Genomic DNA, 115,343 nt, shown 5'->3' on the forward strand with positions numbered 1-115,343 from the left:
TCCTTTGCGAGAAGGGGACCCAGTCTTGGGTCCCCTTCTCTGCGTTTGTAACCCTGTGCCCGTGGTCAGGGTGTCACCCCCACGTGATTCAATTTGGATTGTGCGGGTCGCTCCCGCAGGTCACACGTCAGTGCGTGCGCTGCGGCCGGGTACGAGCAGAAGTCGGAGAAAGGGACCACCGTGTCGGAGCAGAACGACGGTCGCAAACCGTTCCGCCGCAACGGCGGTGGCCAAGGGGCCGGTGGTGAGCGCCGCGACGAAGGTCGGTCGTACCCGCCACGCGAAGGGCGCGACGACGCCGGACGCGGTGAGGAACGTCGGTCCGGTGGCGGCTTCCGGCGCTCGGGTTCCGATCGCGGCGACTCCGGCCGTCCGGAGTCGAATCGCCCATACGAGCAGAACCGTGGTGGATTCCGGGATCGCACCGGCGGCTCCGGGCGCGGTGGTTCCGGTGACCGAGAAGGCGGCGAGCGCGGCGGTTTCCGCCGTGGCGGGTCGGATTCCGAGGACCGTGGTGGTTTCCGCCGGGGTGGTGCCGACCGTGGTGACCAGGGCGGTTTCCGCCGTGGCGGATCCGATCGCGGTGACCAGGGCGGTTTCCGGCGTAGTGGTTCGGACCGTGGTGATCAGGGTGGTTTCCGGCGTGGTGGTTCCGATCGTGGTGACGAGGGTGGTTTCCGGCGCGGATCGGATCGGGAGAACCGGGGCGATAGCGGCGGGTTCGGTCGGACCGGGGATCGGCGTGATTCCGGTCGGCCGAGCAGTGCGGGCCGTGACGACCGGAGGGACCGGGACCGTTCGGCGGGTGGATACCGCGGTGGTCCGGGGCGTGAGGACGCGCGTCGCCCTGATCGGCAGGGTGGGGGTCCGCGACGGGACGGCGATCGTCCCGGTAGTTACGACCGTGGCCAGGGACGAGGCGATCGCCGGGGACCTGCTCGCTCGTTCGAGGACGATCGTGGGCGCCCGGAGCCTCGGCGCGGTTCGGATCGGCCCCGAGGCGATGATCGCGGACGCGGCCAGGGCGGCGGTTTCCGGCGTGACGATGCCGATTTCCGTGGCGAGGGTGGTCGGCCGGGTGGCGACCGTGGTGCCGGTTCGGACCGTCGCCGTGGCGGGGAAGGGGCGCAATTCGGCGCCGTAGGACGCGGCGCCGATCGTCGTCCGCCGCGGCCCGAAGAGCCCGCGCTTCCCGAGGACGCGCAGGCATCGGATTTGGATTCGAGCGTTCGGCGCGATCTGCTGAGCCTCGACAAGGGCAATGCCGAGACCGTCGCGCGCCATCTGGTGATGGCCGCGCGTCTGATCGATGACGAACCGGAACTCGCGCTCGAACACGCCCGTGCCGCGCGGCAGCGCGCCGGGCGGATCGCGGTGGTCCGGGAGACCGCCGGTGTGATCGCCTATCACGCGGGTGAATGGGCCGAGGCGCTCTCGGAGCTGCGTACCGCGCGGCGGATGTCCGGCGGTGCCGGTCTGCTCGCGGTGATGGCCGACTGTGAACGCGGCCTGGGCCGTCCCGAACGGGCTATCGAACTCGGCCGGAGTGACGAGGCTCAGCAACTGACTGCGGACGAGGCCACCGAGCTGAGGATCGTCGTCGCCGGCGCTCGGATGGATCTGGGCCAGTACGACCAGGCCGTGGTCACCCTGCAAACGCCGGAACTGGACCCGGCGCGGGTCGGCCCGGCCTCGGCCCGGCTGTTCTACGCCTACGCCGAGGCACTGCTGGCTGCCGACCGTTCGGACGAGGCGCTGAAATGGTTCTTCAACGCCGCGGCCGCCGACGTCGAGGGCGATACCGACGCCGAGGAGCGCGCCGAGGAACTCGCCGCCGGATATGACGACGAGTTCGACGAGGGCGAGATCGTCCCGGGCGGCTTGGGCCGCGACAGCGACGACACCGGTCCCACGGACGCCGCCCCCGACGACGACAAGCGCTGACCTCACGGAGGTAGCGCTTGCTCGCCCCGTCTCCTCCGGCCGACGGGACGAGGCAGCTCCAATGTGCTTCGTCGCCGAGTCGTCTTCGGCCGATGGTGCGAGGTAGCTCGGACGTGCTTGGTCGCCGGGTTGCCTTGGGCTGATGGTCAGCTCGGATGTGGTTGGTCGCGGGGCGTGTCCGGCTGACTGGACGAGGCAACTCCTGTGCCAGCTCGCCTCGGCGAACAAGACAAGATGTTCCAATTGCCCAGTGCTGTCGTGTCTTCGGTGCCGGCGACGGCAGCGAAACCTATTCGGCGTACCTCTCGGCCAACGTCGCCAACTCGTCCAAGGCGCGGAGCGTGTCGGCTTCGGGGGCCGTGTCGAGTCTGAGAGTTACGCGTTGCGTGCCTGCCTCCGCATAGGCGTCCAATACTGCGAGGTCCGCCGGAGCCGGAGTGATCATGATCGGCAGACCGGTTGTGCGGAATTCGGCGAGTTGCTCGGTCACCGCCGCCGGGGTGTCGACGCCGTTGGGGATCCAGCCGACGCCGAGGCGCGTCGCGCGATCGCGCGCGGCAGCACCGCCGCCGATGAAGATGGGCGGATGGGGCCGTTGGACGGGTTTGGGCCACGCGTAGATCGGATCGAAATCGATGAATCTGCCGTGGAATTCGGCGGTTTCCTCGGTCCAGATCGCCTGGAGGGCAGCGAGCTGCTCGTCCAGCAGCGCACCACGTGTGCGGGGGTCGGTGCCGTGATCGGCCATTTCCTCGCGGTTCCAGCCGACACCGACGCCGAAGACGACGCGGCCACCGGAGAGCAAATCCAGGCCGGCCACCTCCTTGGCGGTGTGGATGATGTCGCGCTGGATCAGCAGGGTGACGCCGGTGCCCAGAATCAGTCGATCGGTCGCGGCCGCGATCGCGCCGAAGGCGACGAACGGATCGAGCGTGCGGTAGTAGTAGTGGCGGGGTAGCTCGCCGCCGGCCGGATAGGGCGTTTTCCGGCTTGCCGGGATATGTGAATGCTCGGCGAGGAACAGCGATTCGAATCCCCGCTCTTCGAGTGCCCGACCGAGTGCGGGACCGGCGATTCCTTCGTCGGTCAGAAAGGTGTTGACTCCGATCTTCATACGAAGGCCGAACCAGCGACCGCGCGCCGGTATTCCACGGAGTCCGGCGGTTCGTGCGAGTCGAGCCGGGCTCGGGCGGACCAAGTAGGCTCGGGCAGTCCGGGTAACGTCCCGGCGCGAGCGTATCGGTGGAGATGAAGGTGGTGCGGGCTGTCGTGACGAGGTTGCGGGATCGGTTCGAGGCTCTGCTGCTGGATCTGGACGGCACCCTGTATCGGGGGAATGAAGTGATTCCCGGTGCGCCCGAGGCGCTTTCGGGTGATCATTCGGCGCAGGCGCTGATGTATGTCACGAACAATGCGAGCCGGTCGGCGGGGGTGGTGGCCGCGCATCTGAGCGAACTCGGGTTCCTCGCCGATGCGGATCAGGTGGTGACCAGCGCCCAGGCGGCGGCGCATCTGCTGGCCGATCGGTTGCCGCCGGGGGCCAGTGTGCTGATCGTCGGTGCGGATGATCTGGCCGCGGAGGTCGAGCGGGTCGGGTTGCGCCCGATACGACGGTTCGGCGACGACGTGCCCGCCGCGGTCGTGCAGGGCTATTCGCCGCAGATCGCGTGGCCGGACCTGGCCGAGGCCGCTTATGCGGTGCGGGCCGGTGCCTTGTGGGTGGCCGCGAACACCGATGCGACATTGCCCACCGAACGCGGGCTGGCCCCAGGAAACGGTGCGATGGTCGCCGCACTGCGGACTGCCACCGATGCCGAGCCGATCGTCGCGGGTAAGCCGTACGCACCGCTGGTCGAGGATGCGCTCACCCGTGCGGGATCCCGCTCGGCCCTGATCGTCGGCGACCGCCTCGACACCGATATCGACGGCGCGCTGTGCGTGAACCTGGAATCCTTGCTCGTCCTGACCGGCGTCAGCACCCTCGCCGATCTCGGCGCGCGGTCCGCCGATCGGCTTCCGACCTACGTATCCGGCAGCCTGGATGCCCTGAATCATCCTGTGCTGCACGATGATCCGGTCCGGCACAGTGACGGTGACCTGGTGGAGCAGCTGTCCGATCGCCTGCACCGCCATCCCGGTAAGGCCATCCCGATCATCGGTTAGTGCCGCGTGCGGAAGTAGTCGGGTCGGCGCGCCGGTGCTACTCGTTTCGCCGGAGGTCGAGTTCACCGAGGGCGCGTACGACCATGCGGCCCGCGTTGCGGCGGGCGATGGCGGCGAGTTCGTGGACGGCGGTGGGGGTTTTCAACCACCATGCTTCGAACGGCCGGTAGTCGGCGGCGGGGGTCAGGCGGGCGGCGAGGTCCGGGCGTTGCAGGTGGAGGTAGCGGCGGGCGCGGGCGGCGTGCATGGGGGAGGAGACGATGGCGATCCGGTCGGCGTGCTCGATCAGCGGAATCGTGAATTCGATATTCTGCCAAGTACTTTCGGCCTCGGTCTCGGTGCGGATGGATTCGGCCGGGATACCCAGTCGCTCGTGCGCGTAGCGCGCCATCACCTCGGCTTCGACCCACGGGCCCTTGACCGCGCCGCCGGAGAACACGACGAGCGCACCGGGCGTCATCGAGCGGGCGGCGATCCGGCAACGCCACCGCTGCAGCGGGTGCGTGCTGCCGTCGGCGCGAGCGGGGAATCCCAGAACCACGAGAGCGTGGGTGCCGTGACCGGTATCGGGCCGCGTACCGAGATATCGGCGCGCGGCACGCCAGTGCATCCACTCGGATCCGCTGACGATCGCCGCCGCGATCGCGACGGCACACCCCAGAATTGCGCCCACTCCCTTGGTTCGCATGGGGTCATTGTGCCAACAAGCCGCGCCCTCGCGGCTCATCCCGGGAACGTCGCGCGGTGCGGAGGAAGTGGTCTCGGAGCGAACAGTGTGCGGTGACAGTGGATCAGACCGCGGCGGCCAAGTTCAGAGTGGAGGTGAGTCCTCCGTCGATCAGGATATCCGTGCCGGTCACGAACGCCGACAGGTCGCTCGCGAGGTAGAGGACCGCGTGGGCGATGTCCTGTGCGGTGCCCACTGTTCGCAGCGGAGTGCGGGCAGCTATGTGATGACGCTGGTTGTCGTCGGTGAGACTGTCCTGCGTCATCCCGGTCAGTATCATTCCGGGGCTCAGCGAGTTGACCCGGATGCCGTCCGGGCCGAGTTCGCCGGCGAGCTGCCTGGACAGCGACAGAACCGCCCCTTTCGTGGCCGTATAGGCGGGAAATGCGAGCCCCACATGCCCCATCATCGAGGACATCTGGATCACGCTGCCGGGGCGATTCATGCGCGGAACGGCGGATTTGAGCACGTTGAAATACCCGGTCAAGTTCACTGACAGCACCCGGTCCCAGTCGTGGCCGTCGGTGGTGGCGAGTGTGTCCGGCGCCATGATTCCGGCCGAATTGACGACGATGTCGAGGCTCTCGCCGCTCAATACGTTCTCGACGCCGAAATGGTCCGAGACATCGACGAGGGCGACGTCGAATTTCACGTTCGACACCTCCGCAGCGCTGGTCTTCGTTTCCGATAGGCCATCGCCGTCGATATCGAGAGCCAGGACCGACGCACCGGCTTTCGCCAGTATTACGGCGGCTGCCTGTCCGATACCCGACCCGGCTCCGGTCACCAGTGCGCGACGACCGTTCAGGCTGATCATGTCGACGAGGGATTCGTGGACCATCGCTGGACTCCGTTCCGCTGTGTGGCCACAGATTAACACAATCCCTTGTTTTAACAAGGCCTTGTGTCAAGGGGGCCTATCTACTGCTCTGGTCGGAGCAGATCGCGGCTCCGGGCGAGCAGTGTGCGCAGCGCATCATGGTTCTTCTCGCCGAGAACGCCGCGGATCCGTTCATCGGTGGCGCGTTCCTGCTCGAAGGCTCGTTCGGCCATGGTCCGGCCTTCGGCGGTGAGGTGCAGGCCGACGCCTCGGCCCGGTTTCAGCCGCCGTTCGATCAGTCCCATCCGCTCCAGGCGGCCGACGATCTGGCTGATGGCCTGCTGACTTCTCGGCGTTCGCCGGGATATCTCCGCGACGGTGATGTCGGGGTCGGCGTAGACGGTCATGAGCATCCCGCTCGATGCGGTACTGATCGGCAGGTCGGCGAGCGCGGCCTCGCCCAGCAGCTCGACGTATGCCGAAACCTCCCAGAGAAGGTCACTCAGCATTGCGTCGCCGGTCCCCGGAGCAGGCAGGGGAGTGGCTGCGGTCTCGTCCTCGCCGATCATGTGTGGACGGTACCTCCGGTCCTGCCCGGTCGTGCGCGCTCGACCCCGAACCCCGCCTGATACTCGTCGAATCGTGTCTCCGGTAGCGTTGTCGGCACCATGACTACGTCGCATACGCCCGTGCCCAACGGGCCTCGGCCGGGAGTGCCGCTGCCCGGTCAGCATCTGCAGGGCGCCGATCCTGCGGGGTTCGCCGATCCGGCGTCCGTGCGTGCGCAGATCGACGAGCTGATGTCCGAACTGCGGGCCGGATCGCGTGAGACCGATACCGGCGGTGCGGAATCGGCGAGTGCGGGAGCCGAGATCACCCGTCGCGCCCGCATTCTGGAGCAGGCGCACGATGTGCTGGTCCAGGCTCTGACGACGGTGGACAAGATCTGAGGTGGCCAAGCGCGCTCGGGTGGACGCGGAACTGGTTCGCCGTGGTTTGGCACGCTCGCGAGAGCATGCGGTCGAGCTGATCGGTGCGGGCCGGGTATTGATCAACGGTTCGGTCGCCTCGAAACCGGCGACGGCCGTCGAGGCGGGTACACCGCTGCTGGTGCGGGAGGAACCGGACGAGGTGCGGTGGGCCTCGCGCGGTGCGCACAAACTGCTGGGTGCGCTCGAGGCGTTCGAGCCGCACGGCCTGACCGTCTCCGGTCGCCGATGCCTCGACGCGGGTGCGTCGACCGGGGGATTCACCGATGTGCTGCTGACGCGGGGTGCGCGCGAGGTGGTCGCGGTGGACGTCGGCTACGGCCAGTTGGTGTGGCGGTTGCAGACCGACGAGCGGGTGCGGGTGGTCGACCGGACGAATGTCCGCGCGCTCACCCCGGACGCGATCGGTGGGCCGGTCGAGATGGTCGTCGCGGACCTGTCGTTCATTTCGCTGGGGCTCGTCCTGCCCGCGCTGGCGCAGTGCTGTCTGCCCGGTGCGGACCTGCTGCCGATGGTCAAGCCGCAGTTCGAGGTCGGAAAGGACCGAGTAGGCTCCGGCGGTGTGGTGCGGGACCCTGCGTTGCGTGCCGAATCGGTGCGCGAGGTGGCCGCGGCGGCCGCCGCTCTCGGTCTGCGCACCCGCGGGGTGGTGGCGAGCCCACTGCCCGGACCGTCCGGCAATGTCGAGTACTTCCTGTGGCTGCGCCGGGAGGATGACGATGCAGAGGTGGATGTGACTGCGCTGGTACAGCGCGCGGTGGAGGAGGGCCCACAGTGAACCGGGAGATTCTGCTGGTCGCCCATCCCGGCCGTCCCGAACTCACCGAGACCGCGCATCGGGTGGCGAAGATCTTCTCCGATGCGGGTATCGGTCTGCGCGTACTCGCGGACGAGGCGTACAGCACCAAACTCGATTGCGACCAGAGCGCCGAACCCGACGGATATCCGGTGCGGGCGGTCCCGCACGGACCCGATGCCGCGGTGGGGTGCGAGATGGTGCTCGCCCTCGGCGGGGACGGCACGTTCCTGCGTGCCGCGGAGATGGCGCGTCCGGCGCGGGTGCCGGTGCTGGGAATCAATCTGGGCCGCATCGGATTTCTCACCGAGGCCGAGGCCGAGCACATCGACGAGGCGCTGGCGCAGGTGGTGCGCGGGGATTACCGCCTCGAGCAGCGGATGACGATAGATGTCAGTGTCCGCGTGGATGATGTGGTGGTGGAACGGGGCTGGGCACTCAACGAGGCCAGTATCGAGAACGCCGTCCGGATGGGCGTGCTGGAACTGGTGCTGGAGGTCGACGGGCGTCCGGTCTCGCAATTCGGGTGTGACGGGGTGCTCATCGCGACCCCGACCGGATCCACGGCCTACGCCTTCTCCGCGGGTGGTCCGGTGGTGTGGCCGGAACTCGAAGCGTTGCTGGTGATTCCGAGCAATGCGCACGCGTTGTTCGCCCGACCGCTGGTGACCAGCCCGGATTCGCGGATCGCGGTGGAAACCGTTGCGACAGGGCATGATGCGGTGGTATTCCTGGACGGCCGCCGCACCCTGGCGCTGCCGCGCGGTGCGCGTTTCGAGGCGGTCCGCGGGGACGAGCCGGTGCGGTGGGTGCGGCTGGATTCCGCGCCGTTCACCGATCGGATGGTGCGCAAATTCCAGTTGCCGGTGACAGGATGGCGAGGCCGTCGGCCGGAGCGCACCCGCTCGGGCGATAGCGAACACCGCCGAACGGAGAGCACGAGTGCTGACAGAGATACGGATTGACGGTCTCGGCGTCATATCCACCGCCACAGCGCAATTCCATGCGGGGTTGACCTGTCTGACCGGTGAGACCGGCGCGGGCAAGACGATGGTGGTGACCAGCCTGCACCTGCTGGGTGGCGCGCGCGCCGATGCCGGACGGGTGCGCCGGGGCGCGCCGCGTGCGGTGGTGGAGGGCCGGTTCACCATCGAGGAGGTGCACGACGCCGCTCGCGACGAGGTCGAGAAGGTTCTGGAATCGACCGGGGCGCAACGAGATGACGACGGCAGCATCATCGCGGTACGTACTGTCGGCAGCGACGGGCGTTCGCGCGCGCATCTGGGCGGGCGCAGTGTGCCGGCTGCAGTGCTGGGGGATTTCACCGCGCCGCTGTTGACGGTGCACGGCCAGAACGATCAGCTGCGGTTGCAGCGGCCCGATCAGCAATTGCAGGCATTGGACCAGTTCGCGGGTGATTCGGTCGCCACTCTGCTGCGCAAATACCGCCTGGCCCGGCGCACCTGGTTGCAGACCCGCGGCGAGCTGCTCGAACGCACCGCGCGCAGCCGCGAACTCGCCCTCGAAGCCGATCGGCTGAAGCATTCGCTCGACGAAATCGACGCTCTGGCACCGGAATCCGGCGAGGACGAGCGCATCGTCGCGGAGGTGCGGCGGCTGTCGGATCTGGATTCGCTGCGCGAGGCGGCGACCGGGGCGCACGATGCGCTGGCCGGCCCGGCCGATGCGCCCGGCGAGGGTTCGGGTGCGCTGGAGTTGCTGGGTGCGGCCCGCTCACGGCTGGAGTCCGCACAGGATCCGGCGCTGAGTGATCTGGCTCCGCGCCTGGGCGACGCGATCTCGGTCGTGGTGGATCTGACCACCGAGCTCAGCGGTTACCTGTCCGATCTGCCCTCGGATCCCAACGCGCTGGATTCGCTGCTCAACCGGCAGGCCGAATTGAAAACGCTGACAAGGAAATACGCGCCCGATATCGACGGCGTGCTGGCCTGGGCCACGGATGCGCGCGGGCGGCTGGATTCGCTGGACGTGTCCGAGGAGGCGTTGACCGCGTTGGCCGCGGAGGTCGAAGCCGCCGCCGATGACGTGCGCGAGGCCGCCCGCAAGCTCACCGCCGCGCGCACCAAGTCGGCCAAGAAGCTGGCCGCCGCGGTGAGCACCGAACTGGGCGGGTTGGCGATGGGCCGCGCGAAACTCGAGGTGCAGGTGCGGCCGATGCCCGCCGGTGCGCAGGATTCCGCGCCGCTCACGGTGGGCGGCAAGGAATTACATGCCGGATCCAGCGGTGTGGACGAGGCCGAGTTCCGGTTGTCGGCGCATTCGGGGGCGCAGTCGCTGCCGTTGAGCCGCAGTGCCTCCGGTGGTGAGCTGTCCCGGGTGATGCTGGCACTGGAAGTGGTGCTGGCCCGGTCCGAACACGGCAGCACGATGGTTTTCGACGAGGTCGACGCCGGTGTCGGCGGGCGGGCCGCGGTGGAGATCGGCCGCCGGTTGGCCCGGCTGGCGCGCACCCATCAGGTGATCGTGGTGACCCATCTCCCGCAGGTCGCCGCCTTCGCCGACACCCATCTGGTGGTGGACAAGGTCGACGACGGCAAGGGCGTCAACAGCGGCGTGCGCACCCTGACCGACGACGAACGCGTCAAGGAACTCGCCCGCATGCTGGCCGGTCTCGACGACACCGAGACCGGCCGAGCTCACGCGGAGGAACTCCTCGCAACAGCCAACGCCGAGAAGGACACCGCCACCTCAGCAGCCAGCTGACGCGCCGTTACTTCACTGCTTTGCGGGCCGCGGACAGGAACGGGTTGATCAGGCCGCGTAGGGCGAGTTCGGTGATGCGGTCGGGGACGGGGAGTTTCGGTTCGGAATCCATGCGGTAGGAGACCAAGGTGCCGCCGGGGGCGTCGGCGAAGGTGATGATGCCGACGTGGCGGCGGACGGGGGCGCCGGCGACGATCTTGTATTCCATGCGTTCGCCGGGAACCAACAGGGTGGTCTCCTCGGTGACGCCCACGCCGCCGCGGCCGACGACGAATTGCGCGCCCACGCCGGTGCGTTCGGTGTCGCCAGGCTTCTTCAGGGTGAATCGGACGGGCAGATAGCCGTTGAGGCTGTCGCGTTCGGTGAAGAGTTTGTAGACGACGTCGCGGGGAGCGGAAATCACCGTGTCGATCGTGGTGCTGGTCATGGGCGGAATCTCCTTGGGATTCTGGACGGGCGCGGCAGCGCGGCGAATTTTCTGTGACACCGAGTCTCAGCAATGCGTCGCGAGGACAGCATATCCGCACCGGATCTTCCGGGCGTGCGAAGTGTCATTGGCGTCGCGGTAACGAATGTGATAGTGAATGCGGCGCGCCTCCACCAATGGTTGAGAGTTTGCGGTCAGTATCGGTTGCCATGAAGATGCTGGCGCTGTTGTCGAAGAACAACGAAATGCTGCCGGGCCGCACGGGTCTGGCACGCGTCGACCGCAACACCCGGCGTCTGCTCAAACGAGTGGGACCCGGCGATGTCGTGGTGCTCGACGAGATGGACCTGGATCGGCTCACCGCCGACCGGCTCGTCGAGGCGGGAGTGGCGGCGGTGATCAACGCCTCGCCGTCGATCTCCGGGCGCTATCCGAATCTCGGACCGGAGGTGCTGGTCGCCAACGGAATCGTGCTGCTGGACGCGGTATCCAACGACGTCTTCGCCAAGATCAAGGACGGCGCGAAGGTGCGCATCGATGGTGCCGTCGTCTACGCCGACCGGCTCACCAGGAAGGAACCCGAGGTCCTGGTCGAGGGGATCGAGCTCACCGAATCCAGCATCGGCGAACGGATGATCGCCGCGCGCAACGGCCTGGCCGATCATCTGGAGGCGTTCTCGGGCAACACGATCGAATTCATCCGCACCGAGAGTGCGCTGCTGATCGACGGTTTCGGCGTTCCGGAGCTGGATCTGGACATGCGCAACCGGCACGTCGTGGTGGTGGCCGACGGTCCGGACCATCGCGACGACCTGCGGGCGCTCAAGCCTTTCATCAAGGAGTACGCGCCGATTCTGGTCGGTGTGGGCCGGGGCGCGGATACGCTGGCGCGCTGTGGTTACCGGCCCGATCTGATCGTCGGCGATCCGGAGGAGATCACCGCCACCACACTCAAATCCGGCGCCGAGGTGATCCTGCCCGCTGACACCGACGGGCACGCCAAGGGCCTGGACCGCATTCAGGACCTGGGCATCGGCGCGACCACGTTCCCGTCCTCGGGATCGGCCCCGGACCTGGCCTTGCTGCTGGCCGATCATCACGGCGCGGCGCTGATCATCACCTGTGGTGCGGCCGCGTCGCTGGACGACTTCTTCGATCGCAGCCGCCGTGAATCCAATCCGGCGACCTTCCTGACCCGGCTCAAGACCGGTCCGAAACTGATGGACGCCAAGGCCGTGGCCACGCTCTACGGCCATCGCACCTCGGGCTGGGCGGTGGCGCTGGTGGTGCTGGCCGCGCTGGTCGCGCTGATCGTGGCGGTGCTCGCCTCGCATCTGGGCGGCGAGGCGCTGGACTGGGCCGCGGCGGTGTGGCATCAGGCCCGCGGCGTGGGACACGACCTATCGAATTTGTTGAATCGGCAACACTGAAGGGGAACAGGTGATTTCGCTACGCCAGCACGCCATCTCGATTGCGGGGATCTTCCTCGCGCTGGCGATCGGGGTGGTGTTCGGTTCACATTCGGGGGTGCTGACCGCGCTGCGCCCGGATCACGAACTGCAGTCCAAGGTCGACACGTTGACCACGCAACATGCCCGGCTCAGCGGTGAACTCGCCGCCTCCGACGCCTTTCTGGCCGGAGCGCAGGGGCGGCTGCTCGGTGGCACTCTAGGCGGACACAGCGTCCTGCTGTTCACCACGCCCGATGCCGACCACGGCGACGTCGAGGCCGTCGGCAAGGCACTGCGCGCCGCGGGTGCGGCGGTGACCGGCACGATCGCATTGACGAATCCGTTCGTCGACTCGGGTCAGGGTGATCGGCTGCGCACCGCGGTGACGAATATGATTCCCGCCGGTGCGCAGCTGCAGACCGACTCGGTCGATCAGGGCAGCCTCGCCGGTGATCTGCTCGGGCTGGCACTGCTCACCGATCCCGCCGACGGGCATCAGCGCGCGACTCCCCAGGAGCGTTCGCTGATCCTGAACACCCTGCGCAGTGGGGGCTTCCTCACCTTCGGTGATGTTCAGCCCGCGCAACTGGCCGTCGTGGTGACCGGGGACGGCGCGCAGGCCGCGCAGGACGATCGAGGCTCGATCATCGCGAAATTCGCGGGCGGGTTGCGGGGACGCGATGCGGGGACCGTACTGGCGGGCCGGGCCGGATCCGCTGACGGCGCGGGCCCGATCGCGGTGGTGCGCACGGACGGACGGCTGGCCGGTTCGGTGACGACGGTCGACAATGTGGATCACGAAATCGGCCGGGTCACAACAGCTCTCGGATTGAGCGAACAGCTGAAGGGGCTCACCGGCCGGTACGGCACCGGCGCCAAGGCGAGTTCGCTGACCGTCGGGGCGCTGCCGTAGCCGGGGCCTCGGCCGGTGCTCGTGATCACATCACGGCGTTGCGGGCACATTCGCAGCAGCGGGCGGCGCGCGACACCCGGATGCTGTTCGCGCGGCCCGCGGTGGTGTGACATCGGGGAGAACCCCCGGCCAGCCACTGTTCGGCTACTGCGCGTTGCATTCGATTGACGGGGGTTTTTCGTGTTAATGTGAAGACCCGTGGGTCAATCACGGATTCCGTCGCGAACGGCTACCAAACACATCTTCGTCAGTGGTGGCGTCGCCTCCTCACTCGGTAAGGGCCTGACGGCTTCCAGCCTCGGCCAGTTGCTCACCTCGCGCGGCCTGCGGGTGACGATGCAGAAACTCGATCCGTATCTCAACGTCGATCCCGGCACCATGAATCCGTTCCAGCACGGCGAGGTGTTCGTGACCGAGGACGGCGCCGAGACCGACCTCGACGTCGGCCACTACGAGCGTTTCCTGGACCGGAATCTGACCCAGTACGCGAATGTCACTACCGGACAGGTGTATTCGTCGGTCATCGCCAAGGAGCGGCGTGGTGAGTACCTCGGTGACACCGTGCAGGTCATTCCGCACATCACCGACGAGATCAAGTCCCGCATCCTGGCGATGAGCGCCCCGGACCACGAGGGCAACACCCCCGACGTGGTGATCACCGAGATCGGCGGCACCGTCGGCGATATCGAATCCCAGCCGTTCCTCGAGGCGGCCCGGCAGATCCGGCACGAGGTGGGCCGGGACCACTGCTTCTTCCTGCACGTCACGCTGGTGCCCTATCTGGCGCCCTCGGGCGAGCTCAAGACCAAGCCGACCCAGCACTCGGTTGCCGCGCTGCGCAATATCGGTATCCAGCCCGATGCGCTGGTCCTGCGGTGCGACCGTGAGGTCCCGCAGGGGCTGAAGAACAAGATCGCGCTGATGTGCGACGTCGAGGTGGAGGCGTGCATCTCGACCCCGGATGCGCCGTCGATCTACGACATCCCGCGGGTGCTGCACCGCGAGGGCCTGGACGCCTATGTGGTGCGTCGGCTGGGCCTGCCGTTCCGGGACGTGGACTGGACGGTGTGGGGCGATCTGCTCGAACGGGTGCACAACCCGCGTGAGCAGGTGACCGTCGCGCTGGTGGGCAAATACGTGGATCTGCCCGACGCCTATCTGTCGGTCACCGAGGCGCTGCGTGCGGGTGGATTCGCCCGCAAGGCGAAGGTGAACATCCGCTGGGTGCAGTCCGACGAGTGCGAGACTCCCGCGGGTGCGCAGGCGCATCTGGGCGATGTGGACGCGGTGCTGATCCCGGGCGGATTCGGCATCCGCGGTATCGAGGGCAAGGTCGGCGCGATCCGCTACGCGCGCACCCGCGGTATTCCGTTGCTCGGATTGTGTCTGGGCCTGCAGTGCGTGGTGATCGAGGCCGCACGCGCGGTTGGGCTCGAGGACGCCAATTCCGCCGAGTTCGAGCCGGAGACGTCGCATCCGGTGATCTCCACGATGGCCGATCAGGAGCAGGCGGTCGCCGGTGAGGCCGATCTGGGCGGCACCATGCGGCTGGGCGCGTATCCCGCGATCCTGGAACAGGGGTCGGTCGTGGCGCAGGCGTACGGCCAGGCCGAGGTCTCCGAGCGGCACCGGCACCGCTACGAGGTGAACAACGCCTACCGCGCCAAGATCGCCGAAGGGGGATTGCGGTTCAGCGGCACCTCCCCGGACGGGCATCTGGTCGAATTCGTCGAGCTGCCCGGCGACAAGCACCCGTTCTTCGTGGCCACCCAGGCCCATCCCGAGCTCAAGAGCCGCCCGACGCGGCCGCATCCGCTGTTCGCCGCGCTGATCGCGGCGGCGCTGAAATACAAAGCGGCCGAACGTCTTCCGGTCGAGATCGAGGGCGACGCGGAACTCGACGGAGCAGAGAGCGTGTCTCGATGAGCGAGCTCGGCGCACCGGGGACCCACGATTTCCGGACGGTGTCGAGTCGCATCGTGTATTCCGGGGCGATCCTGGCGTTGCGGCTCGATCAGGTCGAAATGCCGGGCGGGCGGGTCGCCGAACGCGAGGTGATCGAACATCACGGCGCCGTCGCGGTCGCCGCGCTGGACGAGAACGGTGATCTGGTGCTGATCAACCAGTACCGGCATCCGATCGGCCGCCGCCTGCTGGAGCTGCCGGCGGGTCTGCTCGACGAACCGGGCGAGGATCCGCTCGCTGCGGCCCGGCGGGAACTGGCCGAGGAGACCGGCCTGGCCGCGCGCACCTGGTCGGTGCTGGTCGATGTGGCGTTGTCGCCGGGATTCACCGACGAGTCGCTGCGGGTGTATCTGGCCACCGACCTGTACCGGACCGATCGGCCCGAACCCGAGTTGGAGGAGGCCGACCTGCAGCTGGTGCGGATGTCCGTCGAGGACGCCGTGCGCGCCGCGCTGGCCGGTGAGATCGTCAACGCGACCGCCGTGGCGGGCGTGCTGGCGCTGTCCACTGCTCGGTCGTCGGGAATCGAGCTGCGTCCTGCCGATGCGCCGTGGCCCGGGATGCCGACCAGGTTCCTCGACCGGAAGTCCGCCGCCGCTACCGACTGACCGCTCGCCGCCAGTGAGAGCTGTTGGTCGGTTCGTCACGGGTGAGAGCTGCTGGTAGGCCCGCCACTGGTGAGCTGCTGATCGGTCCGGCACCGGGTGAGAACGGGTGACCGGTCCACCGCCGGTCGTCGCCGATCGCACGCTCGCAGCGGGTCCTGGCCGACCGCGCCTGCCGCCGGTGCGTGCGTTTCGGGCGAGGATGATGTCGGACCCTGCTGCAATGATGTGGACGTGTTGCAGCGCGAGATCGATGCGTACCTCGACCATCTGGCGGTCGAGCGCGGGGCCGCGCGCAACACGCTCAGTGCGTACCGGCGTGACCTGGGACGATACCGGGAATTCCTGACCAACAGGGGGATTGCCGGCCTGGGCGAGGTGACCGAGAGCGATATCGGCGATTTCACGGTGTCGCTGCGGGCGGGTGCACACGGGTATCCGCCGTTGGCGGCCAGCTCCGCGGCGCGCGGGCTGGTGGCCGTGCGCGGACTGCATCGCTTCGCCGCTGCCGAGGGCATCACCGCCGGTGATGTCGCCCACGCGGTCAAACCGCCCACGCCCGCCCGACGTCTGCCCAAAGCCCTTCCCTATGACCAGGTTTCGCGGCTGCTGGAGGCGGCGGGCGGTTCCGGTGCGGCCGACGGCGGCCCGCGCGGACTGCGCGATCGGGCATTGCTCGAGCTGCTGTACTCGACCGGCGCGCGCATCTCCGAGGCGATCGATCTGGACGTGGACGATATCGATGCCGACGCCCGTGCGGTCGTCCTGCGCGGCAAGGGCGGTAAACAACGCATCGTCCCGATCGGCCGCCCCGCCCTGGAGGCTCTGGAGGCCTACCTGGTGCGCGGCCGCCCCGCACTCACCATGCGCGGCACCGGAAATCCCGCCCTGTTCTGCAATGCCCGCGGCGGCAGACTGTCCCGCCAGAGCGCCTGGCAGGTCCTCCAGGACGCCGCCGACCGAGCAGCCATCGGCGCCGCGGTCTCCCCGCACACCCTGCGCCACTCCTTCGCCACCCACCTGCTCGACGGCGGCGCAGACGTCCGCGTCGTCCAGGAACTACTGGGCCACGCCTCGGTCACCACCACCCAGATCTACACCCTGGTCACCGTCAACACCCTCCACGAAGTCTGGGCCACCGCCCACCCCCGCGCACGATAACCGCCCCCTGGGAACCACACCTCGCCCGGGACTATCCACATGCGCTCATGAATTCCCGGCCGGCCCCCATCTCCGCACATGGTGACCACAACCCCGAAACCGCAGCTCGCACCGGATTACCCGCACGCTGCCCGAATTCCGTGCAGCAGCCATGTCCCCCACGCTGAACACAATCCTGGAACACCAGCACGCGCCGGATCATCCGCAGACTGCTTGAATTCGGGCCAGCAGCAAATCTCCGGGCACGATTACTGCAACCCGGAAATCGCAGCTCATCGCCTATAGCTCGCATTCGATTACCCGAATCGGTTGTCGCAACCCGCCCCCTCTGCAACAGTGGGACTCTCGATCGAGGCGTCCACCCACGGTGTCGTCCCGAGTGCGGCCAACCCCGCACAGCACATGGGCAACTTCATAGCCACCGCAGCCAACCTCGGCGGCCCGCAAACCACCTGCCGCCACAGGCTTCTCGACGATGCCGACTTGCGTCGGCTCACCATTGCAACAACCGATTTCGCAAGAACATCCGCAACTCGGCGGGCACGCGTAAAAGTGATCGGCTCCAACCAAGGCTCGAGGCGGGGGTCTCTGCCCGGCTCATCGGCCCGGCGGAAGCCTCGGAGAGGCGGACGTATCAACTGATTTCGCAAGAACACGGGTAACTCCCCGGGCACACCCGAAAGGTGATCGGCTCCCAACCGCCGCCCCGAGGGCACAGGTGTCCGCCCTGCTCAACGGCACGCGAACGCCTCGGAGAAGCGGACGTACCAACTGATTTCGCAAGAACATGGGTAACTCCCCGGGCACGTCCGAAGGGTGATCGGCTCTCAACCGCCGGCCCGAAGCTCGAGTCTTGGACAGCCAACGACACGCCGAAGACGCGGGGAGGCGGAGCAGCGAGGCGGGGGAGACACGCGGAAGTCCCGGAGAGGCGGAAAGGCGGTGTTGTGCTACGAGGCGGTAGCGTCTATGGAAGTGCTTAACGCGGCACACCCTGATGAAGATCGGCCCCGCAGCGCTGGGTGGGGCAATGCAGGACTTGTAAGGAGCAGCGGATATGACGACAGCCGGTGCGGGAGAACCGCATAGGAGAGCTGCGACAGACCCGCTTTCATACAACCGATCAGGATCGCGGATAGAGCATGCGGCCCGAACATTATGGGAGGCGAAGGATATCGTGGCGGACGGCACGGAAGTGGGACCGACGGGACGCCCGTTGCGCGACATACCGGAACCGCCGCCGGTGTCCCGCCACGGAGACGCGCTGGTCATCGCGATGTGCAACCAGAAGGGGGGCGTCGGCAAGACGACCTCGACGATCAATCTCGGCGCCGCGCTGGCCGAATACGGTCGCAAGGTGTTGCTGGTGGATCTGGATCCGCAGGGGGCGCTGTCCGCGGGTCTGGGCGTCGCGCACCACGATCTGGATCAGACCGTGCACAATCTGCTGATTGGCGGCCGGACCGGGGTCGACGACGTACTGATGTCCACCAAGGTCGACGGGATGGATCTGCTGCCCAGCAACATCGACCTGTCCGCCGCCGAGATCCAGCTGGTCAACGAGGTCGGCCGGGAGCAGACCTTGGGCCGGGCGCTGGCCCCGTTGACCGAGCGATACGACTACGTCCTCATCGACTGCCAGCCGTCGCTGGGTCTGCTCACCGTCAACGCGCTGGCCTGCGCCGATGGCGTGGTCATTCCGATGGAGTGCGAATACTTCTCGCTGCGTGGCCTGGCCCTGCTCACCGACACCGTGGACAAGGTGCGGGACCGGCTGAACCAGCGGTTGAGCCTGTACGGCATCGTAGTGACCATGTTCGATGCACGATTGCTGCACTCGCGGCAGGTGATGGCCCGAGTGGTGGAGGTCTTCGGGGATCTGGTGTACGACACCGTGATCAATCGGACCGTGCGATTCCCGGACGCGAGTGTGGCCGGTGAACCGATCACCACATGGGCGCCGAAATCCGGTGGCGCGGAAGCGTATCGGGCGATGGCACGGGAAGTCATTCACCGGTCGGGCCGGTGACCGCGGAAGCCACTGTTACGGATCCACCCGCTCCCGCTCAGGCGAACCCCGAAGACGCCGGGGCCGCCGACAATCCGGACAGAACGAACGTCTTCCATCTGCGCCTGAGCAATTTCGAGGGTCCCTTCGATCTGCTCCTGCAGCTGATCAGCCAGCGGCGGCTCGATGTCACCGAGGTCGCGCTGCACAAGGTCACCGACGAATTCATCGCGTACACCAAGGCGTTGACCTCGACGCTGAATCAGGATCGCACCCTGCGCGCGGACAAGATTCTCGATCTGACCACCGAGTTCCTCGTCGTGGCCGCCACTTTGCTGGATCTGAAGGCGGCGCGGTTGCTGCCCTCGGGGGAGGTCACCGACGCCGACGATCTGGAGCTGCTCGAGGCGCGCGACCTGCTGTTCGCGCGGCTGTTGCAGTATCGGGCGTTCAAGCAGGTCGCCGAGTTGCTGGGGGAGTTGGAAGCGGCGGCGCTGCGGCGTTATCCGCGGGCGGTGTCGCTGGAGGATCGCTACCTGCAACTCCTGCCGGAGGTTACGCTGGGGGTCGACGCCGCCGGTTTCGCCGATATCGCCGCGGCGGCGTTCCGGCCACGTCCGGTGCCGAGGGTGGGTCTGGACCATCTGCACGCCCACGCGATCTCGGTCGCCGAGCAGGCCGCGATGGTGCTGGAGATGTTGCGTGCACGCGGAGCGGGCAATTGGACCACGTTCCACGAGATCTGTGTCGACTGCGAGCTGCCGGTGCAGATCGTCGCGAGATTCCTGGCGCTGTTGGAGCTGTACCGGGGCAAGACGATCGAATTCGACCAGCCCGATCCGCTGGGGCCCCTGGCGGTCAGCTGGATCGGCGATGCGGACGATGCGCAGGCGGCGCAAGCGGTGACTATCGAAGAGGATTACGGGTGACGGTGACAGCGGGTACCGATGCGGCCGAGGGCGGCGATGCTCGTGCGGCCGAGGACGACGGCGCGGTCGAGGAACAGTTCGGCGCGCAGTCGCTCGGCGAGGACGAGTTCCGCTCGGCGCTCGAGGCGATGCTGTTGGTCGCGGACGCACCGGCATCGGTCGAACTGCTCGCCTCGGCCGTCGGCGACAGTGAGAAACGCGTCACGCAGGCGTTGCGGGAGATGTCGGCCGAGCTGACCGCCCGCAGTAGCGGTATCGACCTGAGATACGCCGGTGACGGCTGGCGTTACTACACGCGGACCGAATACGCGCCGTATGTGGAACGCATGCTGTTGGACGGTGCGCGGTCCAAACTGACCCGTGCCGCTTTGGAAACTCTGGCCGTCATCGCCTATCGTCAACCGGTTACGCGAGCACGGGTCAGCGCCGTGCGCGGGGTGAATGTCGACGGTGTGATTCGGACTCTGGTCGCCCGCGGGCTCATCGCCGAGTCGGGGACCGATACCGATACCAACGGCACCCTGTACGTCACGACCGAACTGTTCCTGGAACGGATCGGACTCGCGTCGCTGGCGGATCTCCCGCCGCTGGCGCCCCTGCTGCCGGGCGTCGACCTGATCGATGAGATCAACGAGAGTCTGGACACCGACCCCCGGTACACCAGGCTGAAGAAACCCGCCGAGTCGGATATCGACCTCGGCGCCGAGGATTGACAGGACAAAGTGAACACACCCGCTCGCCGAGATGGCACACCGGATCGTGACAGAGACAATCAACCGCCGCGCGGCCGGGCTCCCCGCGGTCGCGCGGGTGGCGCAGCCGACCGCGGGGGATATTCCAGGGGGGATCGTTCGGACCGCGGCGGCTCCTCGTCGGAGCGCGGGTCCGGACGCGGCGGCTATTCGCAGGATCGCGGGAGCAGCCGTGGCGGCTATTCGCAGGATCGCGGCGCCGGACGTGGGGGCTACTCGCAGGATCGTGGGTCGAGCCGCGGCGGCTATTCGGAGGACCGTGGCGGTCGCGGCGGCTATTCCTCGGAGCGGGGCTCCGGGCGGGGTGGTTATTCGCAGGACCGTGACAGTCGTGGCGGTTATTCGCAGGACCGTGGTCGTGGCGGCTATTCCTCGGATCGCGGTGCCGGGCGGGGTGGTTATTCGCAGGACCGTGACAGTCGCGGGGGTTATTCGCAGGACCGTGGTCGTGGCGGCTATTCCTCGGATCGCGGTGCCGGGCGGGGTGGTCGTTCGCAGGACCGTGATAGTCGCGGGGGTTATTCGCAGGATCGCGGAGGACGTGGCGGCTACGGCGGTGGTCGTGGTTCCGCACCGGACCGCACCGGTGGCGGCTACTCCCAGGATCGCGGGCGCGGCAGCTCTTCGCAGGGACGTCCGACCGGGAGCCGAGGCGGTTCCCAGGGCCAGCGCGGGGGCTTCGCGGGGCGCGGGCGCGCGCCGGAGGCACTGCCGGGGCGCGGTGAGGGGCGTTCGATCGCCGGGCGCAACACCGCCGGCCGGATCGGCGGCGCGCGTCCGCTGACGCCGCAGCCCGCACCCAACCGCAAGCCGAAACCCGCGCCGCAGCGCAAGCAGCCCACCGTGCTCAGCTTCGCCAAGCCCGCCCGGCATCAGAACGTCGAGGCGGAGGAGCAGCAGGGTCCGAAGAAGCTGCCCTGGGGCGAGGGAGAGCGGCTGCAGAAGGTGCTCGCCAAGGCGGGCGTCGCCTCCCGCCGGGTCGCGGAGGAACTCATCGAGCAGGGCCGCATCGAGGTCGACGGCGTGATCGTGCGGGAACAGGGTCTGCGCATCGATCCCGATACCGCCGTGGTCCGGGTCGACGGCGTGCGGATCGTGGTGCGCGACGAACAGATCTATCTGGCGCTGAACAAGCCCAAGGGCTTCCAGTCCACGATGTCCGACGAGTTCAACCGGCCGTGCGTCGGCGATATCGTCGCCGAACGGGTCATGGCCGGACAGCGGCTGTTCCACGTCGGGCGGCTCGACGCCGACACCGAGGGACTGCTGCTGCTCACCAACGACGGCGATCTCGCGCACCGGCTGATGCACCCCTCCTTCGAGGTGTCCAAGACGTACCTGGCGACCGTGGACGGCGAGGTACAGCGCGATGTCGGCAAGCGCCTGCGCAAGGGCGTCGAACTCGACGACGGCCCGGCCACGGTCGACGAGTTCCAGGTGCTCGAGGTCGGTGAGGGCCGATCGCTGGTGAAAGTCGTTCTGCACGAAGGTCGCAAGCACATCGTGCGGCGGCTGCTGGACGCGATCGGCCATCCGGTGACCGCGCTGGTGCGCACACGGATCGGCCCGGTCGCGCTCGGTGACCAACGTCCCGGCACGCTGCGGGTGCTCGGACGCGACGAAATCGGCAAGCTCTACGAGGCGGTGGACCTGTGAACGGTGTGAAGATGTCGATCGATATCGAGATTCCCGAACGCATGTCGGGTTCTGATTCGCTGGTCATCGCGATGGACGGCCCCTCGGGGACCGGCAAATCGAGTGTGTCCAGGCTGCTGGCCACCCGGCTGGGCGCTCGGTATCTCGACACCGGTGCGATGTACCGGGTCGCGACGCTGCACGCGCTGCGCAACGACGTCGATCTGACCGATCCCGCGGCGATCGCGGTGGCGGTGAAGGATCTGCCACTGGGAATCGGCACCGATCCGAGCCACGAGGTCATCGAACTCGACGACGTGGACGTGTCGGGGGAGATCCGCGGCGATGCGGTCACCAAGGCGGTCTCCGCGGTGTCGGCGGTGAGCGAAGTGCGTGAGCAGCTCGTCGCGTTGCAGCGCGAGATCGCCGCTGCGGCAGGACGAATCGTGGTCGAGGGCCGCGATATCGGCACTGTCGTGCTGCCCGGTGCGGACGCCAAGATCTATCTGACCGCATCGGCCCCGGCCCGCGCGTACCGGCGCAATCAGCAGAACATCGCCGAGGGCCGCGGCGACGACTACGAGGCCGTGCTGGCCGATGTGCAGCGCCGGGACACCCTGGACTCCACCCGTGCGGTGTCCCCGCTGCGCCCGGCTTCGGACGCGGTCATCGTGGACACCAGCGAGCTGACCCGCGAGCAGGTCATCGATGAGTTGTTCCAGGTTGTGGCGCAACAGATCTCGTCAGGAGGAGGGCGATGACCCTGCCGGACACCGGTGCTGTCGGCTACGCCGCCGACGGTGTGTGGACCGACGAAGCCGATTGGCAGATCGCCGATCTCGAGGGTGACGTCGAGGGGCACGAGCATGTCCCGATGCCGACCGTGGCCGTGGTCGGCCGCCCGAACGTCGGCAAATCGACTCTGGTGAACCGCATCCTGGGTCGTCGCGAGGCCGTGGTGGAGGACGTTCCGGGTGTTACTCGCGACCGCGTCTCCTACGAGGCGTCCTGGGCGGGTCGGCGATTCCTGGTGCAGGACACCGGAGGCTGGGAACCCGATGCCAAGGGGCTGCAGCAGTCGGTGGCGCGTCAGGCCGAACTGGCGATGCGGACCGCCGACGCGATCCTGCTCGTGGTCGACGTGACCACCGGCGCGACCGCCACCGACGAGGCGGCGGTCCGGGTGTTGCGCCGCTCGAAGACGCCCGTCGTGCTGGTCGTGAACAAGGTCGACGGCGAGAAGCTCGAGGCGGAGGCGGCCTCGCTGTGGTCGCTGGGACTCGGTGAGCCGCATATGGTCAGCGCCGCGCACGGTCGCGGCACCGGTGATCTGCTGGACGTGGTGCTCGAGGCGTTGCCCGAGACGCCGCGCGAGGATGTCGCCGCGCCCGGTTCCGGGCCCCGTCGTGTCGCGCTGGTCGGCAAGCCGAATGTCGGCAAGTCCAGTCTGCTGAACAAGTTGTCCGGCGACGAGCGTTCGGTGGTGCACGACGTGGCGGGCACGACCGTGGACCCGGTCGATTCGCTGGTCGAATTGGGCGGTAAGCCTTGGCGTTTCGTCGATACCGCGGGTTTGCGCCGCAAGGTGTCCAATGCCAGCGGCACCGAGTTCTACGCTTCGCTGCGCACGAAGTCGGCGATCGAGGCCGCGGAGGTGGCGGTCATGCTGATCGACGCCTCGCAACCGATCACCGAGCAGGATCTGCGGGTGATCAGCATGGTCGCCGAGACCGGGCGGGCGCTGGTGCTGGCGTACAACAAGTGGGATCTGGTCGACGAGGATCGCCGCGAGCAGCTCGAACGCGAGATCGACCGGGAAATGGTGCAGGTGCCGTGGGCACAGCGGGTCAACATCTCCGCGCACACCGGTCGCGCGGTGCAGAAACTCGTTCCCGCCATGGAGACCGCCCTCGAGTCCTGGGACAAGCGCATCCCGACCGGTCGCTTGAACACCTGGCTCAAGGAAGTCGTCGCGGCCACCCCGCCGCCGATGCGCGGCGGACGGCTGCCGCGCGTGCTGTTCGTCACTCAGGCGACCACGCGCCCGCCGACGTTCGTGCTGTTCACCACCGGATTCCTGGAGGCCGGGTACCGCCGGTTCCTGGAGCGCCGACTGCGTGAGGAATTCGGTTTCGACGGTTCTCCGGTGCGGGTCTCGGTGCGCGTCCGCGAGAAGCGCGACCGCCGGAAGAAGTAGATTCCACCTCCGGTGGGCCGGGACCCGGCCCACCGGAGGTTCTGATCTCCGCACTCCGCGGAGGAATCCACACACTTTTCACCCGCTGCTTCGGTAGTTGAGGCATTGGAACATGTCCGGTTTGGAACATGTTCGTACTCAACTATGCGCATTGATACATGTGAGTTCGGAATTTTCGGTCGGCGCGATCCGGTTGATCGTGCGGGCACAAGCGCCCCGAAGAGGGGAGGGGTGCGGGGATGGCCGGTTTCCCGGACAGGCCGGGTGGCGGCGAGGTACCTTCAATCCGCTTGTTGCACAGTCGAATAAGGGATTGATATGTGGAGTATTGCGGTCATTGCCGTGGTCAGCGCGGTGGTTATCGGTTTCGCGTTCGTGAAGTCGTTCCCGGCGAAGTGAATACGCCGGGGGGATCGTCGGCCTGATCGTGGATGCGGGGGATTCGGCTGGGCGGCAGGGATTCTCGCGACACCGTGCGCGGGCGGAAAACGGTCAGAGACTGAAGGCGATCGAGCGCAGGATGATCGCCGCGATGAACACCAGCGTGAACGCCAGGTCGATCGACATGCCACCGGCCCGGATCGGCGGCAGGATGCGTCGCACCGGCGCGATGATCGGCTCGGTGCAGGAGTGGGCGATTCGGCGTCCCTTCACCAGCCATTCCGCACTGGGCGAGGTGCTGAGCATCTGGATCCAGTCCAGCACCATCCGCACGAGCAGTACGAGGATGAACAGCGACAGCACATATCCGATGAGGGCTCCGATGAGGGCCATGACGAACTCCTTCGTGGTCGCGGGCCTGCTTACCGGTTTCAACGGCCGGCGTCGGCCGAAAGTGTCCGCTTTGCGCTGTTCTCAGACGACTATCAGACTCGCACGTTCGATGCGATCGTGTCGAGGACGCCTGTGCGGCAGCGCGGGTCCCTAGGCGGCCAGGGTCAGCGGCAGACGTGCGGTGAGGGGTTTGCGCTCGAATTCGGAGCGCAGGTCCTCGATCGGCAGGGAGTCGGTCGCGAATGCGCGGCGCAGCCGCCACACGCCCTGCAGATCCTTGCGAGCGGTGTCGAGGATGTCGACCCGGCTGTCCGGATCGTCGACCCAGTCGACGGGCACCTCGTGGATGCGCAGACCGCACCGCTGCGCCAGCACCAGCAGTTCGGTGTCGAAGAACCATTCACCGTCCTGCACCACCGGCAGCAGCACCTGCGCGATATCCGAGCGCATCGCCTTGAATCCGCACTGGGCATCGGAGAAGTGCGCGCGCAGAGCGGCTTTGAGGATCAGGTTGTAGCTGCGGGAGATGAATTCCCGCTTCGGTCCGCGCACGACCCGCGACGCGGGATCCAGGCGGGTGCCGATCGCGATGTCCGAATGTCCCGAGACCAGCGGGGCAACCAGCGGGAGCAGCCCGTTCAGATCGGTGGACAGATCCACGTCCATGTAGGCGACCACCGCCGCGTCCGAGGCCAGCCACGCCGCGCGCAGGGCTCGGCCCCGTCCCTTGCGGTCCAGGTGGATGACCCGGACGTTGTCGAAGTCCGCGGCCAGTGCGTTGGCCACCGCGAGTGTTCCGTCGGTGCTCGCGTTGTCGGCGATCGTGATGCGCGCCGAGAACGGAAAACCCTCGAGGTGGGCCAGCAGCCGCCAGACGCAGGTTCCGAGGCTGTGCTCCTCGTTGTAGACCGGGATCACGACGTCCAGTGTCGGGACGTGCGGGATGCTGCCGGTCCGATCGGTGGGGTGCGGTGCAATCGCCATGTCGCTCATGTCCACAAGAGTGGTCCGCTCCGCTAGTGCGGGGCTTGGCGGCCGCTGTGAGGTCACTGTGGGCCGAAATCGGGCGTGTCCTGCGAGTACTGCGGGTCGGGCGTCGCTCAGGGACCGATGAGGAGCTCGAGCAGACGCTGACTCTCGTACAAGAGCATGAACAAGCCGTAGTAGATCGGGATCACCTCCGTATTGTGCCCGTTGACGGGGCATATCGTGCAACGAACCGGAGATCGGACCCCAGCGGCGCAGCTCGCCGCGGGTGTGCTCACATGGGCCGGCGGGATTCGAAACTGGAGTGTTTCATTCACGTGCGGATTCCGGCGAGGCAGAATGCAGGCGACTGAGGAGGTTCGCTGTGGAAACCATCGTGTCCGTGACGGGCGGCAAGGTTCGCGGGGTCACCCGGGACGGGATATCGACCTTTCTGGGGATCCCCTATGCGGCGGCGCCGATCGGGCCCGCGCGATTCGAAATGCCTGCGCGGGTACCGGATTGGGACGGTGTGCGCGATGCGCTGGAATACGGTGGGACGTGTGCGCAATCGCCGTATCCGAAGCCCATCCACGCGCTGCTGGGCAGCGACGGCATTCCCGGCGACGAGTACCTGAACGTGAACGTCTGGGCGCCCGAGGCGGGCGGGTCCGGGCTGCCGGTACTGGTGTGGATCCACGGCGGCGCGTTCGTGCGCGGGTCCAATGCGCGCCCGATCTACGACGGCGGATCCTTCGCCCGCGACGGCGTGGTGACGGTCTCGATCAACTATCGCCTCGGCATCTCCGGTTTCGCCGCGATACCGGACGCGCCGCTCAACCGTGGTCTGCACGATCAGGTGTTCGCCCTGCGATGGGTGCAGGAGAACATCGCGGCATTCGGCGGGGATCCCGGTAACGTCACCGTCTTCGGCGAATCCGCGGGCGGGATGAGTATCGCCGCGCTGATCGCCTCGCCACTGACCGACGGGCTGTTCCGTCGCGCGATCATCCAGAGCGGCAACGGGATCGGCATCGCCCGTGCCGAGGACGCCCGGCGGGTGGCCGCGGTGCTGGCGGACAAGGCCGGGATCGCACCCACCGCGGCGGCGTTCGGTGAGCTGGGACCGGATCGGCTGCGGGCCGCGCAGGACGCCATGGCGCTGGAGTTGATGCAGGATCCGGATCCGGCGCGCTGGGGAGAGAGCGTGATCAGTCACGGGTTGGGTGTGATGAGCCTGTTCCCGGTGATCGATGGCGAGTTGGTCGAGGATCTGTCCAGCACTGTGCTCGTCGCGCAACCGGATCGGGCGGTGCCGTTGCTGATCGGCTGCACCGCGGAGGAATTCCGGTTCTTCACCGTGCCCGCCGGGCTGGCCGCCGGGATCACCGACGAGACGTTGCCGTTCGTGCTGCGACGGTACGGTCTGGATACCGAGCTGGCGCAGCTCTACGCGGCCAACCGGCCCGGTGCCTCGGCCGCGGACGTGTTCAACGCGATCGTCACCGATGTGGCGTTCCGGGAGGATTCGGTGCGCATCGCCGAATCCGTCGCGGCGGCCGGTCAACCGACGTACATGTACGAATTCGGCTGGCGTTCGGGCATCGAGGGGCTGGGCGCGTGCCACGTGCTGGAGGTGCCGTTCGTCTTCGACCGCCTGGACGCGGCGGAAAGCTTGACCGGGCCGAATCCGCCGCAGGCGCTGGCGGATCGGGTGCATCGGGCCTGGGTGGATTTCGCCACGCACGGCGACCCCGGCTGGTCGCGGTTCAGTGCCGCACATCGCGCGGTGCAGGTCTTCGACGACCCGGACTCGCCGGTGCGGGTGGATCCGCGCGCCGACGAGCTCGCCGCCGTGCGGGCCTGGCGCGATGCGCAACCGAGCTGACCGAATCGGCTGCCGGGGAACGCATCTCGTGCACAGGTGGGAGGAATGTCCGAGATCGCCGGTAAGGTGAGCGCCTCCACAGTGTGAAAGGAATGCGGTGCGTACACCTTTGCGGATGATTGTCCTGGGTCTGGCCCTCGTGGCCGGCGGTGCGAATGTGGTGGGGATGGCTGCGGCCATGCCCACCGCCTCGCCGGTGGACGAGCCGGTCATCGTCGGAACCGACGGCAACGGGCAGAGCCGGTCGCTGTCCGTCGGACAGGAGTTGGCGGTGGCGCTGCCGGACAATCCGTCCTCGGGATACGTCTGGAAGCTGAGCTCGATCGATCAGGGCGTGCTGCATCAGGAGGGCGCACCGCAGTTCCGTTCGACCAACCCGATTCCCGGCGCGGCGGGGACCAGCGTGTGGACCTTCACCGCCGCGGGGCACGGTCACACCACCCTCCGTCTGGTTTCGGTGCGGGCGGGTTCGGCTCCCGCGCAGACCTTCACCGAGGACATCACGGTGGGCTAGTCTTTCATTGCTGAATTCCATTGTGTGATAATGGGATTCGATGGCAACGAGACAGGCCGAATGTCATCGGGCCGTGCCGGGTGTCGATGGGTGAACACCCGGCACGGTTGCGGAGGGGACGCTCAGGTGACGATGATGCGGGCTCGGGCCAGATTCTCGACCCGGGCGTAGGGGTTCGAAGGATCGCTGTCGGGGTGGGCGGCGATGCGTACGGTCACGAAATGCGTTCCGGGCTCGGTGAATACGTGTTCCCGCTCGACGGTGACCGCGGTGTCGGGGGTGAATTCGCTGGTGTCGGTGAAGGTTCCGGTTCCATCGAAATCCCAGGCGAGACACACGATCGTCCCCGCTCCGGGCGGTACCTGGGCGGTGGCTCGCAGCAGGACGCGCGCGCCGGCGAGGATCTCGGCGCGGTCCGTGCCGTCGGCGGTGAGAGTCGCGACGGGCTGGACTCCGAGCCGGTCGCCGGCACGCGCGGGCAAGTGCACCTGGCCGTCCTGGACGGTGTACCGCGTGGTGGCCGCTGGTGGCCTGCCGGTTTCGACCCATGCGCTGAGCTGGCGCAATGCCTGATGTAGCACGCCGAGGTAGGTCACTGTCCGGGTGGGATGCTCCTGTCGTTCGTCGTCGCCGTGCAGCGCGTGATCGACGTACCAGAGCCGGAAGTGCTCGTCGGTGCGATCGCCGAGATGTTCGCGGACGCGGTTGCGGTACCAGTCGGCCTGCCATCCGAACGCCTCGCGATCGAGCAGACAGGACACCACGATCATCCGGCCCGCGAATTTCCCGGTCGGCAGATGTCCGGACGCGGCGCCGGTGAACAGCGGTCCGAGCAGTAGCTCCCGTTGCGGCGGAATCGGATTCCCGTCCGGATCGCGGAACTGGTCCCACACCGCGTAGGTGGCGTCGGGGACCTGGTGACGGTGGTAGGTCTGCGCGGCCAGGAACGTGCTGTTGTCGATCTCCACGGTGTCGCCCGGAGCGAGGCGGCTCAGGACGCCGTTGCGGTCGGGTGCATCGAGAAGTGCTGTGTCGCCGTGGATTTCGGTGACGGTGACACGCGCTCCGGCCGCCTCGCCGGTGATCACGAGCAGATCCGCGCCCTGCACCGCGGCGGCCACGGCTCGGATTCCGGGCGCCTCGACGGCCACCACGGCGTCACCCTCGGTCTCGGGTCCCTTGTACGCGTCGTCGACGCCGCCGCGCGGGGCGCCCGCGGCGCGATGATCGGGCAGGCCCCGGGCGAGTGCCTGATCGCGGGTGAGGGTTCCGGTGGTGCGGCAGCGGTGGCGCACGCGGTCGCGGTGCACGGAGTCCTCGGGGTCCGCGCCCGGATAACCCGGTGTGGTCCAGAAATCCTCGCGATAGGTCGGATCGACCGCCATCACGTGGGGATAGAGCGTGCCGAACGCGTGAAATCCCATGGTGCGGTGGCCGAACCAGGAGCGGGTCGGGAATCCCATCCGGGTGACCTCGGTGAGCGCGCGGCGTTCGGGTTCGGTGAGATCGGCGTCGATCGGCTCGCGGGAACCGGCGTCGGCGTTGTCGGCGATGCGATCCAAGCGGTCGCGCAGGATCCGCTGGGCGTGCATCCGCACGGTGAAGACGTTGGGGATGGCCATCGGGCTGCCGATGACGTAGGGCACGAATCCGTCCCAGACGTCCTCGGTGCTCTCCGCGCCCCCGATGGTCCGGTATCCGCCGCCGCTGCCGCCGTAGGCGTACCCGTAGGGCCGGTGCTCGCCGTAGATCTGCGCGGCGATCACCCGGGAGTGTTGTGCCGCAGCGGCATTGGCGCGGTAGGCGGTGATGGTCGGGTCCAGGGCGTCGCCCGGGACCGCGGGCTGTCCGCCGCCGTTGGTCTCCACGAAGTACGCGCCGCCGGCGAAGGCGAATCCGATCTTGTCCTCGCGGCCGGTCGCGCGCTGGGCGAGGTGTTCGCTGTCGGGAACCGGGGTGATGTGCTGGAAGAACCGTCCGCGGTAGGTCTCGGCGGGCGGGAAGTACAGCGAAAAGCGGGTGTCGGTGCCGGTGAATCCGCCGTGGACGTATCGGTGCGGTACGGGGGAGTCGCGGTGCTCGTCGATATCGGTGTACGGCGTGGCGAAGGTCGGGTCGATGTCGGGGGCCATGACGTCTCCTGGAACTGAAAACTGAGTATATATATGTAGTCGATGCTCGAATCGAATACCAGACTGCCACTTCACGGAATGGATGTGAACAAAAACTTCTATCTACTCAGTATTCGACTGCGTAGAGTCACAGCATGTCGACTGCACCGGGGACGAACCGCGGAACGTACGCCAGGACCGCCGAGCGGCGCAGCGCGATCGCGCGGGCGGTGCTGGATCTCGTCCTGGAGAAGGGCCACGGCGGTGTGACCACGGCCGAGACCGCGGCGCGCGCGGAGATCAGCGAGGCGACGGTCCTCTATCACTTCCCGACCCGCGATCATCTGCTGGTGGCGGCATTGCGGCTGGCGTTCGACGAGGACGACGAACGACTCTCCTCCGGGCAGCCCGATGTGGATCTGGACGGGTTGCGCCGCTATGTGATCGGTGGCAACCGGGAAGTCGCGCTGCTGTACACGATGCTCGCCGGGTACACCGGCACGCCCGGTCATCCGGCCCGGGAGTTCTTCGCCGAGCACTATGCGCAGGCGCTGGAGCGCTGGACCGCGATCATCGCCGCGCGTCAGCAGGCGGGCCTGGCGCATCCGGGCATCGACGCGGCCGAGGCGGCACGGCAGTTCCTGGCAGCGTGGACCGGATTGCGCACGCAATGGCTGATCGATCCGGGCTTCGACCTGGGGGAGTCCGTCGTCACCGCGTTCCGGCGATCGACCGGTGAGAATGTGATGGATCTGCGGCGGGTTCTGCTGGATCCGGCCATCGGATTGTGAGTCATGTTGCCGGGCAGCGGGTTCGGCGCGCATCCGGTAGGAAGATCACCCCGGGCCGCGCCCTCCGTGCGGGGATGCGAGGCTGAGGGCATGCGTGTTGCAGTGGCCAACAGGGGCGAGATCGCGGTCCGGATCGTGCGGACGGCTCGCGAGTGCGGATATTCGACGCTGGTGATGCACACCGCCGAGGAATCCGCCGCACTGCCCGCCCGGCTCGCCGACGAGGCGGTCGCACTGCCCGGCAGCGGTGCCGCGGCCTACCTGGACATCGCCGCGGTGGTGTCCGCGGCGGGCCGGGCGGGGTCCGGGGCACTGGTACATCCCGGATACGGATTCCTCAGTGAGAGTGCCGATTTCGCGGTCGCCTGCGCGTCGGCCGGGCTCGTGTTCGTGGGGCCCTCGCCGGAGGTGTTGCGGATCTTCGGCGACAAGGTCGCCGCGCGGGCCGCGGCCGAGGCGACCGGAACCGCCGTGCTGCCCGCCACTACCGCCGAAGCCGGGCTGGACGCGATCGCCGCGTTGCTGGCGAATCATCCCGAGGGGGTGATGATCAAGGCGTCCGCGGGCGGTGGTGGCCGTGGGATGCGGTCGGTGCGCGATCCCGGCGAGCTGGCCGAGGCGTACGAACGGTGCCGCGCCGAGGCCCTGGCCGGATTCGGTGACGACGCCGTCTATGCCGAGGCGCTGGTGACCGGTGTGCGGCATGTGGAGGTGCAGATCGTCGCGGACGGGCAGCGCGCGGTCGCGCTCGGCGACCGGGACTGCAGCGTGCAGCGTCGTCGGCAGAAGGTGCTCGAAGTGGCACCCGCGCCGAATCTGTCTGCGGCGCTGCGGAAACGGCTGCATCGCGATGCGGTGGCCATTGCGGAATCGGTGCGGTGCCGCGGGGTGATCACGGTCGAATTCCTGGTTCGCGGCGACGATGCGTGGTTCCTCGAGGTGAATCCGCGTCTGCAGGTGGAACATACGGTCACCGAGGAGGTGTGCGGGGTCGATCTGGTCGCGATCGGGTTCGAGCTCGCGCTCGGGCGGACGCTGGCGGATCTGGAACTGCCCGAGGCCGCGCCGCGCGGATTCGCGGTGCAGGCCCGGGTGAATGCCGAAATCGTCGGTGCGGGTGGTGATCTGCTGCCGAGCACCGGAATCCTGACCCAGTTCGGCGCGCCCACCGGCCCCGGGGTCCGGGTGGACACCGCAGCCTGTCCGGGGATGCGGCAGAGTGCGCGGTTCGATTCGCTGCTGGCCAAGATAGTCACCCGGGGTTCGTCGTATCCGGCTGCGCTGCAACGGTGTTCGGATGCACTCGCGGAGACGACCATTGCCGGGGTGGACGCCAACGCCGCGGTGTTGCGTGCCGCGGTGGACGAACTGCCGCGCACCGAGTCGGTGGACACCGCCTGGTTCGAGCGGAACCTCGATCGATTGCTTTCCCGCGCAGCCGATTACGCACCGCAACCGCAGGTGCACGCTGCTGCGGCGACTGCGGTCGAGGTCGTGCTGGACGAGGACGAGCAGGCGTTGCGCAGTCCGATGGGCGCGACCGTGGTGAGCCTGGCCGCGCCCGGTTCCGTCCTGCCGGCCGGTGCGGAAGTGGCCGTGCTGGAGGCGATGAAGATGCAGCACGTGGTTCGCGCGGACACCTCGCTGCGGGTGCTGCGGCAGCTGGTCGAGCCCGGTGATGTCGTCGATCCGCACGCGGTGTTGCTGAGCTGGATCGAGGCCGACCACGACGGTGCGGACGTCGCCGCCTCGGTGGTGGATCTGGACGCCGAGCGCGCCGATCTCGCCGAGGTGCGGGCCCGGCACGAGAACACCTGTGACGCACAGCGTCCCGCCGCCGTGGCCAAGCGGCACAAGCTGGGTCGGCGCACGGCCCGGGAGAACATCGTCGACCTGGTCGACGCGGACAGCTTCGTGGAATACGGCGCGCTCACCATCGCCGCGCAGCGCGCCCGGCGCAGTGCCGAGGACCTCATCGCCAACACCCCGGCCGACGGCCTCGTCGCCGGAGTCGCCACCGTCGACGCGGTCCGGTTCGGCGTGGATCGGTCGCGGGTGGTGGTGATGTCCTACGACTACACCGTGCTGGCGGGCACCCAGGGGGTGCGCAATCATGCCAAGACCGACCGGATGCTGCATCTGGCGCAGGAGCAGCGTCTGCCGGTGGTGTTCTTCACCGAGGGCGGTGGCGGGCGGCCCGGCGACACCGACCACGGCGGCATCTCGATGCTGGATGTCACCACGTTCCGCGTGATGGGCGAGCTGTCCGGGAAGGTTCCGCTGATCGGCATCGTGTCCGGGCGCTGTTTCGCCGGAAACGCTGCGCTGCTGGGGATGTGCGACGTCGTGATCGCCACGCCCGATGCCAATATCGGCATGGGTGGGCCGGCCATGATCGAGGGCGGCGGACTCGGGGTGTATGCGCCGGAGGACATCGGGCCGATCGAGGTGCAGCGCCGTAGCGGGGTGGTGCATCTGGTTGCGGCCGACGAGGTCGAGGCGGTCGATCTGGCCCGCCGGTATCTGGCGTATTTCCAAGGGGCCGTGGACGACTGGGAGGCTCCGGACCCGCGGTTGGCGCGGCATGCGGTGCCGGAGAATCGGTTGCGCGCCTTCGAAATCCGGTCCGTGATCGAAGCCGTCGCGGATCGCGGATCGGTGCTGGAGTTGCGCCGCGAGTGGGGCGTGGGCGTGGTCACCGCCCTGTGCCGGTTCGAGGGTCGTCCCTTCGGGCTGATCGCGAACGACTGCCACCACCTCGGCGGCGCGATCGACGCACCGGCCGCCGACAAACTCGGCGCCTTCCTGCGGCTGTGCCAGGCTCACGGCCTGCCGATCGTATCTCTCTGTGACACACCGGGATTCATGGTCGGCCCCGAGGCGGAGAAGGATGCCACCGTCACCCGGTTCAGTCGCCTGTTCATCGACTCGGCCGCACTCACCGTCCCGTTCGGCACGGTCATCGTCCGCAAGGGCTACGGTCTGGGCGCACAGGCCATGGCCGCGGGGTCGTTCCGGGCGCCCCGCTTCGTGATCGCCTGGCCCACCGGGGAAATCGGCGGCATGGGTCTGGAAGGCGCGGTCCGCCTCGGCTTCGCCAAGGAACTGGCCGCCATCGAAGATCCCGAGGCCCGTCAATCCGCCTTCGACCACCTCGTGGCCGCCGCCTACGACAGCGGCAGAGCACTCACCGCGGCCACCGTGGGCGAACTCGACGACGTCATCGACCCGGCCGACACCCGCCGCTGGATAGCCACTCTGCGCTGAGCTGCGACACCGAGCGAACGCGTTCGGGGTTTCCAGTATGCGGGGAAGCGTCTACCATCGCTACCTACTAAGTACTTAGTAAGTAGCGGAGGGATGCGGGATGAGCGGGGCCGCGGCTGTCACGGGCGGGCGGGTGCGTCGAGAGGATCGGCGTGCGCAGATCCTGGCCGAGGCCATTCGGATCATCGGGCGGCGGGGGTATTACGGGTTCAGCGTCCAGGAATTGGCCGATGGGTGTGGGCTGACCGTGGCCGGCGTGCTGCATCACGTCGGGACCAAGGAGAAGTTGCTGATCGCGTTGTTGGAGGAGCGGGATCGGCGCGATACCGAGGCGGTCATCGAGCAGCTCGAGCAGGAGCTCGGGAGGGCTCCGACCGTGGCGGACGCTCGACGAGCGTTGCGTACTGTCGTGGCGCGCAACCGGACTCAGCCCGAGATCGTGCGGCTGCACACGATGCTGCGCAGTGAATCGCTGTATCGCGAACATCCGGCCCACGAGTACTTCCGGAATCGTGAGACGCAAGTGCTCGATGCCTTCACCCGGCTGGTCGAGGGACTCGGGTTGCCGGGTGCGCCGCGGTCGGTCGCGCGCCACCTCATCGCCACCATGACCGGCCTGGAAGAACAATGGCTGCGTTGTCCCGACGATATCGACCTGGTCGCCGAATGGGATCAAGCCGTGGCCCGGATCCTGCCCGCCTCGTCGGAAGACCGGATTCGGTGACATGCGGTCCTCCCTGATCGCATCGAGAGAAGGAGAACGCATGCGATTGCACGACTTTCGTTCCGGCAGAGGCCGGGACGCGTCCACCCGGAGGGGGCTGCGGCGTCCCTGGGTGGTCGCGCTGCTGCTGATGGTGCTGGCAGTCGCGGCTATGCCGCCGACTGCGTCGGCGCAATCCCCGCGCCCACCCGCTCGGGCGGGGAAGTGGCTGGTCGACGATCAGGGTCGGGTCATCTCGGTGCACGGGGTGAATCTGGTCCGCAAGACCGCGCCCTACTATCCGGCCAACTTCGGTGAGCAGGACGCCGCACTGCTGGCGAGCGAGGGATTCGACGCTGCCCGAATCGGTTTCATCTGGGAAGCGGTGGAACCGCGGCCGGGGGTGTACGACGACGCGTACATCCGGCGGATCGTCGCGCTCAACGATCTGCTCGCCGCGCACGGCATCCGCACGCTCGTCGATTTCCATCAGGACGGCTGGAGCCGCTCGGCGGGCATCTCCCAACTCGGCAACAGCAGCGGTGACGGCGCGCCGCAGTGGGCCACCCTCGGCGCGGACCCGCGCAATGCCCAGGACGACTTCCAGGCATTCTGGGAGGACAAAGCCGCCGCCGACGGAATCGGCATCCAAACCCATTTCGTGCACGCGTGGCAGCACGTGATCCGAATGCTGAACGCCGGTTCGGGCCGGACGAACATCGTGGGACTGGACCCGTTCAACGAACCCTATGCGGGCAGTGGCTACCCGTGTGAGCCGTTCCTGGCCTCGTGCCCGGCATTCGAACAGGGTGCACTGGCACAGTTTTACGGGCGGGTGATCACCGCGGTCCGCGGTACCGGCGACACGCACGTGATCTTCCCCGAATCGGATCCGAACACCGATGGCAGCACCGCCCTTCCGGCGCTGACGGATTCGGCCGTGGGCCACAACTTCCACGCCTACTGCTTCCCGGTACTGGGCGCGGGAATCATCGGCGCGCCCACTCCTCCGGGTTTCGACGTGGTCTGCCCGCCGCAGGAGAATCAGGCCGTCGCGGTCAACGCCGCGCGGGTCGATCGCACCGCCGAACCGGGATTCCTGTCCGAATTCGGCGCGAGTGACGTGAACACCGACAATGCCCGACTGGTCGATCTGGCCGACGAGCACTTCTGGTCGTGGACCTACTGGGCCTATTACGTCTACCACCCGCAGGACCCGGCGAACTCCGACACCCAGGGCCTGCTGGTCGACGAGAGCAGACCGGCTTCGCAGGTCAACGCGAAACAGGCCAAACTCGACGCTCTGGCCGTGCCGTGGGCGCGCGCCATCGCGGGCACACCGTCGAAGTACCACTTCGACCGCGCCACTTCGACGATGACGCTGTCCTATTCGACCGCCGCCGCGGCCGGGGCGCATCTGACCTCCGGCGCCCGGACCGAGATCTTCCTGCCGACGCGGCACTATCCGCGTGGCTACGACGTCGGGGTGAACGGGGGAACCGTGGTCTCCGCGCCAGGGGCGCAGATCGTGCAGATCGCCGCTTCCGGTGCGGCCCATGATGTTTCGGTGACAGTTACGCGACGCTGATCAGCGTCTTCGGTGCGGCGGCAGCCTCGGCACAGAACAGGACAAGTGCGCGATGGAATTCCTGAACTCGTTGGGAGGCAATGGTTCCGATGACATCACCGGCAGCCTGGCGCTGTTCGGCGCACATCTGGTGCCGGTGGTGGATGCGAGCTGGACCCGAGCGACGGGGATCGACAGCGCCCGTGCCGGATCAGATTCTGGTGAGGAGTGTGCGGACGGCGTCGGCCACCGCGGCCGGATCCTCGTGGACCGGGGTGTGGCCGGTGTCGAGGAGGCGGAATTGCGCGTTCGGGAGGGCGGCGGCGAGGTCACGGCCGTGAGCGGGGTCGCGGGCGCGGTCGTAGCGGCCGTGTAACACCATGGCGGGCTGGGTGATTCGGGGTAGGTCGGCGGTCAGATCGAGATCCCGCTGACTGGTCAGGACGTCGAGGACCGCTTGCCGGTCGACGGTCGCGGCCCAGGCCAGCAGGTCGGCGCGCAGGTGCGGGTCGGGTGGGGTGTGGAACGAGCGGTCCAGGACCGCCGCGCGCAGGTCCTCGCCCCAGTCGTCCCGGACCCGGGTGAGGATGGCCTCGACGTCACCGTGGCCGCGCATCTGTGCGCCGGTGTCGGCCAGCACCAGCCCGCGCACCACCGCCGGATGGGCGATCGCGAGGTGCAGGGCGATGGCCCCGCCCGTGGAATGACCACAGACCAGGACCGGTTCGTTGTGGGTGTGCTCGATGTAGCGGGCCAGTCGGCCGGAGATCGCCGGAATGTCCCACGGGCCGGGTTCGGTCAGCCAGGAATACGGATCCACGCGCGGGCGGCCCGCCAGCTCCTGTGCCAGTAGGTCGAATACCGTTGGCGAGCACAGTGTCCCGGGCACCGCCACCATGGTCACCGCATCGCTCATGGTCGGCAGTTTACCGACCGTGGTTCGTGCGGTTACCCGCGCGAGCTGCGGTTATCCGTAAAACGGGGCGCGCCTTCGTGATTCGGCCGCGCACGGAGGATGTCAGGGCAGATGTAGCGGCGCGCAGGCGGGGAAGGTCACCGGGAGGTCGGCGAGGGTGCGGTGCAGTGCACCCGGGCGCCAGGTCAGGGCGTCGGCCGGAACCGCGAGCCGGATATCGGGCAGGATGTCGAGCAGTTGTTCGATCGCGGCCTCGGCGATCGGGTAGGCGATGTGCCGCGCCGGACAGCTGTGCGGGCCCACACCCCACGCGAGGTGCGAGCGGTTTCCGGTGTGGTAGCCGCCACCGACGTCGGGATCGTTGTTGCAACCGGCCAGGCTGATCACGACCGGCTGGTGCGCGGGTAACCACATGCCATCGATCAGGATGGGGTGGCGCGGATAGGTGACGCTCGCGTTGGGCAGCGGCGGATCCTCGAACAGGACCTGATCCAGGGCGTCCCGGGTCAGCAGGGCGCCGCCGAGCAGGCCGTCGGCGAATCTGTCGTCGGTCATGATCAGGCGCAGCGCGTTGATCACCAGGCTCTGCAGCGGTCCCATACCCACGCCGTAGATCGCCAGGACCTGATGCAGCATCTCCAGTTCGTCGAACCGCGCGGGGTGCTGCACCATGCGGGTGGTGATGTCGTCACCGGGCTGGTTCTGCTTGAGCTGCACCAGTTCCTGCACCGCCTCGGCGAACAGCCGATTGCCCTCTTCGGCGTCGGCGTCGGCATCGAAGACCGCCGCGGTGGCCGCGGCCGCCTTCCGGCTGATCTCCGGGGGGCAGCCCAGCAGTGTGTTGACGATCTCGAAGGACAGCGGCGTGGCGTACTGGCTGACCAGATCGGCCGAGCCGTCCGAACAGAACGAGTTGACCAGCGAGACGGCCGTTCGCTCCACGAAGGTGTGCAGTGCGTTGACATTCACCGCGTCCAGAGCGGCGGTCGTGGCGGCGCGATAACGCGCATGTTCGGCGCCCGCGGTGCGAGGGGCGGCGGGGCGATACTGCAACACCGGAAGTACCGGGCAATCGTGCGGAACATTCTGCTGCCACATCCGCGGATCGGACGGAAAGTGCTCGGGATCGTTGAGAATTCGCAGTGCGGTGCGATAACCCACCACCAGTGTGGCCGGGACACCCGGAGCCAGTTCCACGGGCGCCAGAGAGCCGAAACGATTACGCATTTCGCGATATGCGCGGTGCGGATCGGCGCTGAACTCCGCGGAGTGCAGGCTCACCCGCTCATCGTCGAATGGCGTGGGCGGCGCGACCCGCTGCGCGGGATCCGTGGGTGTGGACAAGAAAATTACTCCAGAGCTCGGTCGGTGACTTCACAGCGCAGACAGCCCTGGCGGGCTCCGTGCCCGTTCGGCTGAGGGTAGCCTCAGCATAGCTCCGTATTCGGTAGTGAGCATCCGGAAGATCTTCGGGCCACGGTAGTTCGCGCTTTTCTTCGGTGGAATATATTGCGCCCGTTGGAAACTGGAGTCGATGGGAATGGAATTCACAGCCGGCACACAGATGATGCTGGCCGCCTGCCAATTACGGACCGCGGACCCGGCCGGATTCGAAGGTCTCGACGTCGAATCCGGACATGCCATACCGTGGAGTCTGGTCGGCAACCATGAATATGTCGTGCGGAGGTGGGTAGTCATGGGCAAACTTGACGGCAAGGTAGCGTTCATCACTGGGGCGGGGCGGGGCCAAGGACGCAGCCACGCAATTCGTTTCGCCCGCGAAGGCGCGGACATCATCGCGATCGATACGACCGAGTCGGTGGACAGCGTCCCGTATTCGCTCTCCGATGCCGACGATCTGGCCGACACGGTCCGTGCGGTCGAGTCCACGGGGCGTCGGATCGTGGCTCGCGACGCCGATGTTCGGGACTACTCGGCCCTGGTGGATGCGGTTCGGGATGGGATGATCGCGTTCGGGCGACTCGACATCGTCGTGGCCAACGCGGGTATCTCCAGTCCGGCGCCGACGCTGGAAATGAGTGAGCAGACCTGGCAGGACATGATCGATATCAACCTGACCGGAGTCTGGAAGTCGTTGAAGGCCTCCGTTCCGCACATCATCGAGGGCGGCCGCGGCGGTGCGGTGGTCATCACCAGCTCGCTGGCGGCCATGCACGCCAACGAGAACACCGCCCACTATTCGGCGTCCAAGGCCGGTCTGGTCATGCTGATGAAGGTGATGGCGAAAGAACTTGCCCCGCACGATATCCGGGTGAACACCGTACATCCGACCACGGTGGCCACGGAGATGATTCTCAACGACGCCACCTATCACCTGTTCCGGCCGGATCTGGAGAATCCGGGCCGTTCCGATTTCGAGGAGGCCGCCCGCACCCTGAACCGGCTGCCGGTCGCGGCGCTGGAGCCCGACGACATCACCGACACCGTGCTGCACCTGGTGTCCGACGAAGCGAAATTCGTCACCGGCACAGCACAATTGATCGACGCCGGTGGAGCACTGTGATCGCTGCGCCGAGAAGTGTGCTCAGGCGCGAGGTTCGAGGTCCTCGGCCGCGCTGTTGAGGAAGCTGCGCGGCGCGGCGCCGTTGACGGTGTGATCGCCGATCAGCGCGGCCTTGTAGACGGCCGGATTGTGTGAGGACACCGTGCGAGCGTTGCGCCAGTGCCGATCCAGGGCGAGACCGGATTTCACCGCACCGGCACTGCCCGCATCGAACAGATGCCAGATCGCCGCGCCCGCGAGTTCGGTGTTGACGACCTGGGTGGCCGCGGAATCCAGCAGAATGCGTTGCGCCTGCTGTGCCGAAGGGGCCGCGTGGAATTCGTCGAGCGCATCGGCCAGCAGCAGAACATTGGCGCGTGCGGTATAGGCCTTGCTCCATACCTCCCCGACGATCTGCAGCACCTGCGGATCGCCGGACGGGTCGGGGGTGGAAGCCAGCGGGTAGGAGCGGGTGCGGCCCCGCACCAGGGTCGCCAGATCGTCGGCGGCTGCCCGGGTGATGCCCGCCTGGGTGGCGGAGTGGACGAATTGGTAGAACGCCTCCATGTAGTCGTTGGCCAGCGGATTGCGATGGTGCAGAAGGTATTCCGGGTCGACGCGCACGTCGTCGAAGACGGCGGTGCCGCTGGCGGTCAGGCGCTGGCCGAAGCCGTCCCAGTCGTCGACGATCGTGACGCCGGGAGCGTCGCGCGAGACGATCGCGGAGACGAATTCGCCGTTCTCACGCACGAGGACGTTCAGCCAGTTCGCGTACAGACTGCCGGTCGTGTAGTACTTGCGGCCGGTGAGCAGGTAGTGGTGGCCGGATCGGCGCAGTCCGGTGCTGAGTGTCGACAGATTCGTGGTGTTCAGCTCCGCGCCGGCCGGTCCGAAGAATTGACCCGACGCGGCGGCGCGCAGCAGCGTCTCGCGTGCCGGGCCCGGGGGAGTGAAACGCAGGATCTCGGTGAGTCCGAGGTGGCCGCGGAAGATCTGGGCCAGATTGGAGTCACCGGCCGCGATATCGATCAGCACCTCGGCGAGAACTCGCACGGGCGCGTCGGTGCCACCGAACTCCACCGGGACCCGCAGCGCTCCGACTCCGGCATCGAGCAGTTGCCGTAATTGCTCGGTCGGCAGGATGTGCTCGGCATCGCGAATCGCCGACTCCTCGGCGAGATCTCGTGTCACGGTGGTGATTGCCGCCAGCCGGGCGGGCAGTTCGTCGACAGCGGTCATCGGCCTCTCCGATCGTGTGCACAACGGGCGGGAATCGGCACATCGACCCGATGCCCCACGAAAGATGTACTGGGCCAGAGATTTTGCGACAAGAAATATGTTCACGGTGGTCGCAAAGGTGGGACCGCGCCGCCGCGCGGCACACCATGAGAGGCGGACAGGGGGTCGAAGAACCCCGCTCACCGCTGCGAAGGACGTCATCCACGTGCCGGGTATCGCTGCTGTCGAATCACCGTTGTTCCGCGTCGCCGACGAGGTCCGTGACGCGCTGATCCGGGGTCTGCCCGTGGTGGCCCTGGAGTCGAATGTGGTTGCCCACGGTTTCGGGCCGCCCGACAACCTCGCCGTGGCGCGCGAGGTGGAACAGGCCGTGCGGGCCGGTGGGGCGGTGCCCGCCACCATCGCCATCGCCGACGGGCAGTTCCTGATCGGTTGCGACCCAGGCGAACTCGAAGCCATCGCCACCGCGGGCCGGAGCGCGGCCAAGGTGACCGGTCGTGACATCGCGGTGGCGCTGGCGAGTGGTTCACTCGGCGCGACATCGATCTCGGCGACCATGGTGATCGCCGATCGTGCCGGAATCGCCACGGTGGCCTCCGCGGGACTCGGCGGTGTGCACCGCGGCGCGCAGACCAGCTTCGACATCTCCGCGGATCTGACCGAATTGGCGCGAACCCGGCTGATCGTGGTGTGCGCGGGGGTCAAGAAGATCCTGGACGCGGGGCTGACCCTGGAATTCCTGGAGACCCAGGGCACCCCGGTGATCGGCTACCGATCCGGTGAATTCCCGGCGTTCTACTGCCGCGACAGCGGTTTCCGCACCCAGGTGCGCTTGGACTCGCCGCGGGAGATCGCCGAGGTGGCCGGATTGCACCTGGAATTCGGCGGATCCGGATCCGTGCTGGTCACCCACCCGATTCCGGAGGCCGACGCGCTCGACGGCGACCGGATCGAGGCCGCGATCGGGCAGGCATTGGCCCGTGCCGAACGCGAGCGGATCACCGGTCCGGCCGTGACCACCTTCGTGCTGCGCGCGGTCGACGAGGTGACCGGCGGCGCCGCCGGGGTCGCGAATCGCGCGGTGCTGATCAGTACGGCCGCGGCCGCCGCCGAGATCGAATCCGCCCGTGCCGCTCTCGTCCGAGGAGTTCCCGATGCCCGCTGAAATACCCACTTCCGCAGTGCTGTTCGATCTGGACGGCACCCTGCTGGATACGCCAGGCGCCATCGCCGAGCAGTTCGTGCTGGCGGTCGAGGCCGTGACCGGGGTCGACCCGGGCGTCGGCGCGGCGCGCCGGCTGGTCGGGCGGCCACTGCTGGAGATGGCCGCCGAACTGTCCGGATCGTCGGCAGATTCGGTTACCGCGCAATCGGTTTCGGAGGAATACCTGATCCGGTACCGTGAGGTGATCGTGCCCAAGGCGGCCGACCTCGTGTTCCAGGGCGTGCTGGGTGGGCTGGGCCGTCTCGCCGATGCCGGGTTGGCGCTGGCGGTGGTGACCAGCAAGAAACACACCAGCGCGGAACTGATTCTGGAGTCGGCGGGCATTCGTGATTCCTTCGCCGCCGTCGTCGGGGCCGACGACGTCGAATATCCCAAACCCCATCGCGCGAGCGGAGATCTGGCGCTGACCACACTCGGGCTGACCGAGATCGGGCCCGCGGGCGCGGTGGTCGGTGACACCGTGGCCGATATCGAATTGGGTCACGCGCTGGGCGCATTCACCGTCGGAGTGACCTACGGGGTGCATACAGCCCATCAGATCGCCTCCGCCGCATCGGATCACGTGGCACACACCTTCGACGACGTGGTCGACACCCTACTCATTCGAAATCGAAAGCGAGCCAGGCCATGACCACCTGGACCCGTCCGGATATCGGACCGGTCGATCTCGACCGGTACCTCGACACCACCGTGTTCGTCCTGCCGCCCACGCCCGGTCTGATCGCCCTGCACACCCAGGCGCGTGATGCCACCGCCGGTCAGGAGCAGTTCGTCCGTGCCACCGGGCGCATCATCCGGCTGCTGCTGGAAACCGCGCTGTCCCACCTGGATCACCAGCCGCATGCGGTGGCCACACCCACCGGCTTCGTCTTCGAGGGGGTGCGCCCGGTGCAGCCGGAGCTGTACGCGGTGACGATTCCGCGGGCCGGGGACGCGCTGGAGATCGGGTTGCGCGAGATTCGGCCCGACGCCCGATTCGGCAAGATCCTGATTCAGCGCGACCCGGTCACCAAACAGCCGACGCTGCTGTATCGCAAGCTGCCGCCGGATATCGCGGGTCGGCAGGTGCTGCTGCTCGATCCGACCATCGCCACCGGCGGCACCTTGCTGACCGCGATCAACGAACTCGTGGCCGCCGGGGTGGAGGAGTCGGACATCCTCGTGGTGAACGTGCTCACCTGCCCCGAAGCACTGGCCACGGTGCTGTCGCGACGGCCGGACATCCGGATCGTCACCTCGCACATCGACCGGACCCTGACCGATCAGGCATTCATGCAGCCGGGTATCGGCGACTTCGGCGACCGATATCACGGCACGGTCGCCACCGCGATCGACACGGCCTGAGGGGAAGCGTGCATACCGTGAACAATCTCGTCGATCTCTTCGCCGAACGCCTCGCCGCGACGCCGGATGCCGTTGCCTGCGTCGATGATCGGGAAATCCTGGACTATCGGGAGCTGGCGGCGCGCTCGGCCGCCGCGGCAGCCTCCCTGCGCGCGGCCGGGGTGCGGCCGGGTGACACGGTCGGCGTGCTGCTGCATCCGTCGGTGCGGCTGGTCGTCGCGGTCTGGGCGATCCTCCGCTCCGGAGCCGCGTATCTGCCGCTGGCGGTGGACTATCCGGCCGAGCGGCTGGCGTATATGGCGAACGATGCCGAATCGACGCTGGTGCTCACCGACGCCGAGACCGACGAGCAGGCCCGGCGAATCCTGCCGCCACGTGCACGCACCCTGCGCGTGGACGCCCCGCACGCGGAACCACCCTCGGCACAGGCGAATTCGGTCGATCCTACCGCTCCCGCCTATTCGATCTACACCTCCGGCACGACCGGCTCGCCCAAGGGCGTTGTCGTACCGCATCGGGCCATCGCCCATCAGCTCGGCTGGTTGCGCACCGAACTCGGGCTGGGTCCCGGCGCGCGCGTCCTGCTGAAGACGCCGGTGAGTTTCGATGCGGCGCAATGGGAGTTGCTCGCCAACGCCGTCGGTGCGACGGTGGTCATCGCGCCCGCGGGCACCCACGCCCGTCCCGACTTCATTCTGGATCATGTTGTGCGACAGCGCATAACGATCCTGCAGTGCGTGCCCACGGTGTGGTCCGAACTGGCAGATGCGCCCGCCGCCGGTCGCGTCGACTCGCTGCGCACGATCGTCAGCGGCGGTGAGGCGTTGCCGGGTACGGTGGCGCGCCGGATGCGGGCGGGGTTCCCGCACGCTCGGGCGGTGAACCTCTACGGCCCGACCGAAACCACCATCAATGCGACGTGGTTCGACTTCACCGATATCGATCCGGCGCGGACCGCGGTGGTTCCGATCGGCCGTCCCGTGGACGGCTGCCACCTGCTGGTGCTCGACGAGTCGGGTGCCCCGGCGGTCGAGGGCGAGTTGCTGATCGGCGGGGTGCAGCTGGCCGACGGATACCGCAATCGTCCGGAGGTGACCGCCGAGCGGTTCGTCCGGCGTGGAGCCGAACGCTGGTACCGCACAGGGGATCTGGTGCGCTACAACGCCGACGGTGACCTCGAGTTCCTGGGGCGCACCGACGATCAGGTGAAGGTCAACGGCCACCGCATCGAGACGAACGAGGTCCGATTCTGGATCGAATCGCATCACTGGGTTCGCGCGGCGGCGGTCGTGCCCTGGCAGAGCGCCCGCGGCACGACACAACTCGCCGGATTCGTGGAACTCGATCCGGAACAGGCGCCGCTGATGGATCAGGGGGTCGCCGGTCGACATCACCGATCCAAATCGACTCGCACCCAGGTGACGGCCCAATTGTCGGATCTGGGGATCCGTCCGGTCGACACGGAGCCGCATATCGCGCTGCCGGGCGCCGAACCGACCGCCGAACAACGGCGGCGAGTGTTCGCCCGCAAGACCTATCGCACCTTCGATACCGCGCCGATCTCGCTGGAACACATCGAAGCGCTGCTGTACCGGTGGCGGGAGATCGAACCGGTGCGCGGTGCGGGGGTGCCGGATCTCGCGGGACTGGGCCGACTGTTGCGTTGGTTCGGGCCGTTCCACAGTCCGGATCGCTTGCTGCCCAAGTACTCCTACGCCTCGCCGGGTGCATTGAACGCCACGCAGATCTACCTCGAGACCGGCGGGCTGACCGGTGTCGCGGCCGGGGTCTACTACTTCCACCCGCTGCGGCACGCGCTGTATCGGGTTGCGGACACCGCCCGCACCGACACGCGACTACATCTGGTCGGCCTGCCGCAGGTGATCGAATCGGTCTACACCACCAACGTCCGGGAGGTGCTGCAGTTCGAGGCCGGACATCTGCTCGGGATGCTGGACGAGGTCGCGGCCGAATCGGGCTGGCAGGTGAGTTCGGTTGCCGTGGAACCGGTTTCCGGCGTCACCGAGGGTGTGGTGACCGCATCGGTGCAGCTCGGCGACGCGCCGGAACCACAACCCGATCCGCCCGTCACGGCCTGGGTGCAGGTGCACGGCCGGCGCAGCCCGGATCGGCACGGAATCTACCGATTCACCGGTGCGGGAGCGAGTTTCGTCACCGAGCAGAAGATCGAGCGGCGCCACGTCGTCGCGATCAATCAGCGCAGTTACGACGAATCCGGATTCGCGGTCCTGCTCACCACCACCCCGCAGGCCGGATGGGCCGGATTCACCGCGCTCGGCCGGGCGCTGGCGCAGCTGCAGCAGCTCGGCAGCCGGGCCGGCCTGGGCCTGATGTCGGCCGGTTATGCCTCGCTGACCGGCCGGGATCTGCCGTCGGCGCGGCGGCTGGACGACATCCTGGGCCTGCGGTCGCTGAGTTATCTCGCGCTGGCCGGACCGGTCTCCGAGGAGCAGCTCGCCGCGACCGGGATGACCGAGGACACCGTGCACATGCGCGGGCCGGAGGAACTGCTCGCCGACGATCTGCGCGCGGTGCTGCCCGCGGCCGTGGTTCCTGCGACGATTCATCTACTGGACCGGATTCCGCTGTCGCGGAACGGGAAACAGGATCGCACCGCGCTGTCGCGGCTGGCGGCCGAACTCGTCGTCGCCGAACGTACGGTCGATCCGCCCGTCGGCGAGCGGGAGCGTGCCGTGGCGCGGGCGTGGTCGGAGGTGCTGGGCTACGAACCGGTCTATCGCGGTGACGATTTCTTCGCCCAGGGCGGCAATTCGATGTCGGCACTGCGCCTGATCCGGCTGCTTGGCGAACGTCTCGGGGGCACCCTCGCCGTGCAGTCCCTGTTCCGGCATCCGACCCTCGCCGAGTTGGCCGCCGCCACAGCGGAATCCGCGCCGCCGCGAGCGGACCGGCTGCTGCGGTTGGCCGGTACCGGCTCGGCGGTCGCGACCATCCTGTGGCCCGGACTGGGCGGCTACCCGATGAGCCTGCGCGCCCTGGCCGGTGAGCTGGCCCAGGACGGCCACACCGTGTACGGGATGCAGGCCCGCGGCCTGAACGCCGGTGAGCTTCCGCACCGCGATCTCGCCGCCCTGATCGCCGACGATCTGGAAGAGGTGCGGCGGATCCGGCCCAGCGGACCGTTGCGGCTGGTCGGATACTCCTTCGGCGCCCGGATCGCCGCCGAGGTGGCCCAGCGTCTGAGCGCGGCGGGACGTTCGGTCGAGGCGCTGGTCCTGATCGCCCCCGGTTCGCCGGTGCTGCCCGGACTGCCCGACGACGGCGAGGTCGATTACGCCGCACGATATTTCAAACGTGTCCTGGCCTCGGTGTTCACCGGCCGGATCGATCCGCCGTTCGGGGCCGAACTCGACACCGGGGTCACCACCCGCGAGCAGTTCCTCGATCTGATCACCGCGCGGGTTCCCGGGTTCGGGGATGCGATGGCCGAACGGATCGTCGCCGTGGTCGAGCACACCTACCGGTTCCGGTCCGAACCCACCGGCATCGATCCGGATCTGCTGGACCACAGCGTCTTTCTGCGGGCGCGCGGCGATGGACCGAGTTTCGCCGACATCCCGGTCGTGCCGCTGCGGGAGCGGATCCGGCCGGTGGGCAACCTGCCCTATCGCCACTACGAGATCGTGACCGCCGGTGCGCTCGACATCGCCGCCGCGGTTCTGGAACACCGGATGAGCCAGGAGTTGATACCGCATGCCGCACGTTGAGATCTCCCATTTCCCAGCAGAATTGGCCGAGCCGGTCAGACAGCGACTCGAACAGGACCTCGTCGCGGCGGTGACCCGGGCGTTCGAGGTCCGTGCGGGTGTGGTGTCGATCGGCCTGGCGCCGGTCGATCCCGACGACTGGTCCGAGCGGATCTATCGGCCCCTGATCACCGACCGGGCGGACGGCGCGGCGCTGCTGCGGTCGCCGGACTACTGATGACGGCTCCGGGTTCGGCTGCCGTGCGGCCGGTGACATTCGCGGCGCTGCTGGTCGTCGTCGGCGCGACCGCGCTGAACCTGCGGCCGGGCATCACCGCGGTGGGGCCGGTGCTCGACACCGTGACCGCGCACTACGGCGCGGGCGAGAGCGCGGCGGGAATCATCACCGCCGCACCGGTTTTCGCCTTCGCGATCACGAGCCTGCTCGCACCGCTCGTGCTGTCCCGGACATCCGTGCGGAACGGGTTGCTGGCATCCCTCGCGCTGATCGGGGTCGGGCTCGCGGTGCGGCCGTGGGCGGATCTGGCGGTGTTCGTGGGCGGCACCTTCGTCGCGGCGATCGGGGTCGGGCTGCTGGCGGTGCTGCTGCCGGTCGTGGTGCGCGGCAGTGGTCGGACCGGAGTTCTGGTGGCCACCTTCACCACCGCGTTGCAGGCCGGTGCGGCAATCGGATTCGCCGCCGTGGTCCCGCTGACGCATGCGGTGGGCGGCTGGCGGTGGGCTCTGACGCTGTGGGCGCTGTTCGCGGTAGCGGGCGTCGCCGCGGTGTGGCGCTCGGGCCTGGGCCGGGCCGATGCCCGCGCGGAAAGTGTTCGGCGCGAGGGGAATCCGATCGTCGTCCTGCGCCGGACGCGCAGCGCCGGGCTGGCGCTGTTCTTCGGTCTGCAGGCGATGGTCGCCTTCGTGGTGATCGGCTGGCTGCCCTCGGTGCTCGAGGATGCGGGAGTGAGCGCGAGCGCGGCGGGCGGATATCTGGGGCTACTCACCTGCCTGGGTGTGCCGATCAGTCTACTGGTGCCGCCGCTGGTCGCCGCCTCGGCACATCCCGATCGCTGGCTGGCCGGATTCAGCTTGTGCACGGTGGCGGGAGTGCTGGGGTTCCTGGTGGCCCCGGCTGCGGCTCCGCTGCTGTGGTCGCTGGTGCTGGGAGTGGGACTGTCGGTGTTCTCCCTGGCGCTGGCCGTGGTGACGGTGCGTGCGGGCAGCGCCCCTCGGCCGATCGAATTCTCCAGTGCCGTACAGGGTGTCGGGTACCTGATCGCCGCCATCGGCCCGTATGCGGTCGGTGTGATCCGGCGATTCGCCGACGGCTGGGGAGTACCGCTGGGTGTGCTGCTGGCGATCGCGGTGCTGCAGACGATCCTCGGAGCCACTAGTGCATATTCCGTCGAAAGTGCTGCGGCGGAACCGGATACGAACAGGGCGGCTCGGACCGTTCCGAACGATCGAAAAGAGAGGCGGTGACCCGTGCCTGCCGATACCGTGGCGAGCGTTGCGGATCTGCTCGATGACCGTAGCCATCACATCGAATTCAACGGACATCTCACCAATCACGTCAAACACGCGGTGATCGCACTGGCCGAACTCGGCGCGCCAGAGGCGTTGATCCGCGACTACTACAAGAATTACGCTCAGCTGACCGCGTACGGATTCCCGCTCGAACCCGCCCGCTCCTCGCCCGGGGTGATCTATACCGGCAACTGGCAAGAATTCCTCGGGCAGCGAGTGCATTTCGCCGCCTACTGCGGATTCTTCGACGCGGAGATCGCCCGGCTCGGTACCGCCGCAGCGGTGGCGCACTACGCGCCGGAACTGTTGCGCGGCTGGATCGGCGCGTTCACCCACGCCGCGATCCACCTCGGCTGGGCGGTGCACGCCGAACATCCCGGCATGATCGCCGAAGCCCTTGCCTACCTGGCCTTCTCGTTCGTTCCGGTGGTCGACGAGGCGCGTCGTCCGGCAGGTGCGCCCGCGGCGGGACCGTGGGACGCGCTGCTGGAGCTGAGCCGCAGCTGGGCCGAGGACGACGCCTTCGGCGCCGCCGTGCGGACCGTCCTGTCGGACACCGACGCGGTGACCCGACTGCATCCCGAACTCAACCGCTCCGGTCTGCAGGCGCGGGTCGCCGCCGTCGCACACAGCGGCATCGGCGAACTCGCAGCCGAATCCGCCTGGGCGGCAACGCTACCCCCGCAGACACGGCAGGCGGAGGTGCGTCGCGCGGTCACCCTGCTGTATCTCGCCGAGCCCGGCGACTTCGTGGTGTTGCACCTGATCACCTCCCTGTTCGCGGTCGAGGTGCTGGCCCGGACGCTGGACTCCGAACCGGCCACCGCGAGGCTCTACGACCTGTACTGGGCGGGGGCGCGGATCATCCTGGCGGCCGAGCGGAAGATCCCGTGGCCGGAGAAACTGCGCGAACTCGCCGAGCTGTACCCGGAGAACGGCTGGGACCATTCGGATTCCGCCGCGGCCGAATTCGACGTCATCGCGCGTCGCTCCTGGCTCGAGGAGGAGGAGCACAACCCCAAGCTGGTCTTCGTCCTTCGCCAGTGGTGGAACCAGCTGGGCTGGAACGCCTACCGCCATGCCGCCGGGCAGTTCACCCGGACTCCGGAACTGCCGCCGAGTTTCGAAGAACCACCCACCGAATAATCGTTCCCGCAACGCAATCCGACCGAATGAACAGGAAAAGCCCCGTGACCGAGGTGATCTCGACCGAACTGCAACGGCAGCTCGACAAACGATACGGCCCCGACGCCCCGCGCGCCGGGACGGTGGACAATGCGACGCTCGAGGTGCTGCTACGGCACCGCACGGTGCGACGCTTCCTGCCCGGCGTGATCGAGGAGGACGAGCTGGCGCTGATCCTCGCGGCGGCGCAATCGGCCTCGACCTCGGCCAACTTCCAGTTCACCAGCGTGGTGGTGATCGACGATCCCGCCGTGCGGGCCCGGCTGGCCGAGCTGGCCGGTAATCAGCAGTTGATCCTCGACGCGGCGGTATTCCTGGTCTGGGTGGCCGACTGGTCGCGCAATATCGCCCTCGCCCGCGAACACGGGCACACCATCGAAGCGACCGGATATCTCGACAGTGCGGTATCCAGCATCGTCGATGTCACCCTGTCCGCTCAGAACGCCGCCGTCGCGGCCGAATCACTCGGCTACGGAATCACTTTCGTGGGCGCGCTGCGCAACAACATCGACGAGGTGATCGGACTGCTGCGCCTGCCGGAGTGGACGTTCCCGGTGTACGGGCTGGCGATCGGCATTCCGGATCCGGCGGACCCGGCCGACGTCAAACCGCGGTACGGACAGAACGTCGTGGTGCACCGCAATGTCTACACCCCGCCCGCCGAGGCCGATATCGCCGACTACCTCGACCGGATCAACGGCTACTACCGCGAACAGGAACTGCCCGAGGACTGGGTGAAGAACCGGCTGGCGCACCGGATCTCGACCAAGGAGAGCCTGCACGGCCGACAGGGGATCCGAAACACCTTCCACCGCCAGGGTTTCGAGCTGAGATAAGGCCACAGGAGAACAACGATGCACAGAATCAGCCCCATCGCCCGGACCGTCGCGGTCGTCGTGGCCGCGCTGCTGCTGGCCGGGATCGCGGGTTGCGGCGCCGAGACCACCGGTTCGGGCGAGGAGATCATCTACATCACCGATGCGCCCATCGGACAGAACGAATTCCTGCAACTGGGCAAGACCGGCACCGAGCAGGCCGCGCGCACGCTGGGTGCGACCGCACGCACCTACGAGAGCACCGACGAGCAGTCCCGCCGCTCGAATCTGGAGGCAGCCGTGCAGCGGCATCCGGCCGCGATCGTGCTGATCACCTACGAATTCAACGATCTGGTGAGCGAATTCGCCGACAAGTATCCCGATCAGCAGTTCGTCCTGGTGGATGCCTGCCCGAACAAGATCCCGGCCAACCTGCGCTGCGGCACGTTCAAGGAGTACGAACCCTCCTATCTGCTGGGTGTGGAGGCGGGACTGCTGGACCGCAGCGGACACGTCGGCACGGTCGCGGCGCGGGATTCGGCCTTCTTCCATCGCTGGTCCGATGCCTTCGCGCTGGGTGCGCACAGCGTGAATCCGCGGGTGAGCGATACCCAGCTGTTCGTCGGCGGCGACAACGCGGTCGGCGATCCGGCACGCTCGAAAGAGCTGGCGCTCACCGCGATCCAGTCCGGCGTCGATCAGATCTACGGGGTGACCGGCGGCGGCAACGGGGGCGTGTTCGAGGCGGCCGCGCAGAGTCACGTGCTGGCCTACGGCGTGGACGTCGATCAGTGCCCGCAGCAGCCGGGTGTGGTGGTGGACAACGCGATCAAACGGGTCGACAAGGTGATACTCGACCTGCTGACCCTGATCCACCAGGGCAGACCCGGCGGCACCTCGACCGCGTTCGGGCTGGCCGAGGACGGCTCCACCATCACCAGCCTGACCCCGCAGGCGGCCGCGAGCGGCTGCGCGATTCTGCAGCACCCGGACGTCCTGGCACAGGTGCGCACGGCGCGCGCGGACATCATCGCCGGTCGGATCACGATTCCCCACGCGGACAAGTGAATTCGCGATGCAAACGCTGACGCTGGACGCGATCACCAAACGGTTCGGCCCGGTCCTGGCCGACGACGCGATCTCGCTGACCGTGCGCAGCGGCCGGATACTCGGACTGATCGGCGAGAACGGCGCGGGCAAGTCGACGCTGGTCTCGATCCTGTACGGACTGCACCGGCCCGATTCCGGGCGCATCCTGATCGACGGGCGCGAGGTGCGGTTCCGGTCCCCGGGCGATGCCATCGCCCACGGACTGGGCATGGTGTTCCAGCATTTTCAGCTGTTCGCCGACATGTCGGTGCTGGAGAACGTGGTGTACGGCGCGGAGCCGGGGCGATGGGGAGTGCTGGATCGCAAGGGAGCCGCACGTCGGGTGGCGGCCCTGGCGGCAGCCTACGGGCTGGAGGTGCCCTTGGACGACCCGGTCGGCACGCTGCCGGTCGGGGTGTTGCAGCGGGTGGAGATCCTCAAGGCGCTGTATCGCCGTGCCGAACTGCTGATCCTGGACGAGCCCACCGGCGTGCTGACGCCCCCGGAGACCCGCGCGCTGTTCCGCGTCCTGCGCACGCTGGCCGACCAGGGGCACGCGGTGCTGCTGATCACCCATAAACTCGACGAAATCGCCGCTGTCGCAGACGAAGTGGTGGTTCTGCGGGACGGTCGCCGAGTGTTCGACGCCGAGGTCGCCGCGACCACCCCGACGGAACTGGCCCGGCATCTGACCGGGCGCGAGGTCGACCTGCGGCCCCGTCGTGCGGTGCGCCCGCCCGGCGATCCCGTGCTGACCGTCGAGCACGTGGCCACCACGGGCGCCGGACGGGCCGCGCTGGCCGGAGTGTCGCTGACCGTGCGCTCGGGGGAGATCGTCGGGGTCGCGGGTGTGGCGGGCAACGGCCAGGAGACGCTGGCCGCGATCGTCGCCGGAGCGCGCGTCCCGGATTCCGGCACGGTCACCCTCGGCGCCTGCGACGTGACCACCTGGAACAACGCCCGTCGCCGCGATGCCGGACTGACCCACATCCCCGAGGACCGCAACAGCGCGGGCGTCGCGCTGGACGCGAGTGTGATCACCAATCTGACCGCCGGATTCCATCGCCGCGCACCGCTGGGCGCACACGGTCTGGTGAGCCCGCGGGCCATGCGCGCGCACGCGCGAGAGCTGGTCGCGCGCTTCGGAATTCGGGTTGCCGACCCGGCCGCGGCGGTGCGCGGACTATCCGGGGGCAATGTGCAGAAACTGGTGGTGGCGCGCGAACTGGCGCATCGGTCGCCGTTCCTGCTGGCCGAACAACCCACGCGCGGAATCGATCTGGGTGCTGTCGAATTCGTCTACCGGCAACTGGACGAGTACCGGTCCGACGGGGGAGCGGTACTGCTGATCTCGAGCGAGCTGAGCGAACTACTGGCCCTGGCCGATCGGATCGTCGTGCTGACCGACGGGAGCATCGTCGGTGAATTCACCGCTGCCGACGCCGATCCCGAGCAGATCGGCGCGCTGATGGCGGGTACGGCGATCGTGGCGGAACCGCTGTGACCGTGGCGGCGGGTGTGGTGCGTCGGCTCCGGGATTCGGGGGCGAGTGTCGCGGACCGGACGGTCGCGGTGGTGGTGACCATCGCGGTGACCGCCGCACTGTTCGCGCTCACCGGTCATGATCCGATCGCGGTGTACCGCAGCATGTTTCAGGGCGCTCTGGTAGGTCCTGGACTGGTGACGACGGTGCAGCGGACCGTCGTGGTGGTGGGGCTGAGTCTGGGGTTGTCGTTCGCGTTCCGGGCGGGCCAGTTCAATCTGGGTGCGAGCGGGCAGTTCGTCCTGGGCGGAGCGGCGGGTGCGGTGGTGGCGCTGTACTGCCCGGGGCCCGGCTGGGTGGTCGTCGTGCTGGCGCTGGCTGCGGCGACGGTGGCGGGCGCGGTGCTGGCGGCCGTGCCCGCGGTGTTGTTCACCGGATTGTCCGCGCCGGTGTTCGCGACCTCGCTGCTGCTGAACTACCCGGTGCTGTCGCTCACCTCGTACCTGATCACGGTCTGGTTGAAGGATCCGTCCTCCGATCTGGAAGCGTCCCGGCCCATCTCGGTCGATCGGCGGATCCCCGCCCTCGCCCCGCCGCACTCGGGTTCGGGACGATTCCTGGAATCCGTTTTCGGACAACGGAATCTGCTGACGCTCCTGGGTTCCGAGCTGAACTGCTCGCTGCTGGTGGTCGCGGGGATCCTGGCCGTGGTCCTGGTGATCGAACGACGCTCGGCACTGGGCTTCGAAACCGGGCTGATCGGGCTCAATCCGCGCATGGCCACCGCGGTGGGGATCCGCACCGGCCGCGCGATCGTGCTGGCGCTGGCGCTCGGTGGTGCGATCGCCGGGGTGATGGGTGCGCTGGTGGTGCTCGGCTCGCACTATCGGCTGATCGATGGCGCGCTGGACGGCACCGGATATCCGATCACGGCCCTGCTGGTGGTCATGTTGGCGCGCAACAGCTCGATCGCGGTCGTGGTGGTCGGGTTCGCGTTCACCGCGATCGGCGTGGGCGGGCAGGAGGTGGAGCGGGATTACGGCCTGTCCTCGTACGTGTCGACCGTCGTGCAGGCGCTGGTCGTCTTCCTGGTGTCGATGCGCCTGACCACGTGGCGACCGCGATGGGGCCGGGCCGGGACGGCGGTCGAAGTGGTGGAATCGTGAACCTGCTGGTCTCCTCAGCGGTGCTGGCCGCCGTGGTGCGCGGCCTGGTGCCGCTGGTGCTGCTCGGGGTGGGCGGGCTGATCTGTCAGCGGGCCGGGGTGTTCAATGTCGCGCTGGAAGGTGTGCTGCTCACCGGCTGCTTCGCGGCGGTGGCGGGTAGTGCGTGGTCCGGGAGCGCACTGGTCGGGGTGCTCGCGGCGGCCGCGGCAGGAGTGCTGGTCGCCTTCGCGCTCGCGGTCGGGTCCGTTCGTCGTCACGGCGATCCGCTAGTACTGGGCACCGCACTGAATATCGTGGTGTCCGGGCTGACCACCTTCCTGCTGCAGGCGATGTTCCACGTGCGGGGCACCTACCATCGCCCGGACCTGGCCCGGCTGCCGCACTGGTTCGCCGGGGTCTCGCTGCCGTGGATCGGTCCCGCCGTCGCCGCGCTCAGTCCGCTGGGATGCCTTGCGGTTCTGGCGGTTCCGGCCGTGCACGGATTCCTGCGGCACACCGTGCCGGGGATGCGATTGCGCGGTGTCGGCGCCGATGCCGCCGCCGCGGAGTCACTCGGCATCCGCCCCGATCGCTACCGCTTCGCGGCCCTGCTCGTTGCGGGACTGTTCGGCGGTCTGGCCGGAGCGGAGTTGTCGTTGGGCGCGGTGGCCCTGTTCACCGAGAACATGTCGGCCGGTCGAGGCTGGGTCGTCGTACTGGTCCTGCTGATCGCCGCTGGTCGTCTGCGCGTCCTGCTGCTGACCCTCGTCGTCTACGCCTACGCCCAGGCCGTCGGCTTCCGCCTGCAGACCGTCGGCCTGCCGATGCAGTTATCCGACGCCGCACCGTATCTGGCGATGATCGCGGTGCTCGTCCGCGCCGGTCTGCGCGCCCGATGGCGGAAATCCGCACCGGCACCGGCTGCTCGAGCTACGTTGACGACCGGGTGGTGCCGACGACGGTTCGGTGGGGCATCGAGGTGAGCCGGAGCAACGAGTGCTCCGACGGCTGCGAACGGTGACGCCGTGAGGAGGGGATGTGCTGGATCGCTTCGCTGTACGCAAGAAAGTGCGGTCGCGGGGCTCGGACCGCGAGTCCGAGCACCGGGCTTCGGAATCAGGTTCGGGCACAGGGGAGTTCGCTCGGTGGCCAGCGCTCTGGGTGATCGCGATGCTCCTCGTGACGCTGGGGTGGGCGACCGGGTGCGGTGGCCGGGAGCGGGTGAGCCCTGCCGAACCGGCGGTGGTCGACACGACGACGGGGGCGTTGCGGGGAACTGTGACCGCCGATCATCGGGTGTTCGAGGCAATCCCGTACGCGGCGGCGCCGGTCGGTGACCTGCGCTGGAAACCGCCGGAGTCGCAGCCACATTGGCAGGGGACTCGCGATGCCACAAGGCCGGGCGCGGAATGTCCGCAGCAGATCGCCGCTGTCGTGCACGGGCCCGGCGATATCGGCGGCAACGAGGACTGCCTTTTCCTGAACGTGTGGACGCCCGCTCGGTCGGCGGGGCACGAGCGCGCGGTGATGGTGTGGTTTCCGGGCGGGGCCTTCTCGGTCGGCGACGGTGCTTCCTACGATCCGTCGCGGCTCGTCGCCGCCGGGGACATGATCGTGGTGACCGTCAACTATCGGCTGGGCGCGCCCGGGTTTCTTGCCGATCCGGCCTTGGCCTACGACGGCGGCCAGGTGGGTAACTTCGGATTCCTGGATCAGCAGGCCGCACTGCGCTGGGTGCGCGAGGATATCGCCGCATTCGGCGGTGACCCGGCACGGGTGACCATCGCGGGAGAATCCGCGGGAGCGACATCGGTCTGCGACCATCTGGTCTCGCCCGGCTCGGCGGGGCTGTTCGCGGCGGCCATCGTGCAGAGCGGACGCTGCCAGTTGCAGGGGAGCCGGGAGACCGCGGCTCACGTCAGCACCGACTATGCGGCCCAACTCGGCTGCGGTGCAGCCGATCCCGCGATCGAGGCCCGGTGTCTGCGAGCCCTTCCGGTCGACAGGCTGATCGCCACACCACTGAACTACGTGACCTCCAGCGGCATCCCGACGCGCGGCCCGGTCAGCGGTGAGCCGGTGCTGCCGGACAACCCCGTCACCGCGATACGCGCGGGCAGAGCCGCGAAGGTTCCGGTGCTGATCGGCGTCAACCACGACGAGGCCACCGCGTTCGTCGCGGCCGCACCACCCGCGACCGCCACGCAGTACCGGGACGCTCTGGTCCGGAATTTCGGGCCGGACGCGGACAGGATCGCGGCCGCGTACCCGGCGGCGAACTACGCTCATCCTGGCTCTGCGCTGGCGGCGGTGTTCACCGACGACGACTTCGCCTGTCCGGCAGTAACATTGGCCGAATCCCTGGCCCGCGGCGGCCCGGTCTATCAGTACGAATTCGACGATCGCACCGCCGCCGCACCGAAAACCTTTCCCGCGGGCACGATCCCGCTGGGTGCCGCGCACACCTTCGAACTGCCCTACCTGTTCGAGGTCACCGGACTTCCGAACCTGGCTACCGCAGCCCAGCAGAGCCTGTCCGGCACGATGATCGCCTATTGGGCGGCATTCGTGAACTCCGGAGACCCGCACGTCGCGAACCGTCCCGACTGGCCGCGCCGGATCGGCGACAAGGTTCTCACCCTGCGTCCCGACGCGTCGACCACTGCTACCGACTTCTCCGGTCGGCACCATTGCAAGCAGTGGCCCACGCGGGTGCCGTCCTGACGCCACGGCGACATTCGGGCCGTGATGCTCCGGGCCACCAGATTCGCCAGCCGATCAGGGCGAACAGCGCGGGAATGGCCACCGTGCGCACGACGAATGTGTCGAGCAGAATTCCCACGCCCACCACGATGCCCAACTGGGTCAGCGTGATCAGCGGGAGAATTCCGAGCACCGCGAAGACCGCGGCCAGCACGATTCCGGCGCTGGTGATCACCCCGCCCGTGGCGGACACGGCGCGGACGATGCCGCCGGTCACCCCGTGCCCCGGGGTCTCCTCGCGGGCGCGGGTGACCAGGAAGATGGTGTAGTCCACGCCCAGCGCCACCAGGAACAGGAAGGCGAACAGCGGCACATTCGTGTCCAGCGCCGGAAAGCCGAAAACGTATGTGCTGAGCAGGCTTCCGATACCGAGCGCGGCCAGTGCGCTGATCACGGTGACCGCCACGAGCAGGATCGCGGCCGGGATCGCTCGCAGCAGTATCAGCAGCACCAGCAGGACGACCGCCAGGATCAGCGGCATGATCAGATATTGATCGTGCCGTGCGGCGTTGCGGGTGTCCAGGGCGACCGCATCGGATCCGCCGACCAGCGCTCCGGCATCGGGCACCGATGCCAGCGTGGTGCGCAGACGCGTCACCGCGGCGAAGGCCGAATCGGAGGCCGGCGCCGCATCCAACACCACCGACCAGCGGGTCATCCCGTTCGCCGAGCCGGCGGCCGATGTCGCCCGCACGACGCCCGCGGTGGAGTCCAGCACCGACTGCACCCGCGGCGCGGCTCCGGTTCGCGCCAGCACGATCGTGGGATCGCTTGCGCCGGAGGAGAAATGCTCGCTCACCACGCGCAGGCCGTCGACCGACTCGGCATGCACGCGGAACTGTTCGGACTGGGCGAGCCCGACATGGGTGAACGGCAGCGCACTGGCACAGGCGGCCGCGGCGATCAGGAAGACGGCCACGACCGTTTTCGGCCGCCGCACCACCTTCTCCGCGACGGTATGCCATGCGCCGGAGGCTGCCGTGTCGTGCCCGTCGACCCGAGGAATGAAGGGCCAGAACACCTTCCGGCCGAACAACGCCAACGCCGGCGGCAGGGTGACCAGTACGAAGATCGCGGCGACCAGCAGCCCCAGGGCTCCGAAGGCGCCCAGACCGCGGGTATTGGGCAACAATGCCAGCAGCAGCGTCAGCAGGGCCAGCACCACGGTCAGGTTGCTGGCCAGGACCGCGGGCCCGGCTCGCCGCACCGCGATCCGCAGTGCCGCGCGATGGTCCGCGGTGCGATACAACTCGTCGCGGTATCGGGACACCAGCAGCAGCGCGTAGTTCGTACCCGCGCCGAATACCAGCACGCTCGTGATTCCCGAGGTCGAGCCGTCGAAGGTCAGACCGCTCACCTGGGCCAGGGCGTTCGCCGCCGCGGCCGCGACCCGGTCGGCTATCGCGACGACCACCAGCGGGATCAGCCACAGCACGGGGGAGCGATACGTGCCGATCAGCAGCACCATCACCACGGCGGCGGTGACCGCGAGCAGCAGGGTGTTCGCCCCGGAGAAGGAGTCGGCGATATCCGCCCCGAACGCCGGTCCGCCTGTGATCCACAGGCGCAGATCGGCCGGTGCGCCGTCGCGTACCGCCGTGCGCAACGCATCGATCCGGTCGGTGAGCGCGAATCCGGTCAGATTCGCGGGAATCGACGCCTGGCCGAAGGCGGCACGTTGATCCTGAGACAGCTTCAGGTCCGGCCCGGCCGCGCCGGCGCGCATCCGGGACAGGGCCGCGCCGGCGTGCGCCTGATCGTCGGCGGTCAGTACCGCGCCGTCGGCGCGGGTGACGATCAGAACCGCTGCCGCGGAATCCCCGCCGGGGAACTCCCGCAGCAGGCGCTGCACCTGCGCGGATTCGGCGTTGTCCGGCAACGAGTTCGGCGCCGACGTACTCGAGCCGCCGCCCGATAGGCCCAGCACCGCGCCCGCGACGATCAGCGCGGCCAGCAGTGCGAGCCATCCTCTGCGTCCGGAGACGATCTGTGCGTACCTGTCCCATCCACCCACGCCCCGAACTATTTCAGAAACTGAAACAATCTGCAAAGTCGGCCGTCGCGGACGACTACGCTGTGTGCACCGTGCATGCCGATGATGGAAGGGAGACCGGGGTGGCAGAGGGTTCGACAGATGCGACACGCGATGAGCTCGAAGCGGCCATCGCCCGGGATATCCGGGCGCTCACCGCGGTGTCGGACCAGATCTCCCATCTGTTCGCGCACTCGAACAATCTGCGCCCCAACGACTTCCGCGCCCTCATGTACATCGCGACGGCCGATGCGGAGGGATCGCCGCTCACCGCGGGCGGGCTCGGCGCCCTACTGGGCCTGTCCCCGGCCGCGATCACCTATCTCGTCGAGCGGCTGATCGAGTCCGGGCATATCGAACGCGAACCCGACGAGCTCGACAAACGCCGGGTCCTGCTGCATTACAGCGGGTACGGCATGACCGTGGCGGCGGGATTCTTCACACCCGTCAGCCTGCGAACCCGCAGCGCGATGGCCGACCTGCCCGACGCCGATCTGCGCACCGCGCACCGAGTCCTGACCGCCATCGTCGGCGCGCTACGCGACCACAGCGCCGCGACCGCATCGGGTCCGGACCGTCCGGAGCAGGGGCGAGGGGACTAGGTGCGCGTCCGGACGCTATCGGGAGACGGGTTGGTTGGTGAGGACATCGATGCGGACGTCATCGGTGCGGGGAATGATGAACACCCGGTCGCGGCCGGGCTGCCATTGGTCCGGGATCACGAAGTAGGCGTCGGCGGAGCGGTCGAGCAGGCGGATGCCGCTGTAGTAGTGGTGGTATTTCTCGCCGGGGACGGTGAGTTCGTTGGTTTGTACGCCGGTGCCGTCGATGCCGAGCCGATCGACGCTCAGCAGCAGGAGCCTGGGTCTGGCGCCGAATCCGGACCCGACCAGCGCCCGAGCAGCGCCGGTGCCCTGCCGGTCCGCGTAGTTTCCGACCCACCACATCGCGCTGACGAATCCGATCACGAACAGCGAGACCAGAATTACCGCAGCGGTCGTCGAGAATTGTTGCCCAGGGCTGGATTTGGTGGCAGGGCAGCCGGGATTCGCTGCGGCCGACGTCGTCTCCGATGCGTCCGCGGTTCGCAGGACAGTGGCGTAACACAGCAGCGCGCTGCCGATCATCAACGCGGCGGGTACGACATCGGGCCCGTAGGGCACCACCGTCCGCAGGACCGACCACGGGACGATATTGCCCGCGACCACCAGCGGCACCGCGAGCATCAGGACGCCCACCGTGAGGATCGCCCAGAACCAGATGCGCAGCGCGAATTGCGCGTGGCGAGTCGCGCGGGCGATCGCAGCCGGTAGCCGTCGCAGTGCCAGCGCGAGGATCAGAACCGTGGACGCGACGATGATCGGCCAGCAGGACGGGAGGAACGATCGGCGTACCAGGCCCGCCGTGGACAGCCCCAGCATGTCCGAATCGACGCCGAAGTATCCGTAATAGGCGCGCGTGTACACCGAACCGAAGTAGTACAGGATCGGGACGAGCACCGCCGCCTGCGATACCGCCACCCCCGTCATCGTCAGCGCCGACCGCAGCGGCGACCCCTGCTCCGGCATGGTCACCCGGGCGCGCTCGAGCTCGTCGGGGGCGAGGTCGGTGATTTCCTCGAGGTCGTCGGCGGAGGCGTCGTGGTCGTTGTCGGCGTGGTGGTTGTCGCGGACGTCTCGGGCGACGAGTGCGCGGGCGGCAAGGTCGACAGTGTCGGCGGGCCCTGCGGCGGTGGCGGGACGGCGGGGCCGGGGGTCGCGCCGAACAGCGGAGTCCGCGGCACCACCTGTACAGGCCCGCTGGGACCGTAATCGGACGGCACTCCGGCAGTTGGTCCGGACGTGGCCGAACCCGAGGGATTCATCGTCACCGCGGGCGGCGTGCCCGGCACACCGCCTTGGAAGCTGCAGGACGTGATCAGCCCTACGATCGCCAGTTCGGTGGCGAATACTGCTGTGCCGGAGAAGATCTGCCCTCGCCCCCTCGGATACTCCTGTGCCCGTGAGCCGATTCTGTCACAGCGGACCCCATCGCACGTAACCTTTTTCACCGATGCCGCATCCGAGGGCACGGCGCGGAGATCGCCCGGTTTGCCGGATCGTGATAGACAGGGTGCGGCACGGACGTCCTGGCGCAGTGCTGCGGCCCCGTGCGCCCATCGACCATCGCACGAGCGGAAGCTCCTGGGGTGGAACATAATTCGAGAGGAGCAGGATGAGGACGGGTAACGCAGTCGGTCGGACGATGCTCGCGGCGAGCGCCTTCGCGGCGGTGGTCGCGACCGGGATCGTTCCGGCGGCGACCAGTTCGGCCGGACTACCGGCATGCGCCGCGGCTCAGTTCGATCTGCGCATCCAGAAGCCCAAGGTGGACGATCCGGCGCGCCCTCATCAATACGATGTGGTCCTGACCAACAAGGGGGCGGCGTGCACCGTCCAGGGCTTCCCGGGCGTGGATCTCACCGGGCCGAAGGATCCGACCTTCGGCGCCACGTATTCGCTTCCCCGGCAAGCGGTTTCCGCGCAGCCGCTGACGGTTCAGCCCAGGAATGCGGTGGTGGCCATCCTGACCTATCAGCCCGGTAGCTGGGTGCCCACCACGCTGGTCGTGACGCCTCCGGACACGACCGCGCAGCTGCGCGTGCCGTGGCCGTCGGGCGTGGGCGTGGCCCGCCAGGACGGCGCCACCCATCCCGGCACGTACATCGGATCGCTCTCGCCCCTGTGAGTCCCAGCCCGGTCCCGAACCCCGGCGGCACCGCCGGGGTTCGGTTCGGATCGGCTCGATCGCAACCGTTGCCTGCTGATTGCTCGCCTTCGATCATGTAGTCCGAGCGCGCCGGTGGCCGACGCCGCGTGTGGGCGCCGCGTCGATACGGACACGGTGCGAACAGGTGCGGATTCGACGGTTAGGACTCGAGCAAGTGGCACGTGAACTTCATCTGGCGGGATTTCTGATCGCGTCGAACGTCACCCATTCGCATGCCGCGTGGCGGCATCCCGGATCGACGACGGACTATTTCGGGCCGGACTACTACCGTCGGGTGGCGCAGACGCTCGAACGCGGAAAGTTCGATTTCCTGTTCTTCGCGGATCTGCTCGCCACCCCGGTGCGTTTCGGCGACGACATCCGGGTGCCCATCGAGCGTGGAACACAGGCCGCGGCCACGATCGATCCCTCGCTGGTGGCCGCGAGCCTGGCGAACGTCACCGAGAAGCTCGGCCTGGCGATCACGAAGTCGACCACCTATTTCCATCCCTACGAGGTCGCCCGGATCTTCGGGACGCTGGATCATCTGTCCCGGGGCCGGGTCGGGTGGAATGTCGTGACTTCGTTGAATCAGGCCGAGGCGCACAATTTCGGCGTCGAGCAGCACCTCGGTCACGACGAGCGGTACGAGCGCGCGCAGGAATTCCTCGAGGTCGCCTTCAAGCTCTGGGGTAGCTGGGAGCGCGATGCGCTGGTGCAGGACAAGGCTTCCGGGCGATTCGCCGATCCGGACAAGGTGCACACCGTCGACCACGCGGGGGAGTGGTTCGCCACGCGCGGCCCGCTGACGGTTCCGCATTCGCCGCAGAGCCGGCCGGTGCTCATCCAGGCCGGATCCTCGCCCACCGGAAGGGATTTCGCCGCCCGATGGGCCGAGGCGATCTTCGAGATCGACCCGACCTCCGACGGACGCAAGGCCTACTACGACGACATCAAATCGCGGGCGTCCGATGCCGGGCGCAATCCCGACGACGTCAAGATCTTCCCGGCCTTCGTGCCGTTCGTCGGGGAGACCGAGGCCATCGCGAAGGAGAAGCAGGCCTATCACAACGAGCTGGCCGATCCGATCTCCGGACTGATCACGTTGTCGGTGCATACCGACCACGATTTCTCGCAGTACGACCTCGACGCGCCCATCGAGGAGGTCACCGTTCCCGGTACCCAGGGGTTGTTCGAGGTGGCGCACCGGTTGAGCGTCAAGAACAACCTCACGTTGCGCGACGTCGGCAAGCTCTACGCGCAGGGCGTGCTGCTTCCGCAGTTCGTCGGGACCCCGGAGCAGATCGCCGATCGCATCGAGGAGAGCTTCCACGGCGGTGAGGCCGACGGATTCATCATCTCGGCCGCTCAGGCCCCGGGAACCTTCGACGAGTTCGTCGACCTCGTGGTCCCCGAACTGCAGCGTCGCGGCCTGTTCCGCACCGATTACACCGGCACCACCCTGCGAGACCACCTCGGCCTGGGCCAGGCATCCCTGACGCCCGCCCCGCGCGCCGCCACCGTCGCCTGACCTACCGCTCCTATCCACTCAGGAATTCGGCGGTCTCCGGGTCGGCGGGCAGGAAGGTTTCCAGGGCCAGTTCGGAGACGGTGATATCGGTGGGTGTGTTGAAAGTGGCGATGATGGAGATGAAAGCCAATGTGCGGCCCTCGTTTTCCAGCAGCAGCGGCAGTGCGGGAGCGGCGGTGATCGGGGCCAGTTCCTCGCCGCAGTTCTGCGGTGGAGGGTACGACTCGACCTCGTCGTAGAGCGCGCGCAGTGGCGCGGAACGGGTCAGCGCCAATTGGCGTTGCATCTGGTGCAGTAGGTGTCCGCGCCACTGAGCGTAATTGCGGATGCGCGGGGCCATACCGTCGGGATGCAGAGTCAGGCGCATCGCGTTGGGCTTTTCCAGCAGTTCCGGAGCGACGTTCGAAAGCAGCAGCCCCACACCGTTGTTCGCCGCCATCACGTCGTATCCGCCGTCCAGGATCAGCGCCGGGAACGGCTCGTGCGCGCTGACCAGTCGCTCCAGACCGTTGCGCAACTCGCGCAATTGCGGGTCACGCAGCGAATGCTCCGGGAAATGCGGTGCGTATCCGGCCGCGATCAGCAGCGTATTGCGTTCGCGCACCGGAACATCCAGGTGATCGGCCAATCGCAGCACCATCTCGCGGCTGGGGCGCGAGCGGCCGGTCTCGATGAAGCTGATGTGCCGGGCCGAGGAGTCGGCCGCGAGCGCGAGATCCAGCTGGCTCAACCGTCTGCGGTTGCGCCACTCGCGCAGCAGTGGGCCGACTCTCGGCGGGGCGGCGGTCATGGTGTGACCGTACCGCGCGGCCAGGCTCATCCGAATCACGCCGGGACGCGATCGAGGAAGCCGAGCACGCTGCTGATCCGTCCGTCGGTGTCCAGCACGACGACGTCCGAACCGGCCACCGGCGCGCTGCCGTCCGGCGCGATCAGCTCCCAGCTGAACCGCGCGGTGTCGTGATGCCCGTCCACGACGCCGAGCGGGCGGAACACGAAGCCCGGGAACTGCTCGTGCACACCGGCGATGGCCGCGACCAACTGCTCGTGACCACGGACCTCGGTCAACGGATCGGTGTACGCCCCGTCCTCGATCCACGCCTTCGCCACCGCGTCGGCCAGTTCCGCCCCGCCGGCGTTCCACGCCGCGAAATACCGCTGGGCCGCGTCGTCGTAAGTGCTCATCTCGAATTCTCCTTCTCGGGTCGTGAACCGAACGAACACAACCCTGCCGGAGCGCGCGACGCTGCGCGATTACGCGGGAAGTAATGCCGGACGCTGGTATGTCAGGACAACGGGATTGCGGATGACAGGAACCTGGTCCGTCGGCGGGCATCCATCTCGCGCTGGCCAAGGCTCGCACCCGTGCCGCACACGGCTGGCCGCGCGCCATCGGTCTGTTCTCGGATATCTTGTGCGGCTACGGATATCGGCCGTTCCGGCTGCTGGGCTGGGTGCTGGTGCAGTTGGTGGTGTTCACCGCCATCGGCATCGAGGTCGTGGGCGCTCCGCTGGGGGACACGATCTACATGTGCGTGACCTGCTACCTCTATCCGATCGAACCAGGGGGTCTGGCATCGTTGAACGATGCCGCGCGGCCGTTGTTCGCGGTCGAGCCCTGGGTGGGCACGGTGTCGATGTCGGTGTTCTTCGCCCTCTTGGTACGCAAGTGGTTCCGGATGTAGCCGACTGGTTCGGATCGCCGCTGTTCGCGCAGTGGACGGGTGCGGCGATCCCGTTCGCATTCGGTGGCGAAACGATATGTTCGCTGATCTGCTGAACCCGCCGTGACATGCGGCTGGTGTGGGACGATAGAGGGATTGCATGCCGAGTACACTGCGGCTCTGGCCCGGTGAGTCTCACAACGTCGTGGCCGACGTCGAGCGTGTGGTCGGTGTGGGACAAAGTTCTACGCTGGAATCGAACGGCCAATGCCCTGGAGTAGGAGCTGATGAACAACACGCGCGTACCGCAGCCCGTGTACCGCACCGCCCGCCTCGCTGATCTCGATCAGATCATTGCCATCGAGGAAGCGGTCTTCCCCGAGGGTCCGCAGTACTACATGCTGCGTCAGCTGTTCGATCTGCATGGATCCGATTGGCTGGTGGCCGAACTGGACGATGTGGTGATCGGTTATGCGTTGATCCTGTCGAAGGACGGGCGCGCGTTGCTGTCGACCTTCGCTGTGGTCGAACACCTGCAATGCCGCGGATACGGTCGTGAGCTGCTCGCCTGCGCTATGGAGCGCTGTCGCGAAACGAAGGTCGGCACTATGTGGCTGACTGTGCGACCGGCCAATCTCCGGGCCGCGAGGATGTTCAAAGAGGCCGGGTTCGTCCCCGACAGGTATGTGGATGACTACTTCGGCCCAGGAGCTGCGCGCGATGTCATGGAGTGCGCGCTGTAGAGGTGACTGCATAGACTCGCGCCCATGGTCGATCTTCCCCCTTGGCTCGCGTCTACGTCGACCTGGATCGAAAGGCAGGCAACCGATTACGCGTCGAAGGCGGACGAAACCGATCGCAACGAGCGGGAACTGCTGGAAACCCTGGAAGGGTATGTCGACGACGTATTAGGTGAGTTCGATCCGCCCCGTGCGGGCCGTCAGCCCGCTACGTTGGTATTCGCGCACCTGTACCGCAGCGCGCAGCAGCCATCGGACGACGAGCAGGGCTGGCAAGTGCCCAGTGCGGTGCTGGCCGCGCTGATCGCCGCGGAGATCGAGTTTCGTGGCCCGCTTCGTCTGAGCGCCCGTCAGAACGTGCTGTTGGCCATCGAGTACGAGGCACGTGGTGCCCAGTTGCGTGAGTTCGGACTCCCCGAGCACGCGGCTCTGGCCTATCAGCGGGCGGTGGCGCTGTACCGAATCGCTGAGGATGCCGGTGCCACCGATCGCTGCGGTCTGCAGTTGGCGCGGGCGCGCACCGTGGCACTGCCGCTCGGTGTGCGGCGGCTGGTCCGGTATCTCTCGGATGCCTTGTGCGGGTATGGATATCGGCCCTTCCTGCTACTCTGCTGGGTTATCGTGCAGTTGGGGGTCTTCTCGGCGATCGGAATCGGAATCGTCGGGCCCTCCGCGTACGCCGACACCCTCTACCTGTCGGTGACCAGTTTTCTGAATCCGGTGGGTCTCGGTGACATCGCGAAACTGAGTACCGCCGCCAAACCGCTTTTCGCGATCGAGACGTGGTTGGGCACGGTATCGATGTCGGTTTTCTTCGCGCTGTTGGTACGCAAGTGGTTTCGGATGTGACGCGCCGTCTCGGGGTTGGATGCGGTTACCCTGGAGAGGTGTCGAAGCTGCTGACTTCGCCTCACATCGTCGCCGCGTGAATCGATCGATGAATCGACGCGGCGCGGCCACGACGAGCGGTGAAGGGGACTGCGGTCGATGAGAATTCAGCCACGGCGGCAGATTTTGAATGTGTGGAGCTCGCTGCTGGCGGCATGCTGCCGGGACGGTGAGTGGATCTGGGGTGGGCTGGCCGGTTCGAACTCCATCAGTGACGCCGAGCAACTCCTGTGCATCCTGTACCCGGCGACTCGGATCGAGAGCTTCGCGTTACACGACCCCGACCGCATGGCCGACGACGTCCAGGAAGCGTTGAGTCCGCTGGGCCGGCGGATCGGCCTGCGGATCGTCCAAGTGATGGACGACTATCTGCGCAAGTACGAAATGGACGGACGGCCGATCTTCTCGGCCGACTCCTATCTGCGGTGTCCCGAGGGCACTCCACCCGCCGACGAACAGCGAGCTCTCGATGTCGTCGACTCGTACTCGATGTCGCTCACGCTGTGCCTGGCCGGGTTGCAGTTCCTGGGATCGCTCCGGACGGCGAGCAGCAGGCGAACCGAGAGACGACTGGAAGAGATGCTCGAGCCGGTCGAGGAGCGACTCAACCGGCGTCTGACCGGCGCAATGGTCGGACTGGTTCGCAGTTTCGTGGTCCGGTCGGTGGACCCGGTCACCGACGACGGCCAGGCGATGCTCAGCATGTTCAACCAGACCGAATCGGAGCCCGATGCGGTGGTGGCCGCGGTGGCTCGCAGACTCGAACGAGTGCGCAGCCGACTGCGCCGGGACGTCACGCTCACCAAAACGCCCGACAGCGATCTCGAGGACGAAGGTCTGCTGATCGAGTGCGGTTGGAGCTGGGGTGTGGTGCGTGATGCCCAGGAGATCGACTTCGTCGACATACCGCTGTCCTCGTCGAAGGGATGTGCGGCTGGACGGCCGTACCTGTACTTCACCATCGTGGCGCTGGACGGTATCAACGACCTGACCCAGCCGCGCACCCGCGAACTCGATCTCCTCGACGCCGAGCAGCGCCGACTCGCCGACGCGCTGCAACTGCGCTGGGATCTGGCCCAGCGGTACTGGTCGGCGATGGCCCGTTACGGCAGTGGCCGGTGGCCGCTGGAGGACATCCCCTGGCGTACCGCCGACGGCGAGGAATCCGACTACTTCAGTCTCTGCATGTCCGCGCTGTTGATCCAGGACCTCGTTGCCCGGGTGGCCAGCGACGATGACCTCACCAGGGCCACACCGATTTTCGACGAGCTGGCCCGCCGGGGCCGGATCACCAGTCGGCTGACCGTCAACGATCCCGCGCGGGATCTGCACGTCCCGGGAGTGTCACTGGCACTTCAGGGCAGTGAGACCGTGGGTGACGGTCCGCGGCTGTCCTGGACGGTATCGGACTATGCGCCGATGTTGTTGAAGCGGACCCTGCAGGCCGCGCAGCTGTCCGGCACCCTCTCCACTCGCGACGAGTTGTTGGAGCTGGCGCAAACGGTAATGAGTCATCTGGAACAACGGGCCTTCCAGGACGGCTCCGCCAAAGGGTTGTGGGACGACGCGGATAGATACTTCTCCGCGGAATGGCGGGGAAACGGGTTGGCCGAGTATTCGCCCGAGGGGGCGCGCGTGTCCTGGTACTTCACCGAGCGGATCATCGAATGCCTGGTCGCCGCGGAAAAGGTGTATCGGGATCCGCCGTTGCGCTCGTCCACCTCGGCGATCCTCTCGCTGGAGCTGCTCAACGAGGCGGACCACCTGCTCAACCAGAGATTCCTGGAACTCAGCGAAAAAGACCACACCCCGAATCGGTGGACCTTGGAGAATGTCGAGAAGAAGTTGTTGCGTGCTCGAATGCTGATCGATGAGCGTCCAGGTACTACGCACAGCCTGTGCGCCGACGCTCTGCGGGAACTGGACGAACTCGATTTCGCCGCTCTCGACGCGATGAGGGGAGAATGAATTGAGTGGGGAGCCATTACTTGTTTTTTCGACGTCGGACAAGGGCGGTGCTGGTCGTTCGGTGACGAGCTGTAATATCGCGTACCGGCTCAGTATTCAAGGTCGTAACGTTGCCTATCTTGATTTCGATTTCGGGTCTCCGACCGCCGGCGCGCTGTTCGAGATCAACCAGATTGATCGTGGCACGGCCGAGGGGAACGGTCTGCACAGGTACCTGACCGGAGAGAAATCCATCGCGGCGCAGTACGATATTCGTTCGGAAACCAAGCGGGCGGATCTTCGCGCACCGCGCCATCCCTATCGGTTGACGCTGTTTCCCGGGGATCGTGGTGGCGGAGAATTCGGTGCGGCTCCTGACGTGGTGAAGCGCTGCGTCGAAATTCTGCTGATCTGTAGGCAGGAATTCGACGTCACCTTCATCGATCTCAGTGCTGGCCGGTCGGCCGCCCTGGAACTCGTGCTCAGTGCCATGGCTGCCAAGCCGCTGCATGATGCGGTGGCGCGGTGGCTCGTTTTCCACCGCTGGACACGCCAGCACATCCTGGCTGCGAACAGCCTGGTGCACGGGCCGAACGGCCTGCTGGACAGCAGCGCGAAACTCGGTCACGACCCGGCACGGCTGCTCGATTCGATGCGGTATGTGCGCACCGCGGTGCCCTCGACCGGCGAGGCTGAGCCTCAGCCCGGGGGCCAGGGCAGTGGCCCGCAGTGGGCGTGGCTGCGCAAGCAGAACGAGGCGCTCGAAGGTCTCGCCCGGGCGAATCAGATGGGCAGCACCAGTGCCACCCTCGGCAAGACTCCGGTGGAACCGGTCCTGCAATGGCGGGAACAGGTGATCCTGGACGCCGACGTCGATGCGAAGATTGCCCGCAGGGAAACTGTGAAGGCCTTTGCCGATCTCGCGGACGAGCTCGTCAACGACGATACTTGGGCACCGGACGGGGTGTTCTGATCATGGAATTCGGCACTGAATACCGTGAGGGCGCCGAAAAGACCAGGATCGCCAATGTGGAATTGTCGCACGTGTCGATCGAAACCGGGCACTTCTACATGAAGGAATTGACCAACGGTACCGAACAGATCCGAACCCGGTTCCGGCGCGTGAAGAATCTGGTCGACCTCTACATCGAGGCCGCCAAGGCCGAGTTCGGTGATTCCGCGCGGTTGAGCACGTGTTTCCTGATCGACGACTATTTCGGCTCCGAAACCGATCCGACGGAAGTGCTGAAAAAGATTCTCGGCGTCGCCGGCGAATGCGGGCTGGTCATCGACTACCTCGCGCGGGAGGCCGGTTGCTGGGAATCGCCGCAATATATCGATGAGCAGCGATCCGGGCACAATATCGCGCTCGCCGAGATGATCAGATCGTGGATCGTGGCCGAACCGGTGCCCACGACGACCGGCGGACGTCCGCCGGACGTGGAGTCCGGTTGGCTGTGTAACGGTCGGCGTTCCTCGGAATACGACTCGAGACAAGCCATGCAGCTGACGAAGTACCGGCCCTCGGAAGAGTTGGGGCGCAGGGTACATTCGATATTCCTGGACGTCGAGATATGGAGCGAGAGCATCGGTCGGGATGGCTCGCGGCGCACCCATTGGTCGTGTCCCTACCTGGCGTCGATCTGGCAGCTGCTGCGCTTGGGCATGGTGCGCTACGAGGGCGGCCCGGCCGTGCAGCCGCAGCCGCGCGGGAACAGTTGGCCCGTAAACTGGTGGGAGATGCCGACGGTGGTGCAGTTGAATCCGAAGGCCGCGCCGTTCGCCGCCTATCGAACGTTGTCGATTCTTCCGCAGAGTCATCTGAAAATTCAGCATGCGGTGCGGACGATTCTCGACCATGTACACATCGACGAGGAGCTCATGGCGCAGGCCGTCGCGCGCGGTGCGCGTGAGGGCATCGAAATTCCGCGTGAACTGACTCGGCGTTTGCAGCATGTTTTCCTCGACGAGGTCTCCGCGAAGCCCTCCGATGGGGCGTGATCCGGCCGACGTGGATTCGAGTCCGGGCGAGCCTCCCCTCGCTGTGTTCGGGGAGATCCGGACCTGTCTCCTACCGTCCCGGCAGGTACTCGACACTCCGGCGAGCGTCGAACTGCTGAGCGCGATGAAGTTCGGCAGTGCGGTGACGTCTCGGGAACGTCCTGTGCCCCTGGTGATCTCGCCCGATCGGCTCGAAGGCGTCGACTGCAATCTGGCCCAGTACCGCGCAGGCCGGGCCGGAGGCAAGCGCGTGCACGTGATCGGCACCGTGGCCTCGCGGACGGTCGTGGTCGGCGGCCGCGTTCTGCAGGGCTCGTCGCAGACCATGGCGGTACGCGCGCGGGGATCGGATCGACAGCCATGGGCGCACTATCTGAGTCGGCCGGGGACCATCGAGGCGTTGAGCGGGTCCGCCTCCCGCGGTTCCTTGGTGGACGGCTATTTGCGCCCGCCCGCCGGGGATCTGCTGGATCTGACATCGATCTGCGGACGCCTGTCGAATCTGACCCGCGTGGATCCGCGGCTCGATCAACAGGTTCCGTTCCGCCGTGCGGGCACCACACGGTTGCGCTGGGCGGTCGAGGTGGGTGAGCCTTCGGAGCACGCGCTGCCGTTCTCGTTCCGGCTGGACGACGAAACTGTCCGTTCGGTGCGAATCGTGTTGCCGCAGGAGCACATCGGGGCGGCGCAACGCTTCTGTGAGGATCTCGCCACCCACGACTGGCTGCTGACCACCATCGACCGGGTGGCCGCGCGGTTCGGCGCGTTCGAGACGCAACCTGATGCGATGTTGGACGAATTGTCCCCGGTGCTGGACGAATTGGTGCCGCTGTGGATGCCGGGCGCGCACGCGTCGCCCCGCTTGCGGCCGATCTGGAAGGGGCTCGAGTCCGACCCCGGCTTCACCAGGCAGTGGACCGCACGGGTGGGACAGTTGCATGATCGGATGACGACCACGACGCTGAAAGCGTTGCAGCACTACAAGGCTCACTAGGCCGGTCTAGTACCTCCTGGCACGATATTCGTTTGAAGGGTCGGTGGCTCAGGCGGGCTGGTCCAGGTGAACCTTGACCGTGACCGCGCCCTTCTCGTCCCGCGTGGTGACGGCGTGTCCGGTGCGGTCGCCGTCGCGCAGGTGCAGGGTGATGGGTGCGCCCTCGCCCAGGAAGTTGCGCCACCAGCTCTTCTTGTCGGGCATGGCGACGCCGATCACGATGTCGTCTCCGGTGCGCTGGTAGGCGATGGGGGTGCGGAAGGTCTTGCCGGAGCGCCGGCCGACATAGCTGATCTCGGCCATACTGCCGCTCATCCGCTCACCGAGCACGGGAAGCCGCATCAGGGCGACCACACCGTTGTTGAACCCCCGCACCAGCCCCTTGAGTAGGCCGTTCGCAGCAAGGCCGCTGGAACTCATCGCTATCCTCCCGATCGACGGATGACCGTTGCCACAGTAGCCGTCCGCGCGCCGGTGCGTCCGGTCGAGTCTTCCCGGTGTTGCGATCACGCGGAGGGAAATGATGGTCGCCGGGCAGCAGTGCGACGATCGTCGTGGTATGAGCCGCTTCGCAGTGGGGATCGAACTCGACGGCGCGGGATATCATCCCGCCGCGTGGCGCAGGTCGCGGGACGAACCCGCCGGGCTGCTGTCCGCGCGGACGCTGCAGGCGCGAGTGAGCGCCGCGGAGAACGCCGGATTCACCCTGGCCACCTTCGAGGATTCGATCCTGCCGCCCGACGCCGGTCCGGCCGGACGGATCGATGCGCCGACCCGGGCGTCCTTCGTCGCCGCGACGACCAGCACACTCGGGCTGGTTCCGGCCGTGGCCACCACCTACGCCGAGCCGTTCCACACCGCGTCCGCGCTTGCGACACTGGACTATTCGTCCCGCGGCCGAGCCGGGTGGCTGGCAACCGTGGATCCCGGTGCTGCGGCGTCCTGGGGGCGGGCACCGCGCACCACAGGGCTCGAGGTGCGGCGCGAGCAGCGGGATTCGATCGAGGTGGCCCGTCGGCTCTGGGACTCCTGGGAGGACGATGCGGTGATCCGGGATTGGGGGAGCGGTCGATTCCTGGATCGGGATCGGTTGCACTACATAGACTTCGAGGGCGAGACGTTCTCGGTGAAGGGCCCCGCGATCGTGCCCCGGCCGCCGCAGGGGCAGGTCGTGGTCTTCGCTCACAGTGCGACGGTGTTCGCTGACGACTCCGGCCGCGGCCCCGCGTCATCGGAGTCCGATGTCGATCCGGGGCGGTCGGTACCTGCCTCGGAGACAGACTCTTTCGGATCCGCCGATGTCGTTCTGGTGACCGGAGTCGACCCGGATACAGCGATCTCGGCGGCCGAGCTCGCGGAGGGAGATGCGCTGGTGTTCGTCGACCTCGCGGTCGCCCTGGACACTCCGGATCACAGCGCAGCCGAGCGCCTGGCCGAGCTGGACTCGCACGCTGCCGTCGAACCCCGTGGCCGCCTGCACTTCTCGGGCTCGCCGGACGATCTTGTGCGTCTGCTGACCCATTTGTCCCAGCACGTCGACGGGGTTCGCCTGCATCCCGCCGTGATCGATGAGGATCTGCCGGTTCTGGCACGAGCGGTGCTTCCGGTGTTGTTTCGCACGGCGATCGCGCACCGGCCCGTTCCCGGTGCGACATTGCGGGCCAATCTCGGCCTGACACGCCCGGCCAACCGATACGCGCAGGAGCAGCTGTGAGCCAGGATCGATTCCCGGACAAGAAGATTCACCTCGGCGTCTTCTTCCAGGGGGTCAACCACACGACGATCTGGTCCGATCCGAGCAGTGGTTCGCAGATCGACTTCGAGACCTTCCGCCGCATCGTCACTACCGCCGAACGCGGACTGTTCGACGCGTTCTTCCTCGGCGAGGGGCTGCGGCTGCGCGAACAGGACGGCAGGATCCTTGATCTGGACATCGCCGGGCGTCCCGACGCGATCGGCCAGTTGGCCGCCCTGGCCGGGATCACCCGCCACATCGGTCTGGTGGCGACCCAGAACATCACCTACAACGAGCCTGCCGATCTGGCGCGCAAGCTGTCCGGGCTGGATCTGCTCTCCGGCGGCCGGGCCGGATGGAACGCGGTCACCACCGACAACGCGTGGACCGGAGCGAATTTCCGGCGCGGCGGATTCGCCGACCATGCCCTGCGCTACGAGCGGGCCGGTGAATTCCTCGCGCTCGCACGGCAGATCTGGGATTCCTGGTCCGAGAACGCGATCGCGGCCTCGTCCCACAGCTCCGCATGGCTCACACCGGATTCCGTGCGTTCCATCCGGGCCGATACCGACCACTTCCGGGTGTCGATCACCCCGACGCTCCCGCGCAGCCCGCAGGAACATCCGGTCATCTTCCAGGCCGGTGACTCCCCGGCGGGACGGGATTTCGCCGCCGCGCACGCCGAGGTCATCTTCTCCAGGCACGGAACCGATTTCGACGAGGCGTCGAAGTTCGCCGACGATATCCGGGCCCGGCTGCGCGCCGCCGGACGCCCCGAGGACGACATCAAGATTCTGCCCGGAACCCAGATCGTGCTGGCGGAGAAGGAATCCGAGGTCCAGGACAAGGCGCGCTGGGTACTGGAGAGTCAGATCACCGGCCCCACGGCCTTGTCGCTGGTGGGTCAGGTCTGGGGCCTGGACCTGTCCGATCGCGACCCGGACGGCCCGCTACCTTCGGAAGATCCCGCACCGTCACCGATTTCGGGCACCCGCGGCGCGCAGCGCGACGGCCAGGACCGGATCGAGATCGCCCGCGCCTGGCGTGAGCTGGCCGAGGCGAAGAACCTCACCCTGCGTCAGGTCGCCATCGAAACCTCACACCGTTCGGGATTCGCGGGCACCCCCGGTCAGGTCGCCGACGAACTCACCCGCTGGGTCCGCCAGGGCGCCAGCGACGGCTTCAACATCTCGCCCTACCTGGTGCCGACCGGCCTGGACGAAATCGTGGACTGGTTGATACCCGAACTGCAGGAACGCAATTCGTACCGCACCGAGTACACCGGCAGTACGCTGCGCGAACACCTCGGATTGCGGCCGCCGCTCACCCGGCGGTGACGAGCGTCCGGGACGGCTGTCGACGGGCGGCGAAGCAGTAATGACAACCGTCCGGTTCGGGAAATTGCCCGAATCGCTTGGTCCATTCCGGATTTACCAGGCACACTCTAGGTAGTGGATCGATAGCGGTGATCCGGATGCGGGGGCATGGGCGAGTGCGACCAGTGAACTGTCGGGTGCAGCCGAACCTGCATGCTCACAGGGCGATTGAGCGTCGGCGAGGCGGTGGTGCACGGGTGTGCAATGCGCGATCGAGTCGTGCAGCCGGGCAGCGGCCCCGCGTGAGGACCACGGTCGGTGCGGGAGCAGCACAATGAGAATCCGCCCGCGGCAACAACTTCTGGATCTGTGGCATTCGTTGCTCGACTACTGCTATCCGGAGGGAACCTGGGTCTGGGGCGGCCGGGACGGATCCAACTCGATCAGCGATGCCGAACAGCTGCTGTGCCTGCTGTATCCCGCGACCTCATTGGATACCTTCCGGCTGGACAGGCCGGACGACATCGCGCCCGATGTAGCGAATGTGCTCGCGTCGTTCGGCAGTGATACCCGAATCGGCAGTGTCCTGGTCAATCTCATAGAGGAGTATCTGGCTCGCTATTCCGGCCCGGACGACGAGCCGAACTTCGCGATGGGCAGTTATCTGCGCGACGCCGGGGATCACACGCCCACCGACAACGAGCGATCGGTCGAGATCGTCGACTCGTATTCGATGTCGCTGAGTCTGTGTATCGCCGCTCTGCGGTTTCTCAAGGGATACGAGCAGTCGATGTCGGGGCTGCTGCGGGACGAGGCGAAGATCCAGTTCGAGAACCGGATGTCGACGTTGCAGCGACAGGTCGGCGCGCGACTCACCGCGGCGATGACGGGGCTGGTGCGTAGCTTCGTCATCCACACCACCGAACCGGAATCTGCGGCGGGACAAGCGATTCTGCACATGGTGAATCAGTCCGGCGTCCCGAACGCGGAGATCGTCCGGTCACTGTCGGCCCGGTTGGAGCAGTTGCGGGTCCGGGCGGCGAACGAGGTGCGGCTCGCCCAGACCGAGGTCTTCGATATCGCCAACGACCGCAGATTGTTCGAATGCGGCTGGGGCTGGGGCGTCGTTCGCAACGCCGCGTCGCTGACCGATATCGCCGGCGGGCACGTCGCCTCCGACAACGGCCACGCCGAACCACGGCCCTACCTGTACTTCACGATGGTCGCCCTGGACGGCATCATCGATCTGTCCTCCCAGCGTATTCGCGAACTGGATCTGCTCGACGCCACCCAGCGGCAGCTGGCCGACGCGCTGCAACTGCGCATGGAACTCGCGCAGACCTACTGGTCGACCGTGGCTCGCTTCGTCAACGAACGATGGCCGCTCGAGGACATCCCGTGGCGCACCTCCGACGGTGAGGAATCGGACTACTTCAGCCTCGTCGTCACCGCGATCCTCATTCAGGATCAGGTGACCCGCGACAGTACGGACGATCTGGAACGGACGGTCGGGGTCCTCGATCAGCTCGCACGCCGCGGCCGAATCATCAGTCGGCCGACCGTGGACGATCAGGCCGCACGCCTGCACTACCCGGGGGTTCGCCTGCGCCTGGCCGGCAGTGAGGACATCGACAGCGGTCCGCAATTGTCCTGGTACGTACCAGATTTCGCGACCCTCTTGCTCAAACGCACGGTGCAGGCGGCCCGCGTCGCGGTCGACGTGTCCGTTCGTGATCAGCTCATGGCTCTGGCCGAGGCCACCATGGACCACATCGATCAACGGGCCATTCAGGAAGGCCCGGCGACCGGTCTGTGGGACGACAGCGGCCCGGTGCTGGGCCTGCCTTCTCCGCTCCCGACCGATCGGCCGTCCTGGTTCCTCACCGAGCGAGTGATGGAATGCCTGGTCGGCGCCTACGACACCTTCCGTCGTCCGCCGCCCGCACCGCAACCGATGATCAATCGTGCCCAGGATCTGCTGCGCGAGGCCGACGATCTGCTCAACCGAGAGCGGCTCGAGGTCAGCGAGGACGACCAGTCGGCCAAGCGAACCGAGCTGGACCGGATCGAGCAGTCGCTCGACCGCGCCCGGCGGTTGTGGCGCCAGCGACCGGGCACCACGTTCAGTCTCGCGGTGCGGGCGCTGGAACAGCTCGATGAGCTGGCCAATGCCCGTGAGGATGCGATCCGGTGAGGGCGGCATAGTGCTGGTGTTCTCGACCTCCGACAAGGGCGGCACGGGTCGATCGGTGACCAGCTGCAATCTGGCCTACCGGCTGTGTCTGTCCGGCCGCACCGTCGCCTATGTGGACTTCGATTTCGGTTCGCCGACCGCGGGTGCGCTGTTCGAGATCAGCACGGTGGAGCGAGGTGTGGACCGCAACGGGGTGCATTCCTATCTGCTCGGCGAACACGATGCGGTGACCCGGGTCGACGTGGCTGCCGCCACCGATCGAGGGGGCCTGCGCCGCGGTCCGCGCCTGAGTCGGCTCATGCTGCTGCCGGGAGATCAGGGCGGGGCCGAATTTCTCAGTCGTGACCAGGCCATCGTGGATCGCTGTGCCCGATTGCTGCTCGAGTTGGAGCAGGAGTTCAAGGTCGTCATCGTCGATCTGAGCGCCGGACGGTCTGCGGCGTTGGAGATCGTGCTGCATGCCACCGCGACCGCACCACTCGCATCCCGCACGGCGCGCTGGCTGGTTTTCCATCGCTGGACCCGCCAGCACATCCTCGCCGCTTCCGGCTTGGTGCACGGTAAACACGGACTGCTCGAAATGGGTGAAGTCTACGGGCACAACCGCGACGAGTTGCTCGAATCGGTGCGCTATGTACGAACTGCGGTGTCCGGCAGAGCCGCACGAGCCGCCCAGCAGCGTCCCGCGCAGGTCGCCTGGCTGGACGAGCAGGACAAGGCCCTGAGACAGCTGGCCAACAACAACCGGCTCGGCACGACCGCCGTACTCGGCGAGACACCGATGGAACCCGTCCTGCAGTGGCGTGAGCAGATCATTCTCGACGCCGACGTCAATGCCCATATCGCCAATCCGGAAACCGGGTTGGCCTACGGTGAGCTGGCCCGGCGGCTGGTCGATCCGGCCACCTGGAGAAGGCTGTGATCGCATGGTCGATGGATACAGCGAGGCCTCGGAGCGCCCGAGCATCGCGCCGGTTCCGTTGTCGCACTTGTCGATCGAGGTCGGGCATTTCAAGCTGAAGACGATCGCCGACGACTCGGAAGCGCTGCGCCGAGAGTTTCGCCGCATCGCGCCCCTGGTGCAGGCGTTCTCCGAATCGGCGCGAATCCAGCACGGGCCGGATGCGCGGATCAGCACCTGTTATCTGGTCGACGACTATTTCCAGGCCGAGGAGGCGCCGGATTCGCACCCGTCGGATCCGGATGAAGCCTCGTCGCAGGCCGCCGACGGCAGTCCGTCGAAGAGTACGAAACGCACTCCGGCGAACATCCTGCCGCGACTGCTGGACGCCGCTCGGGACTGCGGGCTGGTCATCGATTATCTGGCCCGGGAATCGGCGTGTGCGCAGACCTCGGTATTCGCCGACGGCGTCCCGCTGGGCGAGCCGATTCCCCTGGCCGAAATGGTCGCCGCACGCATAGTCCCCGAGCCGGCTCTGGAAGATACCGGCGGACGCCCGCCCACATCGGAGTCCGGCTGGCTGTGCAACGGTCGCCGCTCCTCCTTGGCCGAGCCCGCACAGGCGATGCGCGAGCGGAAATACCGGCCGCCCAAGGTGTACAGCTCCAACGAGCATGCGATCTTCATCGATATCGAGTTGTGGAACGAGGACGACGAAGGGCGAACTCGCTGGTCCTGTCCGTTCTTGGCGGCGATCTGGCATCTACTGCGCCTGGGGATGCTGCGCTATCACGGTGCCGCGGTGGTCGATCCGCATCAGCAACCGTCGGATGCGCAGTGGCCGGCCAGGTGGCAGGATCTGCCCTCGGTGGTCCGGCTCAATCCGGACGCTCAGCCGTTCGCGGCCTATCAGACACTCTCGATGCTGCCCCGGCGCTATATGGAGATCGAGCACGCGGTCCGGGTGATTCTCGACCATCTCGACCTGGATGAGGATGTGTTCGCCCAGATCGCCGCAGTGGGGGTGACCGAGGGGATCGAGGTGTCGGCGAAGGTCGGCGAACGGCAGACGCACCTGCTGCTGGACGGATCGTGAGATGCCCTCATCCGCACCGTTGGTCGTCCTGGGCGAGGTGAAGACCTGCCTACTACCGTCGTCGACGGCCCTGGCCCGGGCAGAGGCCGGGGAACTGCTTGCGCTGATGCCCGGTCGCGACGTGGCCTGGCGCGAACGGCCCAGCTCCATCGCCATCTCGCCGACGACGGCGGTCGGCGTGGACTGCAACGTGCTGATGGATCATGTTGCCGCGCAACCGGATCCGGTCCGTGTGGTCGGCACGGTCGCCACCAGGGTGGTGCTGGCGGGCGGGCGGATCCTGCAGTCCTCGGCGCATACCCGGATCGTGCGAGGTGAGGATCACCGCCGTCGGCCGTGGTCGCACTACGTCAGTCGCAAGGGCGTCGCGGAGGAGATCCAACTCGTCGCGCCCGATCGACCGGCAGTGTCCGCTGCCATGGTGGCGGGCTATCACGGTGCCTCGGCTCGGGCCGACGTCGAGGACGTCCTGGATCTGGATTCGATCAGCCGCAGGCTGCTGGGCAAGATCCGCAGCGATCCACGCCTGGATCAGTCACCGCCGGTGCAGGGCGGCACTACGCGCCTGCGCTGGACCGCGGTCGTCGGCGGTTCGGCCGGACCCGATGTGCAGTTGCACCTGGACGACGAGACCGTCCGCTCGGTGCGCGTGATCGTGCGCAAGGAGTCCGATCTCGATGCGGTACAACGGTTCTGCGAGGATCTCGCGGCGCATGATTGGCTGCTCACCGTGGTCGGTGATGCACTGGACCAGGCCGACCATTTCGGCACGGTGAGCGCGGACCGGCTCGATATCCTCGAACCTCTGGTGCAGCATTTCAGCGGGCTCTGGATGCCCGGGGCGCATACGCCCGCGGCGCTGCGCGCGCTGTGGCGGGATCTGCAGGCCGATCCGGGGTTCACACGACAGTGGACCACGCTGCGCGATCGTCTGCGGGACAATATCTCGGTCGCCACACTGCATGCTTTGCGGCACAAGGATGTCGGCATGGAGTGGTGAAGGCGGCGCCACGCCGGGGGGATACGGTCAGCCCGGTCGGGGGTCCAGGCTGCGGGCGCGTTCTATGGCGTTGTCGACCATCGCCAGCGTGGGGCGCACGGATTCGAGTAATGCCGCGCCCGCTGGGGTCAGGCTGACCGATCGTGTGGTCCGGTCGAACAGCCGTACTCCCACATCGCGTTCGAGCTGCTGGATGATCCGGCTCAGCGCTTGCTGCGAGATGTACAGGCCGCGAGCGGCCGCCGAGTAGTTCAGCTTCTCGGCGACGGCCACGAAGTATCGCAGATGTTTCAGCTCCACACCCATATCGAGTCCGTGCAACGCACGAAGGGATTCGGCTATTTCCCGCGGACGTTACGAGATGGGATCGATGTGGCCGGACCAGCGGAGCCGGGCGAATTCGCCTGTGACGGCGCACGATCGGTTCGTCCGGGCGGTGATGAGATCTGTGCAACCGGGGTGCGCGTGGCGAGATCAGCGCTTAAAGTGGTTGGTGCGCAAGGGGTTTATCGGAGCGGTCGCGGGGGAACATGCCAGCGGCATACGGAGTCCACGCGACCGCCGTCGACGTGTTCGACTCGGCCTCAGGCGTGATCGAACTCGTGGTTGAACACACCGTCGTGGAAGGCGTCGAGTTCATCTTGATCGAAGACGAGTTCGACTTCGGTGTGTGCCGCATCCGACGACGTTGTCATGATGCGGAAGATGTACATGCCGTCGGTGCGCCGGGTGACGTTCAGCGGTGAACGGCCGCTGTCCCCGGCGCGCACGGCGGCCTGGTAGCTGTCGAACTGGGCATCGGTGAGCAGGAGCAGTTCACTGTCCGGCAGCGTCGTCGCCGCAGTGGTGGCGTCGGTGCTGCGCTTGTCGTCCCAGACGGCCGTCCACCCCTGCTTGCGGGCAATGCGGACGCAGTTCTGATTCGGGGAGCTGCGTGCGGCCTTGCGGAATTCGCCCACGGTGAAGGTAGGTAGCAGCGTCATCGGTGTCCCTTTCTACGGAGTAAAAACGCAGATACGCGGGACTAGCGGTCCCGCGTACCTACCAGGTGTATCTAACCCTTGTAACCAACCGCGGCGAAATTACACGGCCGCGCCGGATCCTGCGGGTCGCCGGGCTGCTCGGGCCGCCAGTCGGCCGCGTACACGATGCCCGGTTCGACCAGCTCGAAGCCCTCGTAGAAGGAGGCGAATTGTTCCCGGCTCCGCATCGTCGCCGGATCGGAGGTCTCGCGATACAGTTCGGCCAGCGCGGCCATCCGGGCGACGAGCTCCTCGGGCGCCTCGGACATGGACGCATGGCTCATGGCCACGTAGCTGCCCGTCGGCAGGGCGTCTCGCAACCGGGACATCAACTCCGCGGGGCGGTCGCTGTCCGGTACGAAGGGCCATACGCTCACGATGAGCAGACCGATCGGCTCGTCGAAGTCGATCAGCCGTCGAGTGTCGGGATGATCCAGGATGACATCGGGCAGGCGCAGATCGGCCTCGATGATCGCGGTGTGGTCGAGCGCATCCTGCTCGGTCAACAGTTCGTGGGCCCGGTTGACCGCCTCCAGGTCGTTGTCGACGTAGACCACCCGGCTCGCGGGATCCAGCGCCCCGGCCACCTCGTGAGTGTTGCCGACCGTCGGCAGACCCGAGCCGATGTCGAGGAACTGCCGGATTCCTTGCGCGACCATGAATTTCGTGGCGCGCTGGAGGAACTCCCGGTTGTGATGGGCCATCACGTCGAGATAGGGGATGGCCTGGAACACTCGCTCCCCGAACACCTTGTCCACATCGAAGACGGCCTCGCCGGACAGGTAGTAGTGGTACATGCGAGCGGCCGAGGGGCGGGTCGCATCGATCTCACGTGATTCGAAGTCCTCGGCACTCATCGCGCTGCCTCCCGTGACTCGGGCGCGGCCGGGGGACGGGCGTGTGCACACATGTGCCTTCTCCTCGTTGAGTGGTCGAATCTCGTTGAGTCGTCGAATTGTTCGCCGACAGGTTTGTCCGGCGAACTCGTGGTGGTGGATCTGCGCTTATGGGTTGTTGAACGTTTTGCGACGGAACGAGCGCGCGACGTGTTCGACGAACTGCCGCGAATCCTCGGCGCTCAGGGCTGCCGCGGACAGCCGTGACCACACGGCTTCGCGGGCGGTGACGGCCGGTTTGTCGTCGATATAGCGGATGTCGCCCTGACTTTCGACGATCGCCATGTCCAGATCGCCGGCCGCGCCGGGGGAGGGCACGCGGATCAGGGTGAACCTGTCCTCGGCGCCCGCACCCCGGGTGGTCACCGTGAAGGGCAGCACCTGGATCAGGATGTTGGCCCGTTTCGACAGTGCCAGAAGATGTTCCAGCTGTTCGACCATGACCGAACGTCCGCCGTATTCGCGGCGCAGGCAGGATTCGGACAGGATCGCATGGAACTCCGGCGGGCGTTGCGCCAGCAGGATCTCCTGGCGCGCCAGCCTGGCCTGCACCGATTCCTCCACGGTGACCGCGTCGAGATCCGGGTCGGGGGTGGCCTCGGGTTCGTGCAGTGCGCGAATGTAGGACTCGCACTGCAGAAGTCCGGGCATGATCTCGGCCTCGGCCACCCGCAGCAGACCGGCATGGGCCTCCAAATCCACCAGCAGGCGCAGGTCGTCGACGTAGGCGCGGCGGTAGCCGGTATTCCAGAAGCCGCGTCGATGATTGTCGCGGCGAAGCTCTTTCAGCGATTCGAGATAGGTCTCGTCGGTGAAGCCGAGCTCGGCGGCCAGGCGTTCGAGATCGCCGACTGTGATCGACCCCGTGCCGACGGTCAGCATGGCGATACGGCTCTGGCTGGTCTCGATGATCTTCGCGGCTTCGCTCTGGCTGACCCCGGCGGTGCTGAGCATGTGCTCGATCTCGCGGCCCAGCAGCAGTTTTCGTGCCGTGCGTAATCGTGTACCCATGGCGCATCGGCGCACCGGCGGAGCGCCTGAAACTCCTTCCGCGGCAACCACTTCCGGGGCCGAATGCAATCTTGCTGTAGCCCTCGCGTGATAATCACGCTAACATCTATCACGTTCAGATTATCATGTTTTCGGTATCACGGATGGTCTTGCCGGCCACCGGGATACACCTCGGCGGAGGGGGAGTCGGATGACGACGACCACGCAAATGTGTTCGGCACCTTGTCGATTCGGCGACGGGCGAGTATGTCGCGATGTCCCCGGTGAACTGACCGATCCGCTCGCGCGCCGAATCCTCGGCGTCGAACACGCGCTCACGTGCGCACGATGGCTCGATGCCGTGGCGTACCTCTCCGCAGGTCTGGACGACGACTGATATGGACATTTCACTGTGGCCGGCCGGTTGGCCGCACGAGGCTCCGGAGGGCCAGTTGACCGTCAGCGAGGCGCATCTGACGATGCAGCGGCATCGAGGCTGCCTGCGCGAGGAATGCCCCCGCAAGGGCGCCGCGTACCGCACCCTCGTCGAGGCCGGGCGGATCCGGCCCGATTCCACGCGCGAACGCTGAAACGACTTCGCCCGCAACATGATCGGACAGCACCCGAACCGTGATCGGATTCGGCCGGGTGCCCGGCGCCCGCCCCCTCGAGGCGGGCGCCGGACTTCTCGTCAGCTCCCGTAGGTGCGGGCGACCAGGGCCGAGCGCAGATACCACAGGCCGCTGGCCTGCGTGGGATCGAAACCGGTCAGCTGGCCGATCCGCTTGAGGCGGTAGTCGACGGTGTTGGTGTGCACGTGCAGCAGCCGGGCGGTGCGCTGGCGGTTGAGGTTGTGCGCGATATGGGTCTGCAGGGTGTCGAGCAGTTCGGCGTGCTCGTCCAGCGGGTCCAGCAGTGAGCCGAGATATTCGCGGCCCGGACCCGGCCGGGTCAGCTGATACTCCAGAGCCAGATCGTCGAATCGGTACAGTCCCGGCACCGACTGCAACCGCTGCACCATGTCCAGCAGCTGATGCGCCTGATCGGCGGCGGTGGGGATCTCCGCGGACGCGGTGGTGACGACCGCGGCGGTGACCGGAACCCTGGCGGCGTGCGAGAGTCGGCCGACGAGCTTCTCCAGGCCCTCGTCGTCGAACTGCTCGGCCGGAATCAGCAGAGTGCCGCCGTCCACCGACAGCAGCGACAACAGGGATTCGCCACAGCGCAAGGCCAATTCGGCCTGCACGCGCCGAAGTTTGCGCCGCGCCACCACTTTCGAGTCCAGCATCGGGCTGGCTTCTTCGGGATGCGGCGGAATCGCCACGGCGATGACGCGGTACCGCTCGGCGATCTCGATCCCGCATTCGCGGGCCATCGTCGAGGTCGGATGCCCGCCCAGCAGCGCCGAAGTGAGCGTGTGCACCGCGGTGTGATGTTCGCTCACGACCGCCTTGAGCTCGCGGACGTAGGCCACCGAGACGGCGGTGGTCATCGTGTCGAGCATCTCCACCACGCGCTTGGCCCCGTCCACGAGGTTCTCGTAGTCGGCGGTGTTCAGGGTGAGCATCGGTTCGCTCCCGGCCTCGGCGCCGAGCGACTGATGCCGCACCGCCGCGCCCGTGACCAGATCCAGGCCGATCTTGAAACCCTCGTGGATGGCGTGATGGATGGTGTTGATGGGTACGCCCTCGCGTGCCCACTGGCCGGCGGCGTCCTCGAGCCGCTCGGTCTTGGCGCGCACGTCCTTGCCGTCCAGCATGCTGACAGCCAGCTCCAGGCAGGTGCGCGTGATGGTGGTGACGTCGCCGTAGATCGCGTCGCCGGGTAATGTCCCGCACGGTGCTACGTTTTCGACGAAGTGGCCCACCATCTGTCGCGATAGCGCCCAGACGTCCTTGAGCGGTAGCGACATCGGCCGCCCCGACATGGTCAGTCCCGGCCGGTCCGGAGTGGTGACAGACATTGGCGAACTCCCTTCCACCCCCGCGTTACTGCCCTGCCATGTCACCGTAATTGTTTCGAGATTCCGTATGGCAGTTTTCCTGCACCATCGTGATGTTTGGGAATGTGGTACTGCGCGTTCATAGTGATCGATCACAGTACTGGCCGGTAATCGAGGGCTCGGCGGAGTTCGCGGCGAGTACGGCCATGCGGCGTGGTTGATCTTGGTGATCTGCGCCGCATTCTCGGTGTTCGCGGAACTCGTGCGGGTAACCCGGGCGTTGCCTCGACGGTGCCACGCCGTTGTGGCGATGGTGCCGCACTCTGTCCGGGTACATGGTGAGGCGGCGGTATGAACGATCACACCCGCGGGACGGCCGGGCGACGCCTGGCCACGCTACTACGGTTCGCGGCGGCGGTCCTGACACTCGCGGCCGTTCCGGTACTGGCGCCGGTGTCCGCCGGCGCGGCACAGGTTCCGGCCTCCTCTGCGGACGGATCGCATATCGACCACACGGTGAACGTCGATGCCCGGCGGGCCACGGTCTACGTGCACTCCGCGGCGATGAACCGGGTGATCGCGCTGGATGTCATCCGCGCGGCCGACACCAGCGTCCCGCGGCCCACGCTGTATCTGCTCGACGGCGCCGAGGACGGGATCGGCTGGGGCGGCAAGGAGACCTCCTGGGAGACCCAGACCGATCTGATCCCGTTCACGGCGGACAAGAACGTCAACGTCGTCACCGTGCTCGACGGCCGGTACTCCTACTACACCGACTGGCAGGCCGACGATCCGGTGTTGGGGCGCAACAAGTGGACCACCTTCCTGACTCGCGAGCTGCCGCCGATCATCGATGCCGCGTACGGCACGTCGGGGCGCAATGCCATTGCGGGCGTATCGATGTCGGCCACCTCGGCCCTGGCGCTGGCCGAGGCCGCGCCGGGTTTGTACGGGGCCGTGGGCTCGTTCAGCGGATGCGCGCAGACCAGCACCGATCCCGGTCGGCGCTACGTGCAGGCCGTGGTCGCCTCCGGCGGCGGTAATCCGTGGAACATGTGGGGTCCGGACGGCTCACCCGGCTGGGCGGCCGACGATCCGTCGACCGATGCGAACCTGACCCGGTTGCGCGGGCTGGACCTGTACCTCAGTGCGGGCACCGGCGGCCCGGATACGGCCGGGGTTACTCCGCCCGCGGGCGGGATGCTGGAGTCGGTGGTGGCGAACTGCACGCGCAAGTTGCAGGCCCCGACCACCCGGTTGGGTATACCGGCAACCTTCCAGTACGTGCCTGGCGGTCAGCACTCGTGGCCCTACTGGCAGCAGTCACTGCATGCGGCCTGGCCCGGATTCGCGCGCGCATTGGGCATCTGACGGGCCCGGAGCATGTCCTCGGGCAATGATTCGGCCCATCCGGGGCGCCGTTCGTGTCGAATACCTGATCAGATGTTCGGCGGGTGCGGCAGCTGATGCCGCACCCGTATCCGCGCCACAACCGGCGCATATCACCCTCGCGAGACGGAAAGGTCCCCGGCAATGATTCCGCATTTCCTCGATCTGCTCGGCTCCACGATCTCCACCTTCCTCACCAAGCTCCTGCTGCCCTGAACTGATCGGCCGGGGCGGGGCCGTCCTGCCCGCGACGGGGGAGTCGATCCACTGGAATACCGTGTACCGCGGTCGAATTCGAGCTACCGGCCAGCAGCCTCGGGTCCATCGTCACCTCGATCGACTCGAAAAAGCCGGAGCCGCCCGAACATTCATCACGCTGGTCGCTGGAATGTCTTGTCGCGGATCGGACTTATCGCGGGCTCGTCGACCCCGTCCCCGGCCGTCATGTCGATACTGTGCAACACCCAGCGATTCGGCCCCGCGGCTTTGGCCCGATACAACCCCGCGTCAGCGGCATCGAGCAGTTTTTCCGCGTCCGCTCCGGATACCGGTGTCACCACCGCGCCGATACATGCCGAAATGGTGAGTCGATGTTCGTCGACCGGTATCGGTTCGTCCAGCGCACCCAGTAACGCCTCGGCGACCGTCGTGATCCGCGTCTCATCGCACGGCGGCGGGAGTAGCACGACGAATTCGTCCCCGCCGACGCGGGCCAGGGTCGCATCCCCGATTCGCTCGGCCAATCGCGTCGCCACGGCGACGAGCAGCCGGTCTCCGACGCCGTGGCCGTACGTGTCGTTGACGGTTTTGAATCCGTCCAGATCAATGAAGCCCAGTCCGATTCGATCGTCCGGATCGGCGTCGGCGATGATCCGCGACAACGTTTCCACCAGCTGACGCCGATTGGACAGCCCGGTCAGCGGATCGTGCCGCGCCTGGCGATGTAATTCGGCCTGCAGCGCGCGGCGCTGGGTCGTGTCCTCGCCGACCACCAGCAGATAGGCCGCGCGCCCTGCGGATGCCGGAACCAGCGTGATCGCCCAGGACACCCAGCCGCCGGTCTGGTCGGAGCGCAGATATCGCACTTCCAGCCGCACGGTGCCGGACCCGGCGGCCATGAGCTCGTCGAAGACGCGTGATTGCACCTGGTCGTGATCGTCCGGATGCACCAGATCCCACACCGGTAGTCCGCGCAATTCCGGCAGGGGGCGGTCCACCATGGCGGCCAGTGCCGGATTGGCCTCCACGACCCGGCCGTTGGTATCGCCGATCCCGATGGCGATCGCTGCGTTGTCGAATACGACACGGAATCGAGCTTCGGCGGCGATACGGGCATCGGACATCGCCCCTTGCAGCATCTCCTGATGCCGTGCGCGGATGGCGAGCAATTCGTCGGTGTACCCGCGCGCCATCTCGCCGAGGACCGGAATCAACCGTTCCTCGTGCGGGCCGATCAATGCGGTGAGTCCGCTCAGCACGCGGGCCGAACGGGACAGTACCCGCGGATCGGTCAGATTCGCGTGCACCAGTGCGGCGCCGACCGCAGCGGCGTCCTGGGGGTCGAAGAATTCGCAGGTGAGCGTGGCAATCAATCGATCGAGCAGATCGGCGAGCAGTTGTTCGAGTTCGCGGTCGGACATCGGCACGAAACCGGTATCGACGACCGCGTCACGCCACCGGCGGGCGAGTTCCGCGATGCGGTGATCTCGTGTCAAACCCACCCCCGCTCGATCCGACGCTGCGACTTGCGGGAACGGCGTGGCGCCGCACCGGAATCCTAGGCTACCGGAAACCATCGAGCCCCGGCGGTCGCGTGACCACCGGGGCTCGGGAGAAACGTCGAGCGTGGGACTACTTGTTGGCTTTGTGATAAGCGGCGACGATCTCGGAGGAAATTCGCCCGCGGGCCGACACGTTGTAGCCGTGTTTCTTGGCCCATTCCCTGATGGCGACGGTTTGCTCGCGATCCGCGGCCGACTTCGAGCGCGAGGTGCTGCCCGCCTTCAACCGGCCGACCTTGCGGGCCTTATCCGTCCAGGCTTCGAGCGAGCCCCGCAGCTTGCCGGCATTCAACGTGGACAGATCGATTTCGTAGGCCACACCATCGATCGAGAACTGTACGGTTTCATCCGCTTTGGACTTCCCGTCGTAATCGTCGATGAGTGTGACGGTGACCTTCTTGGCCATCACTGAGCCCTTTCGCACGGACACGGATCAACTCGGATTGCATATACCGTACCGCATTACCTGTGAATGCAGCGAATCCAGCGCTATTCGGCGCGTTTGCGGTACCGGAATGCGGCTAAAGGTATTGAACAATCCCACGGTGCTGGAATTGTCCGGGGTGTGGGCATTCGGATATGTGAATCCTGTGAGCCCTCACCATCGTGACGCCCCGCGACGATGCGGATGCCCAATGTTCGCCCCTGTTCCGGGATGGAACCGCGGCGGTGGTGCCCACGCGTGCGGGATATTTGCCGAATGCGGTATTCGTGGGGTTCGAGAGAGCGGTGCCGAGATCAGTGTTCGAGCAGTCGCTGTAACAGCGGAATCGCGGCGAGCAGCGCATTCTGGTCCGCACGGGTCAGTTCGGTCGCCATCGCCTGAGCCAGCCAGTCCTCCTTGGCGCTGCGCGCGGCGGCGAGTTGCTGTCCGGCCGTATCGGTGATCGATAGCAGTACCTGCCGCTGATCGGTCGGATGCGGACTCCGGGAGACCAGGCCGCGTTCCTCGAGCGCGGCCAGGGTGACCCGCATCGACTGCGGTCGGACGTTCTCCGCGCGGGCCAGCGCGGCCACGGTCGCGGGACCGTCACGGTACAGCCGGCTCAGGACCACACCTTGGGACGGGGTGACCTCCATGCTCGAGTGCGCCGCCCGCAGCCTGCGCAGGATACGGCTCAGGGCGACCCGCAGATCGGCGGCCGATTCGGCCAGTTCACTCGCGGATCGGGCGTCGGTCGGCGCGGTGGCGTCCTGCGGTTCCTCGGTCACGAATCCAGTATGAAATATGGTGTTCGACCCGCGAACGACAGCGGCCGGGCGGCCCACCGCGCAGTGCGATGGGCCGCCCGGCCGTCACTCGGTCGATCCGGGGCGGTGATTGGATTGCCGAGCGGGCTACCCGCCGATCTGCTGAACGATCTTGACCGCGACCAGGATGACCGCGAGGGCCAGATAGCCGCGCAGGGCGATCATGCCCGCCATCCGCAACGGCGAGAAGTTCGGGCGTTCGAGGGTTTCCAGTGCCGGGGTGCGCCAGGCGTCGCGATCTGCCGTCAGGATCGACCTGCGCTCCTGGCGGGACAGCGGCGTGGAGTCCAACTCTTCGACCTGGTCGGGGTCCAGGCCGCCCAGTTCCGCGGCGGTTCGCTCGATTCCGCGGCGCTCGCCTCGCTGCCGGGTGACCGCGAGGCAGACTCCGCTGAGCAGCCCGATCGCCGCGCCCGCGCCGAACCCGAGCTCGAGGCTCGCGGTGGACAGGTGCGGGAAGAAGGTCGCCGTGGTCAGGGCCAGCGACAGCAGTACCAGCGCCCACACGATGATGCCCGCGACGATGTTCTGCCGGGTGGTGTTGACCCACGGCCCCAGTACCGCTTTGTCATTGCACAGCAGAACCAGGAACACCGTGGCCGAGGGCAGCAGCACACCGGCCAGGGCCTGCACGCCCTGGGTCAGCAGGCCCAGTACGTGGTCGGGGCTGAACGCCACCGCAGCGGCGGCGGCCAGCAGCAACGCGTATCCGATGTAGAAGGCCGGGGCCTCGCTCATCTTCCAGTGCAGCGAGTGTCGCTTGCCGAGCGTGTCGCCCAGGGTGTACGTGGTCGCCAGGCCGACGGCATTCGCGCCGATCAGTGATGCGTCCAGCAGCAGGATCGCGAACATCGCCCCGACCGTGGTGCCCAGATGTGCGGACAGTCCGTGCGCGACGGCACCGGCGTCGGAGAACGCACCCCGATCGGCCGGGCCCAGACCGAAGGAGGCGGCCGCCATGATCACGACCGCGCCGATCATCACCACGACGATCCCGACCCACAGGTCCACCCGCTCGTAGCGGATCCAGCGCGGGGTGATGCGCTTGTCGACGATGTTGGACTGCTGGAAGAACAACTGCCAGGGTGCGACGGTGGTGCCGACGATGGCGACGATGATCAGCAGCAGAGTCGAGTTCAGCCCGCCCGGGAACGACGGGAGCAGGCCGCGGACCGTGGTCGATGCGCTCGGGTGCACCATGAATGCCAGCGGGAACATCACGACGTTGATCGCGATGAGGGTGAACAGGAACCGCTCCCAGCGCCGGAACGAACCGCCCGCGACCACCGCGAACAGCAGTACCGCGGCCACCGGCACCGACACCCGCCTGGGCAGCCCGAAGTAGCCGAGAGCCATTGAGACACCGATGAATTCGGTGACGATGGTCAGCGCGTTGACGATGAACAGATCGCCCACGCTGAACGCGCCCCAGAACTTGCCGAACCGCGCGAAGATCAATCGTGCGTGGCCGACCCCGGCGACCGCGCCGAGCCGCACCACCATCTCCTGGTTGACGTACAGCACCGGAATGAGCAGTACGAGCGTCCACATCAGGGCCATGCCGTAGTTCTGCCCGGCCTGCGCGTACGTGGCCATGCCGCCGGCGTCGTTGTCACCGACCATCACGATGAGACCGGGGCCGATGACGGCGAGCAGCATCCGGAAGCGCTGCAGGCGGCTGCGTCCCTCGGCGGTGTCGTGCCGGCGGATGGTGCCCAGCGCGCCGACGATATCGCCGACGTGTGCGCTGTCGAGCACGGCGGTCGAGGAGTCGGCCGGTACCGGCGTGGTGCCGGCGCGGCGGGACGCGCCGTTGGAGAAGAAGGCCATGGCCTTTCCCTCTCTTCCTGAAATATGTTGTTGTACTGCGTATTTCGCGGCCGTGACGTCGATGGCAGGACGCGCGGTGGCCTGGCTCAGGCGACGTCTACCGGTGGTTGGTGTGGCCGCCGAGGGATGCGGTGACGACCGCGGGCGGGATGTGTGCGAGATGCAGGTTGTGCCGCTCCTGCGGCGTGAGGTCGTAGCGCGCGCGGATGCGGCGAACCGATTCGCCCAGGACGCTCCGTAAGGCGGTGCGGCGGGGGGAGGTGATGGTGCGGATCATGACGTGCTCCTTGCGGAATTTCAACCACCGCAAGGGAATCCGGGCAGCCCCGGACGCACGGAGACATGCATCGACTCGACCGCGCGGAAGGATACGCGGGGATGTCGATGGCTTATCTACGTGTCGCTCGGGCTGCGGGGAAGTTGCAGCAAGTTGGGAACGAAACGGGTTGTCGACCCGGACTCGGATACGGACTATCGTCGGATTTCATCTCGTCCCTCACCTCCTTGCTGCCGGGACGCACGCGCACGTCGTTGCTCGATCGTCTGCACCACGATGGCCGAAGGGAGAAGCCCTGCCCGAAACGGCGAGGCGGCACCCCTCTCGTCAGAGCTTCGGCACTGTACGACGTATCCCGGACCGGGAAGCCACTTCGGATCACCCCTTAATCCGGGAAGATCTGTCCTAACCCTGGGCGTCTCTCGACGTCGTCGGATCAGTGGCCTGTGTTCGTACAGGAGCCTCGCCTAGCGAGGTGCTGACCCGGAAATATTCGACTCTTCGACTCGAGAAGTCAAGTCGTCCGGGCTGTGACGGCGGGATTTCGAAGCCCTTGCATACATAGTGATGTGTGCATATTATCGCAGGAGAAAGATCGTCTACGCCGGAAGGAGACCGGATGGGGGCCGCGCACGCGGGGCACGGGCACGACCACGCGCACAGTCATGTGCACGCGAATTCCGAGAGCGATCGACGCTGGCTCGCCGGAGCGCTGGCGGTGATCGCGGCGTTCATGCTCGCCGAGGTGTTCGTCGGCATTGCGGCAGGTTCGCTGGCACTGCTCTCCGACGCTGCGCACATGTTGACCGATGCGGCCTCCATCGCGTTGGCGCTCTGGGCGATCCGCCTGGCCGCACGGCCGGCCGCTGGACGGATGACCTTCGGCTGGAAACGCGTCGAGATTCTCTCGGCGCAGGCCAACGGGATCACCCTGCTGCTGCTGTCGGTGTGGCTGGCCTACGAGGCCGTCCGCCGCCTGCTGTATCCGCCCCAGGTGACCGGCGGCCTCGTGCTCGGCACGGCGCTCGTCGGTGTTGTGGTGAATCTCCTTGCCACCTGGATGATTTCGCGTGCCAACCGGACCAGTCTCAATGTCGAGGGCGCCTATCAGCACATCCTCACCGACCTGTTCGCCTTCATCGCGACCGCGGTCGCCGGCGTGGTCATCGTGCTGACCGGATTCGTCCGCGCCGATGCGATCGCCACGTTGGTGGTCGTCGTGCTGATGCTGCGAGCCGGTGTCTCCCTGGTGCGCGCCTCGAGCCGGATCTTCCTCGAAGCCGCTCCCGCAGACCTGGATCCGACCGAGATCGGGCAGGCGATGGCGGCCCGGGACGGTGTGGTCGAGGTACACGATCTGCACATCTGGGAGATAACCTCGGGTTCGCCGGCGCTGTCGGCACACGTTCTCGTGGAGGCCGGGCGGGACTGCCATGCCGTGCGCGAGGATCTGGCGCACTGGCTCGATGACGAGCATCACATCGGCCATGCCACATTGCAGGTCGAGCATGCGCGTCCCGAACTGATCGCCCTCGGCGCGCCGCCCGAGCCGCAATGCACCGATGCGCACGGGCAGGCGCATCTGAGCCCGAAGACGTTGCGCCACTGATCCGTTCGGCGCGGTGGTGATCCGTCGCGCCGAGGCGGCATCAGATCCTTCCGTGGCTCGGGCGCCGCTGTCCGGCGACCGGTGCGTCCAGGCTCGCCGCCCTCGTCTGGTCGGCGATGGGCGCGGGAGCATACTGGCTGCCGTGGGATGGATCGAGACGCCGCTGACCATGCAGTCCGTATTCGAATCCTGGCGCTGGGATACCTCGACGGTCGTGGTGACCGCCGCGCTGGGTGCCGGATACTGGGCGGCTCGCGCCCGCGCGGCACGCCGCGGCACGGCGATTCCCGGTGGGCGGCTGGCGGCCTTCGGGCTGATGGGCCTGGCGATCTGGCTGCTGAGCGGGATCAGTGTCGTCGGGGTCTATTCCGATACGTTGATGTGGGTGCGGGCGCTGCAGACCCTGCTGCTGCTGTACGTGGTGCCGTTCGGGCTGGCCAGCGGACGTCCGTTCACGGTGTTGCGGGAAGCGCTGGGCCCGGAGGGACAGGCCCGGCTCGACCGGATCCTGGAATCGAGCATCGCCCGTGCGGTGACCTTCCCACTCGCGCCGTCACTGGCGATGCTGGCCGTGCCGTGGTTGCTTTTCCTGAGTCCCTGGTACGAGATCGTGCTGCGACACGGCGCGGCGGACGCGGTCACCCGGATCGTGCTGGTGGTCATCGGATTCGTCTACTTCTACTCGCGACTGCAGACCGATCCGGTGCCGCACCGCTATTCGCAGGGCTTGTCGCTGTTGATCACGATCTTCGAATCGCTCGCCGACGGCGTCCTCGGCATCGTGCTGTGGTGGGGGCCGCTGGTGGCGCTCGACTACTACACCGAGGTCGGGCGGACCTGGGGACCGGACCTGCGGATGGATCAGACCATCGCCGCGGGCATCATCTGGGTGCTCGGCGATGTGCTGGGGCTGCCGTATCTGCTGGCCCTGATGCGTTCGTGGGCCTCGGACGAGCGGCGCAAGGCCGCCGAGGTGGATGCCGAACTGGATGCGGCAGAGGCTGCCGCCGCGCCCGCGGCACCCGCCCGGCGGCAGAAATTCAGCCGATCAGGTCCGGAGACCGGGGGAGCCGACGCGGTGCAGAGCGGGTTGTGGTGGGAGAGCGATCCGCAGTTGCGGCAGCGCTTCGGCCGCTGAAACGCGAACTGCCGTGCCACCGAAGTAGCACGGCAGGCGCTGGGGCGACCTCAGATCTTGCGGATGACGGTGACGACCTTGCCCAGGATCTGCGCGTCGTTACCCGGAATCGGTTCGAAATGCGGGTTGTGCGGCATCAGCCAGACGTCCTTGCCGGTGCGCTTGAACGTCTTGACGGTGGCTTCGCCCTCGATCATCGCCGCGACGATATCGCCGTTGTCCGCGACGTTCTGCTGACGCACCACGACCCAGTCGCCGTCGCAGATCGCCGCGTCGACCATCGACTCACCGACGACCTTCAGCAGGAAGAGCGAACCCTCGCCGACCAGCTCGCGGGGGAGCGGGAATACGTCCTCCACCGCTTGCTCGGCCAGGATCGGGCCACCGGCGGCGATCCGGCCCAGCACCGGAACGTAGGTGGGTGTCGGCTGATCGCCGGACTCGGATTCGCTCGGCACCGCGTGCAGTGTGGTCACGCCGGTGACCGCGCGCATCGCCGTCTCGTCCAGACCGCGTACGTCCACCGCGCGGGGACGGTTCGGGTCGCGCCGCAGATAGCCCTTGCGCTCGAGGGCGCGCAGCTGATGGGCGACCGAGGATGTCGAGGTCAAACCGACCGCATCACCGATCTCGCGGATGCTCGGCGGATAACCGCGCTCGCTGACCGAGGTGCGGATGACCTCCAGCACCCTGCGCTGGCGGGCGGTGAGATCCGTTCCGGTGCCGGGTGTTTCGGCGCTCTCGTCGGCGCCGACGGGACCGGCCGTGTCGTCGCGGTCCTCGGCTCTGCGCTCGTTCACGACCGCACCTCGCCGATGCTCGGTCGGGCGTGCGCGATGCGCGCGGTGTCCGTGGTTGCCTCGCTGCGCTCACTCACGGTCGTGGTCCTCCCGTTCATGGGTGTGCTTCGTCCTCCTCGGGTCGTGCGCCGACGCTCGGCCACCGCGTCGGTCTGATCCGCTCGTACCGGCCTGCGCCGGATCGCGTGCTCCGAATGTAGTCCGGTCTCGGCCAGGTTTCAAACATCTGTTCGACGCATGTCGCGGATGGTGGTGACTTTGTCGGTGGCGCGTGGTAGAAATCGAACATCAGTTCTTCGAACACATGATCGAAAACCGGAAATCGATCCAGCACACCGCCCCCGGAGGTCCGTCCGATGCGCACCACGATCAGCGAAATCGAAATCACCGCAAGCGATTCGGGGTTCGACACCGTTATGCCCGGTCACCGGCCACGGGCGGCCGGAGTGGGCCGCCGGGAGGTGCGCGCCGGTCGATTACGCACCGCTCGACCGCCCTCCGGGGTCATGCGATACGACCGGCCGCCGGTCCGGTTCGCTGAGACGCCGCATCCGCAGGCCCGGGTCGAGCAGGCGCGGATCGGATTCGCGGCGTTGGCGCTGGCCGCCCTGCTCAGTGCGCTGGCGGTCGGTGGCCTGCTCGGGATCGCTCAGTTGCGCGCGGGTGCGGCGCCGAGTCCGACGACGACGGTCGTCCAGGTGCACGAGGGCGAGCCGCTGGCGGAGGTCGCCGCGCGGGTGGCGCCCGGGGTCCCGGTGCGCGAGACGGTCGATCGGATCGTGCAGCTCAACTCGCTACGGGGCGCGCAGGTCGCCACGGGCGGGACACTGATCGTGCCGACATCCGGGCGGTAGTGTTCCGTGGGCGGTGGCGGCGTCGACTCCGCATCCGAACCCTGGCGAGCCGACAGGTATCCTCGACAGTGCTGTGTAGATACAGCATGGCTATGGACGACTGCAGGCATCGACGAAGGAACTCGGATGCATTGCCCATACTGTCGGCACCCGGACTCCAGGGTGGTCGACTCGCGTGAGGCCGAGGAAGGCACCGCCATCAGGCGCCGTCGTGCCTGCCCGCAATGTGGGCGACGGTTCACCACCGTCGAGAACGCCATTCTATCGGTGGTGAAACGTAGCGGGGTGACCGAGCCGTTCAGCCGGGAGAAGGTGATCCGCGGCGTGCGGCGTGCCTGCCAGGGCCGCGAGGTCGACGACGATGCGCTCAACCTGCTCGCTCAGCAGGTCGAGGATGCGGTGCGCGCCACGGGATCTCCGGAGGTCCCCAGTCACGAGGTCGGCTTGGCGATCCTCGGTCCGCTGCGCGACTTGGACGAGGTCGCCTACCTACGCTTCGCCTCGGTCTACCGATCCTTCAGCTCCGCAGACGATTTCGAGCACGAGATCGCCGATCTGCGCCGCCGTCGCGCCGAACAGGCGCGCGAGGAGGAGCCGGTTCCCGCGGGTAAGGACTGAACCCGCGGCGGATTACTTCTCCAACAACGCTTTCAGGGCTTTCAAGTCGCGTCGCACCCAGTCGCTGTCCGCGTCGAACTGCTCGTCGTCCACGTCGGGCAGCCGAAACAGCGTGAACGCGATGGTCGTTCCGTCGCCGTTGCGCATGGCGCGCAGCGGGATGTGCACCACGGATCCGTCCGGCAATCGGACCTGGTGATCGGCCACCCCGTACGGGTTGGGTGGGCTGAATCGAACGAAGGCCGTGCCCTGCGGGGCGGCCGCGATCCACTCGCCGGGCTCCGCGCCGGTACTCGGCGAGCCCGGTTCGATACCGGACGACAGACCGGTCGCCCAGCGCGGAAAATTGAGTGGATCGGCGAGAAAATCCGCGACCTCGTCGAACGATCGGTCGATATCGATGGTGATAGTGCGCACCGGGTAGGTCACCGCACCACGATACGTCGGTGCTGGTCGGTCGCGGGGTGGATGTGAGCCCGGCCCGACCATCACGGAACCGGTCCACGCCAGGCGATCACACTCGAGTTGTGCCACCTCGGCCCGATCCGCCGAGGTTCGGATGCGCCCTGCGGGTTGGTGCTGTCATGAGCCGGGGCGGCGGTCGGACGACGTGATCGACCTCAGTGTGCGCGGCGGGTGACCGGTGTGGTGCGGACCGTGGTGATGGCTCGTTCGATTCGTTTGGCCGACACCGGATATGGCGTGCCGAGTTGCTGAGCGAAGAGGCTGACGCGCAGTTCCTCGATCATCCACCAGATTTCGGTGACGTCGCGGCCCGTGCGGCGTGCCTCGGGCAGGGCCTCGAGCAGGCGCTGGTAGGCGGCGTGCACGCGGTCGAGTTCGGCCATGCCCTGGCGGTCGCGGTTCGCCGAGGCAGGTAGCGCCTCCAGACGCGACGCCGCGGCCTGCAGGTAGCGGGGCAGCTCACGCAGGCGGGCACTGCCGAATTCGGTGACGAATCCGGCGAAAACCAGGTCGTCGAGCTGATGGCGGACATCCTCGGCGATCTCGCGATCGGTGGTGCCGGCCAGTGCGCTGCGCACGTGGTGGGCCTGAGTCAGGACCGGGACCACCAGACGCACGATGCGGGCCACCGCGGTGCCGAACTGCGGGCGGATCCGCTCGACCAATGCCGTGAATTCCTCGGGAGCCCGGACCGGGCCGCCATTCTCGGCGATCAGCTCGTCCGCGGCGCAGGCCCGGCAGTCCTCGATCAACGCATCCAGCGAGCCGGACGGATTCTGGCTCAGCGCAAGGCGATCGGTGGGGGACAGCCCGGCCGTGGCCGCGCGAGCCGAGGCGGGCAGCTGATTCAACAGCAGCACGCGGGTGCCGGTGCGCATGGCGGCGGCCTGCGCGGCCGGCGAGGCCAGCACTCGCACCGCGACGCCCGCACCCTCGGGAACCAGCGCCGGATAGCCGGTGATGGTCTGTCCGCCCACCTCCCGGCGGACCGAGGGCGGCAGCGCGCCCAGCGATTCGGAGGTCCACACCGTGGCGGCGGGGCGTTCGGCGGCGGCGGTGGCCCGCGCGACGGATTTCGAGACCTGGTCGGACAGCCGGTTCTTCAGCGCTGCCAGATCCTTGTCGCGGTCCACCACGGTGCCATCGGGCGCCGTGGCGGCGAAGGTCATCCGCAGATGGTCCGGTAATGCCGCGGGATTCAGATCCGCGGGCCGGACTGTGAACGAACCGAGCCGGGACAGTTCCCGGGCCAGCCCGGTCCGCAACGGTTCGGCGCGCGGGGTGAGCTGCGCCAGGGCCGCGCGGGCGAAGTCGGGTGCCGGAACCACGCTGCGGCGCAGATGTTTCGGAAGCGTCTTGATCCATGCCGCCGCGAGGTCCTCGCGCATCCCCGGCACCAGCCAGTCGAAACCGACCGCCCGGATGTGCGCGAGCTGGGCGACCGGGATGTGCGCGGTGACACCGTCGTCGGCTTGCCCGGGTTCGAACTGGTAGGTGAGCGGGAAACTCAGCTCGCCCTGCCGCCAGCTGTCCGGGTACGCGGTCGGATCCAGCACGGCCGCATCGTCGTTCACCACCGTCGACGCGGTGAAGTCCAGCAGGTTCGGATTCTCGCGTCGCTGTGTGCGCCACCAGCTGTCGAAATGCCGGACCGAGACGATGTCCGCGGGAACCCGCTCGTCGTAGAAGTCGAACAGCACCTGATCGTCGACCAGGATGTCGCGTCGGCGCGCTCGATGTTCCAGATCGGCCACGTCCTCCAGCAATTCGCGATTGCGGGCGAAGAATTCGTGCCGAGTCTGCCATTCGCCCTGGACGAGGGCATGTCTGATGAACAACTCGCGGGAGAGCTCGGGGTCGATGCGGCCGAAATCCACGCGCCGCTGCACGACCAGCGGGATTCCGTACAACGTCACCCGTTCGTACGCCGCGGCCGCGCCCCGTTTGGTGGACCAGTGCGGTTCGGAATACGTGCGTTTGACCAGATCACCGGCCAGTCGCTCGGCCCATTCCGGCTCGATCCGTGCCGCGGTGCGCCCCCACAGCCGCGAGGTCTCCACCAGTTCGGCCGCCATCACCCACCGCGGCGGCTTCTTCGCCAGTGACGACCCGGGGAAGATCATGAACTTGGCATTGCGCGCCCCGAGGAACTCCCGCGTCTCCGCCTCACGAACCCCGATATGCGACAGCATGCCCGCCAGCAGCGCCTGATGAATCGACGTCACATCCCACGGCAACCCATCCGATTCCGGTGCGCTCGCGGGCGGTGCATCCGCCTGTCCGGCCCGCTGCACGGCGGTCCGTTCACGCCCGGATTCGGCTGTGCCGTTCCCGGATTCGCGCCTGCTGCCGGATCGGCCGCGACGACTCGAGCCGCCACCACGCTCCTGGGATGCGGATTCGTCACCGCGGGAACGAGATCCGCGGCCCCGCACGGCTCCGTCGCTTCCTCCGGCCTGGTCGCCGGGCTGCGTTCCGCGTCCGTTGCGGGTGGATTCGGCTCGGTCGGAACGGGATTCACCGTTGCTGGACCGCTTGTCGTTCCCGCGCCCGGCGTCGGATGCGGAGCGCTGGTCTCGTTCGGACGGCTTGCCGCGTTCGGTTGCCCGATCTCGCCCCGGGGCAGCGGCTCCCGCACCCCGCTGGCCTCGAGCATCGGATAGTGTTGCGATGCCGTCGGATTCGACGTTGGGACGATCGGTGTCCGGATGCCAGCCCAGGCTGCGGGTGATGGTGCGGAGTTGGCCGTGCAGGTCCTGCCATTCGCGGATGCGCAGGTAGTGCAGGAACTCGTCGCGGCACATGCGGCGGAACTGGTTGGAGGACAGTGCCTTTCGCTGTTCTCGCAGGTAATCCCAGAGGCGTAGGTAGGACAGGAAGTCCGAGCCCTCGACGGTGAAACGCGCGTGTTGGGCGTCGGCGGCCTGCTGATGTTCGACCGGACGCTCGCGGACGTCCTGGATGGACAGGGCGGCCACGATGATGAGCACCTCGGCCAGGCAGCCGCCGCGCTGTGCCTCGACCAGCATGCGCGCCATCCGCGGATCCACCGGGATCTGCGCCATTTCGCGGCCGATCGGGGTCAGCGCCAGGGCCGTGCCGGATGCCGAGCCCGCGCGGCCGCGATCCTCGCGGTGGGTCAGCGCGCCGAGTTCCTCGAGCAGTGCGATGCCGTCGCGGATGGCGCGGGAATCGGGCGGCTCGACGAACGGGAAGCTCTCGATATCGCCCAGTCCCAGGGCGGTCATCTGCAGAATGACCGCGGCCAGATTGGTGCGCAGGATCTCCGGTTCGGTGAATCTCGGACGGGATTCGAAATCGTCCTCGGAATACAACCGGATCGCGATGCCGTCCGCGACGCGGCCGCATCGGCCCGACCGCTGCCGCGCCGAAGCCTGGGAAATTGGCTCGATCGGCAGCCGTTGCACCTTGGTGCGCAACGAATATCGCGAGATGCGCGCGGTGCCCGGATCGATGACGTAGCGAATGCCCGGCACGGTCAGCGAGGTCTCCGCGACATTGGTCGCCAGCACCACGCGTCGCCCGGTGTGCGGTTCGAACACCCGATGCTGCTCGGCCGCCGACAACCGGGCGAACAGTGGCAGGATCTCGGTCCGCGGCAGCCGTATATCGCGCAATGTGTCGGCGGCATCACGGATTTCGCGTTCCCCGGACAGGAAAACCAGGATGTCCCCGTCTCCCTCGGCGAGTAGTTCACGCACCGCGTCGCCGATGGCGTCGGTCGGATCCCGGTCCACGATCTCGGTGTCCTCGTCGTCGAGATCCTCCGAGGTGACCGGAATTTCGAGCGACAGCGGCCGGTACCGCACCTCCACCGGAAACGACCGCCCGGAGACTTCCACGATCGGCGCGGCCGCGCTCGAGTCCGCAGGGCCCGCACCGTCGTTCCGACGCGGTGGCGATTCCCCGGCGTCGTGGGACGCGGTCTCGCGCCGATCGGCTTGCTGCGCTGCCGAATCGGAGTCCGGGGTCGCAGTGCCCTCGGCGGTCGATGCCGCACCGTCGACGGAATCCTCGCGGCCGGAAGGTGTCTGCGTGCCGAAATGCCGGGCGAACAGTTCCGGATCGATGGTGGCCGAGGTGATGATGACCTTGAGGTCCGGGCGCTTGGGCAGTAGCTGTTTCAGATAGCCGAGCAGGAAATCGATGTTGAGGCTGCGTTCGTGCGCCTCGTCGATGATGATCGTGTCGTAGCGGCGCAGCATCCGGTCGCGCTGGATCTCGGCGAGCAGGATGCCGTCGGTCATCAGTTTGACCAGGGTGCGGTCGGAGGCCTGATCGGTGAAACGGACCGTATAGCCGACCACGTCACCGAGTTCGGTGCCCAGCTCCTGAGCGATGCGCTCGGCCACGGTGCGGGCGGCCAGGCGCCGCGGCTGGGTGTGGCCGATCGTGCCGCGGATGCCGCGGCCCAGTTCCAAGCAGATCTTCGGGATCTGGGTGGTCTTGCCCGAGCCCGTCTCACCGGCGATGACGACCACCTGATGTGCCGCGATGGCCGCGGCGATATCGTCTCGGCGCGCCGAGACGGGCAGTTGTTCGGGATAGCGGATCTGCGGAACCGCGGCGCGACGGGCCGCGATACGGCCCTCGGCGGCGGTGATCTCGTTCTCGATGTCGGCGAGGTCGCCGCCACGGGCCTTGTCGAGCCGTCGCCGTAACCGGTGTTCGTCGCGGATCGAGAGTTCGGCCAGGCGGGTACGGAGCTCGCGTGGTGTGGCGGCGGTCCTGGTCATTGCGTCCTCCAGCCTAGCGAATTCACCACCCCGGTCCGCCACCGGTTATCGGGTGCGGCCGGTCGGGGCGATGATCACGCCCGGGAGCGTTCGCACTGCTCGCGCCGGTGGCGGTACCCGCAGGTAGTCTGGCCTCGCGCGGGTGGCGGCGAGGAAAGGCCCCCGGCGGTGCGGACGAGAGGAGCCAGACATGGGATCGCTGTGGCACGGATTCGCCGATATGGGCGCGGTCGAGCGGGACGGCGCCTTCGTGGTGGCGCGTGGCGAAGGGGCCTACATCTGGGATCAGGCCGGTACCCGCTACCTCGATGCCACTGCCGGGCTCTGGTTCACCAACGTCGGCCACGGTCGTCGCGAGATCGCCGATGCGGTGGCCGCGCAGCTGTCGACCCTGGCGCACTATTCCAATTTCGGCGATATCACCGCACCGGTGACGCAGGAGCTGGCCGAACGTCTCGGTGAGCTGGCTCCGGTGCCCGGCAGCAAGATCATGTTCACCTCCGGCGGCTCCGATTCGGTCGACACCGCCGCCAAATTGGCGCGCCGCTATTGGCACGAGACGGGCAGGCCCGAGAAGACCCTGATCGTCGGCCGTCGGCTCGCCTACCACGGAATGCATTACGCCGGAACGGCTCTGGGCGGTATCGCGCCGAACCGGGCCGGATACGGCGAGCTGGTTCCCGACGCCCGGACCGTCGAGTGGGATGACGCGAAGTCCCTCGCAGAGCTGATCGAGGAGGTCGGCGCGGACCGCATCGCCGCGTTCTTCTGTGAGCCGATCATCGGCGCGGGCGGGGTGTATCTGCCGCCGGAGGGCTATCTGGCCGAGGTGCGGCGCATCTGCCGGGAGAACGACATCTTGTTCGTCGCCGACGAGGTCGTCACCGGATTCGGCCGGATCGGCGGATCCTGGTTCGCCTCCACGCGTTTCGGGCTCGAGCCCGACCTGATGACCACGGCCAAGGGGCTGACCTCCGGCTACCTGCCGATGGGTGCGGTCTTCGCCGCACCTCGGGTGGCCGAGCCGTTCTACTCCGGCGACGTCTGGTTCCGGCACGGCTACACCTACGGCGGCCACGCCGGTGCGGCCGCCGCCGCCATGGCCAATCTGGACATTCTCGAGCGTGAGAATCTGATCGACGCCAGCAAGAATCTGGAATCGCTGCTGCACGAACACTTCTCGCCGTTGGCGGCGCACCCTCGCGTGGCCGAGGTGCGCAGCGGTCTGGGCGCGGTCGCCGCGGTGCAGATGGCCGATCCGGCCGACGGGCCCGCGATGGTGAAAGACCTTCGCGCGCAGGGGGTTTCCGGACGCGCGGCCGGTCAGGGCGCACTGCAGATCTCACCGAGTTTCGTCATCACCGAACAGCAGGTGGCGGAGCTGGCGGCAGCGTTCGGACGCGCCCTGGGCTGAGGCCCGCGCGGCAGCTACCACACCGGATGCCCCGATGAAAGGGTGCCGTTGACCCGTCACGGGATGCGAGCATGGAACGAGGCGTGCTCGCGTCGCGGGAAGGCGGTGGGGTGTGGGTGGTTTCGTGGCGCAATACCCGGTGCTGCGCTGGGGGATCGCGGCGGGCTTCGTCGTCGCGGCGGTGCTGGTCGCGGGCAGGCTTCCGGTGTTCGCACACGGCGTGGTCGGTGGCGCCTCGCGTCCGGCCGCCGATCACGAGTCCGATGCCGCACATCTGCTGATGTGCCTGGTGATGCTGGCGATGCTGGTCTTCCCGATGGTCGCCGCGCCGGACGCGCTGCGCGGTGTGCTCACCGCGATGACGGTGGTGTACGCGGCGGTCCTGGCCGGGCGGGTGTGGGCCTGGCGCAACGGTGACTGCGCGCCCGCGCGGGCCGCGACGATCGGTTATCACCTGACAGCGGCCACGGCGATGCTGTGGTCGATGTCGGGGCACGGCATGAGCATGGCCATGGATCGCCCGCCCGTCGGGTCGTCCGTCCCGATGCTGGTGTTCGCGGCGCTGTTCGTCCTGGACGCCGTCCTGATGTTCGTTCCGGGTCCGATATCGGCGCTGCGCCATGCGAGCGGACATGCGATGACCCCGGCCGCGGTGATTCCGCACGTGGTGATGGATCTGGGTACCGCGTACATGCTCGCCGCGGCTGCGCTGAACTGAATACTGCCCTTTCGGGCATCGCGCAAGGCATCATCGAACGCCGATGGCCGCGTACTCGACGAGTACGCGGCCATCGCGAGATGTGCTGCGGCGCTGAGACGCCCGCGGTATCAGACCTCGGCCGCGGTCAGTGCCTGGGTGGACTGCACCGCCTGCCCGACGCCCGCCACGATCGCGGCCGCGCGCAGCGCCTCGAAGATCACCTCACGGGAGACGCCCGCCTCGCGCAGGGTGTTCTCGTGCGCTTCCAGGCAGTGCTGGCAGCCGTTGATCGAGGAGACCGCGAAGGACCACAGCTCGAAATCGGCCTTGTCCACACCCGGATTGCCGATGATGTTCATCCGCAGTCCGGCGCGCAGATCGTCGTACCGGCCCTCCAGGAACGCCTTGCCTCGGTAGAACACGTTGTTCATGCCCATGATCGAGGCAGCGCCCAGAGCGGCGTTGTACGCCTCTGCGGACAGCGTGTCAGCGGCCTCGTCGGCGATCTCGCGCAGCGTCACCGCCGAGCGAGTGGCCGCCGCCGAGGCCAGCAGGGTGCCCCACAACTGCTGTTCGCTGAGTACGGTCGAGCGCGCGATGGACGACAGGTTGAGCTTGAGGTCCTTGGCGTACTCGGGGAGCGAGTTCTTCAGGTTCTCGACGGTCACAGCTGGTAACTCCTTCGGTTCTCGCGTCAGACGCTGGCGCTCATGAGCTCGCCGGCCGCGATGGTCGGGTCGCCCTTCTTCCAGTTGCACGCGCACAGCTCGTCGGACTGCAGTGCGTCGAGCACGCGCAGCACCTCGTCCACGTTGCGGCCTACCGAACCGGCGGTGACCGAGACGAACTGGACCTCGTTGTTCGGGTCGACGATGAACGTCGCGCGGTCGGCGACGCCGTCGGCGTTGAGAACGCCGGTGGCCGTGACCAGTTCGCGCTTGAGGTCCGAGAGGATCGGGAACGGGAGGGTCTTGAGATCCTCGTGCTGGGCACGCCACTGGAAGTGCACGAACTCGTTGTCGACCGAGGCGCCGAGCACCTGGGCGTCACGGTCGGCGAACTCCTCGTTCAGCTTGCCGAACGCGGCGATCTCGGTGGGGCACACGAACGTGAAGTCCTTGGGCCAGAAGAACACCACGCGCCACTTGCCGGCGTGGTCGTCGCTGCTGACCTGGGTGAAGTAGTCGTCGGGCTGCTTCGCGTCGACCTTGGACAGGTCACCGCCGATCACTGCGGTGAGGTTGTACGCGGGGAACTGGTCGCCGATGGTCAGCAGAGCCATGCTTTCTCCTTCGTCCTTCGTTGTCGGGATTGCCGTGCAGAAGTGTTCGCTGTGATCTTGCCCGCAGCGGGGCAAAAGGTAAACGTGATCAGTCGCACTATACTGATAGGCGTGACTGATCAGACTTATCAGCCCACCCTGTCACAGCTGCGTGCGTTCGTGGCGATCGCCGAGTATCGCCACTTCGGCACGGCGGCTGCGCGATTGAGCGTGAGCCAGCCCACGTTATCGCAGTCGCTCGCATCGCTGGAAAACGGCCTGAAACTGCAACTGATCGAACGCAGTACGCGCCGGGTTCTGGTGACCGCGGCGGGCAAACGCCTGCTGCCGCAAGCGATGGCGACGCTCGAGGCAGCCGATCGGTTCATCGCCTCCGCAGTCGGCGACGGACTCGGCGGCACGCTGCGGCTGGGCATCATTCCCACGGTTGCGCCGTATGTGCTGCCGGCCGTGCTGCCCGAACTGCGGCACCGATTCCCGGCGATGGTGCCGCACGTCATCGAGGATCAGACCGCGCGCCTGCTCGACGGGCTGCGCAGCGGCGTACTGGACGTGGCGCTGCTCGCACTGCCGTCCGACACCGGCGGGATGGTCGAAATCCCGCTCTACAGTGAGGAATTCGTCCTGGTGGTGCCCGAAGGGCACGAATTGTCCGGGCGCGGTGGACTCTCGCCCGCCGTGCTGGACGAACTGCCGCTGCTGCTCCTGGACGAGGGACACTGTCTGCGGGACCAGACCCTGGACCTGTGTCGCGCCCAGGACGTGCGCCCCGGGCCGGTCGGGGACACCCGTGCCGCTTCGCTGTCGACGGTCGTGCAGTGTGTCGCAGGCGGTTTGGGCGTCACACTCATCCCGGAGATGGCCGTCGCGGCCGAAACCGCCCGTGGCGCACTGCAGATCGCCCGATTCGCCGCCCCTGCCCCGGGGCGCACGCTCGGGCTGGTTTTCCGCGGATCGACCGCGCGCACCGAGGATTACGAACAGCTCGCCGAGGTGATTCGCACGCACCGACCGGTGTGATCATCTCCGACCGAACCGCCCGCCCGAGTGTCCTCGCGCACAAATCCGCGCCGATGCCTGGTGCCGAAGGCCGATACGATTGACCGGCAGGGGAGCGTCTGGGACGCTCTCGGCGTGCGGATTCATCATCTCAACTGCGGCAGCATGGCACTGGGTACCGTCGATCACTGTCTGCTGATCGAGACCGGGGCCGGACTGGTTCTGGTGGACACCGGATTCGGTCTCGGTTGTGTGCGCGATCCGGGCACGATGGTGGGCCCGAGTCGTTTCGTCCTCGGTCTCGAACTCGCCGAGCACGAGACGGCGTTCCGTCAGATCCAGGGGCTGGGGTACGACCCCGCCGATGTCCGCCACATCGTGCTCACCCACCTGGATTTCGATCACGCGGGTGGGCTCTCGGACTTCCCGGAGGCGACCGTACATGTGCACGGCCCGGAATTCCGGGCCGCGACCGCGCGTCGGACGTTCTCCGAGCGGACCCGGTATCGGGCGCAGCAGTGGGCGCACGGTCCGCGGTGGATGGTGAACGAAATCGACGGCGGCGAGGAATGGTTCGGCTTCCGCGCGGTACGCGATCTGCCCGGTGTGCCGCCGCAGATTCTGGTGGTGCCGTTGCACGGTCACACCCGCGGACACGTCGGCGTCGCGATCGATACGGGCCGGGGATGGTTGTTGCACGCGGGCGATGCGTTCGGCGTCGGCAGCGAAATCGATCCGGCACAACCACATACGCCGTTGTTGTGGCGGCTTTACGAGCTGGCCGCGGTGGCCGGAATGCCCTACCGCGACAACCGCCGTCGGCTGCTGGAATTGAACCGCGCACACGGCGCCGATATCACCATTTTCAGTGCTCACGACGGGGAAGCGTTCACCCGCCTGACGTCCTCGACGGTGCGGCCCACGCAATGGCGTGGTGGCGAATCTGGAGCGTGAGTCAGTTCACCACCCCCAATATCATGTTTCCGGCGCGTCGATGAGGCACCATGGGTACATGACACGTAATGCGCCCCAGCTCGATTCCGACGTGCCGGTCGCGCGCCCAGATCAAATCGCGCGAATTGTCGCGGCGTTGGCCGCGCTCGATACTCCGGCACCGCAAATAACTGGCGAACTCACCGGCGGTACTCGAATCCGCCTCGCGTACCGCGTTCTGCCCGACGGGCGGGTCGAACGCGGACTCGCGTGACGGAGGGCGGCGCGCGCGGCCCCGCCGGGCCGCGTGGCGATACCGCCGCGCCCGCGGGCCGATTGAGTTCGCTGGCGCCGCAGGCGGACACGTTGTTCGCCTATGGCACGTTGCAGTTCGGTCCGGTGCTCGAGGAACTGCTCGGGCGGGTGCCCGAGGCGGATCTCGGCGTGGCGCGCGACCGGCGGGTGGCGGCGTTACCGAAACGTGCCTATCCGGGCCTGGTCGCCGAACCGGGCCGCATAGCCTCCGGGTTGGTGCTGCAAGGGCTCACCCCGGCGGACTGGGAGATCATCGACGCGTTCGAGGACGAGCTGTACGAGCTGCGATCGGTCCGCGTGATGGGGTGGGAGGAACCGGTGCCGACCTTCGTGTGGACCGATGTCGTCGCCGAGCGCGACTGGCACCCCGAGGAATTCGCCGCCGACCACCTGCACGGCTACACCACCTTGTGCGCCCGGTGGCGCGCCGAATTCGGCCGCCGCACCCGGTGAGAGCGCAGTCACACTCGAGGTTGCACGCTGCATAATCGGTGCCCAGTCGCACTGTTGAAAACTGTGCAGGATGCTCAGTTTTCGATGCGAAGGTTGTTCATTCAGCGCTGCGGGGACAGTATGACGGCGTCGAATGCTCAATCTAGGCCGCGCCGGATCGGTGCCGGCCGGACGGGTGGAACTGATGACCGAGCTCGCCGATCGCGAACTGATCCCAGCACCGTACGACCTCGCCGACCGGTATCGAGTCGGTGCGGGAACCGTAGTCCTGACCGGAGTGCAGGCGATCGCGCGGCAGTTGGTGGAACAGCACGTCCGGGATCTGCGTGCGGGCAGACGGGTGGGCACCTTCGTCTCCGGATATCAGGGCTCGCCGCTGGGCGGGGTGGACCGGATGCTGGGCGAGATGCCCGATGTATTGGCCGAGCACGATATCCATTTCGTGCCGGGCGTGAACGAGGAACTCGCGGCCACCTCGGTCTGGGGCTCCCAGGCCGATCTGCCCGCGGGGAATTCCACGCACGACGGGGTCGTCGGCGTCTGGTACGGCAAGGGGCCCGGACTCGATCGCGCCACCGACGCGTTGCGACACGCCACGGTGTACGGCGTCAATTCCCGGGGTGGGGTATTGCTGCTGGTCGGTGACGATCCCGCGGCGAAGTCCTCCACGGTGCCCGCGGCTTCGGAACGGTCGCTGGCCGCGATGAACATTCCGGTGCTGTTCCCGCGCAACGCGGGTGAGATCGTCACGATGGGGCTGCACGGTGTGGCGTTGTCGCGGGCCTCGGGGTGTCCGGTGGCGCTGAAGATCGTCGCCGACGTGGCCGACGGCGCGTGGACGGTGCCCGCGACGATCGGCGAGATCGATATCGTCGTCCCCGAAATCTCCTGGGAGGGTGAGCCGTTCACCTACCGGCAGCGGCCGATGGGTGCGCCCGCGGACAGCCTGCTCGCCGAGGCCGATCTGCACGGTCCGCGCTGGGCGACCGTCCTGGCGTACAGCACGCTCAACGATCTAAACGTCATCGAGGTGAATCCCGAACGTGCCGAGATCGGTATCGCGGCAACCGGAACCGCGTACGACGCGATGCGTCAGGCCCTGGCCGATCTCGGCGTGGACGATGCGGCGCTGCAGCGTGCCGGGGTGCGGCTACTGCGCATCGGAATGCCGTATCCGCTTGCCCCCGAACGGGTCCGCGAGTTCGCTTCGGGACTGTCCCGGTTGATCGTGGTGGAGGACAAGACCGCCTTCGTCGAGACACAGATTCGCGAGATCCTGTACGGCTCAGCGGACGCCCCGCAGATTCTCGGCAAACGCGATGCCGCGGGCCTTCCGCTGTTCGCCTCCGACGGTGAACTCACCACCGGACGGATCCTGCCGCCGCTGCGCCGCGTGCTGGACGGTCACCTGGACTTGAAACGTCCACTGCCACAACCGCTGTCTCTGTCGGTTCTGCCCGCCAGGCGCGCCGCCTACTTCTGCAGCGGTTGTCCGCACAACCGGTCCACGGCGGTGCCGGAAGGTTCCCTGGCCGGGGGCGGAATCGGCTGTCACACCCTGGTGACCATGTCCGATCGCACGGACAGCAAGGTGGTCGGGCTCACTCAGATGGGCGGGGAGGGCGCGCAGTGGATCGGGCAGGCCCCGTTCACCGATGTGCCGCATCTGTTCCAGAACATCGGCGACGGAACGTATTTCCACTCCGGGCAGCTGGCCGTGCAGGCATGTATCGCCGCCGGGGTGAACATCACCTACAAGCTGCTCTACAACGATGTGGTCGCGATGACCGGAGCGCAGGATGCCGAAGGGGCACTGGCGGTTCCGCGGCTGACGCACAAACTCCTCGATGAGGGGGTGCGGCGGATCGTCGTGTGCGCCGACGAGCCGGACAAGTACCGTAAACGTGACCTCGCGCCGGGAACCCTACTGTGGCATCGGGATCGGCTGGACGAGGCACAGCGGATGCTGCGCGAGATCCCCGGCGTCACGGTGCTGATCTACGACCAGCATTGCGCCGCGGACGCCCGCCGCAAGCGCAAGCGCGGCGCCCTGCCGGTGCGGCGCACCCGAGTGGTGATCAACGAGGCGGTCTGTGAGGGCTGCGGCGACTGCGGCGTCCAGAGCAACTGCCTGTCGGTGCAGCCGGTGGACACCGAATTCGGCCGCAAGACCCGGATCGATCAGACCTCCTGCAATACCGATTACAGCTGTCTGAAGGGCGACTGCCCGTCCTTCGTCACGGTGGAGGCCCCCGAACCGGGCCGGGCGACGTCACGGAAGGCGCAGCGCCGCAAGCAGGTTCGACCCGAACCGCCGACGTCGCCCGAGGTGCGCGTCGAGTCGCCGAACGTCACACAGAATGTCCTGCTGGCCGGAATCGGCGGTACCGGCATCGTGACCGTCAACCAGGTCCTGGCCACCGCCGCCATGCGCGCCGGATACCAGGTCGCGGGCCTGGATCAGATCGGGTTGAGCCAGAAGGCCGGTCCTGTGGTGTCCCATATGCGTTTCGCGACGACCGCGCTCGAGCCGTCCAACCGGCTCACGCCCGGCTCGGCGGACTGCATTCTGGCTTTCGATCTGCTCGCCGCGGCCGATGCGAAGAATCTGGCCTACGGGTCGGCGGAGGAGACGATCTCGGTGGCTTCGACCAGCCGGACGCCGACCGGTGCGATGGTGTACGACGGCGCGGTCCGGTATCCGGAGACCGAGAATCTGCTCGGGCGGCTGTCCGGGGCATCACGCTCGGTGACCTCGTTCGACGCCCTGGCTGCCGCGCACACGCTGTTCGGCAATGCCACGGCGGCCAACTTCCTGCTGGTCGGCGCCGCATACCAGGTCGGCGGGCTGCGGCTGCCCGCTGCGGCGATCGAGGAGGCCATCGAGATCAACGGCGTCGCGGTCGCCGCCAATATCGCGGCGTTCCGGTGGGGCCGCGCGGCGGTGGCGCGCCCCGACGCATTCGCGGCCGCGACCACACCTCGGTCCGGTGGCCGTACCGCCCCGCAGGCTCCCGCCGAGCTGCTGGCCGGTCTGAGCGTGACCGGTGAGACCCGGCGTCTGGTCGAGCGGCGCGCGGGCGAGCTCATCGGTTTCGGGGGCGTACGCGTGGCCCGCGAGTACCTCGCACTCGTGCAACGGGTGTGGGAATCCGAGCGCGCGGCCACCGACCGCACCGAATTCAGCGAGCAGGTCGCGCGCGGGCTGTACAAGCTCACCGCCTACAAGGACGAGTACGAGGTCGCTCGTCGACTCACCGACCCGGGCTTCCTCGACGAGGTCGCCGCCGCCGTCCCCGATGGCGCGAACCTGACCTATCGGCTGCATCCGCCCATCCTGCGCGCCCTGGGCCGCACCGAGAAGATCGGCCTGGGCCCCCGCAGCCATGCGGCCCTGCGCCTGCTGGCCAAGGCGAAGCGCCTGCGCGGCACCGCATTCGACCCCTTCGGGTACGCGCATGTCCGCCGCGTCGAACGCGCCCTGCTCGCGCACTACACGGAGATGATCGACACGCTGGCACGAACCCTGTCCCGCGACTACGACCGCGCCGTCGAGGCCGCGGCCCTGCCGGATGTGATCCGCGGCTACGAGCAGATCAAGCTCGCGAACGTCGAGACCTACCGTGATCGCCTGCGGGAGTTGGGCATCGAGCCGCCCGCCCTGCCGTGAGCGGTTGGTCGTTCCGTCGCGATCGTTGTCCGTGTCGGCGCGGACAGGGCGGGATAGAGTGTGCGGGAACCGCGTACGCGGTGAACGAGGGAGGGCGCCGATGTCGGCAGTGGTGTTCATCGTCGCGACGCGTCGCGGCGACGCGGAGGAACTGGACCAGCTAGCGGGTGAACTGGCCGAGGATCTGCGCGAGATCGGCGGGCTGGCCGTCGGCGCGGTCACCGGGTCGGGGGAGTCGGGGACGAAATCCGATGTGGCGTTGCAGATCGGGCAGTTGGCGGTGTCGAGCGGAGCGCTCGGCACCGTCGCGTGGATGATTCGGGACGTGGTCATCCGATTCCTGGATCGCACCCGCGCGGATTCGATCACGATTCGCAACGGAAAGCTCGAGGTGGTGGTCGAACGCCCCTCCGACAAGCAGGTCGACGGTCTGATCGAGCGATTGCGCGACGTTCTGCGCGATGACTAGCCCGACCGGTCGCAGACTGGCCCTGTTCGTCGCCAACGACACGTTCCACTCGCCGGGCATTCCCAGGCTGCATGCGCCGGTGTCGGATGCGACCCAGCTGCGCGAGTTGTTGCGCGATCCGGAGATCGGCGCCTTCGCCCCGGCGGAGATACTGGTCAACGAGTCGAAAGCCGAGATCGAGCGCGGCATCGAGCGACTGTTCCGCGGTGCGGGGCCCGAGGACGTCGTACTGTTCTACTTCTCCGGCCACGGCATCCGCACGCGCCACAACCTCTATCTGGCGACCAGCAATACCGATACCCAGCTGATCAGCAGTTCGGCGGTATCGGCGTCGTTCATCAAGGAGCTCATCCGGGAGTCCGCGGCCGCGGCGAAGATCATCCTGCTGGACTGCTGTTACAGCGGGGCGTTCCTGGGCGGCGATGTGATCAAGGCCCAGCCCACGGTCGACGACGTCGGGCACGAACTGGCCGCGGGGGAGGGCATCTGCGTGCTGACCGCGGCCACGGCCGTGCAGGTCGCCGGGGACGGCGGCGCGGAGCGGTCGGCGCCGCTGTCCGTGTTCACCTCCGCGGTCGTCAAGGGAATCGCGACCGGTCTGGCCGACAACGGCACCGGCGTGGTCAACACGCACAGCTTGTGGAGCTACGTCAGCGCGGAGGTGCGCGGCCGGACCAGCCGGCAGACGCCCAGTCATTACGGAGTGCTGCAGGAGGAGGTGCACATCGCCCGGACCCGCCGCAGACTCCCCGCTGTGGTGGACGGCGGTGACCGGGTCGCGCTGGGCAGTCTGCTGGGGCGGCTCGAACACACGCCCGACTACGGCCTGCGCGCGGAGAACTGGTGGGGTACGGGGAGGTTGACGGTTCCGGTCGGGCAGCAGCGTCAGCCGGACGGCGGCGCCGGGGAGACCGTCTGGCTCGATTTCTCCGGCGCCGATCGCAACCTGCTGATCGTCGGACGGGCCGGCAGCGGCAAGAGCACGCTGCTGCGCACACTCGTCGGATCGCTCGCGCTGACCCACACTCCCGACGAGGTCCGGATCATGGCGCTCGAGTCGAGCAATCGGGTGGGATCGCTGCGCGCGCTGCCGCATGTCGCCCGGGTGGTGGGCGATGACGAACCGGACAAGGTGGCCTTGCTGCTCCAGGAGATCGTCGCGGAGATCCGCGCACGCAAGATTCTGTATCGGGAGCAGTCGATCGATTCGCCCACGAGCCTGCGTTCGGTCCGCGCGGCACTGCGATACGGTCCGGTGCCGGATCTGTTCCTGCTGCTGGATCCTTGGGACGAGTTCGCGGGCCTGCTGCCGGATATCGGCCCGACCCTCAAGCAGATCGCCGGTACCGGCCCCGAGTACGCGGTCCACGTCGTCGCCACCGTTCGGGACTGGCGCGACGTCCCGGAGTGGTTGGCGGATCTGATCTCCTCACATATCGAACTGCGGTTGCATCGCCCGGAGGAATCCCACGTGGATCGCGATCGTGCGATGCGCCTGCCGGACGGTCCGGGATGGGCGCTGGCGGCCCGGCGGCCTTTCCGGATCGCGCTCCCCGACATCCGGGACCTGCCCGACGAGGCGGTCGTGTTGCCCGAGATGACCGATGGCGCAGCGGATCTGGTCACCCGGGTCGCCCTCGCGCACCGGGGCGAGGGGGTCGTACCCGTGCCCGGCGCGGGTTTGGACGGCGACAATGATTTCGCGGCGCTGTACCGGATCGCCGATCCCGCCGATCCGGAACTCGACCACCGGTGGCAGCCGAAGTACGGAGCTGACCGGCTCAGGATCCCCGTCGGGATCGACAGCGCCGGCCAGCCGGTGATGCTGGATTTCAAGCAGGCCGCCGAAGAGGGGATGGGCCCGCACGGATTGCTCATCGGCGCAACCGGTTCGGGGAAGTCGGAGTTGCTGCGGACGATCGTCCTGGGGCTCGCGCTGGAACACTCTCCCGAGCAGGTGAACTTCCTGCTGATCGAATACAAGGGCGGCGGAACGTTCAGTGGTTTTTCCGGGCTGCCACACCGCGGCGGATACGTCGGCGACCTGTCCGCGGATCTGTCGCTCGTGCAGCGACTGGAGGATGCTCTCACCGGCGAGCTCGACCGGCGCCGAGAACTGTTCCGCGCCACCGGAAACTACGCCACCATCCAGCAGTACGAACAGGCACGCGCGGCGGGGGCGCCGCTGAGTCCGGTACCCGAGCTGTTCGTGATCATCGACGAGTTCAGCGAGTTGCTTTCCCAGGCACCGGATTTCATCAGCGTGCTGACGACGATCGGTCGCGTGGGTCGTTCGGTCGGCATCCATCTGTTGCTCGCGAGTCAGCGGCTGGACGAGGTATCGCTGCGCGGCCTCGACGCTCACCTGTCCTACCGCATTGCTCTGAAGACCTACTCGCTCAACGAATCGCGGGTCGTGCTGGACGCACCGCTCGCCTATCACCTGCCCAGCATCCCGGGGAGCGGATATCTGAAGGCGCATCCGTCGGCCGAACTGGTTCGATTCGTCGGCGCCTACAGTTCCCGGGCCGAGCCGGCCGATCACACGGGCGGTGTGATCGAGATGGCCGACCTTCCGCTGCACATGTCGCTGGTGCACGCCATGGCCGGTGTCGGGAGGCGACCGGCTCACCAGATTTGGCTGCCTCCGCTGGACGTGTCGCCGGCCGTCGGCGACCTGGTGCCGCCGCTACCGGCGCCGCTGCCCGTCGCACTGCAACGGATGCCCGGCCTGCGTCCGGCCGCCATCGGGATCGTCGACACCCCGCGGCTGCACACTCGGACGCTGCTGCACCTGGACCTGAACGGCGCCCAGGGAAATGTGGCCGTCGTCGGTGGTCCCCAGTGTGGCAAAACGAATACGCTGCGCACTCTGATCATGGCCTTGGCGATCGCACACACCCCTGATCAGGTGCAGTTCTACTGCCTGGACTTCGGCGGCGGTGAGCTG

The 115,343-nt window shown here is 67.5% G+C and carries 97 protein-coding genes, 2 pseudogenes and 1 riboswitch (1 of these 100 running past the window's edge); of the genes and pseudogenes, 68 read left to right on the forward strand and 31 right to left on the reverse strand.

Features of this window, described 5'->3' with window-relative positions; all coding sequences use genetic code 11:
* Nucleotides 1-912 precede the first annotated feature (912 nt).
* Nucleotides 913-1,833 (forward strand): annotated as a pseudogene (locus K7711_RS35225) (hypothetical protein); the annotation flags it as partial.
* A 400-nt stretch (nt 1,834-2,233) separates the two neighbouring features.
* Here the strand turns inward: K7711_RS35225 and K7711_RS35230 are convergent.
* Nucleotides 2,234-3,058, reverse strand: a complete 825-nt coding sequence (locus tag K7711_RS35230) for an LLM class F420-dependent oxidoreductase (RefSeq protein ID WP_222975112.1) — start codon at nt 3,056-3,058, stop codon at nt 2,234-2,236.
* 155 nt (nt 3,059-3,213) lie between these two features.
* Between K7711_RS35230 and K7711_RS35235 the strand changes: the two genes are divergently transcribed.
* Entirely contained in the window at nt 3,214-4,107 is an 894-nt protein-coding gene (locus K7711_RS35235; protein WP_222975114.1) for an HAD-IIA family hydrolase, read from the forward strand.
* A 37-nt stretch (nt 4,108-4,144) separates the two neighbouring features.
* On the opposite strand, the gene K7711_RS35240 is transcribed toward K7711_RS35235, so the two are convergent.
* The 3 genes from K7711_RS35240 to K7711_RS35250 form a co-directional block, all read right to left on the reverse strand.
* Nucleotides 4,145-4,795 (reverse strand): YdcF family protein, encoded by a 651-nt coding sequence (locus tag K7711_RS35240; protein WP_222975116.1) that lies wholly within the window; start codon nt 4,793-4,795, stop codon nt 4,145-4,147.
* A gap of 103 nt (nt 4,796-4,898) precedes the next feature.
* The gene (locus K7711_RS35245; RefSeq protein ID WP_222975118.1) at nt 4,899-5,675 is read right to left on the reverse strand and encodes an SDR family NAD(P)-dependent oxidoreductase; all 777 of its coding nucleotides are present in this window, start codon (nt 5,673-5,675) and stop codon (nt 4,899-4,901) included.
* Between the two features lie 80 nt (nt 5,676-5,755).
* Nucleotides 5,756-6,223, reverse strand: coding sequence for a MarR family winged helix-turn-helix transcriptional regulator (locus tag K7711_RS35250; RefSeq protein WP_222975120.1), 468 nt, complete (start codon nt 6,221-6,223; stop codon nt 5,756-5,758).
* Between the two features lie 99 nt (nt 6,224-6,322).
* Between K7711_RS35250 and K7711_RS35255 the strand changes: the two genes are divergently transcribed.
* From K7711_RS35255 to recN, 4 genes are read left to right on the forward strand one after another with little or no spacing between them, the layout of a single operon-like run.
* Nucleotides 6,323-6,604 carry a hypothetical protein gene (locus tag K7711_RS35255; protein ID WP_222975122.1) on the forward strand — a complete coding sequence of 94 codons (282 nt, stop codon included), beginning with the start codon at nt 6,323-6,325 and terminating at the stop codon, nt 6,602-6,604.
* A 1-nt stretch (nt 6,605) separates the two neighbouring features.
* Nucleotides 6,606-7,421, forward strand: a complete 816-nt coding sequence (locus K7711_RS35260; protein WP_222975123.1) for a TlyA family RNA methyltransferase — start codon at nt 6,606-6,608, stop codon at nt 7,419-7,421.
* A complete protein-coding gene (locus tag K7711_RS35265) occupies nt 7,418-8,404 on the forward strand; it encodes an NAD kinase (RefSeq protein ID WP_222975125.1) in 987 nt (328 codons plus the stop codon). Before K7711_RS35260 ends, K7711_RS35265 begins: the two co-directional genes overlap by 4 nt.
* Nucleotides 8,382-10,163 (forward strand): DNA repair protein RecN, encoded by a 1,782-nt coding sequence (recN, locus tag K7711_RS35270; RefSeq protein WP_222975127.1) that lies wholly within the window; start codon nt 8,382-8,384, stop codon nt 10,161-10,163. Before K7711_RS35265 ends, recN begins: the two co-directional genes overlap by 23 nt.
* A 7-nt stretch (nt 10,164-10,170) precedes the next feature.
* Here the strand turns inward: recN and K7711_RS35275 are convergent, their stop codons facing one another.
* Complete coding sequence (locus K7711_RS35275) at nt 10,171-10,590, reverse strand: SRPBCC family protein (protein ID WP_222975129.1); 420 nt, start codon at nt 10,588-10,590, stop codon at nt 10,171-10,173.
* A 209-nt stretch (nt 10,591-10,799) separates the two neighbouring features.
* On the opposite strand from K7711_RS35275, the gene steA reads away from it, so the two are divergent.
* The 11 genes from steA to der all read left to right on the forward strand — a co-directional run bounded on the left by steA (nt 10,800) and on the right by der (nt 24,206).
* Nucleotides 10,800-12,020 carry a putative cytokinetic ring protein SteA gene (gene steA, locus K7711_RS35280; RefSeq protein WP_222975131.1) on the forward strand — a complete coding sequence of 407 codons (1,221 nt, stop codon included), beginning with the start codon at nt 10,800-10,802 and terminating at the stop codon, nt 12,018-12,020.
* A gap of 10 nt (nt 12,021-12,030) precedes the next feature.
* Nucleotides 12,031-12,954: a copper transporter gene (locus K7711_RS35285; RefSeq protein ID WP_222975134.1), complete on the forward strand. Its 924-nt coding sequence runs from the start codon at nt 12,031-12,033 to the stop codon at nt 12,952-12,954.
* A 198-nt stretch (nt 12,955-13,152) separates the two neighbouring features.
* Entirely contained in the window at nt 13,153-14,880 is a 1,728-nt protein-coding gene (pyrG, locus tag K7711_RS35290; RefSeq protein WP_222975136.1) for a CTP synthase, read from the forward strand.
* The gene (locus K7711_RS35295; protein WP_222975138.1) at nt 14,877-15,527 is read left to right on the forward strand and encodes an NUDIX domain-containing protein; all 651 of its coding nucleotides are present in this window, start codon (nt 14,877-14,879) and stop codon (nt 15,525-15,527) included. Before pyrG ends, K7711_RS35295 begins: the two co-directional genes overlap by 4 nt.
* 231 nt (nt 15,528-15,758) lie before the next feature.
* Nucleotides 15,759-16,685 (forward strand): site-specific tyrosine recombinase XerD, encoded by a 927-nt coding sequence (xerD, locus tag K7711_RS35300; RefSeq protein ID WP_222975140.1) that lies wholly within the window; start codon nt 15,759-15,761, stop codon nt 16,683-16,685.
* A 1,177-nt stretch (nt 16,686-17,862) separates the two neighbouring features.
* Nucleotides 17,863-18,714: a ParA family protein gene (locus K7711_RS35305; protein ID WP_308015098.1), complete on the forward strand. Its 852-nt coding sequence runs from the start codon at nt 17,863-17,865 to the stop codon at nt 18,712-18,714.
* Between the two features lie 98 nt (nt 18,715-18,812).
* Nucleotides 18,813-19,622, forward strand: coding sequence for a segregation and condensation protein A (locus tag K7711_RS35310; RefSeq protein WP_235748312.1), 810 nt, complete (start codon nt 18,813-18,815; stop codon nt 19,620-19,622).
* Complete coding sequence (gene scpB / locus K7711_RS35315; protein ID WP_222975146.1) at nt 19,619-20,335, forward strand: SMC-Scp complex subunit ScpB; 717 nt, start codon at nt 19,619-19,621, stop codon at nt 20,333-20,335. The genes K7711_RS35310 and scpB overlap by 4 nt, the downstream gene beginning before the upstream one ends.
* A gap of 9 nt (nt 20,336-20,344) precedes the next feature.
* The gene (locus K7711_RS49090; RefSeq protein ID WP_222975148.1) at nt 20,345-22,030 is read left to right on the forward strand and encodes a pseudouridine synthase; all 1,686 of its coding nucleotides are present in this window, start codon (nt 20,345-20,347) and stop codon (nt 22,028-22,030) included.
* An 11-nt stretch (nt 22,031-22,041) separates the two neighbouring features.
* A complete protein-coding gene (gene cmk / locus K7711_RS35325) occupies nt 22,042-22,770 on the forward strand; it encodes a (d)CMP kinase (protein ID WP_235748291.1) in 729 nt (242 codons plus the stop codon).
* Entirely contained in the window at nt 22,767-24,206 is a 1,440-nt protein-coding gene (gene der, locus K7711_RS35330; RefSeq protein WP_222975149.1) for a ribosome biogenesis GTPase Der, read from the forward strand. The genes cmk and der overlap by 4 nt, the downstream gene beginning before the upstream one ends.
* Nucleotides 24,207-24,698: 492 nt before the next feature.
* On the opposite strand, the gene K7711_RS35335 is transcribed toward der, so the two are convergent.
* Together K7711_RS35335 and K7711_RS35340 are read right to left on the reverse strand one after the other, a co-directional pair.
* The gene (locus tag K7711_RS35335) at nt 24,699-24,980 is read right to left on the reverse strand and encodes a YggT family protein (protein ID WP_222975151.1); all 282 of its coding nucleotides are present in this window, start codon (nt 24,978-24,980) and stop codon (nt 24,699-24,701) included.
* A 168-nt stretch (nt 24,981-25,148) separates the two neighbouring features.
* Nucleotides 25,149-25,973 (reverse strand): annotated as a pseudogene (locus K7711_RS35340) (dolichyl-phosphate beta-glucosyltransferase); the annotation flags it as partial.
* A gap of 358 nt (nt 25,974-26,331) precedes the next feature.
* Between K7711_RS35340 and K7711_RS35345 the strand changes: the two are divergent.
* Together K7711_RS35345 and K7711_RS35350 are read left to right on the forward strand one after the other, a co-directional pair.
* Nucleotides 26,332-27,834 (forward strand): carboxylesterase/lipase family protein, encoded by a 1,503-nt coding sequence (locus tag K7711_RS35345; RefSeq protein ID WP_222975155.1) that lies wholly within the window; start codon nt 26,332-26,334, stop codon nt 27,832-27,834.
* A 97-nt stretch (nt 27,835-27,931) separates the two neighbouring features.
* Nucleotides 27,932-28,348, forward strand: coding sequence for a protease inhibitor I42 family protein (locus K7711_RS35350; RefSeq protein ID WP_222975157.1), 417 nt, complete (start codon nt 27,932-27,934; stop codon nt 28,346-28,348).
* 122 nt (nt 28,349-28,470) lie between these two features.
* On the opposite strand, the gene K7711_RS35355 is transcribed toward K7711_RS35350, so the two are convergent.
* A complete protein-coding gene (locus K7711_RS35355) occupies nt 28,471-30,480 on the reverse strand; it encodes a PKD domain-containing protein (protein WP_222975159.1) in 2,010 nt (669 codons plus the stop codon).
* 134 nt (nt 30,481-30,614) lie between these two features.
* Here K7711_RS35355 and K7711_RS35360 point away from each other — a divergent pair, with 134 nt between their 5' ends.
* The 4 genes from K7711_RS35360 to K7711_RS35375 all read left to right on the forward strand — a co-directional run bounded on the left by K7711_RS35360 (nt 30,615) and on the right by K7711_RS35375 (nt 36,808).
* The gene (locus K7711_RS35360; RefSeq protein WP_222975161.1) at nt 30,615-31,250 is read left to right on the forward strand and encodes a TetR/AcrR family transcriptional regulator; all 636 of its coding nucleotides are present in this window, start codon (nt 30,615-30,617) and stop codon (nt 31,248-31,250) included.
* A gap of 90 nt (nt 31,251-31,340) precedes the next feature.
* Nucleotides 31,341-34,517 (forward strand): acetyl-CoA carboxylase family protein, encoded by a 3,177-nt coding sequence (locus K7711_RS35365; protein WP_222975163.1) that lies wholly within the window; start codon nt 31,341-31,343, stop codon nt 34,515-34,517.
* Between the two features lie 100 nt (nt 34,518-34,617).
* A complete protein-coding gene (locus K7711_RS35370) occupies nt 34,618-35,241 on the forward strand; it encodes a TetR/AcrR family transcriptional regulator (RefSeq protein WP_222975165.1) in 624 nt (207 codons plus the stop codon).
* Nucleotides 35,242-35,281: 40 nt separating this feature from the next.
* Nucleotides 35,282-36,808 carry a cellulase family glycosylhydrolase gene (locus K7711_RS35375; RefSeq protein ID WP_222975167.1) on the forward strand — a complete coding sequence of 509 codons (1,527 nt, stop codon included), beginning with the start codon at nt 35,282-35,284 and terminating at the stop codon, nt 36,806-36,808.
* Between the two features lie 190 nt (nt 36,809-36,998).
* On the opposite strand, the gene K7711_RS35380 is transcribed toward K7711_RS35375, so the two are convergent.
* Complete coding sequence (locus K7711_RS35380) at nt 36,999-37,703, reverse strand: alpha/beta fold hydrolase (protein WP_222975169.1); 705 nt, start codon at nt 37,701-37,703, stop codon at nt 36,999-37,001.
* 102 nt (nt 37,704-37,805) lie between these two features.
* Nucleotides 37,806-39,047 (reverse strand): cytochrome P450 family protein, encoded by a 1,242-nt coding sequence (locus K7711_RS35385; protein ID WP_222975171.1) that lies wholly within the window; start codon nt 39,045-39,047, stop codon nt 37,806-37,808.
* A gap of 352 nt (nt 39,048-39,399) precedes the next feature.
* Between K7711_RS35385 and K7711_RS35390 the strand changes: the two genes are divergently transcribed.
* Nucleotides 39,400-40,227, forward strand: coding sequence for a mycofactocin-coupled SDR family oxidoreductase (locus K7711_RS35390; RefSeq protein WP_222975536.1), 828 nt, complete (start codon nt 39,400-39,402; stop codon nt 40,225-40,227).
* A gap of 21 nt (nt 40,228-40,248) precedes the next feature.
* Here the strand turns inward: K7711_RS35390 and K7711_RS35395 are convergent, their stop codons facing one another.
* Entirely contained in the window at nt 40,249-41,445 is a 1,197-nt protein-coding gene (locus tag K7711_RS35395; RefSeq protein WP_222975173.1) for an acyl-CoA dehydrogenase family protein, read from the reverse strand.
* Between the two features lie 205 nt (nt 41,446-41,650).
* Between K7711_RS35395 and K7711_RS35400 the strand changes: the two genes are divergently transcribed.
* From K7711_RS35400 to K7711_RS35460, 13 genes are all read left to right on the forward strand, one after another.
* Nucleotides 41,651-42,610, forward strand: coding sequence for a pseudouridine-5'-phosphate glycosidase (locus K7711_RS35400; RefSeq protein WP_308015100.1), 960 nt, complete (start codon nt 41,651-41,653; stop codon nt 42,608-42,610).
* Nucleotides 42,600-43,301, forward strand: coding sequence for an HAD family hydrolase (locus K7711_RS35405; protein WP_222975177.1), 702 nt, complete (start codon nt 42,600-42,602; stop codon nt 43,299-43,301). The genes K7711_RS35400 and K7711_RS35405 overlap by 11 nt, the downstream gene beginning before the upstream one ends.
* On the forward strand, nt 43,298-44,014 hold the full coding sequence (gene upp / locus K7711_RS35410; protein WP_222975178.1) for a uracil phosphoribosyltransferase: 717 nt from the start codon (nt 43,298-43,300) through the stop codon (nt 44,012-44,014). The genes K7711_RS35405 and upp overlap by 4 nt, the downstream gene beginning before the upstream one ends.
* A gap of 17 nt (nt 44,015-44,031) precedes the next feature.
* The gene (locus K7711_RS35415) at nt 44,032-47,763 is read left to right on the forward strand and encodes a non-ribosomal peptide synthetase (RefSeq protein ID WP_222975179.1); all 3,732 of its coding nucleotides are present in this window, start codon (nt 44,032-44,034) and stop codon (nt 47,761-47,763) included.
* Nucleotides 47,750-47,980 carry a tautomerase family protein gene (locus tag K7711_RS35420; RefSeq protein WP_222975181.1) on the forward strand — a complete coding sequence of 77 codons (231 nt, stop codon included), beginning with the start codon at nt 47,750-47,752 and terminating at the stop codon, nt 47,978-47,980. Before K7711_RS35415 ends, K7711_RS35420 begins: the two co-directional genes overlap by 14 nt.
* A complete protein-coding gene (locus K7711_RS35425) occupies nt 47,980-49,227 on the forward strand; it encodes an MFS transporter (protein ID WP_222975184.1) in 1,248 nt (415 codons plus the stop codon). Before K7711_RS35420 ends, K7711_RS35425 begins: the two co-directional genes overlap by 1 nt.
* A gap of 3 nt (nt 49,228-49,230) precedes the next feature.
* On the forward strand, nt 49,231-50,418 hold the full coding sequence (locus K7711_RS35430; RefSeq protein WP_222975185.1) for a questin oxidase family protein: 1,188 nt from the start codon (nt 49,231-49,233) through the stop codon (nt 50,416-50,418).
* 44 nt (nt 50,419-50,462) lie between these two features.
* Nucleotides 50,463-51,293: a nitroreductase family protein gene (locus K7711_RS35435; protein ID WP_222975187.1), complete on the forward strand. Its 831-nt coding sequence runs from the start codon at nt 50,463-50,465 to the stop codon at nt 51,291-51,293.
* 18 nt (nt 51,294-51,311) lie between these two features.
* Nucleotides 51,312-52,340 carry a BMP family ABC transporter substrate-binding protein gene (locus K7711_RS35440; RefSeq protein ID WP_222975189.1) on the forward strand — a complete coding sequence of 343 codons (1,029 nt, stop codon included), beginning with the start codon at nt 51,312-51,314 and terminating at the stop codon, nt 52,338-52,340.
* 7 nt (nt 52,341-52,347) lie between these two features.
* Nucleotides 52,348-53,865, forward strand: a complete 1,518-nt coding sequence (locus K7711_RS35445) for an ABC transporter ATP-binding protein (protein WP_222975191.1) — start codon at nt 52,348-52,350, stop codon at nt 53,863-53,865.
* The gene (locus K7711_RS35450) at nt 53,862-55,010 is read left to right on the forward strand and encodes an ABC transporter permease (protein ID WP_222975193.1); all 1,149 of its coding nucleotides are present in this window, start codon (nt 53,862-53,864) and stop codon (nt 55,008-55,010) included. The genes K7711_RS35445 and K7711_RS35450 overlap by 4 nt, the downstream gene beginning before the upstream one ends.
* On the forward strand, nt 55,007-55,972 hold the full coding sequence (locus K7711_RS35455; protein ID WP_222975195.1) for an ABC transporter permease: 966 nt from the start codon (nt 55,007-55,009) through the stop codon (nt 55,970-55,972). Before K7711_RS35450 ends, K7711_RS35455 begins: the two co-directional genes overlap by 4 nt.
* A 187-nt stretch (nt 55,973-56,159) precedes the next feature.
* Nucleotides 56,160-57,713 (forward strand): carboxylesterase/lipase family protein, encoded by a 1,554-nt coding sequence (locus tag K7711_RS35460; RefSeq protein WP_222975197.1) that lies wholly within the window; start codon nt 56,160-56,162, stop codon nt 57,711-57,713.
* Here the strand turns inward: K7711_RS35460 and K7711_RS35465 are convergent.
* Nucleotides 57,655-59,766 (reverse strand): MMPL family transporter, encoded by a 2,112-nt coding sequence (locus tag K7711_RS35465; protein WP_222975199.1) that lies wholly within the window; start codon nt 59,764-59,766, stop codon nt 57,655-57,657. The genes K7711_RS35460 and K7711_RS35465 overlap by 59 nt on opposite strands.
* A gap of 101 nt (nt 59,767-59,867) precedes the next feature.
* On the opposite strand from K7711_RS35465, the gene K7711_RS35470 reads away from it, so the two are divergent.
* Nucleotides 59,868-60,386, forward strand: a complete 519-nt coding sequence (locus K7711_RS35470) for a MarR family winged helix-turn-helix transcriptional regulator (RefSeq protein WP_222975201.1) — start codon at nt 59,868-59,870, stop codon at nt 60,384-60,386.
* Nucleotides 60,387-60,401: 15 nt separating this feature from the next.
* Here K7711_RS35470 and K7711_RS35475 read toward each other — a convergent pair whose 3' ends face one another.
* The gene (locus K7711_RS35475) at nt 60,402-61,358 is read right to left on the reverse strand and encodes a hypothetical protein (protein ID WP_222975203.1); all 957 of its coding nucleotides are present in this window, start codon (nt 61,356-61,358) and stop codon (nt 60,402-60,404) included.
* Nucleotides 61,359-61,424: 66 nt separating this feature from the next.
* Here K7711_RS35475 and K7711_RS35480 point away from each other — a divergent pair, with 66 nt between their 5' ends.
* The 3 genes from K7711_RS35480 (at nt 61,425) to K7711_RS35490 (ending at nt 64,063) form a co-directional block, all read left to right on the forward strand.
* On the forward strand, nt 61,425-61,595 hold the full coding sequence (locus tag K7711_RS35480; RefSeq protein WP_222975205.1) for a hypothetical protein: 171 nt from the start codon (nt 61,425-61,427) through the stop codon (nt 61,593-61,595).
* A gap of 433 nt (nt 61,596-62,028) precedes the next feature.
* The gene (locus K7711_RS35485; protein WP_372460221.1) at nt 62,029-62,511 is read left to right on the forward strand and encodes a DUF4232 domain-containing protein; all 483 of its coding nucleotides are present in this window, start codon (nt 62,029-62,031) and stop codon (nt 62,509-62,511) included.
* Nucleotides 62,512-62,707: 196 nt separating this feature from the next.
* On the forward strand, nt 62,708-64,063 hold the full coding sequence (locus tag K7711_RS35490; RefSeq protein WP_222975210.1) for an LLM class flavin-dependent oxidoreductase: 1,356 nt from the start codon (nt 62,708-62,710) through the stop codon (nt 64,061-64,063).
* Nucleotides 64,064-64,073: 10 nt separating this feature from the next.
* Here K7711_RS35490 and K7711_RS35495 read toward each other — a convergent pair whose 3' ends face one another.
* Nucleotides 64,074-64,853 carry a helix-turn-helix domain-containing protein gene (locus K7711_RS35495; RefSeq protein ID WP_222975212.1) on the reverse strand — a complete coding sequence of 260 codons (780 nt, stop codon included), beginning with the start codon at nt 64,851-64,853 and terminating at the stop codon, nt 64,074-64,076.
* Nucleotides 64,854-64,888: 35 nt separating this feature from the next.
* Nucleotides 64,889-65,248 carry a nuclear transport factor 2 family protein gene (locus K7711_RS35500; protein WP_222975214.1) on the reverse strand — a complete coding sequence of 120 codons (360 nt, stop codon included), beginning with the start codon at nt 65,246-65,248 and terminating at the stop codon, nt 64,889-64,891.
* A 227-nt stretch (nt 65,249-65,475) separates the two neighbouring features.
* On the opposite strand from K7711_RS35500, the gene K7711_RS35505 reads away from it, so the two are divergent.
* From K7711_RS35505 to K7711_RS35535, 7 genes are all read left to right on the forward strand, one after another.
* On the forward strand, nt 65,476-65,748 hold the full coding sequence (locus K7711_RS35505) for a hypothetical protein (RefSeq protein WP_222975216.1): 273 nt from the start codon (nt 65,476-65,478) through the stop codon (nt 65,746-65,748).
* Nucleotides 65,749-66,014: 266 nt separating this feature from the next.
* Complete coding sequence (locus K7711_RS35510; RefSeq protein ID WP_222975218.1) at nt 66,015-66,470, forward strand: GNAT family N-acetyltransferase; 456 nt, start codon at nt 66,015-66,017, stop codon at nt 66,468-66,470.
* A gap of 24 nt (nt 66,471-66,494) precedes the next feature.
* Nucleotides 66,495-67,316 carry a hypothetical protein gene (locus K7711_RS35515; RefSeq protein WP_222975220.1) on the forward strand — a complete coding sequence of 274 codons (822 nt, stop codon included), beginning with the start codon at nt 66,495-66,497 and terminating at the stop codon, nt 67,314-67,316.
* Nucleotides 67,317-67,454: 138 nt separating this feature from the next.
* Entirely contained in the window at nt 67,455-69,323 is a 1,869-nt protein-coding gene (locus K7711_RS35520; RefSeq protein WP_222975222.1) for an SCO2524 family protein, read from the forward strand.
* A 1-nt stretch (nt 69,324) separates the two neighbouring features.
* Nucleotides 69,325-70,275 carry an SCO2523 family variant P-loop protein gene (locus K7711_RS35525; RefSeq protein ID WP_222975224.1) on the forward strand — a complete coding sequence of 317 codons (951 nt, stop codon included), beginning with the start codon at nt 69,325-69,327 and terminating at the stop codon, nt 70,273-70,275.
* Nucleotides 70,276-70,277: 2 nt separating this feature from the next.
* The gene (locus K7711_RS35530) at nt 70,278-71,303 is read left to right on the forward strand and encodes an SCO2522 family protein (protein ID WP_222975226.1); all 1,026 of its coding nucleotides are present in this window, start codon (nt 70,278-70,280) and stop codon (nt 71,301-71,303) included.
* A complete protein-coding gene (locus tag K7711_RS35535; protein ID WP_222975228.1) occupies nt 71,293-72,297 on the forward strand; it encodes an SCO2521 family protein in 1,005 nt (334 codons plus the stop codon). Before K7711_RS35530 ends, K7711_RS35535 begins: the two co-directional genes overlap by 11 nt.
* Before the next feature lie 48 nt (nt 72,298-72,345).
* On the opposite strand, the gene K7711_RS35540 is transcribed toward K7711_RS35535, so the two are convergent.
* Nucleotides 72,346-72,717 carry a hypothetical protein gene (locus tag K7711_RS35540; RefSeq protein ID WP_222975231.1) on the reverse strand — a complete coding sequence of 124 codons (372 nt, stop codon included), beginning with the start codon at nt 72,715-72,717 and terminating at the stop codon, nt 72,346-72,348.
* A 139-nt stretch (nt 72,718-72,856) separates the two neighbouring features.
* Here K7711_RS35540 and K7711_RS35545 point away from each other — a divergent pair, with 139 nt between their 5' ends.
* The 6 genes from K7711_RS35545 to K7711_RS35570 all read left to right on the forward strand — a co-directional run bounded on the left by K7711_RS35545 (nt 72,857) and on the right by K7711_RS35570 (nt 80,539).
* Nucleotides 72,857-74,011 carry an LLM class flavin-dependent oxidoreductase gene (locus tag K7711_RS35545; protein ID WP_222975232.1) on the forward strand — a complete coding sequence of 385 codons (1,155 nt, stop codon included), beginning with the start codon at nt 72,857-72,859 and terminating at the stop codon, nt 74,009-74,011.
* Nucleotides 74,008-75,369, forward strand: a complete 1,362-nt coding sequence (locus K7711_RS35550; protein WP_222975234.1) for an NtaA/DmoA family FMN-dependent monooxygenase — start codon at nt 74,008-74,010, stop codon at nt 75,367-75,369. Before K7711_RS35545 ends, K7711_RS35550 begins: the two co-directional genes overlap by 4 nt.
* A gap of 313 nt (nt 75,370-75,682) precedes the next feature.
* A complete protein-coding gene (locus K7711_RS35555) occupies nt 75,683-77,542 on the forward strand; it encodes an SCO2524 family protein (protein ID WP_222975236.1) in 1,860 nt (619 codons plus the stop codon).
* A complete protein-coding gene (locus K7711_RS35560) occupies nt 77,517-78,464 on the forward strand; it encodes an SCO2523 family variant P-loop protein (RefSeq protein WP_235748293.1) in 948 nt (315 codons plus the stop codon). The genes K7711_RS35555 and K7711_RS35560 overlap by 26 nt, the downstream gene beginning before the upstream one ends.
* 4 nt (nt 78,465-78,468) lie before the next feature.
* Nucleotides 78,469-79,539, forward strand: coding sequence for an SCO2522 family protein (locus K7711_RS35565; RefSeq protein WP_222975238.1), 1,071 nt, complete (start codon nt 78,469-78,471; stop codon nt 79,537-79,539).
* A 1-nt stretch (nt 79,540) separates the two neighbouring features.
* Entirely contained in the window at nt 79,541-80,539 is a 999-nt protein-coding gene (locus K7711_RS35570; protein WP_222975241.1) for an SCO2521 family protein, read from the forward strand.
* A 27-nt stretch (nt 80,540-80,566) separates the two neighbouring features.
* On the opposite strand, the gene K7711_RS35575 is transcribed toward K7711_RS35570, so the two are convergent.
* The 4 genes from K7711_RS35575 to K7711_RS35590 all read right to left on the reverse strand — a co-directional run bounded on the left by K7711_RS35575 (nt 80,567) and on the right by K7711_RS35590 (nt 83,468).
* Nucleotides 80,567-80,845 (reverse strand): LysR family transcriptional regulator, encoded by a 279-nt coding sequence (locus K7711_RS35575; RefSeq protein ID WP_222975242.1) that lies wholly within the window; start codon nt 80,843-80,845, stop codon nt 80,567-80,569.
* Between the two features lie 278 nt (nt 80,846-81,123).
* Nucleotides 81,124-81,522, reverse strand: coding sequence for a hypothetical protein (locus K7711_RS35580; RefSeq protein ID WP_222975244.1), 399 nt, complete (start codon nt 81,520-81,522; stop codon nt 81,124-81,126).
* Nucleotides 81,523-81,593: 71 nt separating this feature from the next.
* The gene (locus K7711_RS35585; RefSeq protein ID WP_222975247.1) at nt 81,594-82,418 is read right to left on the reverse strand and encodes an SAM-dependent methyltransferase; all 825 of its coding nucleotides are present in this window, start codon (nt 82,416-82,418) and stop codon (nt 81,594-81,596) included.
* Nucleotides 82,419-82,565: 147 nt separating this feature from the next.
* Nucleotides 82,566-83,468, reverse strand: a complete 903-nt coding sequence (locus K7711_RS35590; RefSeq protein WP_222975249.1) for a helix-turn-helix domain-containing protein — start codon at nt 83,466-83,468, stop codon at nt 82,566-82,568.
* A gap of 377 nt (nt 83,469-83,845) precedes the next feature.
* On the opposite strand from K7711_RS35590, the gene K7711_RS35595 reads away from it, so the two are divergent.
* Nucleotides 83,846-84,037, forward strand: a complete 192-nt coding sequence (locus K7711_RS35595) for a hypothetical protein (RefSeq protein ID WP_040823819.1) — start codon at nt 83,846-83,848, stop codon at nt 84,035-84,037.
* A 101-nt stretch (nt 84,038-84,138) separates the two neighbouring features.
* Here the strand turns inward: K7711_RS35595 and K7711_RS35600 are convergent, their stop codons facing one another.
* Nucleotides 84,139-85,410 (reverse strand): PucR family transcriptional regulator, encoded by a 1,272-nt coding sequence (locus tag K7711_RS35600; RefSeq protein ID WP_222975251.1) that lies wholly within the window; start codon nt 85,408-85,410, stop codon nt 84,139-84,141.
* A 330-nt stretch (nt 85,411-85,740) separates the two neighbouring features.
* On the opposite strand from K7711_RS35600, the gene K7711_RS35605 reads away from it, so the two are divergent.
* Nucleotides 85,741-86,760, forward strand: a complete 1,020-nt coding sequence (locus tag K7711_RS35605; RefSeq protein WP_222975253.1) for an alpha/beta hydrolase — start codon at nt 85,741-85,743, stop codon at nt 86,758-86,760.
* 389 nt (nt 86,761-87,149) lie between these two features.
* Here the strand turns inward: K7711_RS35605 and K7711_RS35610 are convergent, their stop codons facing one another.
* The 5 genes from K7711_RS35610 to K7711_RS35630 all read right to left on the reverse strand — a co-directional run bounded on the left by K7711_RS35610 (nt 87,150) and on the right by K7711_RS35630 (nt 91,917).
* Nucleotides 87,150-88,499, reverse strand: a complete 1,350-nt coding sequence (locus K7711_RS35610) for a sensor domain-containing diguanylate cyclase (protein ID WP_222975255.1) — start codon at nt 88,497-88,499, stop codon at nt 87,150-87,152.
* Between the two features lie 130 nt (nt 88,500-88,629).
* Nucleotides 88,630-88,965 (reverse strand): histone-like nucleoid-structuring protein Lsr2, encoded by a 336-nt coding sequence (locus K7711_RS35615; protein ID WP_040823809.1) that lies wholly within the window; start codon nt 88,963-88,965, stop codon nt 88,630-88,632.
* Nucleotides 88,966-89,297: 332 nt separating this feature from the next.
* The gene (locus K7711_RS35620; RefSeq protein WP_222975257.1) at nt 89,298-89,771 is read right to left on the reverse strand and encodes a MarR family winged helix-turn-helix transcriptional regulator; all 474 of its coding nucleotides are present in this window, start codon (nt 89,769-89,771) and stop codon (nt 89,298-89,300) included.
* Between the two features lie 126 nt (nt 89,772-89,897).
* On the reverse strand, nt 89,898-91,640 hold the full coding sequence (locus K7711_RS35625; protein ID WP_222975260.1) for an NRAMP family divalent metal transporter: 1,743 nt from the start codon (nt 91,638-91,640) through the stop codon (nt 89,898-89,900).
* Nucleotides 91,641-91,737: 97 nt separating this feature from the next.
* The gene (locus K7711_RS35630; protein WP_222975262.1) at nt 91,738-91,917 is read right to left on the reverse strand and encodes a hypothetical protein; all 180 of its coding nucleotides are present in this window, start codon (nt 91,915-91,917) and stop codon (nt 91,738-91,740) included.
* Between the two features lie 312 nt (nt 91,918-92,229).
* Nucleotides 92,230-92,399: riboswitch (M-box (ykoK) riboswitch) on the reverse strand.
* A 137-nt stretch (nt 92,400-92,536) separates the two neighbouring features.
* On the opposite strand from K7711_RS35630, the gene K7711_RS35635 reads away from it, so the two are divergent.
* Together K7711_RS35635 and K7711_RS35640 are read left to right on the forward strand one after the other, a co-directional pair.
* The gene (locus K7711_RS35635; protein ID WP_222975264.1) at nt 92,537-93,526 is read left to right on the forward strand and encodes a cation diffusion facilitator family transporter; all 990 of its coding nucleotides are present in this window, start codon (nt 92,537-92,539) and stop codon (nt 93,524-93,526) included.
* Nucleotides 93,527-93,695: 169 nt separating this feature from the next.
* Complete coding sequence (locus tag K7711_RS35640; protein WP_222975541.1) at nt 93,696-94,664, forward strand: cytochrome c oxidase assembly protein; 969 nt, start codon at nt 93,696-93,698, stop codon at nt 94,662-94,664.
* Between the two features lie 50 nt (nt 94,665-94,714).
* On the opposite strand, the gene lexA is transcribed toward K7711_RS35640, so the two are convergent.
* A complete protein-coding gene (gene lexA / locus K7711_RS35645) occupies nt 94,715-95,464 on the reverse strand; it encodes a transcriptional repressor LexA (protein ID WP_308015101.1) in 750 nt (249 codons plus the stop codon).
* 356 nt (nt 95,465-95,820) lie between these two features.
* Between lexA and K7711_RS35650 the strand changes: the two genes are divergently transcribed.
* Nucleotides 95,821-96,318, forward strand: coding sequence for a LysM peptidoglycan-binding domain-containing protein (locus tag K7711_RS35650; RefSeq protein ID WP_222975266.1), 498 nt, complete (start codon nt 95,821-95,823; stop codon nt 96,316-96,318).
* 126 nt (nt 96,319-96,444) lie between these two features.
* Entirely contained in the window at nt 96,445-96,936 is a 492-nt protein-coding gene (nrdR, locus tag K7711_RS35655; protein ID WP_040823795.1) for a transcriptional regulator NrdR, read from the forward strand.
* 12 nt (nt 96,937-96,948) lie between these two features.
* Here the strand turns inward: nrdR and K7711_RS35660 are convergent, their stop codons facing one another.
* Nucleotides 96,949-97,365, reverse strand: a complete 417-nt coding sequence (locus K7711_RS35660) for an SRPBCC family protein (RefSeq protein ID WP_222975268.1) — start codon at nt 97,363-97,365, stop codon at nt 96,949-96,951.
* 191 nt (nt 97,366-97,556) lie between these two features.
* Nucleotides 97,557-102,158, reverse strand: coding sequence for an ATP-dependent RNA helicase HrpA (gene hrpA, locus K7711_RS35665; RefSeq protein ID WP_235748294.1), 4,602 nt, complete (start codon nt 102,156-102,158; stop codon nt 97,557-97,559).
* Nucleotides 102,159-102,348: 190 nt separating this feature from the next.
* Here hrpA and K7711_RS35675 point away from each other — a divergent pair, with 190 nt between their 5' ends.
* Together K7711_RS35675 and K7711_RS35680 are read left to right on the forward strand one after the other, a co-directional pair.
* Nucleotides 102,349-103,572, forward strand: a complete 1,224-nt coding sequence (locus K7711_RS35675) for an aminotransferase family protein (protein ID WP_222975270.1) — start codon at nt 102,349-102,351, stop codon at nt 103,570-103,572.
* Nucleotides 103,573-103,684: 112 nt separating this feature from the next.
* Complete coding sequence (locus K7711_RS35680; protein ID WP_222975272.1) at nt 103,685-104,290, forward strand: DUF5134 domain-containing protein; 606 nt, start codon at nt 103,685-103,687, stop codon at nt 104,288-104,290.
* Between the two features lie 110 nt (nt 104,291-104,400).
* Here K7711_RS35680 and K7711_RS35685 read toward each other — a convergent pair whose 3' ends face one another.
* Both K7711_RS35685 and K7711_RS35690 read right to left on the reverse strand, forming a co-directional pair.
* On the reverse strand, nt 104,401-104,940 hold the full coding sequence (locus K7711_RS35685) for an alkyl hydroperoxide reductase (protein WP_222975274.1): 540 nt from the start codon (nt 104,938-104,940) through the stop codon (nt 104,401-104,403).
* Nucleotides 104,941-104,966: 26 nt separating this feature from the next.
* The gene (locus tag K7711_RS35690; protein ID WP_040823786.1) at nt 104,967-105,554 is read right to left on the reverse strand and encodes a peroxiredoxin; all 588 of its coding nucleotides are present in this window, start codon (nt 105,552-105,554) and stop codon (nt 104,967-104,969) included.
* 111 nt (nt 105,555-105,665) lie between these two features.
* Here K7711_RS35690 and K7711_RS35695 point away from each other — a divergent pair, with 111 nt between their 5' ends.
* The 6 genes from K7711_RS35695 to eccCb all read left to right on the forward strand — a co-directional run.
* Complete coding sequence (locus K7711_RS35695) at nt 105,666-106,574, forward strand: hydrogen peroxide-inducible genes activator (RefSeq protein WP_222975276.1); 909 nt, start codon at nt 105,666-105,668, stop codon at nt 106,572-106,574.
* Nucleotides 106,575-106,718: 144 nt separating this feature from the next.
* On the forward strand, nt 106,719-107,507 hold the full coding sequence (locus tag K7711_RS35700) for an MBL fold metallo-hydrolase (protein WP_235748295.1): 789 nt from the start codon (nt 106,719-106,721) through the stop codon (nt 107,505-107,507).
* A 249-nt stretch (nt 107,508-107,756) separates the two neighbouring features.
* Nucleotides 107,757-108,254, forward strand: coding sequence for a gamma-glutamylcyclotransferase family protein (locus tag K7711_RS35705; RefSeq protein ID WP_222975278.1), 498 nt, complete (start codon nt 107,757-107,759; stop codon nt 108,252-108,254).
* Nucleotides 108,255-108,438: 184 nt separating this feature from the next.
* A complete protein-coding gene (locus K7711_RS35710; protein WP_222975280.1) occupies nt 108,439-111,924 on the forward strand; it encodes an indolepyruvate ferredoxin oxidoreductase family protein in 3,486 nt (1,161 codons plus the stop codon).
* A 100-nt stretch (nt 111,925-112,024) separates the two neighbouring features.
* On the forward strand, nt 112,025-112,393 hold the full coding sequence (locus K7711_RS35715) for a hypothetical protein (protein WP_222975282.1): 369 nt from the start codon (nt 112,025-112,027) through the stop codon (nt 112,391-112,393).
* Nucleotides 112,386-115,343: the 5' portion of a type VII secretion protein EccCb gene (eccCb, locus tag K7711_RS35720; protein WP_222975284.1), read on the forward strand. It continues 1,407 nt past the right edge of the window; only the first 2,958 of its 4,365 coding nucleotides appear in the window; the start codon lies at nt 112,386-112,388; its stop codon lies beyond the right edge, outside the window. Before K7711_RS35715 ends, eccCb begins: the two co-directional genes overlap by 8 nt.

Source organism: Nocardia coffeae (genome assembly GCF_019890715.1).
GTDB lineage: Bacteria > Actinomycetota > Actinomycetes > Mycobacteriales > Mycobacteriaceae > Nocardia > Nocardia jiangxiensis.

What these genes read in the sequence shown, in the direction of transcription:
- K7711_RS35230 (WP_222975112.1), bottom strand. Translation starts at nt 3,058, where the DNA reads ATGAAGATCGGAGTCAACACCTTTCTGACCGACGAAGGAATCGCCGGT.
- K7711_RS35240 (WP_222975116.1), bottom strand. Translation starts at nt 4,795, where the DNA reads ATGCGAACCAAGGGAGTGGGCGCAATTCTGGGGTGTGCCGTCGCGATC.
- K7711_RS35245 (WP_222975118.1), bottom strand. Translation starts at nt 5,675, where the DNA reads ATGGTCCACGAATCCCTCGTCGACATGATCAGCCTGAACGGTCGTCGC.
- K7711_RS35250 (WP_222975120.1), bottom strand. Translation starts at nt 6,223, where the DNA reads ATGATCGGCGAGGACGAGACCGCAGCCACTCCCCTGCCTGCTCCGGGG.
- K7711_RS35255 (WP_222975122.1), top strand. Translation starts at nt 6,323, where the DNA reads ATGACTACGTCGCATACGCCCGTGCCCAACGGGCCTCGGCCGGGAGTG.
- K7711_RS35275 (WP_222975129.1), bottom strand. Translation starts at nt 10,590, where the DNA reads ATGACCAGCACCACGATCGACACGGTGATTTCCGCTCCCCGCGACGTC.
- steA (WP_222975131.1), top strand. Translation starts at nt 10,800, where the DNA reads ATGAAGATGCTGGCGCTGTTGTCGAAGAACAACGAAATGCTGCCGGGC.
- K7711_RS35295 (WP_222975138.1), top strand. Translation starts at nt 14,877, where the DNA reads ATGAGCGAGCTCGGCGCACCGGGGACCCACGATTTCCGGACGGTGTCG.
- cmk (WP_235748291.1), top strand. Translation starts at nt 22,042, where the DNA reads ATGTCGATCGATATCGAGATTCCCGAACGCATGTCGGGTTCTGATTCG.
- der (WP_222975149.1), top strand. Translation starts at nt 22,767, where the DNA reads ATGACCCTGCCGGACACCGGTGCTGTCGGCTACGCCGCCGACGGTGTG.
- K7711_RS35335 (WP_222975151.1), bottom strand. Translation starts at nt 24,980, where the DNA reads ATGGCCCTCATCGGAGCCCTCATCGGATATGTGCTGTCGCTGTTCATC.
- K7711_RS35355 (WP_222975159.1), bottom strand. Translation starts at nt 30,480, where the DNA reads ATGGCCCCCGACATCGACCCGACCTTCGCCACGCCGTACACCGATATC.
- K7711_RS35360 (WP_222975161.1), top strand. Translation starts at nt 30,615, where the DNA reads ATGTCGACTGCACCGGGGACGAACCGCGGAACGTACGCCAGGACCGCC.
- K7711_RS35365 (WP_222975163.1), top strand. Translation starts at nt 31,341, where the DNA reads ATGCGTGTTGCAGTGGCCAACAGGGGCGAGATCGCGGTCCGGATCGTG.
- K7711_RS35370 (WP_222975165.1), top strand. Translation starts at nt 34,618, where the DNA reads ATGAGCGGGGCCGCGGCTGTCACGGGCGGGCGGGTGCGTCGAGAGGAT.
- K7711_RS35375 (WP_222975167.1), top strand. Translation starts at nt 35,282, where the DNA reads ATGCGATTGCACGACTTTCGTTCCGGCAGAGGCCGGGACGCGTCCACC.
- K7711_RS35380 (WP_222975169.1), bottom strand. Translation starts at nt 37,703, where the DNA reads ATGAGCGATGCGGTGACCATGGTGGCGGTGCCCGGGACACTGTGCTCG.
- K7711_RS35390 (WP_222975536.1), top strand. Translation starts at nt 39,400, where the DNA reads ATGGGCAAACTTGACGGCAAGGTAGCGTTCATCACTGGGGCGGGGCGG.
- K7711_RS35395 (WP_222975173.1), bottom strand. Translation starts at nt 41,445, where the DNA reads ATGACCGCTGTCGACGAACTGCCCGCCCGGCTGGCGGCAATCACCACC.
- K7711_RS35405 (WP_222975177.1), top strand. Translation starts at nt 42,600, where the DNA reads ATGCCCGCTGAAATACCCACTTCCGCAGTGCTGTTCGATCTGGACGGC.
- upp (WP_222975178.1), top strand. Translation starts at nt 43,298, where the DNA reads ATGACCACCTGGACCCGTCCGGATATCGGACCGGTCGATCTCGACCGG.
- K7711_RS35420 (WP_222975181.1), top strand. Translation starts at nt 47,750, where the DNA reads ATGCCGCACGTTGAGATCTCCCATTTCCCAGCAGAATTGGCCGAGCCG.
- K7711_RS35425 (WP_222975184.1), top strand. Translation starts at nt 47,980, where the DNA reads ATGACGGCTCCGGGTTCGGCTGCCGTGCGGCCGGTGACATTCGCGGCG.
- K7711_RS35440 (WP_222975189.1), top strand. Translation starts at nt 51,312, where the DNA reads ATGCACAGAATCAGCCCCATCGCCCGGACCGTCGCGGTCGTCGTGGCC.
- K7711_RS35445 (WP_222975191.1), top strand. Translation starts at nt 52,348, where the DNA reads ATGCAAACGCTGACGCTGGACGCGATCACCAAACGGTTCGGCCCGGTC.
- K7711_RS35460 (WP_222975197.1), top strand. Translation starts at nt 56,160, where the DNA reads ATGCTCCTCGTGACGCTGGGGTGGGCGACCGGGTGCGGTGGCCGGGAG.
- K7711_RS35485 (WP_372460221.1), top strand. Translation starts at nt 62,029, where the DNA reads ATGCTCGCGGCGAGCGCCTTCGCGGCGGTGGTCGCGACCGGGATCGTT.
- K7711_RS35495 (WP_222975212.1), bottom strand. Translation starts at nt 64,853, where the DNA reads ATGACCGCCGCCCCGCCGAGAGTCGGCCCACTGCTGCGCGAGTGGCGC.
- K7711_RS35500 (WP_222975214.1), bottom strand. Translation starts at nt 65,248, where the DNA reads ATGAGCACTTACGACGACGCGGCCCAGCGGTATTTCGCGGCGTGGAAC.
- K7711_RS35510 (WP_222975218.1), top strand. Translation starts at nt 66,015, where the DNA reads ATGAACAACACGCGCGTACCGCAGCCCGTGTACCGCACCGCCCGCCTC.
- K7711_RS35515 (WP_222975220.1), top strand. Translation starts at nt 66,495, where the DNA reads ATGGTCGATCTTCCCCCTTGGCTCGCGTCTACGTCGACCTGGATCGAA.
- K7711_RS35520 (WP_222975222.1), top strand. Translation starts at nt 67,455, where the DNA reads ATGAGAATTCAGCCACGGCGGCAGATTTTGAATGTGTGGAGCTCGCTG.
- K7711_RS35530 (WP_222975226.1), top strand. Translation starts at nt 70,278, where the DNA reads ATGGAATTCGGCACTGAATACCGTGAGGGCGCCGAAAAGACCAGGATC.
- K7711_RS35535 (WP_222975228.1), top strand. Translation starts at nt 71,293, where the DNA reads ATGGGGCGTGATCCGGCCGACGTGGATTCGAGTCCGGGCGAGCCTCCC.
- K7711_RS35540 (WP_222975231.1), bottom strand. Translation starts at nt 72,717, where the DNA reads ATGAGTTCCAGCGGCCTTGCTGCGAACGGCCTACTCAAGGGGCTGGTG.
- K7711_RS35545 (WP_222975232.1), top strand. Translation starts at nt 72,857, where the DNA reads ATGAGCCGCTTCGCAGTGGGGATCGAACTCGACGGCGCGGGATATCAT.
- K7711_RS35555 (WP_222975236.1), top strand. Translation starts at nt 75,683, where the DNA reads ATGAGAATCCGCCCGCGGCAACAACTTCTGGATCTGTGGCATTCGTTG.
- K7711_RS35560 (WP_235748293.1), top strand. Translation starts at nt 77,517, where the DNA reads ATGCCCGTGAGGATGCGATCCGGTGAGGGCGGCATAGTGCTGGTGTTC.
- K7711_RS35565 (WP_222975238.1), top strand. Translation starts at nt 78,469, where the DNA reads ATGGTCGATGGATACAGCGAGGCCTCGGAGCGCCCGAGCATCGCGCCG.
- K7711_RS35570 (WP_222975241.1), top strand. Translation starts at nt 79,541, where the DNA reads ATGCCCTCATCCGCACCGTTGGTCGTCCTGGGCGAGGTGAAGACCTGC.
- K7711_RS35575 (WP_222975242.1), bottom strand. Translation starts at nt 80,845, where the DNA reads ATGGGTGTGGAGCTGAAACATCTGCGATACTTCGTGGCCGTCGCCGAG.
- K7711_RS35580 (WP_222975244.1), bottom strand. Translation starts at nt 81,522, where the DNA reads ATGACGCTGCTACCTACCTTCACCGTGGGCGAATTCCGCAAGGCCGCA.
- K7711_RS35585 (WP_222975247.1), bottom strand. Translation starts at nt 82,418, where the DNA reads ATGAGTGCCGAGGACTTCGAATCACGTGAGATCGATGCGACCCGCCCC.
- K7711_RS35590 (WP_222975249.1), bottom strand. Translation starts at nt 83,468, where the DNA reads ATGGGTACACGATTACGCACGGCACGAAAACTGCTGCTGGGCCGCGAG.
- K7711_RS35595 (WP_040823819.1), top strand. Translation starts at nt 83,846, where the DNA reads ATGGACATTTCACTGTGGCCGGCCGGTTGGCCGCACGAGGCTCCGGAG.
- K7711_RS35600 (WP_222975251.1), bottom strand. Translation starts at nt 85,410, where the DNA reads ATGTCTGTCACCACTCCGGACCGGCCGGGACTGACCATGTCGGGGCGG.
- K7711_RS35605 (WP_222975253.1), top strand. Translation starts at nt 85,741, where the DNA reads ATGAACGATCACACCCGCGGGACGGCCGGGCGACGCCTGGCCACGCTA.
- K7711_RS35615 (WP_040823809.1), bottom strand. Translation starts at nt 88,965, where the DNA reads ATGGCCAAGAAGGTCACCGTCACACTCATCGACGATTACGACGGGAAG.
- K7711_RS35625 (WP_222975260.1), bottom strand. Translation starts at nt 91,640, where the DNA reads ATGGCCTTCTTCTCCAACGGCGCGTCCCGCCGCGCCGGCACCACGCCG.
- K7711_RS35630 (WP_222975262.1), bottom strand. Translation starts at nt 91,917, where the DNA reads ATGATCCGCACCATCACCTCCCCCCGCCGCACCGCCTTACGGAGCGTC.
- K7711_RS35635 (WP_222975264.1), top strand. Translation starts at nt 92,537, where the DNA reads ATGGGGGCCGCGCACGCGGGGCACGGGCACGACCACGCGCACAGTCAT.
- K7711_RS35640 (WP_222975541.1), top strand. Translation starts at nt 93,696, where the DNA reads ATGCAGTCCGTATTCGAATCCTGGCGCTGGGATACCTCGACGGTCGTG.
- K7711_RS35650 (WP_222975266.1), top strand. Translation starts at nt 95,821, where the DNA reads ATGCGCACCACGATCAGCGAAATCGAAATCACCGCAAGCGATTCGGGG.
- nrdR (WP_040823795.1), top strand. Translation starts at nt 96,445, where the DNA reads ATGCATTGCCCATACTGTCGGCACCCGGACTCCAGGGTGGTCGACTCG.
- hrpA (WP_235748294.1), bottom strand. Translation starts at nt 102,158, where the DNA reads ATGACCAGGACCGCCGCCACACCACGCGAGCTCCGTACCCGCCTGGCC.
- K7711_RS35675 (WP_222975270.1), top strand. Translation starts at nt 102,349, where the DNA reads ATGGGATCGCTGTGGCACGGATTCGCCGATATGGGCGCGGTCGAGCGG.
- K7711_RS35690 (WP_040823786.1), bottom strand. Translation starts at nt 105,554, where the DNA reads ATGGCTCTGCTGACCATCGGCGACCAGTTCCCCGCGTACAACCTCACC.
- K7711_RS35700 (WP_235748295.1), top strand. Translation starts at nt 106,719, where the DNA reads ATGGCACTGGGTACCGTCGATCACTGTCTGCTGATCGAGACCGGGGCC.
- K7711_RS35710 (WP_222975280.1), top strand. Translation starts at nt 108,439, where the DNA reads ATGACCGAGCTCGCCGATCGCGAACTGATCCCAGCACCGTACGACCTC.
- K7711_RS35715 (WP_222975282.1), top strand. Translation starts at nt 112,025, where the DNA reads ATGTCGGCAGTGGTGTTCATCGTCGCGACGCGTCGCGGCGACGCGGAG.